93 protein-coding genes and 1 pseudogene are annotated in these 101,322 nt (G+C 61.0%); 37 read left to right on the plus strand and 57 right to left on the minus strand.

Going from position 1 to position 101,322, the window contains the following annotated elements; translation table 11 throughout:
* Positions 1-182: 182 nt before the first annotated feature.
* From GR212_RS29980 to GR212_RS30010, 7 genes are all read right to left on the minus strand, one after another.
* The gene (locus GR212_RS29980) at positions 183-434 is read right to left on the minus strand and encodes a hypothetical protein (RefSeq protein WP_204326833.1); all 252 of its coding nucleotides are present in this window, start codon (positions 432-434) and stop codon (positions 183-185) included.
* Between the two features lie 428 nt (positions 435-862).
* Complete coding sequence (gene copC / locus GR212_RS29985) at positions 863-1,231, minus strand: copper homeostasis periplasmic binding protein CopC (RefSeq protein ID WP_163992438.1); 369 nt, start codon at positions 1,229-1,231, stop codon at positions 863-865.
* A gap of 134 nt (positions 1,232-1,365) precedes the next feature.
* A complete protein-coding gene (locus GR212_RS29990; protein ID WP_246726076.1) occupies positions 1,366-1,962 on the minus strand; it encodes an SCO family protein in 597 nt (198 codons plus the stop codon).
* 29 nt (positions 1,963-1,991) lie between these two features.
* Positions 1,992-3,062, minus strand: coding sequence for a ubiquinol oxidase subunit II (cyoA, locus tag GR212_RS29995; protein ID WP_163992598.1), 1,071 nt, complete (start codon positions 3,060-3,062; stop codon positions 1,992-1,994).
* A 49-nt stretch (positions 3,063-3,111) separates the two neighbouring features.
* Positions 3,112-4,038 (minus strand): copper uptake system-associated protein, encoded by a 927-nt coding sequence (locus tag GR212_RS30000; protein WP_163992439.1) that lies wholly within the window; start codon positions 4,036-4,038, stop codon positions 3,112-3,114.
* 64 nt (positions 4,039-4,102) lie between these two features.
* Entirely contained in the window at positions 4,103-5,476 is a 1,374-nt protein-coding gene (locus GR212_RS30005) for a PepSY-associated TM helix domain-containing protein (protein ID WP_163992441.1), read from the minus strand.
* A gap of 230 nt (positions 5,477-5,706) precedes the next feature.
* The gene (locus GR212_RS30010; protein ID WP_163992443.1) at positions 5,707-6,111 is read right to left on the minus strand and encodes a hypothetical protein; all 405 of its coding nucleotides are present in this window, start codon (positions 6,109-6,111) and stop codon (positions 5,707-5,709) included.
* A 441-nt stretch (positions 6,112-6,552) separates the two neighbouring features.
* Between GR212_RS30010 and GR212_RS30015 the strand changes: the two genes are divergently transcribed.
* Positions 6,553-7,467 carry a TolB family protein gene (locus GR212_RS30015; protein WP_246726078.1) on the plus strand — a complete coding sequence of 305 codons (915 nt, stop codon included), beginning with the start codon at positions 6,553-6,555 and terminating at the stop codon, positions 7,465-7,467.
* A gap of 18 nt (positions 7,468-7,485) precedes the next feature.
* On the opposite strand, the gene GR212_RS30020 is transcribed toward GR212_RS30015, so the two are convergent.
* The 3 genes from GR212_RS30020 to GR212_RS30030 form a co-directional block, all read right to left on the minus strand.
* On the minus strand, positions 7,486-8,511 hold the full coding sequence (locus tag GR212_RS30020; protein ID WP_163992445.1) for a LacI family DNA-binding transcriptional regulator: 1,026 nt from the start codon (positions 8,509-8,511) through the stop codon (positions 7,486-7,488).
* A gap of 16 nt (positions 8,512-8,527) precedes the next feature.
* Positions 8,528-8,968: a VOC family protein gene (locus GR212_RS30025; protein WP_163992447.1), complete on the minus strand. Its 441-nt coding sequence runs from the start codon at positions 8,966-8,968 to the stop codon at positions 8,528-8,530.
* Between the two features lie 107 nt (positions 8,969-9,075).
* Positions 9,076-9,882 (minus strand): aldo/keto reductase, encoded by an 807-nt coding sequence (locus GR212_RS30030; RefSeq protein ID WP_163992449.1) that lies wholly within the window; start codon positions 9,880-9,882, stop codon positions 9,076-9,078.
* Between the two features lie 132 nt (positions 9,883-10,014).
* Here GR212_RS30030 and GR212_RS30035 point away from each other — a divergent pair, with 132 nt between their 5' ends.
* The 13 genes from GR212_RS30035 to GR212_RS30095 all read left to right on the plus strand — a co-directional run bounded on the left by GR212_RS30035 (position 10,015) and on the right by GR212_RS30095 (position 23,938).
* A complete protein-coding gene (locus tag GR212_RS30035) occupies positions 10,015-10,914 on the plus strand; it encodes a carbohydrate ABC transporter permease (protein ID WP_163992451.1) in 900 nt (299 codons plus the stop codon).
* A complete protein-coding gene (locus GR212_RS30040; protein WP_163992453.1) occupies positions 10,911-11,843 on the plus strand; it encodes a carbohydrate ABC transporter permease in 933 nt (310 codons plus the stop codon). The genes GR212_RS30035 and GR212_RS30040 overlap by 4 nt, the downstream gene beginning before the upstream one ends.
* Positions 11,844-11,851: 8 nt before the next feature.
* A complete protein-coding gene (locus GR212_RS30045; RefSeq protein ID WP_163992455.1) occupies positions 11,852-12,952 on the plus strand; it encodes an ABC transporter ATP-binding protein in 1,101 nt (366 codons plus the stop codon).
* A 12-nt stretch (positions 12,953-12,964) separates the two neighbouring features.
* Positions 12,965-14,209, plus strand: coding sequence for an ABC transporter substrate-binding protein (locus GR212_RS30050; protein WP_163992457.1), 1,245 nt, complete (start codon positions 12,965-12,967; stop codon positions 14,207-14,209).
* Positions 14,210-14,290: 81 nt separating this feature from the next.
* Complete coding sequence (locus GR212_RS30055; RefSeq protein WP_163992459.1) at positions 14,291-14,770, plus strand: VOC family protein; 480 nt, start codon at positions 14,291-14,293, stop codon at positions 14,768-14,770.
* A 67-nt stretch (positions 14,771-14,837) separates the two neighbouring features.
* Entirely contained in the window at positions 14,838-15,593 is a 756-nt protein-coding gene (locus tag GR212_RS30060) for a sugar phosphate isomerase/epimerase family protein (protein ID WP_163992461.1), read from the plus strand.
* Between the two features lie 9 nt (positions 15,594-15,602).
* The gene (locus tag GR212_RS30065) at positions 15,603-16,799 is read left to right on the plus strand and encodes an enolase C-terminal domain-like protein (RefSeq protein WP_163992463.1); all 1,197 of its coding nucleotides are present in this window, start codon (positions 15,603-15,605) and stop codon (positions 16,797-16,799) included.
* Between the two features lie 295 nt (positions 16,800-17,094).
* A complete protein-coding gene (locus tag GR212_RS30070) occupies positions 17,095-18,171 on the plus strand; it encodes a Gfo/Idh/MocA family protein (RefSeq protein ID WP_163992465.1) in 1,077 nt (358 codons plus the stop codon).
* On the plus strand, positions 18,171-19,016 hold the full coding sequence (locus GR212_RS30075; protein ID WP_163992467.1) for a sugar phosphate isomerase/epimerase family protein: 846 nt from the start codon (positions 18,171-18,173) through the stop codon (positions 19,014-19,016). The genes GR212_RS30070 and GR212_RS30075 overlap by 1 nt, the downstream gene beginning before the upstream one ends.
* Positions 19,013-19,834 carry an alpha/beta fold hydrolase gene (locus GR212_RS30080; RefSeq protein WP_163992468.1) on the plus strand — a complete coding sequence of 274 codons (822 nt, stop codon included), beginning with the start codon at positions 19,013-19,015 and terminating at the stop codon, positions 19,832-19,834. The genes GR212_RS30075 and GR212_RS30080 overlap by 4 nt, the downstream gene beginning before the upstream one ends.
* Positions 19,827-20,528: a ribulose-phosphate 3-epimerase gene (locus tag GR212_RS30085; protein WP_163992470.1), complete on the plus strand. Its 702-nt coding sequence runs from the start codon at positions 19,827-19,829 to the stop codon at positions 20,526-20,528. Before GR212_RS30080 ends, GR212_RS30085 begins: the two co-directional genes overlap by 8 nt.
* Positions 20,529-20,541: 13 nt before the next feature.
* Positions 20,542-21,501, plus strand: coding sequence for an ROK family protein (locus tag GR212_RS30090; RefSeq protein ID WP_163992472.1), 960 nt, complete (start codon positions 20,542-20,544; stop codon positions 21,499-21,501).
* A gap of 232 nt (positions 21,502-21,733) precedes the next feature.
* The gene (locus GR212_RS30095) at positions 21,734-23,938 is read left to right on the plus strand and encodes a DUF1217 domain-containing protein (protein WP_163992474.1); all 2,205 of its coding nucleotides are present in this window, start codon (positions 21,734-21,736) and stop codon (positions 23,936-23,938) included.
* Positions 23,939-24,056: 118 nt separating this feature from the next.
* Here GR212_RS30095 and GR212_RS30100 read toward each other — a convergent pair whose 3' ends face one another.
* Positions 24,057-24,830 carry an SDR family oxidoreductase gene (locus GR212_RS30100; RefSeq protein WP_163992476.1) on the minus strand — a complete coding sequence of 258 codons (774 nt, stop codon included), beginning with the start codon at positions 24,828-24,830 and terminating at the stop codon, positions 24,057-24,059.
* A 135-nt stretch (positions 24,831-24,965) separates the two neighbouring features.
* On the opposite strand from GR212_RS30100, the gene GR212_RS30105 reads away from it, so the two are divergent.
* Positions 24,966-25,904: a LysR family transcriptional regulator gene (locus tag GR212_RS30105; protein ID WP_163992478.1), complete on the plus strand. Its 939-nt coding sequence runs from the start codon at positions 24,966-24,968 to the stop codon at positions 25,902-25,904.
* A gap of 58 nt (positions 25,905-25,962) precedes the next feature.
* Here the strand turns inward: GR212_RS30105 and GR212_RS30110 are convergent, their stop codons facing one another.
* The 4 genes from GR212_RS30110 to GR212_RS30125 are packed head-to-tail and all read right to left on the minus strand — an operon-like array spanning position 25,963 to position 29,930.
* A complete protein-coding gene (locus GR212_RS30110; protein ID WP_163992480.1) occupies positions 25,963-27,093 on the minus strand; it encodes a P1 family peptidase in 1,131 nt (376 codons plus the stop codon).
* 1 nt (position 27,094) lies between these two features.
* Entirely contained in the window at positions 27,095-27,925 is an 831-nt protein-coding gene (locus GR212_RS30115) for an ABC transporter permease (protein WP_163992483.1), read from the minus strand.
* 11 nt (positions 27,926-27,936) lie between these two features.
* Entirely contained in the window at positions 27,937-28,836 is a 900-nt protein-coding gene (locus GR212_RS30120) for an ABC transporter permease (protein ID WP_163992485.1), read from the minus strand.
* On the minus strand, positions 28,836-29,930 hold the full coding sequence (locus GR212_RS30125) for an ABC transporter ATP-binding protein (protein WP_163992487.1): 1,095 nt from the start codon (positions 29,928-29,930) through the stop codon (positions 28,836-28,838). Before GR212_RS30125 ends, GR212_RS30120 begins: the two co-directional genes overlap by 1 nt.
* Positions 29,931-30,094: 164 nt before the next feature.
* On the opposite strand from GR212_RS30125, the gene GR212_RS30130 reads away from it, so the two are divergent.
* On the plus strand, positions 30,095-31,138 hold the full coding sequence (locus tag GR212_RS30130) for a polyamine ABC transporter substrate-binding protein (protein WP_163992489.1): 1,044 nt from the start codon (positions 30,095-30,097) through the stop codon (positions 31,136-31,138).
* 54 nt (positions 31,139-31,192) lie between these two features.
* Positions 31,193-32,050 (plus strand): MurR/RpiR family transcriptional regulator, encoded by an 858-nt coding sequence (locus GR212_RS30135; protein WP_163992491.1) that lies wholly within the window; start codon positions 31,193-31,195, stop codon positions 32,048-32,050.
* Between the two features lie 218 nt (positions 32,051-32,268).
* Here GR212_RS30135 and GR212_RS30140 read toward each other — a convergent pair whose 3' ends face one another.
* From GR212_RS30140 to GR212_RS30150, 3 genes are all read right to left on the minus strand, one after another.
* Positions 32,269-33,552 carry a cystathionine gamma-synthase family protein gene (locus GR212_RS30140; RefSeq protein ID WP_163992493.1) on the minus strand — a complete coding sequence of 428 codons (1,284 nt, stop codon included), beginning with the start codon at positions 33,550-33,552 and terminating at the stop codon, positions 32,269-32,271.
* A gap of 125 nt (positions 33,553-33,677) precedes the next feature.
* Complete coding sequence (gene ppk2, locus GR212_RS30145; RefSeq protein WP_163992495.1) at positions 33,678-34,592, minus strand: polyphosphate kinase 2; 915 nt, start codon at positions 34,590-34,592, stop codon at positions 33,678-33,680.
* Positions 34,593-34,687: 95 nt separating this feature from the next.
* Positions 34,688-35,476, minus strand: coding sequence for a 3-hydroxybutyrate dehydrogenase (locus GR212_RS30150; RefSeq protein WP_113399891.1), 789 nt, complete (start codon positions 35,474-35,476; stop codon positions 34,688-34,690).
* A 205-nt stretch (positions 35,477-35,681) separates the two neighbouring features.
* Here GR212_RS30150 and GR212_RS30155 point away from each other — a divergent pair, with 205 nt between their 5' ends.
* Both GR212_RS30155 and GR212_RS30160 read left to right on the plus strand, forming a co-directional pair.
* On the plus strand, positions 35,682-36,428 hold the full coding sequence (locus tag GR212_RS30155; RefSeq protein WP_163992497.1) for an acetoacetate decarboxylase: 747 nt from the start codon (positions 35,682-35,684) through the stop codon (positions 36,426-36,428).
* Positions 36,429-36,465: 37 nt separating this feature from the next.
* Positions 36,466-37,623, plus strand: coding sequence for a DUF3734 domain-containing protein (locus tag GR212_RS30160; RefSeq protein WP_163992499.1), 1,158 nt, complete (start codon positions 36,466-36,468; stop codon positions 37,621-37,623).
* Positions 37,624-37,734: 111 nt separating this feature from the next.
* On the opposite strand, the gene GR212_RS30165 is transcribed toward GR212_RS30160, so the two are convergent.
* Positions 37,735-38,355 (minus strand): CGNR zinc finger domain-containing protein, encoded by a 621-nt coding sequence (locus GR212_RS30165; protein ID WP_163992501.1) that lies wholly within the window; start codon positions 38,353-38,355, stop codon positions 37,735-37,737.
* A 315-nt stretch (positions 38,356-38,670) separates the two neighbouring features.
* On the opposite strand from GR212_RS30165, the gene GR212_RS30170 reads away from it, so the two are divergent.
* Positions 38,671-39,513 carry an alpha/beta fold hydrolase gene (locus GR212_RS30170; RefSeq protein ID WP_163992503.1) on the plus strand — a complete coding sequence of 281 codons (843 nt, stop codon included), beginning with the start codon at positions 38,671-38,673 and terminating at the stop codon, positions 39,511-39,513.
* Positions 39,514-39,602: 89 nt separating this feature from the next.
* Here the strand turns inward: GR212_RS30170 and GR212_RS30175 are convergent, their stop codons facing one another.
* The 15 genes from GR212_RS30175 to GR212_RS30245 all read right to left on the minus strand — a co-directional run bounded on the left by GR212_RS30175 (position 39,603) and on the right by GR212_RS30245 (position 55,866).
* Positions 39,603-40,496 (minus strand): hypothetical protein, encoded by an 894-nt coding sequence (locus tag GR212_RS30175; RefSeq protein WP_163992505.1) that lies wholly within the window; start codon positions 40,494-40,496, stop codon positions 39,603-39,605.
* 130 nt (positions 40,497-40,626) lie between these two features.
* Positions 40,627-42,324, minus strand: coding sequence for a GMC family oxidoreductase (locus GR212_RS30180; RefSeq protein WP_163992507.1), 1,698 nt, complete (start codon positions 42,322-42,324; stop codon positions 40,627-40,629).
* Positions 42,325-42,327: 3 nt separating this feature from the next.
* Positions 42,328-43,056: an SDR family oxidoreductase gene (locus tag GR212_RS30185; RefSeq protein WP_163992509.1), complete on the minus strand. Its 729-nt coding sequence runs from the start codon at positions 43,054-43,056 to the stop codon at positions 42,328-42,330.
* 168 nt (positions 43,057-43,224) lie between these two features.
* Positions 43,225-43,947 (minus strand): ParA family protein, encoded by a 723-nt coding sequence (locus tag GR212_RS30190; protein WP_163992511.1) that lies wholly within the window; start codon positions 43,945-43,947, stop codon positions 43,225-43,227.
* Between the two features lie 149 nt (positions 43,948-44,096).
* Positions 44,097-45,179: a protein-glutamate methylesterase/protein-glutamine glutaminase gene (locus GR212_RS30195; RefSeq protein ID WP_163992513.1), complete on the minus strand. Its 1,083-nt coding sequence runs from the start codon at positions 45,177-45,179 to the stop codon at positions 44,097-44,099.
* Between the two features lie 5 nt (positions 45,180-45,184).
* Entirely contained in the window at positions 45,185-46,036 is an 852-nt protein-coding gene (locus tag GR212_RS30200; RefSeq protein WP_348643576.1) for a CheR family methyltransferase, read from the minus strand.
* 12 nt (positions 46,037-46,048) lie between these two features.
* Positions 46,049-46,558 carry a chemotaxis protein CheW gene (locus GR212_RS30205; protein WP_163992517.1) on the minus strand — a complete coding sequence of 170 codons (510 nt, stop codon included), beginning with the start codon at positions 46,556-46,558 and terminating at the stop codon, positions 46,049-46,051.
* Complete coding sequence (locus GR212_RS30210; protein ID WP_163992519.1) at positions 46,559-48,406, minus strand: methyl-accepting chemotaxis protein; 1,848 nt, start codon at positions 48,404-48,406, stop codon at positions 46,559-46,561. It lies immediately after the preceding gene.
* 201 nt (positions 48,407-48,607) lie between these two features.
* On the minus strand, positions 48,608-50,329 hold the full coding sequence (locus GR212_RS30215) for a methyl-accepting chemotaxis protein (RefSeq protein WP_163992521.1): 1,722 nt from the start codon (positions 50,327-50,329) through the stop codon (positions 48,608-48,610).
* A 25-nt stretch (positions 50,330-50,354) separates the two neighbouring features.
* Positions 50,355-50,867, minus strand: a complete 513-nt coding sequence (locus GR212_RS30220) for a chemotaxis protein CheW (RefSeq protein ID WP_163992523.1) — start codon at positions 50,865-50,867, stop codon at positions 50,355-50,357.
* Positions 50,864-52,891 carry a chemotaxis protein CheA gene (locus tag GR212_RS30225; protein ID WP_163992525.1) on the minus strand — a complete coding sequence of 676 codons (2,028 nt, stop codon included), beginning with the start codon at positions 52,889-52,891 and terminating at the stop codon, positions 50,864-50,866. The genes GR212_RS30220 and GR212_RS30225 overlap by 4 nt, the downstream gene beginning before the upstream one ends.
* Complete coding sequence (locus GR212_RS30230) at positions 52,888-53,256, minus strand: response regulator (RefSeq protein WP_163992527.1); 369 nt, start codon at positions 53,254-53,256, stop codon at positions 52,888-52,890. Before GR212_RS30230 ends, GR212_RS30225 begins: the two co-directional genes overlap by 4 nt.
* Positions 53,253-53,579 (minus strand): STAS domain-containing protein, encoded by a 327-nt coding sequence (locus GR212_RS30235; RefSeq protein WP_163992529.1) that lies wholly within the window; start codon positions 53,577-53,579, stop codon positions 53,253-53,255. Before GR212_RS30235 ends, GR212_RS30230 begins: the two co-directional genes overlap by 4 nt.
* A complete protein-coding gene (locus GR212_RS30240) occupies positions 53,576-54,658 on the minus strand; it encodes an HD domain-containing phosphohydrolase (RefSeq protein WP_163992530.1) in 1,083 nt (360 codons plus the stop codon). Before GR212_RS30240 ends, GR212_RS30235 begins: the two co-directional genes overlap by 4 nt.
* Before the next feature lie 224 nt (positions 54,659-54,882).
* Positions 54,883-55,866 carry a helix-turn-helix transcriptional regulator gene (locus GR212_RS30245; protein ID WP_163992531.1) on the minus strand — a complete coding sequence of 328 codons (984 nt, stop codon included), beginning with the start codon at positions 55,864-55,866 and terminating at the stop codon, positions 54,883-54,885.
* A 245-nt stretch (positions 55,867-56,111) separates the two neighbouring features.
* On the opposite strand from GR212_RS30245, the gene GR212_RS30250 reads away from it, so the two are divergent.
* Both GR212_RS30250 and GR212_RS30255 read left to right on the plus strand, forming a co-directional pair.
* Positions 56,112-57,848: a hypothetical protein gene (locus tag GR212_RS30250; RefSeq protein ID WP_163992532.1), complete on the plus strand. Its 1,737-nt coding sequence runs from the start codon at positions 56,112-56,114 to the stop codon at positions 57,846-57,848.
* 311 nt (positions 57,849-58,159) lie between these two features.
* Complete coding sequence (locus tag GR212_RS30255) at positions 58,160-58,489, plus strand: hypothetical protein (protein ID WP_163992533.1); 330 nt, start codon at positions 58,160-58,162, stop codon at positions 58,487-58,489.
* Between the two features lie 160 nt (positions 58,490-58,649).
* Here GR212_RS30255 and GR212_RS30260 read toward each other — a convergent pair whose 3' ends face one another.
* Positions 58,650-59,327: an O-methyltransferase gene (locus tag GR212_RS30260; RefSeq protein ID WP_163992534.1), complete on the minus strand. Its 678-nt coding sequence runs from the start codon at positions 59,325-59,327 to the stop codon at positions 58,650-58,652.
* Positions 59,328-59,604: 277 nt separating this feature from the next.
* Positions 59,605-60,525 carry an adenylate/guanylate cyclase domain-containing protein gene (locus GR212_RS30265; protein WP_163992535.1) on the minus strand — a complete coding sequence of 307 codons (921 nt, stop codon included), beginning with the start codon at positions 60,523-60,525 and terminating at the stop codon, positions 59,605-59,607.
* Here GR212_RS30265 and GR212_RS30270 point away from each other — a divergent pair.
* From GR212_RS30270 to GR212_RS30280, 3 genes are all read left to right on the plus strand, one after another.
* The gene (locus GR212_RS30270; RefSeq protein WP_163992536.1) at positions 60,517-60,825 is read left to right on the plus strand and encodes a hypothetical protein; all 309 of its coding nucleotides are present in this window, start codon (positions 60,517-60,519) and stop codon (positions 60,823-60,825) included. The two genes, GR212_RS30265 and GR212_RS30270, sit on opposite strands and share 9 nt — an antisense overlap.
* 148 nt (positions 60,826-60,973) lie before the next feature.
* Positions 60,974-61,606, plus strand: a complete 633-nt coding sequence (locus tag GR212_RS30275; protein WP_163992537.1) for a TetR family transcriptional regulator — start codon at positions 60,974-60,976, stop codon at positions 61,604-61,606.
* Positions 61,607-61,787: 181 nt separating this feature from the next.
* Entirely contained in the window at positions 61,788-62,975 is a 1,188-nt protein-coding gene (locus tag GR212_RS30280) for an arabinose transporter (RefSeq protein ID WP_163992538.1), read from the plus strand.
* A 37-nt stretch (positions 62,976-63,012) separates the two neighbouring features.
* Here GR212_RS30280 and GR212_RS30285 read toward each other — a convergent pair whose 3' ends face one another.
* Both GR212_RS30285 and GR212_RS30290 read right to left on the minus strand, forming a co-directional pair.
* Positions 63,013-63,660 (minus strand): hypothetical protein, encoded by a 648-nt coding sequence (locus tag GR212_RS30285; RefSeq protein ID WP_163992539.1) that lies wholly within the window; start codon positions 63,658-63,660, stop codon positions 63,013-63,015.
* Between the two features lie 306 nt (positions 63,661-63,966).
* The gene (locus GR212_RS30290; RefSeq protein ID WP_163992540.1) at positions 63,967-64,686 is read right to left on the minus strand and encodes a CDP-diacylglycerol diphosphatase; all 720 of its coding nucleotides are present in this window, start codon (positions 64,684-64,686) and stop codon (positions 63,967-63,969) included.
* 342 nt (positions 64,687-65,028) lie between these two features.
* Here GR212_RS30290 and GR212_RS30295 point away from each other — a divergent pair, with 342 nt between their 5' ends.
* The 6 genes from GR212_RS30295 (at position 65,029) to fdxA (ending at position 70,287) form a co-directional block, all read left to right on the plus strand.
* Complete coding sequence (locus GR212_RS30295; protein ID WP_163992541.1) at positions 65,029-65,232, plus strand: hypothetical protein; 204 nt, start codon at positions 65,029-65,031, stop codon at positions 65,230-65,232.
* 92 nt (positions 65,233-65,324) lie between these two features.
* Complete coding sequence (locus GR212_RS30300; protein WP_163992542.1) at positions 65,325-65,594, plus strand: PsiF family protein; 270 nt, start codon at positions 65,325-65,327, stop codon at positions 65,592-65,594.
* Between the two features lie 399 nt (positions 65,595-65,993).
* Complete coding sequence (locus GR212_RS30305) at positions 65,994-66,467, plus strand: (2Fe-2S)-binding protein (RefSeq protein WP_163992543.1); 474 nt, start codon at positions 65,994-65,996, stop codon at positions 66,465-66,467.
* Positions 66,467-67,450 carry an FAD binding domain-containing protein gene (locus GR212_RS30310; protein WP_163992544.1) on the plus strand — a complete coding sequence of 328 codons (984 nt, stop codon included), beginning with the start codon at positions 66,467-66,469 and terminating at the stop codon, positions 67,448-67,450. The genes GR212_RS30305 and GR212_RS30310 overlap by 1 nt, the downstream gene beginning before the upstream one ends.
* On the plus strand, positions 67,447-69,735 hold the full coding sequence (locus tag GR212_RS30315; protein ID WP_163992545.1) for a xanthine dehydrogenase family protein molybdopterin-binding subunit: 2,289 nt from the start codon (positions 67,447-67,449) through the stop codon (positions 69,733-69,735). The genes GR212_RS30310 and GR212_RS30315 overlap by 4 nt, the downstream gene beginning before the upstream one ends.
* A 210-nt stretch (positions 69,736-69,945) precedes the next feature.
* Entirely contained in the window at positions 69,946-70,287 is a 342-nt protein-coding gene (fdxA, locus tag GR212_RS30320) for a ferredoxin (RefSeq protein WP_163992547.1), read from the plus strand.
* A 63-nt stretch (positions 70,288-70,350) separates the two neighbouring features.
* Here fdxA and GR212_RS30325 read toward each other — a convergent pair whose 3' ends face one another.
* From GR212_RS30325 to GR212_RS30360, 8 genes are read right to left on the minus strand one after another with little or no spacing between them, the layout of a single operon-like run.
* Positions 70,351-71,745, minus strand: coding sequence for an amidohydrolase family protein (locus tag GR212_RS30325; RefSeq protein ID WP_163992549.1), 1,395 nt, complete (start codon positions 71,743-71,745; stop codon positions 70,351-70,353).
* Positions 71,746-71,757: 12 nt separating this feature from the next.
* Positions 71,758-72,681 carry a LysR family transcriptional regulator gene (locus GR212_RS30330; RefSeq protein WP_163992551.1) on the minus strand — a complete coding sequence of 308 codons (924 nt, stop codon included), beginning with the start codon at positions 72,679-72,681 and terminating at the stop codon, positions 71,758-71,760.
* Between the two features lie 35 nt (positions 72,682-72,716).
* Complete coding sequence (locus GR212_RS30335) at positions 72,717-73,493, minus strand: enoyl-CoA hydratase-related protein (protein WP_163992552.1); 777 nt, start codon at positions 73,491-73,493, stop codon at positions 72,717-72,719.
* Positions 73,490-74,647: a CaiB/BaiF CoA transferase family protein gene (locus GR212_RS30340; protein ID WP_163992554.1), complete on the minus strand. Its 1,158-nt coding sequence runs from the start codon at positions 74,645-74,647 to the stop codon at positions 73,490-73,492. The genes GR212_RS30335 and GR212_RS30340 overlap by 4 nt, the downstream gene beginning before the upstream one ends.
* Positions 74,644-76,002 (minus strand): FAD-dependent oxidoreductase, encoded by a 1,359-nt coding sequence (locus GR212_RS30345; RefSeq protein ID WP_163992556.1) that lies wholly within the window; start codon positions 76,000-76,002, stop codon positions 74,644-74,646. The genes GR212_RS30340 and GR212_RS30345 overlap by 4 nt, the downstream gene beginning before the upstream one ends.
* 28 nt (positions 76,003-76,030) lie before the next feature.
* The gene (locus GR212_RS30350; protein ID WP_163992558.1) at positions 76,031-76,864 is read right to left on the minus strand and encodes an ABC transporter permease; all 834 of its coding nucleotides are present in this window, start codon (positions 76,862-76,864) and stop codon (positions 76,031-76,033) included.
* Entirely contained in the window at positions 76,861-77,679 is an 819-nt protein-coding gene (locus GR212_RS30355; protein WP_163992561.1) for an ABC transporter ATP-binding protein, read from the minus strand. Before GR212_RS30355 ends, GR212_RS30350 begins: the two co-directional genes overlap by 4 nt.
* A 5-nt stretch (positions 77,680-77,684) precedes the next feature.
* On the minus strand, positions 77,685-78,719 hold the full coding sequence (locus tag GR212_RS30360; RefSeq protein WP_163992563.1) for an ABC transporter substrate-binding protein: 1,035 nt from the start codon (positions 78,717-78,719) through the stop codon (positions 77,685-77,687).
* Positions 78,720-79,115: 396 nt separating this feature from the next.
* Here GR212_RS30360 and mgrA point away from each other — a divergent pair, with 396 nt between their 5' ends.
* Positions 79,116-80,159, plus strand: coding sequence for an L-glyceraldehyde 3-phosphate reductase (mgrA, locus tag GR212_RS30365; RefSeq protein WP_163992565.1), 1,044 nt, complete (start codon positions 79,116-79,118; stop codon positions 80,157-80,159).
* Positions 80,160-80,234: 75 nt separating this feature from the next.
* On the opposite strand, the gene GR212_RS30370 is transcribed toward mgrA, so the two are convergent.
* From GR212_RS30370 to GR212_RS30395, 6 genes are all read right to left on the minus strand, one after another.
* Positions 80,235-81,488 (minus strand): LVIVD repeat-containing protein, encoded by a 1,254-nt coding sequence (locus tag GR212_RS30370; RefSeq protein ID WP_163992567.1) that lies wholly within the window; start codon positions 81,486-81,488, stop codon positions 80,235-80,237.
* 75 nt (positions 81,489-81,563) lie between these two features.
* The gene (locus GR212_RS30375) at positions 81,564-82,607 is read right to left on the minus strand and encodes a substrate-binding domain-containing protein (protein ID WP_163992569.1); all 1,044 of its coding nucleotides are present in this window, start codon (positions 82,605-82,607) and stop codon (positions 81,564-81,566) included.
* 38 nt (positions 82,608-82,645) lie between these two features.
* Complete coding sequence (locus GR212_RS30380) at positions 82,646-83,680, minus strand: ABC transporter permease (protein WP_163992571.1); 1,035 nt, start codon at positions 83,678-83,680, stop codon at positions 82,646-82,648.
* Positions 83,680-85,161, minus strand: coding sequence for a sugar ABC transporter ATP-binding protein (locus GR212_RS30385; protein ID WP_163992573.1), 1,482 nt, complete (start codon positions 85,159-85,161; stop codon positions 83,680-83,682). The genes GR212_RS30380 and GR212_RS30385 overlap by 1 nt, the downstream gene beginning before the upstream one ends.
* A 279-nt stretch (positions 85,162-85,440) precedes the next feature.
* The gene (locus tag GR212_RS30390) at positions 85,441-87,324 is read right to left on the minus strand and encodes an MFS transporter (RefSeq protein ID WP_163992574.1); all 1,884 of its coding nucleotides are present in this window, start codon (positions 87,322-87,324) and stop codon (positions 85,441-85,443) included.
* A 362-nt stretch (positions 87,325-87,686) separates the two neighbouring features.
* The gene (locus GR212_RS30395) at positions 87,687-88,898 is read right to left on the minus strand and encodes an MFS transporter (protein ID WP_163992576.1); all 1,212 of its coding nucleotides are present in this window, start codon (positions 88,896-88,898) and stop codon (positions 87,687-87,689) included.
* Between the two features lie 443 nt (positions 88,899-89,341).
* On the opposite strand from GR212_RS30395, the gene GR212_RS30400 reads away from it, so the two are divergent.
* Together GR212_RS30400 and GR212_RS30405 are read left to right on the plus strand one after the other, a co-directional pair.
* The gene (locus GR212_RS30400; RefSeq protein WP_163992578.1) at positions 89,342-90,901 is read left to right on the plus strand and encodes a DUF4070 domain-containing protein; all 1,560 of its coding nucleotides are present in this window, start codon (positions 89,342-89,344) and stop codon (positions 90,899-90,901) included.
* Positions 90,902-91,325: 424 nt separating this feature from the next.
* The gene (locus GR212_RS30405; RefSeq protein ID WP_163992580.1) at positions 91,326-91,568 is read left to right on the plus strand and encodes a DUF1127 domain-containing protein; all 243 of its coding nucleotides are present in this window, start codon (positions 91,326-91,328) and stop codon (positions 91,566-91,568) included.
* Between the two features lie 724 nt (positions 91,569-92,292).
* Here GR212_RS30405 and GR212_RS30410 read toward each other — a convergent pair.
* Positions 92,293-93,324 carry a class I SAM-dependent methyltransferase gene (locus GR212_RS30410; RefSeq protein ID WP_163992582.1) on the minus strand — a complete coding sequence of 344 codons (1,032 nt, stop codon included), beginning with the start codon at positions 93,322-93,324 and terminating at the stop codon, positions 92,293-92,295.
* A 202-nt stretch (positions 93,325-93,526) separates the two neighbouring features.
* On the opposite strand from GR212_RS30410, the gene GR212_RS30415 reads away from it, so the two are divergent.
* Both GR212_RS30415 and GR212_RS30420 read left to right on the plus strand, forming a co-directional pair.
* Positions 93,527-95,518, plus strand: coding sequence for a putative bifunctional diguanylate cyclase/phosphodiesterase (locus GR212_RS30415; protein WP_246726082.1), 1,992 nt, complete (start codon positions 93,527-93,529; stop codon positions 95,516-95,518).
* Between the two features lie 32 nt (positions 95,519-95,550).
* On the plus strand, positions 95,551-95,937 hold the full coding sequence (locus GR212_RS30420; protein ID WP_163992586.1) for an ester cyclase: 387 nt from the start codon (positions 95,551-95,553) through the stop codon (positions 95,935-95,937).
* A 121-nt stretch (positions 95,938-96,058) separates the two neighbouring features.
* On the opposite strand, the gene pcaF is transcribed toward GR212_RS30420, so the two are convergent.
* The 3 genes from pcaF to GR212_RS30435 are packed head-to-tail and all read right to left on the minus strand — an operon-like array spanning position 96,059 to position 98,905.
* Positions 96,059-97,264, minus strand: coding sequence for a 3-oxoadipyl-CoA thiolase (gene pcaF, locus GR212_RS30425; RefSeq protein WP_163992588.1), 1,206 nt, complete (start codon positions 97,262-97,264; stop codon positions 96,059-96,061).
* Complete coding sequence (locus tag GR212_RS30430) at positions 97,264-98,034, minus strand: CoA-transferase subunit beta (protein WP_163992590.1); 771 nt, start codon at positions 98,032-98,034, stop codon at positions 97,264-97,266. Before GR212_RS30430 ends, pcaF begins: the two co-directional genes overlap by 1 nt.
* A 10-nt stretch (positions 98,035-98,044) precedes the next feature.
* The gene (locus GR212_RS30435) at positions 98,045-98,905 is read right to left on the minus strand and encodes a CoA transferase subunit A (protein WP_163992592.1); all 861 of its coding nucleotides are present in this window, start codon (positions 98,903-98,905) and stop codon (positions 98,045-98,047) included.
* Between the two features lie 339 nt (positions 98,906-99,244).
* Between GR212_RS30435 and GR212_RS37830 the strand changes: the two are divergent.
* A pseudogene (locus GR212_RS37830) lies at positions 99,245-99,518 on the plus strand (hypothetical protein); the annotation flags it as partial.
* A gap of 93 nt (positions 99,519-99,611) precedes the next feature.
* On the opposite strand, the gene GR212_RS30440 reads toward GR212_RS37830, so the two are convergent.
* Positions 99,612-100,910 carry a sensor domain-containing phosphodiesterase gene (locus GR212_RS30440; protein WP_163992594.1) on the minus strand — a complete coding sequence of 433 codons (1,299 nt, stop codon included), beginning with the start codon at positions 100,908-100,910 and terminating at the stop codon, positions 99,612-99,614.
* Positions 100,911-101,322: the final 412 nt, after the last annotated feature.

Genomic DNA, 101,322 nt, shown 5'->3' on the forward strand with positions numbered 1-101,322 from the left:
GGCAGCGATTTCATCGCCGACGAAAGACCTGGGTTAATGCCCGGTGCTAGGTTACATCATAACTTTCAGGATAAAGCCGATAAGGAAGGTCCGCATAGACGTATTCTCCGGGTATGGCAGCCGGGGACCAGTCGCCTTGGCGAGATGTGCGATCATCTTTCGGTGGGTGTAGATCGAGCCGCCTACAAATCCACACCCGTGAATGTATAGGATGACTCGGTCAAGCGCTGCGCCTTCGGGACGATCCAAAGCGCTGGCTTATCGCCGACCTCCACCTCCAGAAAGTCAACGCCACCCGGTTCGGCCGTCAGCTTCGTCCATTCGGCGTCGTTCCAGGCGGCCTCTTCCTCGGGCGGCAGTTGTTGGCCACTCCGCGCGTGGGCTGCGATAGTCTCGTAGTGCTTCTTGTTCGCTTCGCTTTGTTTACTTGCCATTTCGCCGATCTCCTGCGTCCTGGAGTTGCCGACCACCAATTTGGGCGGCAAGTCACTCTTAAGACGAGGCCGAGACGAAAAAGGATACGCGGACCGACGGCGATGTCGAACGGCGACCTGACATGCGCGTGCTATGGAGCAGCTCTGTATTCTCGGTGCGGGAAGGGACACCACCTGTCGTCAGCCATGGTATCGTCCCTTTGAGGTTGGCTTTATACGGAGATTCCGAGCAGCTTCACAGAATTAGTTCGACAATAAGGGCTTATCCCATTAGCCAGAGGTCTCTGCTGCAAAAATTCGGTTGATGTTGGAAAGAGTACCGATGATTTTTAGCGAGCTTTTGATGAGTGATTTCAAGTGGCGGCCTTTTTAAGGTGAGATCATCCTTTGGGCAGCCGCCCGCATGGTCGCGGGCGGCTTCGGGGCGATCAGGGCGTGATTGTGAAGCTGTAGGTTCCGTTGGTCTTGTGGCCGTCCGTAGAGAGCGCATGCCATTCGACGGTATATTTGCCGGGCGTAAGCTTGTCGGTGACGGGGACCATCAGCGTCGCGTCCTTGTCCATCAGCATGGCTTCGCCGGTCTTGACGGCCGCCTTGTTGGGCCCGGTAATCTTGACGCCGCTGAATTTCAGGTTGAGCCCTTCGGAAAAGGTCAGGTCGAGTTCGGACGGTGCTGCCTTTACAGTAGTGTCGGCCGCCGGAACGGCTGTCTTCAAATGAGCATGCGCCATGGCCTGGCCGGCAAAGGCGAGGCTGATTGCGGCAGCAGCGAGAAGCATTTTCTTGATCGGGGGCATGTCTGGTTTCCTCTCATGTTGATGATCCGCAGAAAGCCTGCGGACCGTGCGATGGCGATCGGTCGATCGCCTATACCCGCCGGCGGCTGCGCCAAACGGAATTCTCATTCTCCGTTGACATCGAAGGTCACGGATTATTCCTGCTGCAGCAGATTTCGGATCTTCTGCAGCGCGACATCGGTATTTTCCTGGTAGGCGATCGTGCCCCTCAGATTGCCGCCTGCATCGACGAGCAGGACGGATGCGGTATGATCCATCGTATATCCGCCATCCGCACCGGGAACTTTCTTGGCATAGATGCGCCACCCCTTGATGGCCTTCTGCATCTCCTCAGGGCTGCCCGTTATGCCGGTGATCCGGTCGGTGAAGTTGCCGGTGTAGCTATGCATGATTTCGGGCGTATCGCGCTCGGGATCGACGGAGAAGAAGTAGGCCTTCAGCTTGTCCGCGTGGGGGCCGAGCGTCTTGAGCCAGCCTGCCATATCATAGAGCGTGGTCGGGCAGACATCGGGGCAATGCGTGTAGCCGAAATAGACGAGCGAGGGATGTCCCGAAAGCGCCTTTTCGGTGATCGGCTCGCCGCGATCGTCCGTGAGCGTAAACGCTGCACCGACGTTTCCCGCGGCCCGTACCTTCGGCATCATCAGGAACGTCGCGTAGCCTACGGCCGCCGCGCCGACGACCAGCGTCAGGGCGACGGCCATTGTGGCAAAGCGGTGTCTGTTTGACATGGGATGTCTCCTTGTTGGGCGTGCCGGGACTAGTCGATCCGGGTCTTGGGGAGTGGGGTCGCAACGGTCTCGACGCTGCCGCCAGGTCCGGTTCCTGTCGGCGTGCAAAGTGCAGCAACGAAAGGTTTTGCCGGGCGCTCCGGCGTTTTGCTCCCGGGATTGCCTTTGTTTGCCAGGCGAACGACGTTGTTGATGCCTTCCCGCCCGCCGCCGCCGTTCGCGTCGATGCGCATCATCTCGTTCACGCACATCTTCGACTGGTCGACGCACATGTTGAGGATGGCGTCATAGAGCTGCGGATCGACATGGGAGAAATATCGGACCGGCTCCTTCTCGCTCGGCTGCTCGAGCTTCAGATATTCGGCGCGGCCGAAGGAGCTGCCCTGCGCCCGCGCTTTCTGCACCCAGGCGTCGAAATCGGCCTGATTGAGGCCGTGGAAGCGAAAGCGCATGTTCGAGAAGCCGGCGCCGCTGTAATTGGCGGAAAAACCCTGATACTCGCCGACATGGTTGATGACCGCGTGCAGCTTGGTTTCCATGCCGGGCATGGCATAGATCTGACCGGCCAGGGCCGGCACGAAAAACGAATTCATGATCGATGAGGCCGTAATCTTGAAGTCGATCGGGGTATCGATCGGAGCGGCGAGTTCATTGACCGTCGCGATCCCCAGGTCCGGATAGAGAAACAACCATTTCCAGTCGAGCGCCACCACCTCGACATTCAATGGCTTGGTATTTGCGGGAAGGGGCCTCGACGCGTCGATGCGATCGAGCGGCCGATATGGATCGAGCCGGTGCGTGCTGATCCATGTCACCGCGCCAAGCGCGATGATGATGGCAAGCGGCGCCGACCAGATGATGAGTTCGAGCTTCGTCGAGTGATGCCAGTCGGGCTCATAGATTGCGGCCGTGTTCGACTGACGGTACTTCCAGGCAAAGAACAGCGTCAGCGCAATCACCGGCACGATGATGAGCAGCATCAGTACCGTCGAGATCGCGATGAGATTGCGTTGCTGGACGGCGATGTCGCCGGATGGGGCGAGGACGACCATGTTGCAGCCGGCAAGCGGCAGAAGCGAGCCGATGGCGAGCGGCTTCATGCACGCGAGCAATCCATATGTCGCATGTCTGTCGGTGCGGCCGATGGCATCACTTGTTATGGCCGGCATGGTCGCCTCCCGCATGGGTAGCGTCGGCATGATCCATCATCACCGTCCCCTCGAAGCTCGAAAGCAGAGCCAATGTCCTAGCGTCGAGCTTGGCTTCGGCGATGGAGAGATCGGCTGCAATGGCCTGTGCGTCATCCCGCGTCAGGCCGATCTTTTGCAGCGCGTCCGCGTCTTTCAGGCTATCGCCACTGCAAAGACGGACGACCCATCCGCCATGGCTTTTCCTCAAGAGAGCACGGCCGCCGCGACCATCCTGCACCCACCCTGCCACCGCCCAGTCTCCGTGGCCGACGATTGGCCGAATTGCGAGCGGCTTCTCCGGCGTTTCGAACATCGCCTTCATTGTTGCCGGAATATCGCTTTGCGGATCGCCGGTGGAGTGTCTCTCGTTCATGTTCATGCCCTTCATGTCGGGCATGCCGTCGCCGGCTTTCGCATCGGCGCCGGGCTTGTTCGCCGCTATCGATCCCACCGGGAAATCGACTTCGACGGCGCCGGCCTTTTCGAATTTGAGTGTCGTCCTGACGATCTGGCCCTGAAGGAAGGGCTCGGCGACTTTCATGAACATCACATGATAGCCGCCGGGCTTCAGCTCGACGGTCTTGCCCGCCGGTATGGACAGGCCATCGGGCAGCTCGCGCATGATCATGACGTCATTGTCCATCTTCATCTCGTGAATCTGGACCGTTGCGGCGCGCGGAGAGCTGACCGCGACCAGCCGGTCGTCGCTATCCCCCGCATTGGCGATGGTCAGGTAGCCGCCGCCGACAGGTGCTCCGGGCACCATTGCGCGAACATAGGGCGCGGAAATTATAAGGCTGCCGATCTTGATGTCGTCGGCAAGGGCGATGGAGGAAAGCAGGGATGCCAGCCCGAAGGCGGCAAGAGCAAAAAAGCGTTTCAACACGATCGATATCCTTGATCCAGAAAAGGAAGCGGGCGGGCGAAGCGCCAGGCTCCGCCCGACCCCGTCAGGAAAAGAAGCGCCGGAGCGGCGGCACGAAGCGGAGCACGAGCTGGTCGAGGAGCAGCATCGCGACGATGGCGGCCCCCGTCAGCGGGAAGGCCACGCCGAAGAGGATGGCGATGAGCCATAGGCCGACATAGACGGACTTCTGCGGCGGCATCGGCGGCACGCCGAGACGGCCGGCCGGCCTGCGCTTCCACCACATGGCCGCAGCCGTGACGCAGCACAGGACGATTGCCAGGCAAGCGGCCAGCATCAGGAGCTGGTTGAAGAGCCCCCATTCCTGTCCCTGATGGATGTTGATGCCCCACTCGATTGCCCGGCCGAGCGCCGGATATTGATCGTAGGAAATATCGACCAGCGACTTGCCGGAATATTGGTCGATGTGAACGGTCCTCTCCTTGCCGAGATCGCCGAAATAGTGGCTTGCGGTATAGACGCCGGTTTCGTCGGTCGGAATTGCGAGATCGGAACCGGAAACCATGCCCAAACCGTGCATGATGTCGACGGCCTTGTTCAGGCCGAGCGGTTTCGCCGACTGTGCTGCCGCGATATCGGACAGCGGAACCGGGGCGTTCTCGACCACCCAGCCGGCCCGGCTGACGACATCCTGGGTGACTTTCGTCGATTTCGGAACCTCGTCCCACAGCGCTGCCGGCGTGCCCAGATCATGGGCGGTCAGCCAGGCATTGACGTTGGCACCCCAATAGCCGGACCAAGGCATGCCGCTGAAGGCGAGGAAGAAGATCAGAATGCCGGCAAGCGCTCCCGTCACCGCATGCAGGTCGCGCCAGAAGACGCGCCGCGACGGGTTGCCGCGAACCGTCAACACGCCGCCGGTCTGCTGTCGCGGCCACCAGAGATAGATGCCGGTCACCACGAGGACGAGGGCAAAGCCTGCAACGATCTCGATGAGGCGATTGGTCCACTCCCCGAAGTATTCGAGGCTGTGGATGCGCTTGACGACCCAGCTAAACTCCTGCTTCGAGCCGACCGATCCCAGGATATTGCCGTCATAAGGGTTGACGTAGACGATGGTCGATTGGCCATCCTTGGACACCGTCACCCAGGCCGAGCGGTTCGCAGCCGATGCTTCGTGATAGGAGGTGGCGCGAGCACCGGGAAAGGCCGCAAGCGCAGAATCGGCGATCTCTTGCGGCTGCAGCATCGTACCGGTCTTAGTGACGAGATAGCGATGCGAGTAGAAGATATCGGCAATCTGATCCTTGAAGAGATAGAGCGATCCCGTGATCGCCAGATTGAGCATGAAAGGGATGACGAGCAGGCCGGCGAAAAAATGCCAGCGCCAGATCGCGCGATAGAGCGAGATATTATGGGTTGCTGCGGCCGCAGGTTCTGCAGCGGTAAAGGCAGACATGAAAATCCTCCGAAGATCGGCGGGCTGCCGCGAGCGGTCGATCCGAGGAGAAGACGGCACTGGGCCGCCGCTGGAGTGGACTTGCCTTACTGGAGCGGCCGGACCGATCGGTCCCGCCTCGTTCGGCGAAGTTCAGCTGGGCGTGCCCATCCTCAGATTTACGACCCGAGGGGTCGTGCATGACGGCAGCCGTTGACGGCGGGCGTCATGGCGAAAGCCGCGACGCCGGTTCAGCCAACGATGTCGAGGATGGGCGGCGCTCGCGGGCCGGTGTTCGGCGGATAAAGCTGCCGATGGAAGGCCTCCGCCTTCGCGATGACGGCCTCTCCGCGAGGGGAGGCAAGACGTTCGCAAATCTCGGTCGGAGGTGCTGGCAGCACCACAGCCGAAGCGATCCGGCATGCCTCGCAGCCGGGCGCATAAGCCTTTCCATGCACCTTGCCGTCGGCATCCCTGTAGGTGATGCAGAGGACAGGCAGCGACCCATCCGGCAGCCGGTACTGGGCAAGCTCTATCGGGGATATCTCATCCGCCGTCGCAACGACCGGCTGATGGGCGAAGCCGACAAGCAACAGCGCCACGGCGCAAACGATGCGCGCGCTCCACTGCCATGTTCGCGAAATTGTCTTCCGCATTCTTGTCCCCGCCACCGCATCCCGCGGATAAGGCCTGCAGTCATAGGGCAGGCTCATGGCAAGCGCAATGCGTCAATTCGTGCCGTGGCAAAGCGGTGCGGAGATCCATATCTGCGCGCGATTCTGCGGTTCCCGCCTGGGGTTCCCTGTGAAAGAGACGCAGGTTTCGGTCTCGCCCGCCGCCTGTCGCTCGCTGTGAATTCCGCCGGGACGGAGAGATCGCGGTGGCGTAGGCCTGTGAGATGCGAGCGCTTTTTTCAGCCGAACTAGCGGCGAGCGTGACGATTTCCATTGGCGCCGAGAGGTGGGATCCTTTTCTAAACCTGCTTTGCAAGGTGGTCGCCGACATCGTCGGTGGGTTGCATCCATTAAGTGGTTGTTGATGGAAAAGGGATCGCATAAGCTGCTTGTATTATCGTTAATCCAAACGGAGGAGAGACTATGCCATCCATGCGCCCGGAACCGGAAACCCGACGTTTATTGCCGCGTCAGATCAGCGAGCTCGTCGTCTTCGACATCGCCTCATCGACGGCGCGTGTGATCTACGAAACCGGCGAGCTTATCGAAGCACCCAATTGGTCGCCCGATGGCAAGTGGTTGGTTTACAATGGCGACGGCCGCCTCTTTCGCATCTCTCCCGATGGGCAGGATGGCCCGCATCGCATCAATACGGCGCCGGTCGAGAATCTGAACAACGACCATGTCGTCTCGCGGGACGGGCGATCTTTCTTCGTCAGTGCCAATGACGGCCATCTCTATCGCGTGCCGTTCGAGGGCGGGACGCCGCAGCGCGTTTCCAACGAGCATGAGGCCTCGCGCGGCTTCAAATATTACCTGCACGGCATTTCTCCGGATGGCGCTACCCTGGCCTATGTCGGGCTGGAGCGCCGCGAAGGCGGCGGCGTCTTCACGCGCATCTGCACCATTCCGGCCGCAGGCGGCCAGGACGTGTTCCTGACCGATGGCGCTTGCCCTGTCGACGGCTCCGAATTCTCGCCGGACGGGCAATGGATCTATTTCAATTCCGAAGCGGCGGCGACACAGCCGGGTCATGCACAGGCGTTTCGCATGCGCCCCGACGGCACTGGACTGGAACAGCTGACGCATGACGAGCGCGTAAACTGGTTCCCGCATCCGGCACCCAACGGCCGCGATCTCGTATATTTGAGCTATCCGGTGGGAACGATCGGTCATCCCGCGGACAAGGACGTGATCCTGCGGTTCATGTCCGCAGATGGCGGCAAGGCGCGAGATCTCGATGCGTTCAATGGCGGCCAGGGCAGCATCAATGTGAATTCCTGGGCGCCCGATTCCAGTGCCTTTGCCTATGTCCGCTATCCGTTGGCGGCGGGTTGAACAGGCTTGCTACGGCTCTCAGCCGCGAAGGGTCGAATTCGAGCTCTGGCGTATCAAAAGGTCAGGTTCGATCAGGGTTACGCGCGGTGGCGGTAAGTCCGCCTCCGCGCCGATCAGATCGACGACGCGCTCCACGGCCATGGCCGACACGCGCTCGACATTATAGTCGACCGTCGAGATCGGCGTCACGGCATACTCGCCGAATTCGATATTGTCGAAGCCCATGAGTGCGATATCGTCAGGGACACGAATGTTGTTTCGGGCACAATATCGCAGAACGCCGAGCGCCAAAGAATCATTGGTGGCGAAAATGGCGGACGCGCCGAGCCGCTGGCTGAAGATCGTATCCGCGGCCCAGTAGCCATGCGCGACCGAGTGGCCACTCGGCTTGACGAAAAGCGCGGTGTCGATCTCAACCCCGGCATCCCGGTGGGCCTGCATATAGCCTTCGAGCTTCTCCGAATTGCCAAGCTTCGTGCCGCCGTCGATGATGACGATGCGGCGGTGGCCGTTGCTCAGAAGATGGCCGACAGCCTTGTAGGCCCCCATCCGCTCATCCATGCAGACGGCGTCGATGCCGGCATCCGGATCGCCGACGAGAAGAACGACCGGATAGTTGCGCGCGCGCAGCTTGCGGATATGGTCCAGGCGGCGGTGGCTGCAGGGAAATACCAGCATCCCATCGGCCCGCCTGGCCCGGAAGGTTTCGATCATTGTTTCCTCGACGGCGATATCGTTGTTCGAGGTCGCAAAGAGGGTCGTGTAGCCACGCTTGGAAAGTTCGCCTTCCACGGCTTGCGCAACGGCAGTGAGCACCGGATTCGAAAGGTCCGTCAGGATCAGCCCGATCGAACGGGTTTCCCGCCGCACCAGCGATGTGGCGACAAAGTTGGGCAGGTAGTTCAGCTCGCGCGCCACATCCGCGATGAGGGCGCGGGTTTCAGGGGGAATGCGCGAGCTGCCTCGCAAAGCCAGCGACACGGTATTCACCGAAAATCCGGTTTTATCGGCGATATCCTTCAAGCGCGCCGCAGGCTTTGCCATGCAAATTCGACTCCTGTCACACCGTCTGCTGTTTCAGAGCGGCAATCGCTCTGTATTGCAGGCAATCCGGCGCCATTTCCATCAATTCGATCCTGTTGCCGTCCGGATCTTCGATCCACGCGCCACGATTCCCGTCAAGCCCGGACTTGATCGGCGAGGTGAGCGCAATGCCGGCTTTCTCCAGCTTTGCCGCCGCAACGTCCAGATTGTCAATCGTCAGGCAGAAATGGTTGGTGCCGTTGGCATCAGGCCCTGGGGCGCGGTCGCTGTCGGCGCCGGGGAAGAGTTCGAGAAACTGGCGATCGGTGATGCGCAGATAGACGATCCACGGCGTTCCGTCGGCGCGCTCGAGCCTGTGCATTTCCTGAAGACCAAGCCTGTCGCGATAGAAATCCAGCGACGCACCGAGGTCCTTGACCTTGATGGCGAGGTGGCCGAGGCCGGTAATGTCTTCCATGTGATGTCTCCGAAGTGGTTGATTTAACGATAATACTGCATAGGGCAAGGAAGCAATGTTTTTGGCGATCTCCTTGGGAAGGTTTGGCGGTTGGGAATCCGGTCCCGCTAGTCCCAGAGCGGAGCGCCGGCCGGATCGATGGCGCGCAAACTCTGCGGCAGTGCGTCGATCGTCTCGATGTCGGCAGCGGTCAAGCTGAGCATGTGTGCTTGCCAGTTCGACCGGATGCGTTCGGGTTTCGACGAGGTTGGAATTGCGGCATAGCCTTTGGAGAGTTCATAGGCGAGCGCGACCTGCTCGACGGTTGCTTCGTGCCGCTCCGCAACCAGCCGCATCTGCTCGATATCGCCCATGCGACCCTGCGCGACAGGCTGGTAACAGGTCACGAGAATGCCGCGTTTGTTGCAGTGGTCCGCGAGTTTGCGGTTCTGGAACAAAGGGTTGAGCTCGATCTGGTTGGTGGCGACAGCCCTTTTGCCGAGAATGGCCTCGGCTTTTTCCAGCAGGGCGATGGTAAAGTTCGAGACGCCGATCATCCGTGTGCGCGCCGCCTCCCGCGCCTCGGCGAGTTGTTCGAGATAGACTTCCGGTTCGATGCGACCGTGGGGTGCCGGCCAGTGGATCAGGGTCAGGTCGACCTGATCGACGCCGATCGTGTCGCAGCTTTGCCGCAGGGATGGCAGCAGTTTTCCAGGACCAAGATTGTCCACCTTGATCTTCGTCGTCACGAAAATCTCGTCCCGCCTCAGCCCGCTTTGCCGCATGGCCTCGCCGACGCTCTGTTCCGTGCCGTAGGATTGCGCCGTGTCGAGGTGGCGGTAGCCTGTTTCGAGCGCGTAGAGAATGGCGGCAACGCCGTCCGCGCCCGTCCTTGCCCATGTCCCAAAGCCCAATCGCGGAATCGAATCCGTCATGATGTCTCCTCCAAAAGACTCCCGATCGGCAAATAGATGCTTGACGCCTATCGAGAAGCCGCTAGTATTAACGTTAATATCAGGATGTGCAAGCGCCGGAGGAGGCCGCACTCGCTGATCGGAGGAAAATAGATGGCATTGAGATGGAGCCGGGTCGCCCCGCAGCTTGCGCTTGCGCCTGCCGTGCTGATCACGGTCGTCGCGTTTATTGGATCGATCGTCTGGACCGTCGTGCTTTCGTTCACCCGCAGCCGCCGCCTGCCGGAATACGAAATCGACTGGTCCAATCCACTTCGTCAATACACCAGATTGTTTGCCGACGCCGGCTGGGAAATATCGCTCCGCAACCTCTTCGTGCTGGCGATCGGCAGCGCGCTTGCCATCGTGCTCGGTTTCATTCTTGCCGCCATGATCGAGCGCGAGCGGCGAGGCGAGGATGTCTTCCGAACCGTCTTCCTCTACCCGCTCGCCGTCTCGTTGATCGTGACCGGTGTCGCCTGGCGCTGGATTTTCAATCCGCAGCTGGGGCTCGAAAATTTCCTGCATGGCATCGGCCTTACGGGTGTGAGCTTCAATTGGCTGAACGATGGGCAGACGGCGATGTACGCCATCATTCTCGCCTCCGTCTGGCAAAGCTCCGGCTTCTACATGGCCCTGATGCTCGCCGGCCTGAAGGGCATCAACCAGGAGATCTGGAGTGCCGCCCGCATCGATGGCGTCAGTCTCTGGCGCGTTTATCTGGAGGTCATCATCCCGATGATGAAATTCACCTTTCTTACCTGCGCTATCCTGCTCTCGCTCGGCGTCATCAAGGCCTATGACATCATCGTCGCGATGACCAATGGCGGCCCTGGCCAATCCACCTGGCTTCCCGCCTATTTCACGATCAAGGCGATGACGGAGAAGAGCAATCTCGGTTACGCCTCGGCCGCCGCGTCGATGATGCTCGTCGTGACGCTGGTGATCTTCCTGCCGCTGGTGGCCCTGACCGCCTGGCAGCAGCGAGCCGCCCGCAAAGGAGGTCATGCATGAGCGATATTGCAGCCCTCAGGCCGTCGTCGGCCGTCACCGCCGAAACGCCGGCGCAGGTGATGTTTCCAAGGGCGAAGAAGCGTATCAAAGGCCGCTCTATCGCGGTGCTCGTGTTCCTGTCGATGGCAGCGCTCTTCTTCTGCGTGCCGCTCTACGTGCTGATCGTCACCTCCTTCAAGTCGATGGATCAGATCCGCGAGGGCGCCATCTTCTCGTGGCCGCGCGATTGGACGATCGAGCCATGGATCTATGCCTGGAGCCAGGCCTGTTCCGGCATCACATGTACGGGTCTGAGGGGCGGCTTCTGGAATTCGGTGGCGATCCTGTTCCCCTCGTTGATCGCCTCGATTTCGCTGTCGGCCGTCACCGGTTATGCCCTGGCGCTGTGGAATGTGAGATGGACGGGCGCGTTCCTGTTTCTGCTGTTCCTCTGCGCTTTCGTGCCGTTCCAGATCATCATGTATCCGCTGATCGTCATTACCGTCGGCATGGGCATCTATGGTTCGCTCTGGGCCGTGGCCTTCATTCACACCGTCCTCTCCATGCCGGTCCTGACGCTGATCTTTCGGAATTTCTACAAGGATATCCCGGCTGATCTCACCAAGGCGGCCATCATGGATTCGGGATCGTTCTGGCGGATCTTTCTGGAGATCATCCTGCCGATGTCGGGCAATATCCTGATCGTCGTCCTGATCATGCAGGTGACGCATATCTGGAACGACTACCTGATCGGCGTGACGTTCGGCGGCCTGGGTGCCGCGCCGATGACGGTCAATCTCGCCAACATGGTGACGGTATCGACGGGCACCGTCGCCTACAACGCCAATATGGCCGCAGCGCTGCTGACCGCCATTCCCCCTCTCTTCATCTATTTCGTCCTCGGCAAGTTCTTCGTGCAGGGAATCGCCGCCGGCGCGATCAAAGGTTAGGGCAACGGATGCCAAGTGTTTCCTTCGAACATATCGTCAAGAAATACGGTGAGGTCAGTGTCCTCTCCGGCCTCAATCTGGCGATCGATCATAGCGACTTTCTCGTGCTGCTCGGCCCGTCCGGCTGCGGCAAGACAACATTGCTGAATTTGCTGGCGGGTCTCGTCGACGTGTCCAGCGGGCGTATCATGATCGGCGAACGCGACGTGACCGAGCTTGATCCCAAGGATCGCGGGCTGGCCATGGTCTTCCAGTCCTATGCGCTTTATCCCACGAAGACGGTCGAGGGGAATTTGCGCTTCGGTCTCTCGGCGCTGAAATTGCCGCGGGAAGAGGCCGACCGGCGCATCAGGTGGGCGGCAAGCCTGCTGCAGCTCGAACCGCTGATGAACCGCAAGCCGGCGCAACTGTCTGGCGGCCAGCGCCAGCGCGTCGCCATCGGTCGCGCGCTCGTCAAACATGCCGACGTGCTTCTCTTCGACGAGCCGCTGTCCAACCTGGATGCCAAGCTTCGCACCGAAATGCGGCTCGAGATCAAGAAGCTGCACGAGGAGCTGAAGCCGACCGTCGTCTATGTGACGCATGACCAGATCGAGGCAATGACGATGGCGACCAGGATCGCCGTGATGAACGGCGGCGAGATCCAGCAGTTCGGCACGCCGGATGAGGTCTACGAGCAGCCGGCGAATCTGTTCGTCGCCGGCTTCATCGGCTCGCCCGCCATGAACCTGGTCGAAGCCAGGATCGTGCGGGAGGGAGATCGCGCTGGAGCAATCGCCGCAGACGGCCGGCGCTTCGATCTTTCGGACTATACCTATACGGCTCAACACCCGGCCCATGACCAGGCGATCATCATCGGCATGCGGCCCGAGCATTTCGTCATCGGCGAGCCATCGTCTCCGGCGGCCTGCTCGCTGGAACTGCCGGTTCGCATCGTAGAGCGCACGGGCTCCGATGCGATCCTGTCGCTCGGCACCGGCGCGTCCCTGATCGCGGTGCGTATCGAGCCGGATCGCGCCGCCAGGCTGAAGCCCGGCGAGATCGTCTCCGTGACCTACCCCAGGACAAAACTGAATCTTTTCGACGCCCAGAGCGGGCGGCGGCTTTAATGGGAGGAACGCATGCTGAAAAACTGGAAAAAGGCATGGCTGCTGGCGACCATCGCCATCTGCCCGAGTGTGGTTCACGCCGAGGATCTGGTCATCTACCAGAAATGGTCGTCGCCGGCGGAAGTGGCTGCTCTCAACGTCCTGAAGAAGGCGGCAGAGGAGAAGGGGATCAAGTGGATCGATATCACCATCCCGCATGACACCGGCTCGAACGTCAACCTCATGAATCTGGTGACGGGCGGCCAGCCGCCGAACGTGTTCTCGGAGAACAATCCGGGCGTCTACCGCGATCTGACGAATATGGGCCTCGGCCGGCCGTTGACCGACGTCTTCAAGGCGGATGGCGCGCTCGACAAGTTTCCGTCTTCCGTCGTCCAGTCGATCACCGTCGACGATCAGATCATGAAGATACCGCTCGGCATCCATGTCGACGGCATGCTTTACTACAATATCGAAGCGGCCAAGAAGGCGGGCGTCGATCCTGCGAAATGGACGTCGCTGGACGAAATGTACGCCGATTTCGACAAGATCAGGAAAGCCGGCATCGTGCCGCTGGCACTCGGCGCCCAGCAATGGCAGGTCGGCTATCTCACCCATGCTTTGGTGGCGAGCATCGGCGGCGCCGACCTCTTTACGCGGATCTACGGGCCGAAGCCGGACGCAGCGGCCCTCGATGCGCCGGAGCTTCGGACCGCGTTCGAGTGGCTGCGCAAATTCCAGCAGGCCTCCGATCCGGGTTCCGTCAACCGCGACTGGAACATGACCACCAATATGGTGATAGAGGGGCAGGCGCTCATGCAGATCCATGGCGACTGGATGAAGGGCGAGTGGCGCGCGGCGGGCAAGGAAGCCGGCAAGGATTTCGGCTGCGTCCAGATTCCCGGAGCAAAGGCCTTGTCGGTAACGGTCGATGCCTGGGGCCTGCTCGGCAAGCAGTCTCCTGAAAAGGATGCTGCGGAGGTCGAATTCGCCAAGCTCATCGTCGATCCGAAGATCAATGCCGCCTTTGCGGCGGCGAAGGGCTCGACGCCCGTGCGCACCGATGTCGATCCGTCGACGCTGGACGCCTGCTCCAGGAATGTCCTCGATATGCTGAAGGACCCCGCGCATCAGGTGCAGAACCCGCATTCGATGGTCGACGAGGACTGGCAGTCGGCGATATGGGACGTCGCCTTCAACTACTGGAGCAAGCCGGACATGACCGTGGACCAGGCAGTGGCCGCGCTCAAGGAGCAATACCAGGCCATCCTGCAATAATTTCTCCCGAGCTCATGGCCGGTGCCGCGGCAGCGTCGTTGCGGCACCGGCCATGAAACATGAACACAAGGTACAAGCGACATGGATACAAGACTTCTCGATGAAGACGCCGTCATGCAGATCTGCTTCGTCACTGACGATGTGATGAAGTCCGCGCAATGGTTTTCCGATCTCACAGGCAAGCCTCTGCCGAAGGAGGGCAAGGCTGCCGAACCTGGGGAAGCGCAGGCGATTTATGACGGCAAGCCGGCTGCCGTCGGCTGCCGCATCATGATGTTCAAGTTCGGAAACATCGACGTGGAGTTTCTGCAGCCCGGGCCGGAGAAAAGCGCCTGGCGCGACCTCCTGGAGGAGAAAGGTCCCGGCTGCCACCACATCGCGTTCCGCACCCGCAATCTGACGAAGCGCAACGCCTTCCTTGAAGGCAAGGGCCATCAGCTCCTGCAGCGCGGCGAGTTCCACGGCGGTCATGGCCGCTATGCCTATTACGACACGGTCAAGGCCCTTGGCGTCATGGTCGAGCTGCTCGAGTTCGACAATGACAAGGAGCCGCAAGGCTGATTGTTGCCGGCCCTCCTTGGCGGGAGGGCCGCTTACATTCGATGTTCATCCCCCAGAGAGCAGATCCATGGCCTATCCGATTGCGTATCAACTTTACTCGTCCAGGAATTTCCCGCCGCTTCACGCGCAGTTTCCGGTGCTGAAATCCTTTGGCTACGATGCCATCGAGCCGTGGCTTCCGGCCTATGAAAGCGATCCCGCGCTGTTCCGGCGGCAGATCGACGATGCCGGTCTTCGTTGCTTCGGGTTCCATATGCCGCTGAAGGGACTGGTCGCCGAGCCAAGCCGCTTCATCGAGATCGCGCAGACGCTCGGTGCGACCTATATGATTCCGCCCTTCGTTCCGAAAGAGGAGCGCCTCGACACCGCCGACTACTGGAAGGGGATCGGCGAGCAGCTTGCGCAAGGTGCCGAGCGCGCGGCGCGGCACGGGTTGAAGGTGGCCTGGCACAATCACGATTTCGAATATGTTCCGCTCGCGGACGGCTCAAGGCCGATCGATCATATTCTCGGCGCCGGCGAGCAGGTCCTTTTCGAGATCGATTGCGGCTGGATCACGCGGGCCGGCGCCGATCCCGCCGAGGAACTGGAGCGTTATGCCGATCGCATCGTTGCCATTCAGACCAAGGACACAGCCCCTCGCGGAGTGACCGCCGATGACGGCTGGGTCGCGACCGGCGACGGCATCATCGACTGGGCAACACTCGCGCCGCTCTTCCGCAAGACCCGGGCCGACCATATCGTCACGGAGCATGACAATCCCACCGATTGGCGGCGCTTTGCCCAGCGATCGATCGATCATATCCGCTCGCTCGGTTTGTAGGGGCGCAAGGTGAAGATCGTCGATCTCAAATGCGCCGTCATCGGCTCGAGCCCCGTCATCCGCATCGTCACCGACGCCGGCATCGACGGCTACGCACAGGCGGAGACATGGAAGCCCTTTCTCAAGCCCTATGTCCTTGCCTTTCGGGACGCGCTCGTCGGGCAGGACCCGACGGATGTCGAGCGTGTCATGCTGCGCATCCGGCAGCGTGGCGGCTTCAAGCCGTGGGGTGCGGTCGTCAGCATCATCGAAATGGCGCTGTGGGACGTCGCCGGCAAGGCGGCCGGTCTGCCGGTCTACAAGCTTCTCGGCGGCAAGGTGCGCGATCGGGTTCGCGTTTATAATGGCGCAGTCCGTGAACCATTGGCAGGCTTCATGCCGGAGGATTATGCCGCAAATTGCCGCGCGATGAAGGCGGCGAGGGAAGGCTTCACCATCGTCAAGCAGCCGATCGGGTTTCACAGCCGCATGCGGGTCGAGGTGCCGGATTTCTTTTATGGCGATCCGGAAGCCGGCGGGATGCATGGCGCCCATGATCGCGGCCTGCTCACCGAACGCGGTCTCAAGCACATGGTCGCCTGCGTCGCCGCCATGAAAGAGGAGCTGGGCGACGAGATCGGCCTGGCGCTCGATTGCGGTCCCGGCTGGACCGTGCCGGATGCGATCCGCTTTGCGAAAGCCGTCGAGCCGTTCAACCTCGTCTGGCTGGAGGACATGCTGACCGGCGATTATTCGCCCTTCGTCAATGCGGATGTCTATCGCGATCTGACGGTATCGACCTCGACGCCGATCCACACCGGCGAGCAGATTTATCTGAGACAGAATTTCAAGCCGCTTATCGAGACCAAGGCCGTCAATATCATCGGGCCCGACCCTTGCGATGTCGGGGGCATTGCCGAGCTGAAATGGATCGCGGAATATGCCGACCTGCACGGTATATTGATGGCGCCGCACGGAACGGCGAACGGCCTGTTGGGGCTTGCCGCCCTCGTGCAGGTCTGCGCGGCGCTTCCGCACAATTATGTGGCCTTCGAATATACGATCGGCGACCCTTTCTGGTGGTACGACATCGTCGATGGTCTGCCGGACCCCATCGTCGTGGATGGCCACATCGGAGTCTGGGATGCTCCGGGTCTCGGTGTGACCCTCAATGCGGAGAAGGCCAAGCCCTATCTGACCGCCGAGGATAGCGCATTCTTTGATTAGGATGGCTATCCTTCCTTTGAGGCGTTTGGCTTTCGCCAAGCGTCAGGGCCTCCGCTTTCATGCAAGATATTTACGAGAAAAATTGCGCTTGCCTATTTTATTTCTTTTGTAAAAAAATTATAGAAAGAAGAACGGATGACGGTGCCGGCGAGGAGGAAACAGGCGTCGTTCGTGATCATTCATTTCCCCAGCCGGGGAGTGGGAGGTCTCCGGATTGTATTTCCTCCATTGGGAAGCCGTTTTGCCGACGCTTGGACGAGTGTCTGACGGTTGTCGCTGAAGTGAAGGAATATTGATGCCAGCAAAAGATGAAAGACGCCTTCGCATCGGTGTCCTCGGGGCCGGCCAGATCGCCCAGGCAGCGCATTTCGAAAGCTGCACCAAGGCGGCAAATGCCGATCTCTACGCGATCTGCGACGTGGCCGACGATCTGCGCGAGCGAATGGCGATCACCCATGGCGCCGAGAAGACCTATGCGGACTACGACAGGATGCTGGCCGACCCGAATCTCGATGCCGTCATCATCGCGACGGCCGATGCCTTCCATGTGCCTGCCTCCATCAAGGCTCTGGAAGCCGGCAAGCATGTGCTGTGCGAAAAGCCGGTGGCCGTCACCGTCGAGGAATGCCTTGAGCTGAAGGCCGCCGTCGAAAAGGCGGGAAAGACGTTTCAGGTCGGCCATATGAAGCGTTTCGACGCGGGGCTGCAGGCCGCCAAGTCTTTCATCCGGGATGAAATGGGCGAGATGATCGCGCTCAAGGCGTGGTATTGCGACAGCACCCATCGTTATCCGATGACCGATGCCGTCCAGCCGCTGATCGTCACCAGCGCCAACGCCCGCAAGCCGTCCGCCAATCCGAAGGCGGATCTGCGCCGCTACTATATGCTGGCGCATGGCTGCCATCTGATCGACACCGCGCGCTATTTCGCCGGGGACATCGTTTCCGTCGATGCCCGCCTGTCGGAACGCGCCGGCATCTGGTGCTGGTTCGTCAATGTCGAATTCGCCTCCGGCACGCTCGGCCATCTCGACCTCACCGTGCAGGTGCGGATGGACTGGCACGAAGGCTTCCAGATCTACGGCAAGAACGGCAGCATCCTCGGAAAGACCTATAATCCCTGGTATTACAAGACGAGCGAAGTCGACATCTTCCGGGAGGCCGATGGCATGACGCATCGTATCCTCGGCGCCGACGGCCACTTCTACCGCCGGCAGGTGGAAGGCTTTGCCCGGACCATTCTCGATGGTGCCGCCATGGAAGGCGCCGATATCGACGACGGTCTTGCCTCGGTGCAGGCGATGATTGCAATCGCGCGCTCGGTCGAAAGCGGCAAGGCGGTTGCGCTCGCCGACGTGACGGGCGGTGTGTGATGAAGCTCGGTATCTTCGCCAAGACCTTCGAAGGGATCGAGCCCGCGGCGGTGCTCAAATCCGTCGCCGATGCCGGTTTTGCCTGCGCGCAATACAATATGGCCTGCTCGGGTCTGGCGCCGATGCCCGACACCATCAGCACGGAACAAGCGCATGCGATTAGCGCGGCCGCGACGGACGCAGAGGTCGAGCTTGTGGCCGTTTCCGGCACTTATAACATGATCCATCCCGATATTGTCGTGCGCGAGGCCGGGCACCGGAGGCTGGAGGAGCTTGCCAGGCATTGCGCCGGGATGTCGACCGGGCTGATCACGCTCTGCACCGGCACGCGCGATCCCGTCGATCAATGGCGGGCGCACCCCGGCAACGATCTGCCCGACGCGTGGCGTGACCTGCTGCAGGCGATGGAGATCGCCACAGGGATTGCGGAGCGATACGGCGTCGATCTCGGCATCGAGCCGGAACTGGCCAATGTCGTTAATTCGGCGGAAAAGGCGCATCGCCTGATCGGCGAGCTCAAGAGCCCCAGGCTGAAGATCGTCATGGACCCGGCCAACCTCTTCGAGATTGCCCCGCTGGACGAGCAGAGAAGCACCGTGTCGGCTGCCATCGATCTTCTGGCCGATCATATCGTGATGGCCCATGCAAAGGATCGCAATCCCGACGGCAGCTTCACGACGGCCGGCAAGGGCGTTCTTGATTATCCCCACTATCTCGGCCGGTTAAAGCAGATCGGCTTTGACGGCAGTCTGGTGACCCATGGTCTTCGGGCGGAAGAAGCCGCCGGCGTTGCGACGTTTCTTCACGGAATCCTTGCGGAGGGGTCGGCGGGAGGAAAACCATGAGCGGTACTCAGTCTTTTGAGACCAATGATGGAACCCTGCTGAATGTCGATGGGACGGGGACGGGTGCTCCGGTCGTCTTCCAGCATGGCCTGTGCGGCGACGCGCGGCAGACGGAGGAGATTTTTCCGGCCGAAGCGGGCTTTCGTCGCATAACGATCGAGGCAAGGGGGCATGGCTGGTCTGAGGCCGGTAATCCGGAGCGCTTCTCCATCGCCACCTTCGCCGACGATGTGGCGTCTTACATCGAGACGCATCTCGCCGCCCCGGTCGTGCTCGGCGGCATCTCCATGGGCGCGGCGATTTCGCTGCGTCTGGCGATCAAGCGCCCCGATCTGGTCAAGGCCCTCGTCATTGCCCGGCCCGCCTGGCTAACCCGGTCCGCTCCGGAAAACATGGCCCCCAATGCGGAGGTCGGACGCCTCCTGCGGGAGCGCGCGCCGGAGGAGGCCAAAGAGGCGTTTCTCGCCGGCAGTATAGGCCAGCGGTTGGCCATCGAGGCTCCCGACAATCTGGCTTCGCTGCTGGGCTTCTTTTCGCGGATGCCTCATGATGTCACGGCAGCATTGCTGACGGCGATTTCCGGCGACGGGCCTGGTGTTACCGAGGCCGAGGTGCTGCGGATATCGATGTCGACGCTGGTGATCGGACATGATCGCGATGTCATCCATCCGCTCGCCTATGCCCGGCATCTGGCGGAGAAAATTCCAGGCGCGCGCCTCGTGAAGATTACATCCAAGGCTGAAAGCCGTTCGAACTATATTGCCGATTTCCGCAAGGCGATGGGCGATTTTCTCAAGGAATTGAAAGACAATGACTAATCCCTCCAGAAACTGGATTGCCAATCTTCCCAAGGATCGCCTGATCGGTGAATTTTCCGTCTGGTCCGCGGACCTTTTGCGTCTCGCCGACGATCTTGCCAGGGTCGATCCCTATGTCGACGTTCTCCACGTCGATGTCGCCGACGGTCACTTCGCACCCGCAATGCTGTTCTTCCCTGATCTGGTTGCCGGTATCCGGAAGATCTCGTCGCGCCCGATCCATGTTCATCTGATGGCTGCCGACAATATCCTTCTGTCGCAGATCGAGCAGTTTGCCGATGCAGGCAGCGACCTGATCAGCATCCATCTCGAGAACGAGGCCGTGGCCGATGCGGCGCTGGATCTGCTGGATCGTCGCGGCGTTGCGGCGGGCATGGTGCTCAAGGTCGAAACGCCTGTGTCACAGGCTGCGAAATACGTCCCGCGCCTTGATTTCCTGACGCTGCTCGGCACCGCCATCGGCGTGAAGGGGCAGGGACTGGACGAAAAAGCGGGCGATCGGCTGCGGGAGGCCAAGCATCTCATCGATACGTCGGGCGCAACGCACCGGATCGTTCTCGCCGCGGACGGCGGCATCCGCGAACACACGGTTCCGCTGCTTCGCCAGGCGGGTGCCGAAACAGTCGTCCTCGGCTCGCTGGCTTTCAACGCTCCCTCGCTGCAGGAAAGAATGGCGTGGCTGCACGCCCTTTGACATGGAGTGACGCGTGAGCCGGTTTGCAATCGGGATAGATCTGGGCGGAACGCAGGTTCGTGCGGCGCTGGTCGATGAGCACGGCAAGATCCACCAGCGGCTGGAGGAACGGACGGACGCCGAGGCGGGACCGGATCGCGTGCTTGGCCAGATCGGCGGTCTTACGGAGAGATTGCGCTCAGCCTGCGATTCTTCCGCCGTCGTCGGTCTTGGAGTGTCGGCGCCGGGACCGCTCGATACGGAACTGGGGATCGCTCTCGACATCCCGACATTGCGCGGTTTTTCGAACTATCCTTTGCGAGAGGAGCTGCAGACGCGCCTGCGGCTGCCGGTGAGCCTCGAAAACGACGGCATCGCGGCCGCCATCGGTGAATGGCAGTTCGGCGCCGGCCTGGGGCTTCGAAATCTCGTTTATGTCACGGTCAGCACCGGTATCGGTGGCGGCGTCATCGCGGACGGGCGGATCTTGCGCGGCCGAAAAGGCATGGCCGGCCATGTCGGCCATATGTCCATCGTCCCCGATGGATTGGTGTGCTCCTGCGGAGGCAAGGGATGTTTCGAAGCCTATGCCTCCGGAACCGCCTTTACCAAACGGGCGCGCGCACGGATTGCCGAGTGCGAGGAAACGTCGCTTGCGCACATCGGCGACGTGCTCGACAGCCGCAGTGTCTTTGCCGCCGCCGAGAGTGGCGATCGGCTTGCCAACGACCTTGTCGACGAAGAGGCGGATATTCTGGGGCGCGGTTTTACGAGCCTCATCCATATCTTCAGTCCGGAAATCGTCATCATGGGCGGCGGCCTCTCGCAGCAGTTCGATCGGTTGCAGGCAGGCATTCAGGCGCATGTCGAGCGATGCGCCATGCCGGCGTTTCGGGATGTCGGTGTCGTTTCCGCGGCACTCGGGCAAAATTCAGGACTTGTCGGAGCGGCTGCGCTTGCGTTCCTCCCGCGACGATCTGCCGCCGAATCGTGACTGGCGAGCGTCTGGCCCGATCGATTTTGAGCGCAGATTTCCGACCTCCTCTTCGCGGTCTCGGTACCGGCAACCTCCGGGAATCACGGAGGAGAGCTTCCCCATCACGCTCCCCTGTCGCGCGGATTGTGCGAAGAGAATCCCGTAGATTGCCGATCTAGCTTCGCGCAAGGTCTGGTTGCGATTGTATATATGGGGCGAATACTGGTGAACTGCGCTGTGGGGGCGATCAATGATTTCGACGTATCTCGGTTATGTGACCGCGACAAAGGATATGGCATCGACGCTTGCGCGCATTGCCAAGCAGGCGGCTGTCAAGGGTGACCAGCAGTATTATGACACGCACATCGGCAAGGTTAAGAATGTCGATGAGTTCCTGAGCGACTACAAGCTCTACAGCTATGCGATGAAGGCCTATGGTCTTGAAGACATGACCTATGCCAAGGCCTTCATGAAGAAGGTCCTGACGAGCGATCTCAGCGATACGAGCAGCTTTGCAAACAAGTTGACCGATAGCCGCTACCGGCAGTTTGCGGCAGCGTTCAACTTTGGCAGCAAGTCAAAGAATCAGGCCGCTCAAAGCGATACACAGAAGAGCGATACCATCGGGCTCTATGAGCAGTCCTTCGCCGACGAGACGACGTTGGCCAAGAAGGAGAGCAAGTTCTACGATACCTGGATCGATAAGGTGTCCAATGTGGACGATATCGTCAACAATACCCGGATGCGGGACTACGTCCTGCGGGCGCATGGAATAAATCCGGATCATATTTCGAAGACGTTTCTAAAGTCCGTCCTTACCAGCGATATCAACGATCCGAACAGTTTCGTCAACACAGCCGGCAACTTCTCCTCGGCGGCGACCCAGGCAACCTATAAGCTCATAGCCTCGCAGTTCAATTTCAATGCCGACGGTACGCTTTCTGCCGCAACCGCGCAAACGGCGCAGCAGAAGGCGGGCATGATCTCGCGATACGACAGCATGGTTCCAAGCCTGCTGACGCCGACTGCGGCCACCAGTAATGACGACTATTACCGCCAGGCGATTACCGAGGTGACATCGCTCAACGAGATCACCGGTGATAACAGGCTGTTCTCCTATATAAAGGCGGCTTTCGGCCTCAGCTCCAAGCTCACGCCGGCGCAGTTCAACCTCGCTTTCACCAATTCCGACTATGCCGCCATAACCGGAATGGCGGATATGGTTTCCCATTTTAATTTCGCGTCCGACGGATCCCTGCCGGCGGGTCAGACCGCGCAGACCGCCCAGGCCATCGACGATATCTCCACGAAGTATCTGACCAAGGCCAAGGACGCCAAGCAGGCCTTGTTCAAAGATGCCGAGAGCCATTACAAAACCGCGGTCGGCGGAATCAAGACGATCGAAGACTTCTTTGCCGCCAACGACAAGAAGAACAAGGATCTGCCGACCATAGAAGATATGGCGCTCCGCGCCTTTGGGATCGATCGGAACGAGGTATCGCGCGATCAATTGCGCAAGATCCTGGAAAGCGATCCCTATGACAGCAAGAGCTATGTCAACTCGCTGAAGGACGAGAGATTCGTCGAGCTTGCCAAGGCGTTCAACTTCGACAGCAAGGGCAATCTTCGCGACCCCGTGGTGGCCCTGTCGCAGACCTCGATCAACAGCTTCATCTCCGCCTACTCGAAGGCAAAAACATTCGGGCTGACCGGTGAGATGCGGGACAAGGCGGTCAAGGATGCGAAGGACGCGGCGACCGAATTCAGCAAGTCGATCGCCAAGATCGAAAATGTCGAGGAACTCCTGTCCGACAAGAAGCTGACGGAGTTTATTCTCGTTGCAAACAACATCGATCCCAAGACGGTCGACAAGAATGCGTTGAAAAAGGCCTTCGCCGCCGATCCGGAGGATGCCAAAGGCTTTCTGAACACGCCGGCCGGCCAGCAGTTCAAGGCGATGGTGAACGTCTTCAACTTCGATGCCAAGGGAAACCTGACGACGGCCAAGATCGAATCAGGCCAGAACAAAGGCGCGCGTCTGGCCACCAACGACCTTTATCTTCATCAGAGCCTGGAAACGCAGGAGGGCGCCTCCAACGAAGGGGTCCGGCTTGCGCTCTATTTCCAGCGCAAGGCGTCGCAGGTCAATTCCGTCTACGACATCATGTCGGATCCCGCGCTCTACAACGTGATCAAGACGACCTACTCCCTGCCGACATCCATGTCGAACATGGATGTGACCCGCCAGGCGAAGATGCTGGAAAAGCTTTTTCCTATCAAGGATTTGCATGATGCCGGCAAGGTGGACCATCTGCTGAAGCGCTTCTCCGCCGTCTATGACGCGGCAAATGGCGTGAATACGGCATCGCCGGCTTCCGCCATTCTGACCCGCGGCTCCGGCATCGGCATGAGCGCCGATCTCATGCTGTCTATCGCCCAGCTCAGGTCACGATAGCGCCTTCCGCATTCGCCAGCGGCGCTGGAATCGAGTTTGGCGGCGCTCTGCGCCGCCATGCCTGAGGAACACTTGGACTGAGCCAGTACAGTTGTGGCCGAAAATCCGCCTGCTCCACTTATTTCGTCGTATAGCCGCCGTTGACGAGAATGGTCTGGCCGGTCATCCACCAGCCGTCTGAGACGAGGAAGCGGATGTAGGGAACGATATCCTCGATATCGGTGAGGCCTGTCTTCGAGAATTTGGAAAGCGCGGCCGCTCCCTTGTGATAGGCCTGCGCGTCGGCACTTTCCGCGGGGTAGAAGAACGGCGTGTCCATCGGGCCGGGGCCGATCGCCGTCACCGAGATGCCGCGATCGCCGAACTCCTTGGCGGCCGCGCGGGTGAAATGCTCGACGGGCGCCTTGGTGCCGGCATAGCTCGAATAGAAGGGCGTGAAGGCGCCCAGCAGCGATGTGACGAGCGTGCAGACCTTGCCGTTGTCGTTGAGTGACTTGCCGGCTTCCTTGAGGAAGAAGAATGCCGATTTCGCATTGACCGCGCTCATCTCGTCATACTCGGTCTCCGTGATGTCGACGATCGGCTTTTTCAGAACCTTGCCGACCGTGTTGATCGCAATGTCGGGACGACCGAAAGCGGCGACGGCTTCGGCAAAGAGCTGTTCGACCGCGCCGGCAGTGGTGAGATTGGCCTGGAATGCGGCTGCTTCCGCGCCGGCGGCCTTAACTGCCGCCACCGTCGCATCGGCATCGGCCTTCGTCGCGGCGCTGTTATAGTGGATGGCAATGGCCTTTGCGCCGTGGGCGGCGAAGTCGCGGGCGATCAGGCCGCCGAGGTTCTTGGCGCCGCCGGCAATGATGACGGTTTTTCCCTTGATGGAGTGGTCGGTCATGGATGAGCCTCCTTGGCATGTCGGGACAGCACCGTGCTGCCTCTCATGACCTCAATGTATCGTCTGGAATTTTCCGATAAAGCGGGCTAATTTGACATCATCTGTCAGAAATTACGGACAATTGGCGGGCTCTGCTTGGATCGTATCGACCTCTTCAGGATTTTTACGCGCGTTGTCGAATGCAGCAGCTTCACCCGCGCGGCGGATACGCTGGGTCTGCCGCGCTCCTCGGTCTCGGCTGCGGTGATCGAACTGGAGGGGCGCGTCGGCGCGCGGCTTCTTCATCGCAGCACCCGCAGGGTCTCGCCGACACAGGATGGTGCGGCCTTTTATGACCGTTGCCTGAGGGTCATTGCCGATGTCGAGGAGACGGAGAGCCTGTTTCGCCGGAGCGACGCCAAGCCTTCGGGCAAGTTGAAGGCCGACGTGCCTGGCCGTATCGGCCGGCTGATCATAGCGCCGGCGCTGCCGGCATTTCTCGATCAGTTTCCGGATATCGACGTGGATCTCGGCGTTACCGATCGGGCCGTCAATCTGGTCGAGGATAGCGTGGACTGCGTGCTGCGCGTCGGGCCGCTTGTCGATTCAGGTCTCATTGCCCGGCCGATCGGGAAATTGCCGCTCATCAATGTCGCCAGCCCCGATTATCTGTCGCGACATGGCGCCCTGCACACGCCGGCGGATCTCGATCGCCATTGGGCGGTGAACTATGCATCGCCCTCGACGGGACGGATCGAGCCTTGGGAATGGATGGAAAATGGTGTCCTGCGCAGCCTGCCGATGCGCGGGCGCGTCACCGTCAACAGCGCTGAGGCTTATATCGCCTGCTGCGTCGCGGGGCTGGGATTGATCCAGAACCCGGCCTACGACCTGCTCCGGCATCTGGAAGCCGGCGAGCTGGTCGAGGTGATGCCGGACTATCGTGCGGAACCGCTGCAGATGACATTGCTCTATCCGCACCGCCGGCATCTTTCCCGTCGCGTTCAGGTCTTTGCCGACTGGCTGCAGGCTCTTTTGGAAGAAACCGTTGTCCGGCAATCGAGCATGTTCGAAAGCAACGCCGTGCGCGTGTGAGCGACAGCACGACACGGACGGCTTGGTTCCTCGGATCGATCAGATCGGCAAGGCGGATTTATGTTTCCATCCGCCCATATTGACGGACGAGTTCGGCAAGCCGGTCATGGGGAATGGCCTGGATCCGGAAGCGGTCGTAAGGCGTTCCACCCATATCCTCGGCTGCCAGCATGGCGTTGACGACGGCTTCCTCGACGCTGTCGACCGCTGCCAGGTAGACCGGGTCGAGAGGCTCGTCGTTGACGATCTGCAGGGGCAGGTGCCCATTGGCCCTGTGCGCCATCGGGTGGGCGTTCGCGGTCGAGAATGCCAGGAAGATGTCGCCGGAATTGTTGCCGCCGGGCGTGCCGTTGCGGCCGATGCCGATGGCGGCGCGCCGGGCGAGGCGCTTGAGCTGATGCGGGGCAAGCGGCAGGTCGGTCGCGATGACGACGATGATGGAGCCGCGCTCCTGAAGCTGGCTCTGCGGAGTGCCGTCCCGCATGTGCCGGCCGACCGGCACGCCCGAGATCGTCAGCCAGTCGCGCTGGCCGTGATTGGCCTGAACCAGCGTGCCGATCGTATAGGTGCGGCCATCGAACTCGACGATCCGGGACGATGTGCCCGTGCCGCCCTTGAAGCCGTAGGTAATCATGCCGGTGCCGCCGCCGCAATTGCCTTCCTGAACCGGCCCGGCGGCAATGCCGTCGAGGGCTGCGCGTACGTCTGCCTCGCTGACATGCAGTCCGTTGATGTCGTTCAATGCGCCGTCATAGGTCTCGGCGATGACGGGCATGATCCAGAGGAAATCGTCTGTCTGGTAGGTCGAGGCATAGCGGTCGATCATCCATTTGACCGTGGCGTGATGCGCCATGCCGACGCCATGCGTATTGGTGATGACGACGGGCCCCAGGAAATAGCCGCCGTCCTCGATCCAGTGCGTTCCGGTCATCTCGCCATTGCCGTTGAAGCGATGCACCCCGGCATAGACGGGGACGGGGGTCTCCGAGTCCATATGCGGCAGGATGGTGGTGACGCCGGTCCGCGTCGGGCGCTTGCGGCCGGGGCGCGGCTCGTTTTCGATGATCGTGCGGAAGCCGACGCCGATGCCGGCGACATCGGTGATGGCGTTGTTCGTGCCGGTGCGACCGTTGAAGGGAAGGCCGAGCTGGCGGCCGCGCGGTTTGCGGGTGCTTGTTTTTATGGTCATGTCATTTCTGCCGGGAGCGAAGGTAAAGGCCAAGCGAGGCCACGAGGAAGGAGAAGGTCAGCATCATCACCGCGATCGCATTGATCTCCGGTTTGATGCCACGACGGAGCATGGCGAAGATGAACATCGGCAAGGTCGTCACATCGACGCCGGCGATGAAATAGGTAATCACCAGATCATCCATCGAAATGATGAAGGCGAGCAGCGCGCCGCCGAGTATGCCGGGCATCAGCTGCGGCAGCACCACGCGGCGAAAGGTCATCCACTCGTTGGCACCGAGATCGGCCGAGGCGTTTTCCAGTGTCCGGTCCATGCCGGCGAGACGCGCCGACACGACGATGAACACATAGGAGGTGAGAAACGTGCATTGGCCGATGATGATGGTCATCAGGCCGAGCTGGATCCCCGCGCTGACGAAGAAGATCAGAAGCGCGATGCCGAGAACGATATCGGGCATCAGCATCGGCATGAACATGGCGACCTGATAGAAGCGCTTGCCGAAGAAATTGAAGCGGTGAAGCGCAATTGCCATGGCGGTCCCGAGCAAGGTCGAAATGACGGTCGTCGTCAAGGCTATCTTCAGGCTGTTGAAGACGGCGGCGATCAGCTGGTCGGTCGATTCGATATAGAGCGCGTTCTCGGAGACTGCCGTCTTGAAGCCGAAGACCTGGGCATACCAATCCGTTGTGAATCCGCTCCAGCTCATCATGTTGACCGGGTTCGCGTTGAACGAATAGACGGCGATCAGCACCAGGGGGATATAGATAAAGGCGAAGAACAGCAGCGTGTAGAGCGCCAAACCGCCGTTGAAGAGAGTGCGTGCGATTTTCATGAACCCTCTCCTTATACCGTCAGCGCTGCGGTCGCATTGCGGCGGCCGGACAGGATGACATAGGCGAAAAGCAGAACGAGCATTACGGCCATGACCATCATGGCGAGCGCCGAGCCGAACGGCCAGTTGCGCGCCGAGAGAAATTGCCCCTCGATGAGATTGCCGAGCATCATCACCTTGGCGCCGCCAAGCACCGCCGGCACCACGAAATTGCCGAGCGCGGGGATGAAGACGATGACAGAACCGCCGGCGATCCCCGGTGCCGTCAGCGGCAGGATGATGCGCAGGAATGTCCGGATAGGGCCGGCGCCGAGATCGAGCGACGCCTGCACGAGCCGCCAGTCCAGCTTCTCGATGCTGGCATAGATCGGCATGAACATGAACGGGATAAAGACATAGACCATGCCGAGGATGATCGCGCCATCCGTATAGATCATCTCCAGCGGTGCGGAGATAATGCCCGATGCCATCAGCGCGTTGTTGACCAGTCCGGTGGGACGCAGGATCATCACCCAGACGAACAATCGGACGATCAGGCTGGAAAAGAACGGCAGCGTGATCAGGAAGAGGCAGAAATTCTTCCATTTGTCCGGCAGCCGGCTGATGTAGAAGGCAGCGGGGTAGCAGACGAGCAGCGTTGCCCCGACCGTCATTGCAGCAATGCGGATCGAGCGGAGAAAGATGCCGATATAGACCGGATCGTATTCCTCGAATTCCGGATTGGCGAAACCGAGAATGCGGCCGAAATTGTCGGGATAGAAGCTCCATTCGACGCCGCCGTAGAGGCCCGGCGTCAGGAAACTCGTCACCACCATGATCCCGAGCGGCACGAGAAAGAAGACAAGCAGGAACAGCGTCACCGGCCCGAGCAGCAGCCCGAGCTGAAGGCGCCGGCGTGTAGCGATGTTCATCACGCTGCCTCCTTCGCCGCGATCAGGTGGACGCTTGCGGGATCGTAGTGCCAGCGTGCCGCCTGGCCCGCGGCAAGCTGGCCGACGGCGCCGCGCTGCGACGCCGGGATCTGCGCCATGAGCCTGCGGCCATCCGTCGTCCGGCCGAAGACTTCGAAGGACGAGCCGACATACACGATCTGCTCCACGGTGACGTCGAGCGCCGGGCAGGTATCGGCATTGGTTGCCAGGAAGAAATTTTCCGGACGGATCAGGGCGACGGCAGCCCCCTTGCCTTCGCTGCCTGTCGCCGGAGCGTGCCTGATTGCCGTGCCGTCGCTGGTCATGAAGGTCTGGCCGTCGCTGCTGCCTTCGAAGAGGTTGCTGGCTCCGATGAAGCTCGCCACAAAAGTATTGGCGGGATGATCGTAGATCTGCCGCGGCGTATCGAGCTGCTGGATGCGCCCCTCGGCAAGCACCGCCACACGATCGGACATGGTCAGGGCTTCCTGCTGGTCGTGCGTCACGAAGATGAAGGTGATGCCGAGTTCGTGCTGCAGGTTCTTCAGCTCGAGCTGCATGGTCTCCCGCAGATGGCGGTCCAGCGCCGATAGCGGTTCATCGAGCAGAAGGACCTTGGGGCGCGCGACGATGGCGCGGGCAAGTGCGACACGCTGCTGCTGGCCACCCGACAATTGCCGCGGCAGGCGGCCTTCCATGCCTTCCAGCCCGACCATTTTCAGAATCGATCGCACCCGGTCGGTGCGCTCGGCCCTCCCGACGCCGGCGGCTTCCAGCGCATAGCCGGTGTTTTCCCCCACGCTCATGTGCGGAAACAGCGCGTAGTTCTGGAAGACCGTGTTGACGGGGCGGCGATAAGGCGGCCGATCCGTCATGTCCTCTCCGTCGATGGTGATGCGGCCCGCATCAAGTTCGACAAAGCCGCTGATCGCCTGCAGCAACGTGGTCTTGCCGCAGCCGGAGGGGCCTAGAAGTGTAATGAATTCATTGCGGTCGATCTCAAGATCGATGCCGTCAAGTGCCTTGACCTCTCGACCCTCTGGAGTCGAAAAGGCCTTTGCGGCTGACGCCAGCCGCACAATCGCATCTCGCATTCGTCGTTCCCCGAAATGTTATTAAATTAACTCTTGCGTGATTTAGATATGTTGATATCATTTTTTCGTCGAAGTCAACGCCCTCAACGCGGTCGGTTACAGCTTCCACCAAAGGCCGAGCCAAACGCGCCGAAGGGATAATAATCCTACTAAGGGGAACAGAAATGATGATTTTGAAAGGCGTTTTTAGACGCCTGGGTCTCTTTGCGCTCACCGCATTGCTGCCCACCGCAGTCCTCGCCGACGAACTCAACATCTACAACTGGGGCGAATACATCAATCCGGCCGTCCTCCAGAAATTCGAGGAGGAAACCAAGATCAAGGTCAATCTCTCGACCTATTCCTCAAACGAGGAAATGCTTGCCAAGATTCAAGGGGGCGCGACGGGCTACGATATCGTTTTCCCGTCCGTGCACATGCAGGACATCATGGCCAAGCTCAACCTGCTCGAGAAGACCGACATCAACACCTACGAGGGCTTCAAGAATATCGACCCGCGCTTCCTGCGCACCAAGAGCGATCCGAAGGGCGAATATTGCCTGCCGTACGCCTTCGGCACCGTCGGCATTCTCTACAACCGCAAGGTCCTCGGCAAGGACATCACCGGCTGGAAGGACCTGGTCGCGACGGTCAAGGCCAAGCATCTGAAGTTCACGCTGCTCGACGACATGCGCGAAGTGCTGGGCGTCGGCCTGATGCTCAACGGCCATTCCGTCAATTCGACCAATCCGGAAGAGCTCTCGCAGGCGGCCGATACGATCATCGACATGAAGCCCTATGTTGCGGCTTTCACCTATGACTCCCGGCCGATGGTCGAGTCCGGCGACATTGCCGCGGCTCACTTCTTCGTCGGCTCGATGATCAACGTCTTCGGCAATCCGAAGGATCTCGGCTATGTCATTCCGGAAGAAGGCGCGACCATGTATCAGGAAGACATGTGCGTGCTGAAGACGGCTCCCAACAAGGCCAATGCCATCAAGTTCCAGCAGTTCTATACGCGTCCCGACATCGCCGCACTCAACGTCTCACAGCAGACGAACGGCACGCCCAACGTTCCGGCCCGCCAATTGACGCCGGAAAACATCAAGAATAGCAAGGAAATCAATCCGACCGACGAAACCATGAAGCGTCTGCAGATTTTTCAGGATCTCGGCGGCGGCCTGCGCCAGTTCGATCGGGCATGGACGAAAGTCAAGACTGCCCAGTAATATCGCGAAACGATACTCCGCCCGGTTCCGGGCGGAGCTTCCCCGGAGGAAAGAGTGTCGAAGCAGATACTGAAGCTCGTGCAGAGCGCGGAAATGCGCAAGTCGAAATCCGACAAGCTGATTGCCAGCTATATAGAGCGCAACATCGCCGAACTTCCCTTCGAGACGGCGAAATCCATCGCAGCCCGGCTTGAGATTTCGCAGATGACCGTTGGCCGCTATCTGCGGCGGCTTGGCTTCGATGGCCTCGACGAGCTCAAGGCGGCGCTGCGCCGTGGCAGCCGTTCCAATCCGGCCTGGCAGGTCAAGGGGTCCATGGATCGCTTCCAGGAGGACCTGCGCGATGGCAAATTCCTCGCCGGCCTGCTGCAGCAGCAGGTCGACAATCTCGGCCTGATCTACGAGCTGACGACCGCGCCGCAATGGCAGCAGACGATCGATGCGCTGATCTCGGCGAGCGAGGTCTATGTCGCCGCCTATCAGAACGTTCGGGGCATTGCGCAGTATTTCGCCGCGCAGCTTTCCTATACCCGGCCACGCGTCGCTTTCATGGATGGCCTCAACGGCACCTATTCCGAATTGCTTGACGGTTCGGTCGATGGCCGCGTGCTCTTTCTCCACGATGTCCGGCGCTTCGCGTCCAAGGCGAGACCCTTGGCGGAGGAAGCGCGCCGCGCCGGCGTCAAGGTCATTCTGTTGACCGACGAATTCTGCCCCTGGGCGGAGGAGGCCTCGGATATCTCGCTTGTCATACCCGGTTCGCACGGCCCGCTCTGGGATGGAGCCGCGACGATGACCGCGGTCATGGACCTGCTCTTGAGCAACATCATTGTCCTTCTTCGCGGCAAGGTGGACGAGCGCGTCGAGCTGCTGACCCGGCTGCAGGACGTGTTCGGCGATTTCGAAAGCTGAGCCGATACGACGGGCTCGCCGTCGCAACCGATAAGGTTGGACTGGCAAGTGCGTGCGCGTTCCTGCCCTTTCGAGCAGGCTGCTCCTCTCTACCGGCGGCGAAGCTGCCTATCGATCGTGCTGTCGTTGACGCTCCCAGGCAAGGCATCCTGTGGTCGGCAACGCCCGGCATGGTGTGCAAACCTCTCTCGTTAGCGCATCGGATCGCGCCTGCCTCATCAGGCGCTATCGAGCGCGGCGGAGAGATCGGCGATCAGATCGTCAGGATGCTCGATCCCGATCGAAAGCCGGATCGTGGATTCCAGCACGCCGATGCGGTGGCGTACATCGACAGGAACGCCGGAATGCGTCGTCGTTGCAGGATGGGAGGCGAGTGATTCCGTGCCGCCGAGGCTGACGGCGAGCTTGAAGAGCTGCAATGCGTTCAGGAACTTGAACGACGCCGGCTGGCCGCCCTTGATGTCGAAGGAGAAGGTCGAGCCCGCACCGCTGCATTGGGTGGCGAAGGTTCGGCCCGTAGCGGAGGCCGGGTCTGTGTAGGGCAGATAGTGAATCTGCTCGACTTTCGGATGGTCGCGCAGGAAATCGGCCACCGCCCGGGCGTTGCTGTTTGCCCGTTCCATGCGGATCTGCAGCGTTTCCAGCGAACGGCCGAGCATCCAGCAGGAATGCGGGTCGAGCTGGGTGCCGATCGCGCCGCGCAACGCCTTGACCTGCTTGATGACGGCTTTCGAGCCGAGTGCGGCGCCTGCGATCAGATCGGAATGACCGCCGACATATTTGGTCAGCGAATAAAGCGAAATATCCGCCCCATGTTCGATCGGCCGCTGGAAGACAGGCCCTAGCAGGGTATTGTCGCATGCGATGATCGGTACATGGCCTTGTTTTTTGCCGATCGCATCGGCAACGCGGCGGATCATGGCGATATCGACCAGGCTGTTCGTCGGATTGGCCGGCGTTTCCACCAGAATGACCGATACGCGGCCCTTTGCCATCGCTTCCTCGGCGCTCGATGTGACCGAGGCCTCGTTGACACCGTCGGCAAATCCGACGGCGGAAACGCCGAGATTGAGGAACGTCTTGGCGATGAGCGTTTCCGTGCCGCCGTAAAGTGGTTGGGAATGCAGGATCGCGTCGCCGGGGCGGACGAAGGTCAGAAGGGTGGTGGCGATCGCCGACATGCCCGAGGAGAACAGCGCGCCGCTTTCGGTTCGTTCGTAGACGGCAAGCCGATCCTCGACGATTTCGCTGTTGGGGTGGTTGAAGCGCGAATAGACGAGGCCGACACCCCTGCCTGCCGGGGGTTCGTTGCGGCCGGATATGTAATTGAAGAAATCGCGTCCGTCCTCGGCCGATTTGAAGACGAAGGTGGAGGTCAGGAAAACGGGAGGCTTGACCGCGCCCTCGGACAGTTCCGGGTCGTAGCCGTAATTCAGCATCTGGGTTTCGGGATGCAGGGCGTGGTTGCCGATGTGCGTTTTCGAAGGATGCGGCGCAGTCATGACGGTCTCCTCAGCCGATGACACGAATGTCAGACTCGCATCATATCATCACTTGAAGCCGCTGGCCTGCCATAGTCTTCGGCGGATGACGGGCCCGCATAAGCCGACCCGTCCCGTCGATGTCGTCAGTAGATTTCCGGAACGTACATTTCCGGCGGTACTGGCGTGCGATGGTAATCGTCGTGGCGAAGGCGCTCCGGCAGGATGATTTCCGGCTTCGGCACGTTTTCGTAGGGGATCTGCTTCAGAAGATGGGCGATGCAGTTGAGACGCGCCTTCTTCTTGTCGACCGCCTGGACCACCCACCACGGCGCTTCCGGAATGTGGGTGCGCTCCAGCATCTCTTCCTTCGCCTTGGTGTATTCCTCCCAGTGCACGCGGCTCTGCAGGTCCATCGGCGAAAGCTTCCACTGCTTCAGCGGATCCTGGATGCGCATGTTGAAGCGGAATTCCTGCTCCTCGTCCGTGATCGAGAACCAATATTTGAGCAGGATGATGCCGGAGCGAACCAGCATGCGCTCGAAATCAGGCACGGTACGGAAGAATTCTTCCAGCTCTTCGGGCGAGCAGAAGCCCATGACGCGCTCGACACCGGCCCGGTTGTACCAGCTGCGGTCGAACAGCACCATTTCGCCGGCGGTCGGCAGATGGGCGGCATAGCGCTGGAAATACCATTGATGCCGCTCGCGTTCGGTCGGAGCAGGCAAGGCGACGACACGGCAGACGCGCGGATTGAGGCGCTGCGTGACGCGCTTGATGGCGCCGCCCTTGCCGGCGGAGTCGCGGCCCTCGAACAGGATGACGACCTTGAGCTTCTTGTACTGCACCCAGTCCTGCAGACGGACGAGTTCGTGCTGGAGACGGAAGAGCTCGCGGAAATAAAGCTTGCGGTCGAGTGTCGCTTCGCCTTCGCTGATAAGGCCCTCGGCAACCAACTCGTCCAGCCGGTCCTCTTCGAGCTGCATCTCCAGCTCTTCGTCAAAGCTGTCGACGATCTCATCCTTGATGCGGCTGAGCGGGTCCTGGGTCTCTTCGGTCATTGCAAGCCTCCTGCTCCGTTTTCATGTTGATGCTGCAGCCTGCGGCTACAGAAAGCCGGCGCCGCCTTTCGCGCCGCGCCGGCTATGGTTTGGCATTACTCGGCGGTCCAGCCGCCGTCGACGGAAAGCGTCGTGCCGGTAATTTGCTTGGCGGCGTCGCCGCACAGGAATACCGCGATGGCGGCAACTTCGTCGACGGTCACGAATTCCTTCGTGGGCTGGGCGGCAAGCAGCACGTCGTGCTTGACCTGCTCCTCCGTCATGTTGCGGGCCTTCATCGTTTCGGGGATCTGCTTTTCGACAAGCGGCGTCCAGACATAGCCGGGCGCGATGGAGTTGACGGTCACGCCGTCCTGCGCTGCTTCGAGAGCGATGGTCTTGGTCAGGCCGGTAATGCCATGCTTGGCCGAGACATAGGCCGACTTGAAGGGCGAGGCGACCAGGGCATGCGCCGAGGACGTATTGATGATGCGGCCCCATTTGCGCGCCTTCATACCCGGGATGGCAGCCTTTATCGCGTAGAAGGCTGCGAGCAGGTTGATGCGGATGATCGCTTCCCACTTGTCGTCGGGAAATTCCTCGATCGGGGCGACGAACTGGATGCCGGCATTGTTGACGAGGACATCGAGGCTGCCGAAGGCTTCCTCGGCTTCGCGCACCATCGATGTCACTTCCTCGCCATTCATCATGTTGGCGCCGGAGTAGCGGCACTTCACGCCGAAATCGGCCTCGATGGCGGCGCGCTCCTTTTCGATTGCATCGGCATCGCCAAGACCGTTGATGGTGACATTCGCACCCTCGGCGGCAAAGGCGCGCGCAATCGCAAGCCCGATACCGCTCGTCGAACCGGTGACCAGCGCATTCTTCGAAGTCAACGAACCCATTATGCTACTCCCGCAATCTCTGTGGCATGGTTGAATAGGGGGAAATGCCGAGATGAGCGCACACTGCCAGCCTCATATGTCGCTTTGATTACAGTTCTCCTCGGCCTCCCGTCGTAACGATTTGGCGCCTGACACTTCACTGTCATGCAACCGTGCAAATTTTCGCTCCGGTGCCCGGCGATTTCCTCCAACGACGGAAAATACGATGAAGGTCGAAGACATTCTCAAGCATGCCTATGCGATGCCGCTGACCAACCCTTCCTATCCCCCCGGACCCTACAGGTTCTTCGATCGCGAATACATCATCATCACCTACCGCACGACCCGCGAAGCCCTGGAGGCCGTCGTGCCGGAGCCGCTCGAGATCGATGAGCCGCTGGTGAAGTATGAATTCATCCGCATGCCCGACTCCACAGGTTTCGGCGATTACACCGAGACCGGACAGGTCATCCCGGTCAAGTATCGCGGTCAGCGCGGCGGCTATGTCCATTCCATGTATCTCGATGACGATGCGCCGATCACCGGCGGCCGCGAGATCTGGGGTTTTCCGAAGAAGCTTGCCAATCCGAAGATCGTCAACGAAGGCGAGGTCATCGTCGGCACGCTGCATTACGGCAGCGTCCTCTGCGCCACCGGAACGATGGGCTACAAGCACAAGCCGGTCGAGCAGGCGCCGCTTCTGGCCGCGCTGTCCGAGCCCAACTTCCTGATCAAGATCGTGCCGCATGTCGACGCCACCCCGCGCATCTGCGAGCTGGTGCGCTACTACCTGACCGATATCACCATCAAGGAGGCCTGGACTTCGCCCGCGGCCCTCGATCTCCGGCCGCATGTCATGGCCGATGTTGCCCGGCTGCCGGTTCTCGAAGTGGTCTCGGCCGTTCATTTCACCGCCGATCTGACGCTTGGGCTTGGCGAGGTCGTTCACGACTATCTCGCCGAGCGCAGATAATCATAAGCTTTTCATTCATTTATGCTGGAGACGGACCGTGCTCGAACGAAACATCAAGGCCGCAGCCCCAACGATCCCGGAAATAGCCGCTCAATATGATCGGGTCGCCCTCGTATTCCAGGGCGGCGGGGCGCTCGGCGCCTATCAGGCCGGCGTCTACCAGGCGCTTGCCGAAACGGGATGCGAGCCTACCTGGCTTTCGGGCGTCTCGATCGGTGCGGTCAATGCCGCCATCATCGCCGGCAACGAGCCGAGCCGGCGCTTGCCACGCCTTGAGCAGTTCTGGCAGATCATTTCCGGTCGCAAGATCTGGGCTTACACGCCGGAAGGCGACTTCTTCCGCGATATCCGCAACCGCACGAGTTCGTGGATGACGATGACGATGGGCCAGCCCGGCTTCTTCAAGCCGCGTTTTCCCAATCCATGGCTCGAGCTGCCGGGAGCCGAGGGTGCGACCAGTTTCTACGATTCTTCCGAGCTGAAGAAGACGCTGGAGATGCTGATCGACTTCGACGTCTTGAATAATGGCAAGAAGCGCTTCAGCGTCGGCGCGGTGAATGTGCGCACGGGCAACTTCGTCTATTTCGACACCGACAATATCCGTATCGGCCCCGAGCACATCATGGCGAGCGGCGCCCTGCCGCCTGCCTTGCCGTCCATCCGCATCGAAGGCGAATATTACTGGGATGGCGGCATCGTCTCCAATACGCCGCTGCAATATCTGCTCGATCAGGAAGAAGACCGCAGCTCGCTCGTGTTCCAGGTGGATCTGTTCAGCGCCCGCGGCGTGCTGCCGCGCAGCATGCCCGACGTGCTCTCCCGCCACAAGGACATCATGTATTCGAGCCGCACGCGGCAGAATACGGACAATTTCAAGCGCATTCACGGCCTGAAGATGAAGCTGCTGAGCGCGCTGAAGCGTGTTCCGAAAGATCAGCTGACCCCGGAAGAGCAGGATTTGATCGCCGATTACTCCGATGCCGGCGTCGTCAACATCGTGCACCTGATCTATCAGCACAAGAATTACGAAGGTCACGCCAAGGACTACGAGTTCTCCGGCACATCGATGCGCGAACATTGGGATATGGGGCTGGAGGATACCAAGCGCACGTTGCGCCACACCGAATGGCTGCTGCCGCCCATCACCGACGATGCCGTCGCCATCCACGATCTGCACCGCGAAGATCCGGTCTGAGGTCGCAGATCGGGTTTTGCCGGTCATAGCACCCGAGCGGCCTGCATTCTTTCTTCGGTGTTGACCGGCAGCTTGTGCGCAAGATCCTGCCGGTCTCTCAGGTCTCGGGGCTCAGCCCTGCTTCAGCCGGTGCCGATGCGCCGCCTGTTTGGCGCGATTGCCGCACATCGCCATGCTGCACCAGCGCCTGCGGCCGCCGCGCGTGTGATCGACGAAGAGCAAGGTGCATGCGTGGCCTTCGCAGGCTTTCACGTCCGAAAAATCCTCCGTGCAGACAAAGCGCCCCAGCGCTTCGCCGATCGGCAACAGCAGGGCTTCCGGCGTGCGCCATTTCCGCATGGGCAGAAAGTCGAGACTCGTGCCTTCCCCGGTGCGCTTTGCGACGATCCGGCCAAAACCTTCATTGCGTTCCAGCAGCCGGTTCAGCGGCTCCAATTCGTTCAAGGCATCCGATGCCAGCGGCTTTCCCTTGCGGGCGAGCACGAAGCTTCTGAACCACTCGCGCAGGCTTCTTGCCTGATCGGCGATCTTGTCGAGTTCGCCGGGGAGCGCCTGTTCGCGCATGGCCGCAAGCGTTTCCGGCGGCACCAGCCGGGCCTGCTCCAGCCAACGCAGCAGGCCTTCGCCATTCTCGATCCAATCGACAGGTAGGTCGACGGGCGTCGCGACCGAATTCAGGAAATCCAGCCCCAGCGCATCGCCAACGAAAATGGCGGGTGAATGATTTTCCATCGCTGCTCCTGCTCCGGCCGACGGCGTGCCGGGCGCCTCTCGAAAATACCGGCAATATATAACCTGTCAAATGTCACTTGACAAGTTACGGCTATCGAGCGTAACCGTATTAAGGCAATTTTGAGGGTTACTGAAAACAAGCCGAAGAGAGTGTTCGATTGCATCGCAATCGCTCCACTTCTTATGCTTTAACAATCGAAGATAACCGCGCGATTCATCATCGCTACCAGAACTTACGAGGGCTCTGCGTCAGCCGGGTCGCCGAGTTAGTAACTGCATAAATAGATATTATAAGGTTATGAAAGGACCTTTGTTATGACCAATATCAGCTATCGCGCCGTCAATGTCGAAGGCGTCAAGGTCTTCTATAGGGAAGCCGGTTCCCCAGGTGCGGCAAAACTTCTGCTGCTGCACGGCTTCCCGAGCTCCAGCCATATGTTCCGCGACCTCATTCCTCTTCTCGCCGATCGCTATCATATCATCGCGCCCGATCTTCCCGGTTTCGGGCAATCGGACGCGCCGAAAGGCAGCAACACGTTTGACAGCATTGCCGGGACGATCGACCGCTTCACCGAAATCGTCGGCTTCGATCGCTATGCCGTTTATGTCTTCGACTATGGCGCACCGACGGGCTTCCGGCTGGCGGTAAAACATCCGGAACGGATTACGGCGATCATTTCCCAGAACGGCAATGCCTATGAGGAGGGTCTGAGCGAAGAATGGACTCCGATCCGGGCTTACTGGCGCGAAGCTTCCGAGGAAAACCGCAATGCGGTGAAGGCGGCGCTTACGCCGGAGGCGACGGTCTGGCAATATACGCACGGCGTTGCGGATGCCTCGCGGGTCTCTCCGGATGGCTATTCGCTCGACAATTTCTATCTGGCACGGCCGGGCACGGAGACGGTCCAGCTCGACCTCTTCGGCGACTACGAGAGCAATGTCGCCCTCTATCCGACATTCCAGACCTACTTCAGAACCCATAAGCCGCGCTTGCTGGCTATTTGGGGCAAGCACGATCCGTTCTTCCTGCCCGCCGGCGCGGAAGCCTATCGCCGCGACATTCCCGATGCGGTCGTCAAGCTTCTCGACACCGGCCATTTCGCCCTTGAGACGCATGCCGTCGAGATCGCAGCCGAAATCCGTGATTTCCTCGGCTGATGGAAAGATCTACAGCGCCGGCGATTGGCCGGCGCTGTAGAGGTCGCCCCTTTCAGGAGCAACTGCCTGATCGTGGGTGCCGGCCGTTGTTATCGAGCCTTGTAGCTCACGGAAATCTTCGCGCTTGCGAGGGCCGATTGCGCCAGCTGAGCGCTGTTGAAATCGAGGGCGCCCACCGTCATCGGCTTGTCGAAGGCAAGATCGAGCGTGAAGAAGCCGGTCGGATGGGGCAGATCCTGGACGAAACGCAGCAGCGCTTTCTTGGAGTCCGCATCGATCCGGCTATCGGGCAGGGCCTGCAGAGCCGCAACCGTCGTGTCGCGCAGCTGGTCGATGCCCTGGGCCGGATCGTCCGAGCCGGTCATCTGCTGGATGAACGAGGCGAGCGACGGCACGGCCATGCCTTCGAACAGCCCCATATTGTCGAGCCGGAAGCGCAGATGCGACAGGCCGATCGATCCATCCTGCGTCAGCGCGGGCATGCCGGCATTTTTCGGCAGACTCAACTCGGCAGAAAGCGATGCTTGGCCGAGGCGCAAATTGGTAAGCTCCAGCTCCTGAATGTCCAGATAGCCATCCTTGGGATCGAAGCGGAAGGAACCGGACATGTCCATCGGCCATTGCTGGACGGCCGTGATGTAGTTGGCGAAGGCATTGTCCAGCATCGGCGTGAAACGCACGCCTTCGACTGAAAACCGTCCCCAACTCGGCAAATGATCGGGCTTGTCGGCTATGGCCTTTAGAAAGTCGACCAGGCCGTCTCCCTTGAATTCGGCGCGATCGAAGGTCCACCCCATTCTGCTGCCGGATTTGAAGATCCCATTCTGGACGGCGCAGCCGTCGTGCAACTCGGAAATGGCAAAGCCGTCCCCGTGCTGGATCACGGCACTGCCCTCGATGAGGTCGGCGCAGGGCATTCCAGCGGCGGCGGCGGAGAGCGGAGCGAAGGAAACGAGCAGCGGGAGGAGGAGAGAAAAACGCATCTTTAAGGACTACCTGTTTGAGTCGATCGGCAAGTACGAGCCGCGCCATGTTTGTGGCTATGTCTTGCGTGTCAAGGCTTGCAGTCCTGCAAACGGCTCACCGGCAATGCATTTCGATAGGGCGGCCGCTCTAAGTTGCCGTGCCGGCCACGTCGGCGATACGGATCAGATCGGCGGCTTTCTCGGCAAGACAATAGGTTGCCGCCACCGTGTTGGCTGAGACGATGCTCGGCATGATCGAGGCATCGACGACGCGCAGGCCCTGCACGCCATGCACGCGCATGGTTGCCGGATCGATGACGGCCCGTTCGCCGCACCCCATCGCACAGGTGCCGACCGGATGAAACAGCGTGCCGACACGCTCGCGAATGAAGGCGTTGAGAGCGCCATCGCTTTCGATCTCGAGACCCGGGTCGATCTCGGCCTCGAGATGCGGTGCAAAAGGGGCTTGGGCGGCAATCGCGCGGGCCATCCGGATACCCTTGCGCAGCACGTCCATTGTGCTGTCACCGCGAAAGAAATTGTAGCGGATCGACGGCTTTTCGCCGGGGTCGGTGCTTTTCAGCGCAACGCGGCCGATGCTGCCAGGCCGAAGCTGGCAGACATGCATGAGGAAGCCGTGGCCGGTGAAGCCGGAGGCTGCCTGCGTGTTGGCCCGGCCGGTGCAGAAAAAGAGCTGGATATCCGGCCGGTCACTCGCTGGATCTGTCGAGATAAACCCGCCACCTTCGCCCGTCGTCGAGGAAAACAGCCCGCGCTTGTTGAAAAGCCAGTTGAGCACATGACCGACGTTGCGCGGCAGGGCTCGCCAGGAGACGCCATAGGGCGTGATGGATTTTGCGCGGTATTCGATGGTGACGTCGAGATGGTCCTGCAGGTTCTCTCCCACGCCCGGCAGGTCGGCAACGACCGCAATGCCGTGGCGGGCGAGGTCTTTGGCGTTGCCGATGCCCGACAGCATAAGCAGATGCGGCGAGACGAAGGAGCCCGCCGAGAGAATGACCTCGCGGGCGTCGAGCGCTCCGCTCTGTCCACGCCTTCGGAAGGCAATGCCGGTCGCCTTCCGGTCGTCGAACACGATGCGTGTGACGTTCGTCTCGCTCATCACCGTCAGGTTCGGCCGATGACGTACCGGGTCGAGATAGGCACCTTCGGCCGTGACGCGTTCGCCGTTCTTCTGGGTAAAGGTGTAGAGGCCGACGCCGTTCTGGCGCACGCCGTTGAAATCTGCATTCAGAGAATGGCCGGCCTTCTGCGCGGCATCAAGAAACACCTCCGCCATCGGATTGACGCTGCGCAGCGGCGCGATGTTCAACGGTCCGTCCGTGCCGTGATAGGCCGGATCGATCTGCCGTTCGAGCGGCGTGTCGCCGAAATGAATATGTTTGGCCGAACCCGGCTCGGCCAGGATCTCGAAGCGCTCCAGCTTGCGGAAATAGGGCAGCAGATCGTCATAGCCCCAGCCGGGATTGCCGAGATCGCGCCAATGGTCGAAATCCTCGCGCTGGCCGCGGATGAAGATCTGGCCGTTGACATTCGTCGAGCCGCCGGTGCCCTTGCCGCGCGGCAACGCTATGGAACGGCCCTGCAGGCCCGGTTCAGGCTCGGTCTCGAACCAGGACATGAACTTCGGCCCGCCGAGAAAGGCGAGCGCCGGCGCCATGAAGGTGACCATGGCGAGCGGAATGCGGACGATCGCCTTGCGGGCGTTGCGATCCATCCCCGCTTCGACCAGGCACACGCGCGTTGCCGGGTTTTCGCTCAGGCGATTTGCCAGCACGCAGCCCGCAGCGCCGCCACCAACGATGATGTAGTCGAATTCGGGCAAGGCTCAGATATCCTGGATCTGCGGCAGGATCACGAGATCGCGAATGGTGACGTTGGCCGGGCGGGTCAGCATGAAGAGCACCGCGTCGGCGACATCCTCCGATCGCAGACCCTCGCGTGCCTTGACCTTGGCATCGATGGCGGCAGGGTCGGTATAGCCCCAGAGTTCGTTCAGCACGACACCGGGTGCCACGGAGCCGACGCGGATATTCTGCTTCATGGTTTGCCGCCGCAGCCCATGCACGAAAGCCTGGATCGCATGTTTGGATGCCGAGTAGATCGGCTCCCAATGGATGGCCTGATGTCCCGCGACCGAAGACGTCACGACGATCTGGCCGCCGCCTTGGGCGATCATGCCCGGCAGCACGGCGCGGGCCAGCCGGAAGACCGAATTGACGTTGATGGCAATGAGCTCGTCCCAGGCGTCCGGATCGCCTTCGGCGACATCGCCGGGGATATAGAGGCCGGCATTGGGCAGGAGAATATCGATCCGGCCGAAGCGCTGGATGGTGGCATCGACGACGTTCTTGACGGCGCCCGGTTCGGTGAGATCCGCCGGCAACACCAGCACATCGCCGCCTGCCTTCTCGGCAACTGCCTTCAGCCTTTCGGCGGAGCGGCCGACGAGTGCGAGCTTCACGCCCTCTTCGGCGAGAGCCAATGCGGTCGTGCGCCCTATGCCGGAGCTTGCGCCGGTGACCAGCGCGACCTTGCCTTCAAGCTTCTGTGCCAAGATGTCCTCCCCGTTGGCGGGCTCTTGGAGGGCCTCCGCCTGTGGGGAGCCTAGGTAGCCTATTTCTACCCGTCAATAAAAAATCTTTTCTCACGTAAATTTTCGCGACGGAAAGCATCCACGTCCGGCTGTGCAAGCCAAGTCTTCCCAAAGCCGATCGGGCGCCTGTCAGGCCGAGAGTTTGAACTCCGCGGCCTTTGTCTTGTCGGCGATGCGGCCGCTATAGGGCAGGATGCGGCGCAGAACCTCCTGTGCCAGTGTCTGGGCGTTTTGCTGCGCCTTGTCGAGATTGCTGACCGTTGCGGGATCGATCGAATAGAGGGTCTGGCCGTAGCCGAAAACTTCGCGATAGGCCGCGCGTTCGATGATGGGCGTGGACAGCACATGCACGCGGCGGCTGGACAGCAGTTCCTTCACGGAGTGCAGCGCGCGGGTGGTGACCATCGGATTGACGCGGGTCAGGACCACCGAATGAGGGATGCGGATATCGGCCCGATCCTCCAGATATTGGAGAAGCTCGATGACGTTGGTGGCGCCTTCCGCATCCATTGCCGAGCCCTGCACGGGGATGAGCACATAGTTCGAATAGCCAAGCGCCTGCGCAAGCAGCGGGCTGCGGGCGCCGGGCAGGTCGATAAGAAGGAAGTCGACTTCGTCGCGAAGCTTGCGCGCATGCTGCCCGAGATTGCCGGCGGTCACGTAGGAAATGACGGAGAGCGAGGAGGGCGCCCTCGCGCCGAGCCGCTCGTGCCATTTGGAGATCCACAATTGCGGATCCGCATCCAGGATAGCGACCGAAAAGCCCATTCGGGCGAGCTCGCAGGCAACGATGACGACGGCAGTGGTCTTGCCGGCGCCGCCCTTGGTGTTGGCAAAGGTCAAAACGGCCATGGGAACTCCCTGGGCAGATCGGAGGGGCAACTCAATGCGGTGGACGAGGAGCTTTCATGGCTTGCCGGGATCGTTACGCATTTATGGTTAACAAACTCTTTTGAACGAGGCTGCGACCGGTCCTGTCGCGACCTTGCATGTGGTCGTCGCTAGCGGCGTTTGTCCGCCGCCAGGATTTCCCGGGCGATATGGGTCAGCCCGACGGTACGGTCGACGCCGCCATGGGCGATCGCCTCCTTGGGCATGCCGAAGACGACGGAGGTCTCCTCATCCTGCGCCACGGTGAAAGCGCCGGCATCGTGCATTTCCTTCATGCCCCTTGCGCCGTCGTCGCCCATGCCGGTCATGATGACACCCATGGCATTGCCTGCCGCCGAGCGGGCGGCCGAGCGAAAGAGCACATCGACGGAAGGGCGATGCCGGGAGACGAGAGGGCCGTCCTTGATCGCAACGACATAGCGCGCGCCCTGGCGCTCCAGAAGCATGTGCTTGCCGCCCGGCGCAATCAGCACATGGCCGCGCAAGACGGCGTCGCCATGTTCCGCCTCCTTCACCTCCACCTCGCAAAGGCTGTTCAGGCGCTTGGCAAAGGCGGCGGTGAATTTCTCCGGCATGTGCTGGACGATGACGATGCCGGGCGTGTTGGCCGGAAGCGCCACGAGCAGTTCGCGCAGCGCCTCGGTGCCACCCGTCGACGCCCCGACGCAGACGATCATTTCCGTCGTCTTGGCCATGGCTCTGCCGCTTGGCGGCGGAAGCACGACATCGGCCGTCAGCTTGGCCGTCGGTCCGCTCTGCACAGTCGCGCGGCGGCGCATTGCGCCGAGCCGTGCCGCTGCCGCACCCTTGACCGTCTCGCGGATCATTGCCGCCGATTCCGCCAGGTGGTCGGCGGCGGCGATCTTGGGTTTGAGGATGATATCGACGGCGCCGGCCTCCAGGGCCTGCATCAGGGTTTCCGAGCCGGCCTCGGTCAGGGAGGAACACATGACGACCGGGATCGGCCGTTGCGCCATCAGCTTGCGCAGGAAGGTGATACCGTCCATGCGCGGCATTTCGACGTCGAGCGTGATGACGTCCGGGATTTCTTCCTGGATCTTCTTCGCGGCCATGAAGGGGTCGGAGGCGGCGCCCATGACCTCGATCTCGGGATCCGCCGACAGCACCTGTGTCATGACCTGCCGGACGCTGGCGGAATCGTCGACGATGAGCACACGGATTTTCTTGGCCATGCGCATCAGACCTTTCTGAAGACGGTGTTGGCGACCTGCTTGACCGGCAGGTTGAGCCCGCTGATCGTTTCCGAATGGCCGACATAAAGGAAGCCGCCCGGCACCAGCTTCTCGCAGAGCCTGGAGAGCACCTTTTCCTGCGTCGGCTTGTCGAAGTAGATCAGGACGTTCCGGCAGAAGACGATATGAACCTTGTCGCCGATCTCATAGGCGCGATCCATGAGATTGAGGCGGCCGAAGCCGATTCTTGAGCGCAGCCGGGGGTGAATGCGAACTTCGCCACGCTCGGGATCGCGCGCTTCCATCACGTAGCGGAGACGCCGCTGACGATCGACCGGATCGATCATCGTCGCTGGATAGACGCCTCTGCGCGCCGCCTTGAGGACGTCGGTCGAAAGGTCCGTGGCGAGGATGCTGTATTCGGGCGCGCCACGGGCTTCGCGATAATCCTCCATCACCATGGCGATCGTATAGGGTTCGGCTCCGATCGAGCAGGCGGCACTCCAGATCCGCAAGCGACTATGTCCCGCAGCCAGAAGCTCCGGCAGGGCGGCATTCTCGAGATGCTCGAAATGCTTCGGCTCACGGAAGAAATCCGTCTTGTTGGTCGTAACGGCGTCGATGAGGTGGATGGCTTCGCGATCGATGCCGCCGCGCTTGAAAAGATAGTCGCAATATTCGTCGAGATCGCCGATTCCGGTTGCCCTTAACCGACGCCTCAATCGTCCTTCCAGCATCGTGAGCTTGCCGGGAGGCATCTTGATGCCGCTGTAATCGTAGATATAGCGGGCGAGCTGGTCGAAATTCCGACGGCTCAGCCCCTTGTCTCCGTAGTTTCTCTGATCCTGTACTGCCACTTCACGTCTCACTCAAACAGCAGCGAACTCGGTGGCCTTCTGGCCGGCACCCACTCCCATCAACGATACCTTGTCGCTCGATGAAAAGAGTTTCGCGAGATCGATGATGACGACGAAGCCCTCATCGCGGCGCACCACGCCGGCGATGTACTCGGACGGCCAACGCACCCCGATATCGGGGGCGCTTTCGACGGACTGATGCTTGAAGGACGTGACCTCGAAGACGCGATCGGCGACGAGGCCAAGGGTCAGAACCTTGTCGGCGATCGGAATGTCGATGACGAGGATGCGGGTATGCGGCGTCTTCGTCGTGGCCGACATGCCAAGCCGCAGGCGCAGGTCTATGACCGGCACGCCCTGACCGCGCACATCCCGCAGACCGAGCAGATAGTCCGGCCCGTGCGGAATGCGAAAGGCATCCTGATGATCCAGGATTTCCCGGACCACCGCGACCGGCACGGCGAAGTATTCTTCGCCGAGGCCAAACGTCACATATTGCGCTTCGGTGCTGGTTGCAGCCATTTATGCGCTCTCCTTGAAGTCGTTGTCGTCGGCATCCGGGCCGCCCATGGACATGTCGAGGGTGAAGCCCTTGAGGCGCGCCTGCTGCGCGGCGACGCTGTTGTCGGCGCGGGCAGCCGGTGTTCTACCGATCGGTGGCTTGGCGGCAGGCCTGGCCTTGGCCGGACCGGCGGCGTGATGGACGGGGCTGTGGACCGGGGCGTGCATCGCCTGGGCCTTGCGGGCATTGGCCTGCTCGACCTTGAAGAAGGCGATGGAAGCCTGCAGCTCCTCGGCCTGGGCGGCCAGCTCCTCGGAGGTTGCGGACATCTCTTCCGACGCGCCGGCATTCTGCTGCGTCACCTTGTCGAGCTGCTGGATCGCCTCGTTGATCTGCGATGCGCCGATATCCTGCTCGCGGCAGGCCGCCGAGATTTCCGCGACCAGTTCGGCCGTCTTGCGGATATCGGGGACGAGGCGGGTCAGCATCTCGCCAGCCTCGGTCGCGACCGTGACGGTCTCGCCCGAGAGGCTGGAGATTTCTGCGGCCGCCGCCTGGCTGCGCTCGGCAAGCTTGCGCACTTCGGAGGCGACGACGGCAAAGCCGCGGCCATGCTCGCCGGCACGGGCGGCCTCGACGGCGGCGTTGAGCGCGAGCAGGTCGGTCTGGCGCGCGATTTCCTGAACGATGGAGATCTTTTCGGCGATGGTGCGCATGGCGTTGACGGCGCGATCGACGGCCTGGCCGCTGATCTCCGCGTCCTTTGCGGACTGGCGGGCGATCTTTTCGGTCTGGGCGGCGTTATCGGCGTTCTGCTTGATGTTGGCGGCCATCTCTTCCATGGAAGCGGAGGCTTCCTCGGCGGAAGAGGCCTGCTCGGTTGCGCCCTGGGAGAGCTGTTCGGAGCCGGCCGACAGCTGCTGGCTGCCCGACGAGACGTTGTCGGAAGCCGACAACGCATCGGCCACCACACCCCGAAGACGCTCGACCATCAACTGAAGCGAGATGCCGAGGGTATCCTTCTCCGACATCGGCTTCGGCTTGACCGTCAGGTCGCCGTTGGCGATCTGGTCGGCGATCGTCGCGGTGTTGCGCAGATTGCCCGTCATGACGTTGATGGTGTCGACAAGATCCTTGATCTCGTCATTGGTCTTGATCTCGATATCCTGGTTGAGATCGCCGATCGCCACGCCTTCGGCGACGGCCTGGATCTTCTTCAGGCCGCGATTGATGCCGACTGCGATCCAGATGGCGATCACCGTCGACAGCACGAACATGACGGCCAGCGAGGTCAGCAGAAGGTTGCGCGCGAAGGCGTATTGATTGTCGGTCGCCTCGTCGGTCTCCCGGAGATCCGCGACAATCGACTGGTTGATGGCCTCGACGGCCTCAAGGAGAGCGGTCGTTGCCTTGCGGCCTTCGTCCATGGAGAGTTCTGCAGCCTTGCGATTGCTTTCCTCGGTATTTTCCACGGCCAGCTTCAGGACCTGCTCGTCCACCTGTTTCCAGACGGGAAACTGCTTGGAGAATTCCCCGATCTTGGCGGTGACCGTTTGATCCTTGCTCTTGGACAATTGCTGAACGAGCTGGTCGATCTTTGTCTCGTCTGTATGAACGTCCTCGATATAGCCGCTGATCGCCTGCGGATCGGTGTTCAGGATGGCATTCTTTTCGCTGCGGATCGCATTCAAGACAGCGGTCGACAGATCGCCTGACGTGCGCAGATCGGTGGCGGGCCCCTGGATGATTTCGGAAATCGCGGAATTGAGCGACGACAGGCTCATGATCGCCAGGGCCGACATGCCGGTTGACAGCAGAATAAGAAAGCCGAAGGCGAGGGCCAGTTTAAGTTTGATGGTGAAGCGCATCTCTAAAAACTCCTGGAGGCGGAGAGGTTTGATGATCGAAGGTTGAATAGGCAGACGGGGAGCCGTCTTGATGCGCGAAGACCGATACATTCACCCTTCCGCGAACCGGGAGCCGGTTCTTGAGGCCTGCTGAGACATTCGCCGGCCTTTCTTGACCCGGCGCCTTCCGGCGCCGGATCCTGTCGGTATCAAGCCAGCCGCTCAGGCGCTCTGGCGGAAGTCGTTGTCGTCGGCATCCGGCCCGCCCATGGACATGTCGAGGGTAAAGCCCTTGAGACGAGCCTGCTGCGCGGCGACGCTGTTGTCGGCGCGGGCGGCCGGTGTTCTGCCGATCGGTGCCTTGGCGGCAGGCCTGGCCTTGGCCGGACCGGCGGCGTGATGGGCGGGGCTGTGGACCGGGGCGTGCATCGCCTGGGCCTTGCGGGCATTGGCCTGCTCGACCTTGAAGAAGGCGATGGAAGCCTGCAGCTCCTCGGCCTGGGCGGCCAGCTCCTCGGAGGTTGCGGACATCTCTTCCGACGCGCCGGCATTCTGCTGCGTCACCTTGTCGAGCTGCTGGATCGCCTCGTTGATCTGCGATGCGCCGATATCCTGCTCGCGGCAGGCCGCCGAGATTTCCGCGACCAGTTCGGCCGTCTTGCGGATATCGGGGACGAGGCGGGTCAGCATCTCGCCAGCCTCGGTCGCGACCGTGACGGTCTCGCCCGAGAGGCTGGAGATTTCTGCGGCCGCCGCCTGGCTGCGCTCGGCAAGCTTGCGCACTTCGGAGGCGACGACGGCAAAGCCGCGGCCATGCTCGCCGGCACGGGCGGCCTCGACGGCGGCGTTGAGCGCGAGCAGGTCGGTCTGGCGCGCGATTTCCTGAACGATGGAGATCTTTTCGGCGATGGTGCGCATGGCGTTGACGGCGCGATCGACGGCCTGGCCGCTGATCTCCGCGTCCTTTGCGGACTGGCGGGCGATCTTTTCGGTCTGGGCGGCGTTATCGGCGTTCTGCTTGATGTTGGCGGCCATCTCTTCCATGGAGGCGGAGGCTTCCTCGGCGGAAGAGGCCTGCTCGGTTGCGCCCTGGGAGAGCTGTTCGGAGCCGGCCGACAGCTGCTGGCTGCCCGACGAGACGTTGTCGGAAGCCGACAACGCATCGGCCACCACACCCCGCAGACGCTCGATCATCGAGTTGACATGTCCAAGGAGCTCGCCGATCTCGTCCCGGGTTGCGATTTCGGCAAATTCCGTCAGATCGCCGTCGGCGACGGTCTGAACCGTCTTCACCGCGCGGTTTATGCCCTTGTTTATCGAAACGACGATCCAGATTGCCGAGACAAGCGCAATGACCGAGGCCGCAGCGGCTATGAGGATCAGGATCGAGCGCGCTTTCGCATAGGCATCGGCGGCATCGACATCCGCCTGCTTCAATCTCGCACGCTCGGCATCGAAGACCTGGGCCAGGATGTTGTCGATCTTGGTGCTTGCTTCGCGTGCCTCGTTCGACGAGATCTGATGTGCGCCGGCGCTGTTGCCGGCAAGCATCAGGCTTCGAATGCGGTCGTCGGCATCGCGCCAGACGGCGGAGAGGTCCTTGACCTGCGTCCAGTAAGCCATGTCCTGATCGGTCGTATTGGCCAGAATCTTGGCGAAGTCCGCGTCGAATGCGGCGCGCGCGGCGTCGCTCTTTGCGATATAGCCCTTTGCTTCATCGACGGATGCGGACAGCACGATGTTTTTCTGCTGTCGGAGCTGCTGCAGGATAGCGATGTCGAGATTCTGGGCGAGCCGCAGGCGCTCGGCAGGTCCCGTCAATGTATCGGACCAATTGTCGTTCACCTGGCCCAGAGTTGCGACGCTGTAGACGGCCGTGCCAAGAAGCATGGCGATCACCACAGCAAACGTTAGAAGCAATTTGAGCTTGATCGTAAAGCGCATCTGTTGGCCCCCTTGCCTTGGAAATTCACGCTGTTGCTCTGACCGCAACCATCCGCTGCGATGAGAAAATCGCCTGGAGGTTCGGAACGATGATGAATTCGCCGTCGCGTTTCACGAGGGCGTGGATGTAGTCGGCGCGCCAGCGCATGCCGATGACGGGCGGCGGCTCGCTCGCCGCCTGCGAAAGCTGTGTGACTTCGTGCACCTTGTCGGTGCGGATGCCGATCAGCGTCGTCTCGCCGTCCAGTTCGAGCTCGGTCACGACGATGCGGCTGTCGATGGTGACATTGGCCGCTTCCATGCCGAAGGCGATGCGGATGTCGGCAAGCGGAATGACCTTGCCACGGAAGTTGATGACGCTGCCGACGAATGGCAGGCTGCCGGGAACGCTGGTCTCGGGCAGCAGATCGAGAATTTCCTGGACGACGACGGCCTCGATGGCAAAGGTTTCGCCATTGAGGCTGAACGTCAGAACGGAAAGCTCGTCCGCGCCTTTCCAGATGGCACGATGGTCCGATTTTGCGTCTGCGTCGATCATCCTGCTGCCCGCAATTGCGCCTCCTGATGCTGTCCGGCCGTGATGAGATGGACGACGTCGAGGATCAGGGCCACGTTGCCGTCGCCGAGAATGGTGGCGCCGGAGAAGGTGGAGACCTGGTCGTGAAGCTTCGACATCGATTTGATAACGGTCTGGTGATCGCCGATGATCTGATCGACGACGAGGCCGACCCGCTCGCTGCCGGTCGAGATCACCACCACCTTCTGGTAGGGATCGGGCTCTGTGCCGGTGCGGAAGAGCTCGCGCAGGCGCAGGAACGGGACGAGATCGTCGCGCAGCGAGATGAAGCTTCTACCGCGTGAGCGCAGATCCTGCTCGACCGACAGTTCCAGGCATTCCTCAACGGCTGCGAGCGGGATGACGTAGCGCCCGTTTCCGACGCGAACGAGGAGGCCGTCGATGATGGCGAGCGTCAAGGGAATGCGCAGCGCGATCTCTGAGCCCTTGCCGAACTCGCTTGTGACGTCGATCGCTCCGCGCAGCGTCTCGATGGTCTTCTTCACCACATCCATGCCGACGCCGCGGCCGGAAAGGTTGGTGACCTTTTCCGCCGTCGAGAAGCCGGGCTGGAAGATCAGCTGCAGCAGCTCCTTGTCGGAAAGCTGGGCGCCGGGCTGGATGAGGCCGTTGGCTTCCGCCTTGGCGCGCACCTTCTGCCGATCGATGCCACGTCCGTCGTCCTTGATGGAGATGACGACTTCGCTGCCGGTTTGATGCGCGGAGAGAATGACGCGGCCCATCATCGGCTTGCCGGCGGCAACACGGTCATCGGGGTTTTCCAGGCCGTGATCGATGGAATTGCGGACGAGATGAACGAGCGGATCGGCCAGCCGGTCGATGACCGTCTTGTCGACCTCGGTGCTTTCTCCCTCGGTGACGAGTTCGATGTCCTTGCCCGTCTCGCGGGCGAGATCGTGGACCAGCCGGCGGAAGCGACTGAAGAGGCTTGCGACCGGCATCATGCGCAGGACCATCATCGTGTCGCGCAATTCGCCAGCCAGGCGTTCGATTTCCTCCGAGACCGAACGCAGACCGAGGTCCGCAACCGAATTTGCCATCTGGCTCAGCCGCGACTGGGCGATCACCAACTCTCCGACGCGATCCATCATCTCGTCGAGGCGCAGAGCGGGAACGCGAACATTGTCTGCTTGCTTCTGGGACTTCACGTCGGCGGGCGGAGCCTTGCCAGTATCGGCCAGCGGTGGGGCCGCCGCCTTCGACGGCTCGTCCTCGATTGGTCGTTCCGGCGTTGCCGCGATGGGTGCCGAATCCGCTTTCCTCGATGCCTGAAGCTCTTTCAGCTCCATCGTCATGTCGTCCATGACGAAGATGAAGACGTCTTCGATGTCTGAGCGCGGCTTTTCGGTTGTCAACTGGACCGTCCAGCCGATGTGGAGATCGCGCGGCTCCAGGTCCGGAAGCAGCGGAATGGCGTCGGTGCCGGCTTCGATCCGGCACTCGCCCAGATCGCGCAGCTCATCCAGCAGCCCAAGCGGATTGGTGCCGTTGACCATCGAACCGACAGGCAGGCTGAATGCCAGATGCCATGTCTTGATGCCGCCGGCGTTTGCGACTTCCGCTGTCGCCGCCGTTGCGCCGGCAGATGGCGCCGCCGCGCTTTGCAAGCCTTCTGTGCCAACGGCCTGGCGCAGTTTTTCGAGCAGAACGGAGCTCATGGTTTCGTAGTCGCCGTTCGGGTTCTGCAACAGCGCCTGCATGTGGCCCTGTGCGTCGAGCACGGCGCCGACCAATTCCTTCGTGGCGGGTGCCTCGCCCTTGCGAACCCGGTCGAAGGCGGTTTCGCAATGATGGGTAAAGGCGGCCAGTTGATCGAAACCGAACATGGAGCCCGATCCCTTGAGCGTATGCAGGCCCCTGAAGACCGTATCGATCTGAGCCCGGTCGCTCAGGTCGCGCATCAGATCGAGCAGGCCGGCCTCGATCAGCTCCAGCTGTTCGGCGGCCTCTGTCCTGAAGACTGCGATCGGGTCGAGTTCGTTCATTTGCCGAGAACCTTGCGCACGATCTTGATGAGGGTTTCGGGGTCGAAGGGTTTCGTCAGCCAGCCCGTCGCGCCTGCCGCCTTGGCCTGCTGCTTGAGATCGCCGTCGGATTCCGTGGTCAGGAAGACGACCGGCGTTCCCATGTATGCCGGCAACTGCCGGAGGCTGCGGATCATGGTCAGGCCGTCCATGTTCGGCATGTTGAGATCGGTGATGATGAGATCGAAACTGCCTGATTTCAGCTTGTTGAGGCCATCGGCGCCGTCGACCGCTTCGGTGACGGAATATCCGGCATTGGTGAGCGCGATGCGCGTGGTCAGCCGAATGCTGGCGGAATCATCGACGGTGAGAATATTTGCGCTCATGCTGCTTTTCCTTCTAGCCAGAAACTGTCTTTTTGCCGGTCTCCGCAAAGAAGACCCGCGCGTTGCAGGACGGTCAGAAAATTGCCGTCCGCCGGTTTGTTCAGCGCGACTGTCACGCCGGCGCCGCTCGCCGTTTGCCGGGCCGATAGAAGCAGTTGGGGCAGGGTGAGGTCGATCTCCTCGCTGCCATCGATATCGATGACGAGCGATCGGCTCCGCAAAGCCGCTTCCTGAAGATAGACTTGGATGATGTCTCTGACATTGGCGATCGTCTTGATCGTCAGCGGGCCGTGGAGACGTAGAACTTCGGATTGTCCGCTCATGCTGAACCTCGGGATAGCTGAAGGTCTGGAACCGTTGCCGTTGCGTTGTCGTCCTGCCGGAATTCGAAGAGGGCTTTGATATCCATCCAGCAGCGACAGAAGGCGGCAACGCAGGCAGGATCGAAATGGGTTCCGCTGCTGTTGACGATCTCGCGGAATGCATCGGCGATCGGCCAGGCTGCCTTGTATGCCCTCTTCGAGCAGAGAGCGTCGAAGACATCGGCGATCGCGACGATGCGCGCCTCGATCGGGATGGACGTCCCCGACAGACCTTTCGGATAGCCGCCGCCATCCCATCTTTCGTGATGGCTTTCGGCGATCTTGCGCGCGACCTGGATCAGCTCGCTGGGGCTGTCGCTGAGAATATCGGCGCCGAAATCCGTGTGCCGTTGCATCTGCTGCCGCTCTTCCGCGCTCAAGGGGCCGGGCTTGGACAGAATGGCGTCCGGCAGGCCGATCTTGCCGACATCGTGTAGGGCGCTGGCAAGAAATATCATGCGGCATTGGCCGGCATCCAGGCCGACTTCTTCGGCGATCATCCGTGCGACGATCGCCACGCGGTCCAGATGGTCCGCCGTCTCCCCATGACGGCAGGCGATCGCCTTGGACAGGCGCCAGATTATCTCTTCCTCATGCCGCTCGACCCGCTTCATCGCGGCATCGAAATCACGTTGCAGCGCCGCGGCCTTCGTCGCCAGCGCTAATCGCTCTTCACCGATGCTGAGGATATTGCGGACGCGGATCGTCAGTTCGGTCTCGTCGATCGGCTTGTTCAGGAATTCCGTGGCCCCCGCCTTCATCGCCGCCAGCTTGATATCGGCCTCCTTGCGGGAGGTAATCATGATCGCAGGCACATGCGCGGTAAGTTTGTTCTTACGCAAATGAGTGATGACCTCGACACCGTTCATGCCTGGCATCATGTAATCGACCAGGATGAGGTCCGGAGTCTTGTCTTCGAGCCGTGCCAGAGCCTCGTTCGGGTGGAGGAACGACACGACCTCGCTGCCCTTGATGGCTTCGACAGCCCGGCGAAGCGTGGCTACAACGGAAGGACTGTCATCGATGACGAAGACGCGCATGATTACCCCGCGGAGCGCCCGCGACACACACGGATCTACTCACGATATTCGGCTTGGAGGTTGCTGGAGGCCTTTCTCATGAAAGGGCCGCGTCACAATGATTGTGAATCTTGGCTGAGGTAACCAAATCGTTAAATGGCTAACGGTGTGTTAAACTCGCTCTCAACCTGTGATCGTTTCTGCAATTAACTGCGATAAAATGATAAGATTGCGTTTTTCTGATATTAAATATTGCCGGTGGTATCGAGGCTGCGACGACTGCTGCGCGTCGATGACGGCGAAACGCCATACATGGCGCGATAGCGAGCGGCAAAATATCCCATATGACTGAAACCCCAGCGTGCGGCGATGTCGGATATGTTCTCCTCGGTATCTCCGCGAAGCAGATCGTGGTGGATCTGCTGGAGCCGTAGGCGCTGCACGTAGGTCTGAGGGTTCATGCCCATGTTTTGTTGAAAGGAAAGCTGCAGGCTGCGCACGCTCTGCCCGGCATTCCTGGCGATATCCGCCACCGTGAATTCATCGCCCAGATGGGTCTGGATCCAGTCCAGTGCCCGCTTCAGGTTGCGAGGGCGTGCGCTCTGGATCATGGTTTTCTGGGCCGATCGCGGCCATGACTGCACAAAGGCCGTTATCAGCGCCTCCATGAAAAGGGAGGCGCCCAATGGAGAGGCGGCAAAGGGATGCTCGCCCGCTTCCAGGAGCAAAGCCGCCATGCGGTGGATCGTCCGCACTCCCGCATCGCCGATCTCGGTCATTGTATCGAAACGCCGGAAAAACAACTCAGGGTCGTCCTTGCCGATATCGATCAGGGGCAGGCAATGGATGCGCGGTATGGCAAGCGCGATCTTGCGGGCGCCCTTGGAAGCCTTGAGCCTCGTGGAGCCGGGGCACAGCAGCATGAAGGTGGTGCCTGCCTTGGCCGTGAACTCCTGATCGTCGGTTTCGATATGAAATACGCCGTTTTCGACAAAGTGCAGTTCTATGCGATCCGAGGGATGAAACAGGTAGTGGATTTCATAGCCCGTCTCCGAAAAGATCCGCCAGGCAGCCACTTTTCGGATCGTCGCCAGGGTAACATCGAGATGAAAGTGCGGGTCCTCCGGCCTGCGTTCGAAAACGACGGATATATCGGCCTTCCTCAATCTTTCCTGCAGATCCACGGGTTCGCAGGACGACCATGCATATTTCTCGACGGCTATGTTCATCTTACTCAATCAGCATTACCGGCTCGTTTGCGGGCGAGATGGCAAGCAAGCCCGACTGATGGCCTGCATGAAGACGTTGTGTACCCGGCGCCCTCTATAGGGTTCGGGTCTTGCCCAGGGCTTTCCCGCCGGCATATGACGGCGCAGTTGCGAGCGGCTGCCTTGTTTCGTCTTCCGCGTTAACTCCGTGTTTTTCTGTTCGTCCTAGTTTGCCGGGGACAGTCCCAGGCGGAGTCCCGAACAGTATGGCGTATGCAGCGACAAGCCGACAATTTATCCCTTCGACGGATAGCTTCGTCGATCGATTGGAAAGCGCGCGATTACAGATCGAGCAGCGCTTTCTGGATGGCGGCGCAGTCCTCATCACAGTCACGGAAGCTCTGGCCAAACTTGTCAGCCTGCTGGAACATATCGGCAATTCGCTGAAGGAGGAGAATGCGGCCGACGCCACGGCGCGGCTGCTCCAAACGGTGGATCTGCTGAACAAGCTGCCGCCGGCGGAAGCGCGGCGCCAGGAGTGCGTGACCTCCATCGGCCAGACGGGACAGCAGCTTGCGGAACATGTGCTTTCGATGGAAGAAACGCTGCGCTATCTCAGAACCTTTGCCGCAACGGCAAAGATCGCAGGTGCGCGCATTCCGGATTTTTCCAGCTTCGCCAGCGAAATCGTCGAGCGCATCGAATTCGCCGCCAAGGAAGTCAAGGCGCTCTCCCTGCAGATCCGTTCGCTTGAAGAGCAGATCGAATCCGCCACGGCGAACGAGGATGGGTCGCTGGCCCAGTATCTGAGCGGCATTCCCTCCATCGCCCAGCGGCTCGTCTCGAATGCCGAGGAAATCCAGGTCCAGCGCGGCAATCTTTCCGATCTCGCGGATACCGTTGCCGGTCTGGCTCGCAAGATTCAGAACAAAGTCGCTCATACGCTCTCGGCCATGCAGATCGGCGATATCACCCGGCAGAGGGTCGAGCATTGCCAGACCGCCCACGCGATTGCGGAGGCCTATCTCGCTTCCGAAGCGCCGGCCGGCCTTTCGGCGTCCGACTGCCAGCGCCTCTCGCAATTGGCAATGACGCTGATCTTCGAACTGCTCGGCGAGACGACCAAGGGGTTCGACCGCGAGACAGCAAAGATCGTGGATAACATCCGCAGCTTCAGCGGCGATATCGGCACGCTCCTCGACCTCTACCGGACGATGATGTCTCAGAGCGGACAGGACGGCAAAAGCCCGATCAATTCGCTGCGCGGCGATCTTTCAGCTGCCCGCGCAGTTGTCGACCGTATCGACATCGCCGCTGCCGGCGCCAATCGGCTCAGCGAAAAGACGTCCGAGATGGTGAAGGAGCTGACCACGAGCATTCAGACCATTCAGCTCGTGCGTCGTGACATTCAATACATGGCCCTCAACACCAATCTGCGCTGCGGCAAGCTGGGCGAAGAAGGGCGGGCAATCAATGTCGTCGCCGGCGAGCTGCGGTCGTTTGCGTCGCTGCTCGATGAGGATGCGGAGAAGATACTCGTCGGGCTCGGCAGGCTTGAAACGCAGACCGTCGGTCTCAAGGGCTGGCGGCAGGGGGGAGAACAGGAAAATCCCTCCAGCCTCGGCGCATATCTGGATACAGCCCTTGCCCATATCGGCGAGGCCGGCGCCGCGATGGACCTCAATGTGCAGGAGCTCCGCAGCTGTGGCGAGGCCATGACCTCGCAAGTGACCGAAGTCATCGGCCGGCTGGATTTCCGGGCTGGGATCGGTGAAACCCTGGCCTCCTGCACCCACGAAGCCGGCCTGGCGCGCCGTGCATTTGCCGATATGACAGGCCTGGAAACACCCTTGGCTGTTATTTCCGAGCGCATCTTCAAGATCTACACCATGGCGGCGGAACGCGACATACATGCAGCCGTCTTCGGCGTGGTCGTGACCGCCACCGAAAGCCCTTCGGCCTCCTCGAGCGACGAGGATCTGTTTGCGGACGCTCTCTTCTGAGTGCAGCGCAACGGACCGGCATGACAGGCGAAGGACGGAGACCGGCTTGCCGGCGTTCCTTTCGAAATCGGTCCAGCCTCCCGCGAAAGGCTGACGGTGTCTTGACGTTACGTTGACAATCCGGGCGCTGATGGTTCGGCGAAACCACATTGGCCGGGCCTTTGCATGAATCGGAAGACATCGATCGTCGAGACGGCGCGGCGCATGACTGGGGATAGGCGTCGCTCCAATTGCCGGAAGGCTCCAATCCCGCGCGTTTCATTCTTTCGATGATCGGGGAATCGGATGCCTGGTGTCGCCGGAATGCGACAATGCCGACCAAACGCATGTTACAAACCTTAATACAACGTTTCTTCACCTTTCCTTCGATAGGGGGTTACCTATTTACCGTGGCCATACCGCCCGACGCGACTGAAGCCGATGGGCGGATCGTGCAAAGGCCTGGGCAGGGTAAGAGTGATGGGATGGGGTTGGTAGATTGGGCATTGCGTGGAATGCTCGACATGGACGGTCGGCGCAGGACGCGGTCCCGCAGTGAGCATTATGAACCATGGGTCGTGCTCGCCGTGGAAAGCTTCGAACGGGAAATGCTGGTTTTCTACAGGCGTTCGCAGTTCAAGGTCATTCAAACGGCGGCGTGACAGGCATGGCGGGAGATCGAACCGTGGCACATGTTTGCTTGCGGAGCGATCGGACGACCGCTTGAACGGGCAATCCGATCGTCGATAATTCCAGTCCACTTTGAATGCGGATCAGGGCGTCACGAGCGTTGCAGATCCGCCTGCTGGCAGCGGAGAGGCATCAGCCAAGCCGCATGGACAGCTCGATATCCTCGGCAAAAGGCGTGGACATATATCCGCTGGATGGTGACCGCACCCAGGTCAGATAGTCGGGGCAGAAATCCGCATTGTCGGCAATCACCAGCGCTCCCGGCCTGAGCCGGCTTTCCATCAGCTTCAGAATGTCCGGATAGAGCGCCTTGGCACCATCGAGAAGCAACAGGTCGACGGTATCGGGAAGATCGACGCTCAGCGTCTGCAGGGCATCGCCTTCTCGGATTTCCACGAGATCGAGGAGGCCGCCGGCCGCCAGGTTCGCGCGCGCCCGTGCCACCTTGGAGGGCTCGAATTCCGTTGTGATCAACCGACCGCCGCCATTGTCCCGTAGTGCCGCGGCAAGATGGAGGGTGGAGATGCCGAAAGACGTTCCGAACTCGACGATCGTTCGAGCGCCGGTGCTTCGCGTCAGCATATAGAGCAATGTCCCCGTTTCCCGGGAGATGGCGAGCGGTATGTCTTTTAGCCGCGCATAGAAGTCGAGGTAATCGCTCTTGCTGCGCACGAGCCGCGCGCGCTCCGCGCTGGACAGGCCGTTCCAGTAAGCAGCCACAGATGGAGTTGTTGCCGGCGATGCTGCATCGGCTTCCTCGAACAGGCGATCGAGCAATGATGCGAGCGGGGCGGTCGTCAGAGTGGTCATGTATGTCTCCGTCAGGATTGAAGATTTGCCGACAGCGAAAATACGAATAATTCATCGTATTTTCTAATCGCGTTGACGGAGGTTGCGCCTGTGTATCACCTATGCATATGAATATGCTGATCAAATTCGGCGCTTGCGATCGCGAATATGCTGGCTTCCCGGCGATCGCCGTGCGCGCCATTCGCATTTTTAGTGGTGTCATGTGGGAGGCCGAATGTCGGCGACTTACGAGCGCCGGCTCCAAGCTGAAATCCTCCGTTCGGTGCCGGATCCACGCTCAGCAATTCAGGTCATCGGAGATGCCGAAGCCGACGATGCTGACCGGATGGTCGAAGCCTCGCAGAGCATGACACCCGAAAGGCCGACATTCGATGCCCGCCGCTTCGGCGATATCGGCAGTCATCAGCATGGCCGCATCAAATTCCTTGGCCAGCGCCTGAAGCCGGGCCGAACGGTTGACAGGGGTTCCAATGATCGTGAACGAAAAACGTCCGGGGGAGCCGATGTTGCCGTGAACGACCTCGCCGATGTCGATACCGATCCGGGCTCGTAAAGGCGGAGATGTCTTTCGCGACGGCAGGGTATTGATGCGTTCCAGCGCCTTCAAGCCATCCAGTGCGGCCTTCACCGCCGCCGCACATAAAGGTCGTTCGCTTTGTGGGTCCGGGATGGGAAAGAACATGACGACGGCATCGCCGACATGGCCGGACACCTGACCACCGGCGCGGGACACCGGCTGGGTGACCGCCTCGAAGAAAAGGTTGAGGTGGTCGATCAGGGAGCGCGGATCCAGACTTTCTGTCAATGATGTGAATTGGAACAGATCGCAGTAGATCACGATTGCACGGATTTGCTCGACTTCGCCAAGACCGACGCGACCGTCGAGCAGAGCGGTTGCGGCACTGGTGCCAAGATATGTTTGCAGTAGGGTGCGCGCCGCCGCAGCGTTCAGCCGCGCTCCCAGCGCCAGCGCGAAAACCGGGGTCACCAGATGCAGCAGGTCTATGTCCGCCGGGGTCAATCCGCCGGCTCGTTCCGTAATGAACAAGCTCATCACGTCGTCGAAAAAGCCGAGCGTGGCGTCGGGGGCAATATGGTTCGCAAAGGCTATGGCGTCCGTTGCTCCCGTTTGCCGAACATGGGCAAGGCGACCGCTGCCAGCATCGAGGCGAAGGACCGTTAGATCCTCTTGCAGCATGACCGCGAAGATGTCGCCGGCAAGGATATTTCCTTCGGCGCCGCTGCTGTCTCTCTGCCAACGGGTGAAGTGCTGGGCTCTTTCAGGATCGACGGCATCGCAGGCAACCTCGATCGTCGCAATATCGAGACCGGCTGCATTCAACGTGCGGCCAAGGAGGATTACGAGTTCCGAGTCGCTCGCACCGGCGAGTGCCGCTTCCACCAGGCCCTGGCTCGCACGCGAAAATGCGTCTGTCAGAGTGCCTCCGCCGTCGGCTGGCTTGTGGGCTATTCGGTCTTTTGTCATCACGCTCTTTGATTTGTATCGCTGTCGCGCCGGCCGCGCTTGTCTAAAAATGGCGCCAGGAGCGTTATCTCAACCATATCGATATCTGCACGCTTCATTGCGCATTGGGCAAAATACGACTAATCCGTCGGTTTTCCTATTCGCATTGTCAGGCATCGACATGACGGATCGTCCAAGGGCGCGGATTTCTTCGCGAAAGCAGCCGAAGCAGGCGCGCTCGGCCGAGCTCGTTTCCGCAATCCTGAGCGCGGCGGCTCACGTTTTGGCAAAGGAGGGCGCCCAGCGTTTCACCACGGCGCGCGTCGCGGACAAGGCCGGCGTCAGCGTCGGATCCCTGTATCAATACTTTCCCAATAAGGCGGCGATTCTCTTCCGCCTGCAGAGCGACGAGTGGCAGCAGACATCGGGCCTGTTGCATCGCATCCTTGAAGATGACGCAAGATCGCCGCCGGAGCGTCTGCGCGCGCTCGTCCACGCCTTCCTCCGCTCCGAATGCGAGGAAGCCGCGATGCGCGTCGCGCTCAATGACGCGGCCCCGCTTTACCGCGATGCACCGGAGGCGCAGGAGGCGAAGTCGTCCGGGGACCGGATCCTGCTTGCATTCATGCGCGAAGCCTTGCCGGGCGTCGAAGCGGCAACCCGGGCCCAAGCGGCTGACCTGATTACCGCCACGCTCAGCGGGGTCGGAAAGCGATTTTCGGAAAAGCCCCGGACGGCGCAGGAGATCGAGGCCTATGCAGAGGCCATGGCGGATATGTTCTGCGCCTATTTCGAAAGCCTCCAGCGTCGATAGGGAGCAGGGCATCGGCTGGCTAGCTTCGTGTTGACACATATCCGCCAAGCGCCTATTGAAATGCCCAGCTGGCTCCGCCGGCCGTAAGCGTTTGACGTCAAGCAACGCACTCAACGATCCTCGTCGGTCGGAGTGCGTTTTTTTGTGCCTCCGCCGATCGAGGAAAAGCCTGGAGACTATCATGGCTTTTCAATCGACATCTGATCCGGCGCGCGGTCGTCTTCTGCTGCTGAGCGCCATTCTCTTCATCTCTTATCTTTGCGTCGGCATGTCGTTTCCGATCGTGCCGATCTACGTGACCGAGCAGTTGAAGCTCGGCAACGTCTGGGCCGGGCTCGGTGTCGGCATTGCGTTTCTCGCAACCATCGTCACGCGGGGTCATGCCGGCGGGCTTTCGGATCATCGCGGCGCCAAGGTCGCGGTTGCCCGCGGGCTGATGTTCTATATCGCGGGCGCGGTGATATCGCTCGTTGCCGGCCTGCTGGTCGGTGCCCCGATGCCGTCGTTCCTTCTTCTTCTCGCAGGTCGTCTGCTTCTTGGTCTGGGCGAAAGCCTCGTCGCCGTCGGCGTGATCGCATGGGGTATCGGCATCGTCGGCCCGGGGCGTTCAGGCAAGGTCCTTGCGCTGGTGGGCGCCGCGATCTACGGCGCGCTTGCCGTCGGCGGACCGATCGGTCTGGCATTGTTCGACCGGTTCGGCTTTGCCGGGACAATGGGGATCAGCGCCGTTCTCCCCTTCCTCGGCTTGCTGGCGATCTCGCGCATTCCCGGCGTTGCTCCCCATCCCGGTGCGGAACGGCCGCCGCTTTGGAGTGTCGTCAACCGGATATGGCTGCATGGATCCATCGTATGCTTGCAGGGCATAGGCTTTGCCGCCATCGGTGCCTTCTTCACGCTCTACTTCCACGACCGCGGCTGGAGCTATGCCGGGCTGGGCCTGACGGCCTTCGGTGGCGGGTTCGTGCTGGTGCGTGTGCTCTTCGGCCATCTGCCGGATCGTATCGGTGGCTTGCCGGTCGCGGCCATGTCGCTTGCGGTCGAAGCGATCGGCCAGTTCCTGATCTGGAATGCAAACGATCCCATCCTTGCTCTGGTCGGTGCATTTCTCACCGGCCTCGGATGCTCGATGATCTTTCCGGCCATGGGCCGGGAGGTCGTTCGTCTGGTGGAACCGCATCTGCGCGGAACAGCGCTCGGCGGCTTCTCGGCATTCCAGGATCTCGCCTATGGGCTGACCGGACCGATGGCCGGCTTGTTGGCCGACAGGACCGGCTATGACAGCGTGTTCCTCGCCGGGACCGTTTCCTCGATCGCCGGCCTGTTGATCGCGCTCTCGCTTCGCAGGGGCCGTGCTGCCGCGTTCAACTGAACCGCATGGTGGTCCCCGCCGCCCGGCAGGGGGCCATCTAGCTTCCGGTCTTTACCGGCGATGTACCTTCGCCTGCCGTGGCGGTCGGCCATGTCGCATAATAATACTTGCCGTTGACGGTGCCGAAGAAGGCGTTCTGTCCGGTAACCTTGTCGACGTAGCTGCCGTCGCTTGTCCTTATCAGGACACCCTTGCCATCCCGCTTGAGGTGTTCTTTCAGGAATTCGTTCCAGCCGTCCTTGGCGATCGCTTCAGGCTTGCCGGCCTTGCTGTTCTTGTCATCCGGGTTCCATGCATCGATGGCGACGCCCCTGGTGGGATCGAAGACGGACAGGTTTCCGCTCTTCAGGGCATTCAGCATCGATTTGGCCTGCTGGCCGCTGACGGGATCGCTGGAAGAAGCCTTCAGCCTGGCATTGAGGGCCTTCATGAAATCGTTCGATGCGATGTTGTCGTTCGGCTTCTGTGCCGATGGCGGGACGACGGTCTGCGTCGTTGCGTGATTCTTCGACAATCCGTTGAGGAGGATGTTCAGCTTGCTGTTGGAGTGAACCGAGCTGTAGGAATCGTCTGCAAGCGCGCTCACCGAGCGCGATACATCGCTCCCCGTTACCGTTCCGCCGTGCAGCGTTTTCATCGTGCTGTGTACGCTGAGAAGCCGCAGCGAATTGATGCTGTTCACCATGCCGATGTCCCCCGATGTCGCTCTGGCTCCCACTCTGCCGGAGTTCAGATTGCATGCATAAGCATGTATCACCCTTGGCTTGCACGGGGCTAACGCTGCCGATTCTACGTTGTATCGAAAGATCGGACGTAAGGTTGCAAACGACCACATCTGCGATGTGACCGGGCTGCTGCTTGCCGGATCCGTATGTTCGCGCAGGGATTTCACCTCGCCTGCCGCAACCGGATCTCCGTGATCTCCCCCAGGAGGAGCGCCGCAAGTCAGGACATTCCGGACCTATAGCACCAGCGCCGGCATCCCTTTGTTTTAATGCATGATCGCGCAGCTATGATCCTGCACGTCCTCTCCACCCATGCCGAGCGTGGCAACGTCAGTCAGCACGATGAAGCCGGGGCCGTCGGCGAAATTGGCACCGACCACAACGAGATTGTGATCGCCCATTTCCTTTGCCGGATCCTTCAAGCTCTTGGCGAGCGCCAGGACCGGATTGAAATCGCCCAATGTCTCGCCCTTGACGCGGATTGCCGTGAATTCGTGACCGGCAATCTTGTCTGGAAGGGGCGCCCAGTCCGTTGCGATCTTGTCGGCGTCGGCCTTCAGAACCGCTCGCGCATCCGCGCTGATGCAATCGACATGGATATGCAGCTGGTTTTGCGAACGGGCCTGCAACGCGTTGATGGCGAGGCTCAGACCGTCGCGCGGGAGCTGGTGCGGCAGCCGGGCATTGACGTCATCCCGCTCGGCCCAGGCATCGGCGAAGAAATTATGCGTTGCCGGATCGAGGAGCGCCGGGCTTTCCATGCCGGTGATCTTGTCGGTGGGGATCAGGAGGAATTGCGCAACGCCGCGTAGATCCTTCAGCATGGCATAGTGCTCGGCCGTATTTACCGAAAGGCACGGCGCGGTCTGCACGACGCATTTATCGTGCACGATTTTCCACAGCACGTCGGAGTCGGCAAAGGCTGGAGCAAAGAGAAGGGGAAAAAAGGAAGCGGCAAGAGCCGTGACGCGACGCAAGAGTGTCATGGCATGAGATTTCCCTGGTTCAAACGGTTGGGCATCTTCGCAATGTCGCACGGCTTAGCATAGGCCCATTAGGCTGATGTGACGACGCGACGGCCGTGTATGTCAAATCCGGGCCGGATGGATGCGGTAGAGGTTGCAATATCAGTTTCGCTTCATTCTGGCTTCAGTCCGCTTTCAGTTTGGTTGCCTACATGGCAAGAGCCGGGGAAAACCATGCCTCGCCTCAGGGATGGAAAGGCATCCGCCAGAGTCTGGCGGCAGCCTTTCTGATGTCTGCGACGGGGTGTTCGCAACGTTCGACCACCGCGATTCATCGCTGGTCGATATATTCTGGAGCTTAAAATGGGTATCGGAAAATTGATCGAGGAAGTAGCAGGCGCCGTCGCTGCCGAGGATGCCGCAGAGGCTGTCGACCCGAATGCCGGTTTCCTGACAAAGGCCGCCGCCGCCGTCGCCGGTTTCGAAGGCGTCAACAAGCTGACGGACGTGCTCAAGGAAAAAGAGCAGGAGCCGAGCGCCGAGAGCAGCGGCGACCAGAACGGCTGATCGCCGGCGGCGTTCTTTCAAACAGGCTCAGGCTTGGCATTCATAATCAACTCCATGTCCGTTGAAGCGGCATCATTCTCAAAGGAATTTTAATGAAACTCTCCAGAACACTTGCATTCGTCGGCGCCCTTGCCCTTGCAGGCTCTGCCTTCGCCGCCTCTCCGGCTCCAGCCCCTGCCGCAACGACAGCCGCTGCGCCTTCTGCCGCTTCAACGACCGTCAAGCCCGCCGCAACGGCGACGACGGACAAGCAGGCCGTTTCGAAAAAATGCTCGGCCGACGCCGATGCGAAGGGTCTGCATGGAAAGGCCCGCAAGAAATTCCGCCAGGATTGCAAGGCGGCTTCGAAGAAGAAGAGCTGATTGATCAATCCATCGTAAATCGACTTGGAAGCCGGGCTCTCGTCCCGGCTTTTTTGTTTTGCCGCAGTTGTTGCAACATCTTGGCTCGACGGCGAACGTCCCGCCACTCGGCTCCCGTCGAGATCGGGCGCGCGGGGTGTGCATCCCTCGATTGCGCCTTCGCCATCGGTTTGTCCCTGGACGTCGGGACTTGACGAAAACAAACCAGGTATTAGTTTAAACGGAGGCGCCTCCGTTTATCGTTGTGCGTCCCACATCCTGATTGCGATGCGCCGGTCACTGTGAGGAAAGGCCGGCGGCTCGTTTTCCTGAGAAAATCATATAGCAACCGGTAGACCGCCGAACAGACTCTACTAGATTTCGTAGGTCTCATCTTCGTGACGATGGCAGGAGCTTATCATGACACGAACCATCCATGTCGCACTCGATATCAACGGGCAGCGGCACGAACTCGATATCGAACCGCGTGTGACGTTGCTCGACGCGCTGCGCGAGCATCTCGCGCTCACCGGCACAAAGAAAGGCTGCGACCAGGGCCAATGCGGAGCCTGCACCTGTCACGTCGACGGCAAGCGCGTGCTCTCCTGCCTGACGCTTGCCGCGCAGGCCGAGGGCCGCAAGGTCACGACGATCGAGGGCATCACCGGCGAAGCCGGCAACCTGCATCCCGTGCAGGCGGCGTTCATCGAACATGATGCCTTCCAGTGCGGCTATTGCACGCCCGGTCAGATCATGTCGGCGGTCGCCTGCATTCGCGAAGGGCACGCCGGATCGGATGCCGAGATCCGCGAATATATGTCCGGAAATCTCTGTCGATGCGGAGCCTACAACAGCATCGTCGCGGCGGTGCGCCAAGCCGCGGAGGTGGCGTAATGCGGAACTTTTCGTATTTCCGTGCGACCTCGCCGGCCGAGGCCGGTCGCGCAGCGCAGCAGGCGGGCGCCATGTTCCTCGCCGGTGGAACGACCTTGCTCGATCTTGCCAAATGCGGAGTGAGCGAGCCTGATACGGTCATTGATATCACCCACCTTTCCGGCATGAACGGTATTGCGGTCGATGCGGCCGGCGCAAAGATCGGCGCACTTGCCAGGATGAGCGATGTTGCCGATCACAAGGATATCCGTGCAGCCTTCCCGGCCGTTTCGGAATCGCTCGCGCTTGCTGCATCCGCTCAACTCCGCAACATGGCGACGATCGGCGGCAATCTCCTGCAACGGACGCGCTGTTCCTACTTCCGCGATCCAGGCGCCTTTGTTGCCTGCAACAAGCGCAATCCCGGCTCCGGCTGTTCGGCGATCGGCGGCGTCACGCGCAATCACGCCGTGCTCGGCACGAGCGCTTCATGCATCGCCTCCTATCCCGGCGATCTGGCGGTTGCTCTGGTTGCCTTCGATGCCGTGATCGAGACGGATAGCCGCAAGGTGGTTGTGGATGATTTCTTCCTTGCTCCGGGCGACACGCCCGACAGGGAGACGGTCCTTCGACGCGGCGAAATGATCATGGCGATTGATATCCCTGCGTCCGCTGCTGCCCGAAACTCCACCTACATCAAGGTCCGCGACCGGCAGTCCTACGAATTCGCCGCCGCAAGCGCCGCAGTCGGTCTCGAACTCGAAGCCGATGGCAGGACGGTCCGCGATATTCGCGTGGCATTGGGCGGCGTCGCCACCAAACCCTGGCGGGTACGAGCCGTCGAGCAGGCGCTCGTCGGCAAGGTGCTTGAGGCCGATGTCGTGGAGAAAGCCAGCCGCCTCGCGATGGAGGGTGCCGTCGAACATGGCGGCAATCGTCACAAGATCGAACTTGCGCCGCGCGTTGTCGCCCGCGCCATTCTGAAAGTGGGAGGCCTGGCATGACCATGATGGAACCGCGCAAGCATGGCGATGCATCCGACGGCACGGTCGGCGGTCGTCAGTCGCGCTTCGAAGGCAATATGAAGGTCATGGGTACGGCGACCTACGCGCTGGAATATCCGGTCGAAAACCTTGCCTATGCCGTCCTCGTTCAGAGCACGATCCCGGCCGGCCGTGTCGTCAAGGTCGATACCTCGGCAGCGCTTGCAATGCCGGGCGTGCTGCTTGTGCTGACACCGGAGGATGATCTGGGTCTCAGGCTTGGCGGCGACTGGGGCGGCAACAGGCCTGCGGAGGGGCCATACTATCCGCTGCCGCGCGAGGTGCAGTTCAACGGCCAGTCGATCGCCGCCGTCGTGGCCGAAAGCCGCGAGCAGGCCACCGAGGCGGCCAGGCTGGTGCGCGTTACCTACGAGCAGAGCAAGCACGTCGCCGATCTCAACGATCCGAATGCCGGCGAGGGTAAGCTCATGGATCCGCTTTCCTCAAGCTGGGGCGACGCCGAAGCGGCGCTTGCCGCATCTCCGGTGCGGATCGATGCCGAATACTCGACTCCACGCGAATATCATGTGGCGATGGAGCCCCACGGGCTGACCGCGAAATGGGATGGCGACCAGCTGACCATCTGGGAGCCGAGCCAGTGGTCGCATGGCATGGCGCGCATGTATTCGGAATGGTTCGACATGCCCTATGAAAATGTCCGGATCATCTCCCCCTTCATCGGCGGCGGTTTCGGATCGAAGGGGCAGCCGCTTGCCTATGGCGCGGTGGCGATCGCGGCGGCAAGGAAGCTCGGTCGCCCGGTAAAGCTCGCGGTCACGCGCCCGCAGAATTTTACGAGCTATGGCGGCCGTGCTGCGACCAGGCAGAAGATCTCGCTCGGCGCAACGGAGGATGGTATCCTGCAGGCGATCATCCATCGCGGCGCCAGCGAAACCTCGATCTATGCGGACTGGCCGGAGCAGACGGGAGCGGCGACCTCGATCCTCTACAAGGTCGAGAATTTTTCCTCGCAGCATCGCATCGTGCCCGTCAACAGCGTGACGCCGGGCGCCTTGCGCGGCCCGGGCAAGAACCCGAGCGCTTACGGTATTGAATGTGCGATGGAGGAACTAGCCTACAAGCTCGGCATGGATCCGCTGGAAATCCGGCTGAAAAACTATGCCGATCACGACTACCAGTCCGGCAAGCCGTGGTCGACGCGGCGGCTGCGCGAGGCCCTGACCGAGGGCGCCGAAGCCTTCGGCTGGTCGCGGCGCAGCCACGCGCCGCGTTCGATGCGCGACGGCAAGACCCTGATCGGCTGGGGCATCGGCTGCGGTACCTTCCCGGTCATCCGGGCGCCGAGCGAGGCGATGATCCGTATTCTCGCGAACGGCCGGGTCGAGGTCGTCAGCGGCGCCATCGACATGGGGCAGGGGACCTATACGATCCTCGCCCAGAGCGCCGCCGAGGTCTTCGGCATTCCGGTGGAGCAAGTCGAGGTGCATCTCGGCGATTCACGCCTGCCGGGCTCGGCGATCGCCGGCGGCTCGATGCTGGCCGGCTCGATCATGGGAGCCGTTCACAAGGCTGCGGTTGCCGCCCGCGACGAGCTCATCGGCCTTGCGCTCAGCGATGCCAATTCGCCGTTCCGCGATACGGGCGCGAATACGCTGAATTTCGCCGAAGGCCGCATCGCAGCGCCACGCGGCGAAACCCCGTCGCTGACGCTGGCGGAACTGATGTCGGCGCTCAAGCGTGAGGAGATCGAAGTCCGGCGCAACACCCTGCCTGACGGAGCGAATGCCCAGGAGCAACTCCAGGCCTGGACCACTATGGCGAAGGTGCAGGGACCGACCATGGGCGATTATTCCATGCATAGCTGGTGCGCCCATTTCGCCGAAGTGCGGGTCGACGAGGATTTCGGCACGGTGCGCGTTTCCCGCATGGTCTCCGCCTTCGATTGCGGCCGTCTCTATAATCCGCGGCTGGTCGAAAGCCAGTGGTGGGGCGGTATCATCATGGGCATCGGCCAAGCGCTTCTGGAGGAAGGATTGGTCGATCCGCGCAACGGGCGAACGGTCAACAACAATATCGGCGATTACCTCGTGCCGACGAATTCGGACATCCCGGATATTCAGGTGATCTCCGTCGGCGTGCCGGACCGTCACGCCTCTGCGCTCGGCGGCAAGGGCGTCGGCGAAGTCGGCATCGTCGGCGTGGCGCCTGCCATTGCCAATGCGGTGTTCCATGCGACCGGCAAGCGCATTCGCGACCTGCCGATCACATTGGAGAAGCTGCTGTAACCACAGATCCATGGAGCCGCATTGCGCAAGCGTGCGGCTCAAATGCCTCGGCGACAGCGACCGTTGGCCGGGGCTATCCATGCGACATAACGTCGGGCTGGCCGTTGCCTTTTCGGCAATGGATGAGCCGAAAATCAGCGCTTCTTCAGAACGCATCCGTTTGCCATAGTTCATCGAAAGCGCCCTTGAGAGCGTTGTGAGGCGAACGTCATGGCCTATGTAATCACCGAGCCCTGCATCGATACGAAGGACGGCGCCTGTACGGTTGCCTGCCCGGTCGACTGCATCTACGAGGGCGGGCGGATGTTCTACATCCAGCCGGACGAATGCATCAATTGCGGGCTCTGTCTTTCCGTCTGTCCGGTCGATGCCATCTTGTGGGATGAGGAAATGCCGGCGGAGCGACTGTTTCTGCGCGAGGTCAACCGCGATTTCTTCGCCGACGGCGTTACCGGCTGGGGGGCGCCCGGCGGCTGGGACAAGAGCCGCACGACCAACCTCGACCACCCTTTCGTCGCGGCTTACAACGAGGTTTCCGAAAGCCGCTGCTGATCCAGACGAAGTTCATCGAGTGTTCCCGCCGCAGTGAAATGGCGGTTGCCGTTTCCCACGATATCAGGAGATTCCGTGCCAGGTGTCATAGTAGGCGCGCGTCGCTTCAGATAAAGCGTTGACGAGTGGCCGCTGTTTCTCAAGTCTCGGCAGATCGGCTCTTGCCTGCGCCAAAAGCTCGGACAGGGCTGCGTCGAAGTCGATGCCCGTCAGCTTTCCTTCGCGCATCACCTCCCGGTCGGCGACAACGAGCCCTTTGGCAAGTCGCGCGCTCATGCGGGTCAGCAGGATTTCCGCCTCGTCGATATCGTCGAACAGCGCCTCGGCCATAAGGGCTCGATAGTCGACGATCGTGAAGTCTTCGGCGTTGCTTGCGTTGACGACCCGGCGGCCGACGCGGGTCGCGGCATCGAATAGGCTCCCCGCCGGCAATTGCCTGGTCAGGCTGCGCCCGCCATGCAGGAGGTAGAGCAGCCGCATTTCCCGCCAAAGATCCTGATCGTCGTCGAAGCCGGTGCCGTCGAGGCCGATGGCGAAGGCCGGGCCGCCAAGCGCGACCGCGGACGCAATCGAAGCAATGCCCGAGCGAAGGCGCAGATTGGCGGAGGGGTTGCTGACAAGCTGTACGCCGCGCTCGGCAAGCAGTTCAAGTTCATCGGGGCGCAGCTGGACGCCATGGGCGACGGCGAGGCGCGACGACAGGAAGCCTATCTTGTCGAGATAATTGACGACGCCCTCGGGAAAGCGGCGGTCGAGCCACAGGCGCTGGCGCGGACTTTCGAGCAGATGCATATGAATGCGCCGGCCATGTGCAGCGGAAGCGTCCGCGATTGCCTCCAGCAGTGCGTTCGAGCACCATTGCGGCCCGATCGGCCCGTACTGCACGTCGACCAGCGGACTGGTATTGGCAGCCGCCACCGCCTCGACGGCGGCAAGCTGCGTACGGATCGGTGCATAGTCGGGGATGGTCCCGGCCAGTGCCTGCCAGTCACCTGGGGACAGGAACGGCTTCAGCCGTTGCGGCCCGCCATCATAGGCCCAGGCGTCGTGGTCGAGCAGCGGGCAGGAGAGCGCAAGCCGGATGCCGATATCGCCCGCCGCCCGCATGACCGCGCCTGCCTCATCGGCCAGCCGGTCGACATTCAGGGAGTTATGGCAATGCATGGTCGCGCCGACGCCGGTTTTGGCCAGCCGGCCGAAGGCGACGAGCGCTTCGAGATAGGGATCCGTGCGCGGCCGCAGCCTCAGGCCCGGGATCCACACTTCCAGCGCATCATCGATGGCGCCGAAATCGAGGGTGCGGATGCCGTAGCCGTGGTCATGAGCGTTGACGGGCGAGGGCAGAACCAGATCGCCGGATTGCAGACGAAGGGCTTGCAGCGCTTGCGGCAGCGCCGCCGCTTCCGTGACCCTCCGGGCAGGCGCATGACCCGGATCGAGCAGTAACCGCATGGCCATCGTCGTTTCCCTCTATCGTGAGACCAGGGTATTGATCTTCTCGGCGAATTTCGACAGCTCCTCGCCCATCGATTGGGCGACGACCTCCGTCGCATGGGTGAGCTGGCGGCGGCGCGAAACGACGATGCCGACTTCGAGATCCTGGAGCTTCGATCCCGCGATCGACAGCGCGACAGCATCGCCGGCTTCCAGCTCGCGCAGCAGACCGAGCGGCGTGAAGAAGGCCACGCCTTCGCCGGCAAGGATCATCGGCTTCAGCATCATCTGATTGTTCGTCGCGACCAGCGTGCGGCCGACGCGATTGAGCGCGCCGAGCTCGACCGCGATCATCGAGCTCATGACCTCGTTGTCGAGTTGCAGCAGCATGTTGAACTGGGCGCATTCCTGCAGCGTCACGGACTTCTGCCGCGCGAGCGGGTGGCTCTTGGCGACGATCGCCATCAGCGGCATGCGCACGCCATGGATCAGCTTCATATCGTGCGGGCGGGCGAGATCGAAGGTCACGCCGATATCGACGTCGCCCTCGGCGAGGAAGCGGAAGATATTGTTGTAGTTATCGGTGCGGATGCGAAAATCCACCGCCGGATGCCTCTTGTGGAAGCTGGAGACGAATTCCGGCAGGAACTGGATCGCAAGGCTGTCCAGGGCGGCGATGTGGACGCGGCCGGTGCTCTTGCCGTGGAGATCGCCGAGATTGGATTTCATGATTTCGTATTCGTGCAGCGTATCCTTGGCGTGCCGCAGCACGATTTCGCCCGCCGATGTCAGCCGCAGGCCGTCGGAGAAGCGCTCGAACAGTGGCGTGCCGAGCTCGTCTTCCAGTTTCTTGATCTGCCGGCTGACGGCGGAGGTCGCGACATGCAGCTCGTCGGATGCCTTGCGGATCGATCCGGAGCGTGCGACCTCGGCGAAATACTTCAGGATGCTGGCATGCATGAAAAGCCCTCGGCGATCTCGAAGCTATAGCATGCCTATCTGCCGCGCCAAACGGGCGCCCGCTTCTCGCGGAAGGCCGCGACCCCTTCCATCGAATCCTCGCTTTTCAAGGCCTTGATCAGGGCCGGCGTCCTCAGCGCCTGCGCCTCGGCCGGGCTCAGATGCGCCGTGCGATTGACCGTCTGCTTGATCGCGCGCAGCGATAGCGGCGCGCAGGCGACGATATCGGCGACCCAGCGATCGACGGCTGCATCGAGCTCAGTTGGCGGCACGACCTCGTTGACGATGCCATAGTTCGCCATTTCGAGAGCGCTGAATTGCCGCCCGGTCAGCATCACGGCCATGGCGCGATTGAAGGCGATCTTACGCTGCAGCAGGATCATGCCACCATCGAGCGGCATACGGCCGACGCGCGCCTCGGGTAGCCCAAAGCGGGCCGTTTCCACCGCGACGACGATATCGCAGCCGAGTACCATTTCGAAGCCGCCGCCAAGCGCATAGCCGTTGACACGAGCGATGACAGGCACGTCCAGCGAACGACGGAAGGCAAGGCCGCCAAAGCCGTTCTCCCGGCCAACCGCCCAGTAATCGACGCCGGAGCTGCCGCTTCCTCCCTTCAGATCGGCGCCTGCACAGAAGGCTTTCTCGCCTGAGCCGGTCAGGACGACACAGCTGATGTCGTCACGCCGTTCTATCTCGGTCCAGATCGCCTCGAGCGTCGCCTCGGTCTCGGCATCGACCGCATTCATCCGGTCGGGCCGGTCGAGTGTCACGCGGGCGACGCGGTCCTCTACGGTGAAGGAGACGCTCATGCGGCATCCCCCTGCAGCCCGGACAGCGAGGCCAGAATTTCCTCGTTATGCTGGCCAAGCTGTGGCGGCGAAATGCGCACGGTGACGTGGGCGGCGGACATGTCGATGGGCGAGCCGATCAGCCGGATCGGGCCCGCGGCCGTCTCACCCGCCTCGAGGATCATCTTGTTGATGATGGTCTGTTCGTCCTTCAGTGCCTCCGGCAGCGAGCGTACCGGCGCGCAGAGGATATCGACGCCTTCCAGCCGCTCGATCCAGTGCGCCGTGCTGTTTTTGGCGAAGTTGTCGCGGAAGATCGCCTGCAGTTCCGGGCGCCGCGCCATCTGGGAGTCGAAATCCTTGTATTGCGGATATTGCGAGAGGTCTTCGATCTCAAGCGCTTCGCAGATGTCGCGCAAGGGGTTGGGCTTGAAGGCACCGACCATGACGATCGCGCTGTCCGTCGTCTCGAAGACGCCGGTCAGCGGGAAAGCGCCCCAGTTCAGATCCTTCTGCCGCATCAGATGCGTCGTGCCCTCCTGCATCTGCATGGCGATCATGGAGTTGTAGAGGCTGACGGCGACCTGCTGGCCTTCGCCGGTCTTGTCGCGCTGGAGGAGCGCAAGCAGGATCCCCTGGACGAGATGCATGCCGGCCGAATAGTCGGCGAGCGGCGTGGCATAGATCGACGTCGGATGGCTGTTGTCGGACTTGCGGCGCATGACGCCGGAGACGGCCTGTGCCAGCACGTCCTGCCCGCCCTTGTGCTGATAGGGGCCGGTCAGTCCGAAGCCCGTGCCGACGGCGTAAATCAGGCGGGGATTGATCTTCTTCAGGTCTTCGTAGCCGAAGCCCATGCGCTCCATGACGCCGGGACGGAAGTTGTTGACGACGACATCGGCCGTCTCGAGCAGCGTCAGAACGGTTTTGTTCGCGACGGGATCCTTCAGATCGAGCGCCAGGCTCTTCTTGTTGCGGTTCAGCGAGCAGAAGACCGGATTGTTGAGACCGTCCGGATCGGAGCCGAGCGACCAGCGCGAGAGGTCGCCGATCTTCACCTTCTCGATCTTGATGACTTCGGCGCCGTAATCCGCCAGGACCTGCGTGCAGGAGGGGCCGAGCATGACCTGCGTGAAATCGATCACGCGGATTCCGTCGAGTGGTAAAGTCGTCATTCTGCAGCCTCCAAATATGTCGCGTTTTCCGAGGGGATGTCGCCGGGATCGGCCCCCTGGGCCCGCATCTGCTTCTGAATTGCGCGGATATCGGCCTTGCGGACGGTCGTCCCCGCGTTGAGCGCAACGGTCGCGGCGACGCCTGCCGCTTCGCCCATCGCCATGCAGGGTGGAATCTCGCGGCTGGATTTCTGGGCCTGCGGCGTTGCCGAATAATGCCGGCCGGCGACGATCAGCTGATCGACCTCCTTCGGCAGCATGGAGCGGTAGGGCGTGTAGTAGTCGCGGCCGCGGCAAACCGTGTCGGTGAAATGGCGGCGGGTCATGACGTCGTCCTTCGTCACGACATAGTCCCCCTGCAGCAGCCGCGTCTGGCGCACGCCGGTCTGCGGCGCGAAATCGACGACATAGGCATTCTCGAAACCGGGCATCTTTTCCCGCGCGAAGTCGAGCAGCCTGGCGATCCTTGAGCGGCCTTCCATCTCCGCCTTGGTCAGATCTTCGACCTTCAGGCCGCTCAAGGTCGGCATATGCGGGCAGTTCAGCCAGACGACGCCGGGAAGCGGCGTCTTCAGCCACCAGAAGGACCAGCAGCCGCCGATCAGCCGCTTGGCTTCGTGATCGAGCGCCTTGAAGGTTTCAGGCTCCTGCTGTTCGAAGCGTTCCGCCGCTTCCGTATCGACGCCGCCCCAGCGTGAAACCGTGGTCAGGATGAAGTTGGATTCGATATGATCGGCTCCCGCGCTTGCGGCTACATCGAGGTCGCCTGTGGTGTCGATGACGACGTCGCCGAGGATCGCCTGCATGCCGTCCTTCGTCTGGCAGATCACGCCCTTGATCGCGCCATCCTCGACAATTGCCGAGGAGAACCAGCTATGGGTCCTGAGCTTGATCTTCGCTTCGCCGATCATGTCGTAGGCGGCGCGCTTGAAGGCGTCGGGGTCGAAGGCGGCCGAGAAGCAGATCGGGTGCGGCATCGATTGGGTATGGAAATCGAAGAGGCCCCAGCGCGCCCAGCGCTGCCAGGCCTCCGGCGTGTCGCGGAATTCGATCAGGCGATCGCGGTCGGTGGGGGTCACGCAGAGCCCCCAGAGCTTCATGCGCTCGATCATTTCCATGCAGATGCCGCGCACGGTGATTTCGAGCTCGTTGATCATGTCGTCGAGCACCAGCACCATGCCGCCGGCGGCAAGGCCGCCGACATAGGGGTAGCGTTCGAGAAGCGTGACGCTGGCGCCGTTCCTTGCGGCCGAAACCGCCGCGGCAATCCCTGCCGGACCGCCGCCGACCACCACCACATCGGAGCGATCGACGACACGGATATCCCGTGCAGGCTGATGAATAACCTGGTTCATTGGTATTTCCTTCGTGTTTTTGTGGCGCTCAGTGCTGGCCGGCCGGTTTCCAGCGGATCATCCGCGCCTCGGCGACCGAGACGATGAAAAAGAGGATCACGGCGAGCAGCGCGGCAATGACGACCGTCGCATAGAGAAGCGGCGAGCGGAAATTATAGGTCGCTTCGATGATGAGCGCGCCGAGCCCGAAGCTCGAGCCGATCCATTCTGCGACGATCGCACCCATGACGCTGCTTGTGGCCGCAATCTTCAAGGCGGCAAAGAGGAATGGCAGCGAGCTTGGGAGACGGACCTTCCAGAGGATTTCGGAGTTGCTGGCCGAAAGCACCCGCATGAGATCGAGCATGGCCGGGCTTGCGGAGCGAAGCCCCTGGACCATGTTGACCAGCGTCGGGAAGAAGCAGATGAGCCCGGCAATGATGATCTTCGGAGCGACGCCGTTGCCGAAGATCAGGACGAGGATCGGCGCAAGCGCGATGATCGGGATCGCCTTGACGAAGACGGCGATGGGGTAGAAGGCCTTTTCCGCCGTGGCGCTGTGGACGAACCAGATTGCCAGCAGGATCGCGACGAGGTTGCCGAAAATGAAACCGAGCACGGCTTCCAGTACCGTCGGCAGCAGGTTGCGCGTCAGCGTCGCGGCGTTGTCGCGGAAGGCATAGAGGACGTCGAGCGGGCTTGGCGCCATGAAGGTCGGGATCTTGAAGATCCAGATGACTGCCTGCCAGAGCACGACGCAGGCGAGCGCGGCAAGGATCGCCGGCATATGCGAGGAAAGAACGCCGACGGTCGCGTCAAGGATGGCGACCTTGCGCGGCGCCTTGGCGATGCGGCCGATGTCGGAGTGCACGGCGTTGCTCATATGCATTCCTCCAGCAGCGCGCGCAGGTGCGCGGTAACCTTGATGAAGTCGACGGTGTCGCGCATGGCAAGCGCGCGCGGATAGGGAAGGTCGACCTTCATGAATTCCTTCACCCGGCCCGGATGGGCCTGCAGCATCAGCACATGCTGGCCGAGGAAGACCGCTTCGGGAATGGAATGCGTGACGAAGACGATGGTCGTGCCCGTTTCGCGCCAGATGCGCAGCAGCTCCTCGTTGAGCTTATCGCGGGTGATCTCGTCGAGCGCGCCGAAGGGTTCGTCCATCAGCAGGATACGCGGCTTGGTCACCAGGGCGCGGGCGATGGCGACGCGCTGGCGCATGCCGCCCGACAATTCGTGCGGCAGCGCGTTTTCGCGCCCTTTCAGGCCGACGAGGGCCAGCAGTTCCATCGGATCGGCATAGGCACTCTTGTCATGCCTGCCCACTTCCAGCGGCAGGCGGACATTGTCGATGACGCTGCGCCACGGCAGCAGTGTCGCTTCCTGGAAGACGAAGGCAAAGTCGCGGCCCTCGCGCGCCTGGCGGGGTGGCCGGCCGAAAACCGAGACCGAGCCGTCGCTGATATGCACGAGATCGGCAATACAGCGCAGCAAGGTCGACTTGCCGCAGCCGGACGGCCCAAGCATGGTGACGAACGAGCCTTCCGCAATGTCGACGGACACATTGGACAGGGCTGTGAACTCGTTGCCCTTGTCGCCGAAGCGGATGTCGAGATCGCGAATGGAAACGGCGAGCCTCGCCGTTTCGGCGACCGGTCGCGGCTGCGGCTGCTGGATGGTGGCGGCGCTCATCATGACGTTCACCCGATCTGCTTGCGGATGTCGGTGGTGGCGTCGAGGATCGCCATGGTGGCGACATCATCGACCGTGGGCGTGGCACCGGTAAACTGCTTGAGATCGGCGTAGGCCTTGATCTGGGCCGCCCAATTGTCCTTGTTCATCGCGCCCCAGCCGGTCTGCTTGGTGCTGTCGCCGAAGGAGAAGTCGATGACCGGGTGGACGGCTTCGAGCTCGCTCGCCTTGTCGAGGTTAGGATAGGCATCCACCAGCATGTCGACCGCTTCTTCCGGATGGTCGCGGACATAGCCCCAGCCCTTGGCGGCGGCCGTGGTGAAGCGCACCAGCACGTCGGAATGCTTGTCGAGCTGTTCGTCGGTCGTGTAGTAGACGTTGGCGTAGAGCTGCAGGCCGGCATCCCAGAGCATCATGTCGACACGCTCGTCGCCCAGCACCTTCAGCGCATTGGTGTTCGTCACCCAGCCGGTCACGGCGTCGGCCTGCCCGGTGATCAGCTGGTTCATGTCGGAACCCATATTGACCATCTTCACCTGGTCTTCCGGAATGCCATTCTGGGCGAGCAGCGCGCGCAGCAGGATGAAGGCGGTCGGCTGGGTCGCGATCGTCTTGCCGATCATGTCCTTCGGCTCGCGGATCGGCGCCTTCTTCAGCGAAAAATAGGTGAAGGGATGCTTGCGATAGCCGGCGAGAAACGCCTTGACCGGCATGCCGGCCGAGCGGGCGAGCATGACGGACGGGCTTGAGGAAATCTGCCCTATGGCGGACTGGCCGGCCGCAACGCCGGCGACGCCATCGACATTCGGGCCGCCTGGCACGATGGTCAAATTGATGCCCTGTTCGGTGAAGAAGCCCTTCTTCTGGGCCGCGACCTCACCGATCAGGCCGTTGGAGGCAACCCAGCCGAGCTGCATGCGGACCTCGGCGACATCGGCCGCCTTGCCGGCGCGGATGCCGACAAAAGTCTGGGTTGCGGCAAGACCTCCGACCAAGGCAGCGTTGGACAGGAAACGACGGCGATTCATCATGAATTGAGACATTCTGATAGTTCCCCTGTTAATTGGGCGATCGGACTTTTTGTCTCGTTATCCACCAATGCCGGGATGATGGGGGAATTCAGCGTTCTAATAAAGAACAATTATGCGTACTATCGATTGCCTGAAAGGCAACGCTCGGCAGCGCCAGAATATGGGTGGAGCGTCGGGATCAATAGGTTCTCCAGACTGCCTTGCGATGGCATGGAGCCTGCGGCGCGCCGATCTGGAAAAAACTTTCTCCGCTTAATCAATAAAGAATATGGAATATCTTCTTATCGGGCTGGGCTCTGCCATTCTCGGCACGTTGCGAGATCGCAACGACGACAGGATCTGATGATCCGCGCGCAAGGCGCAGACGTCACGCAGGCTGAAACATTTTGATCGACAGAAAGACAATTCATGACCTACCGCCCCGATCCGGAACGCTATGACTCGGCCCATTTCCGCCGCGTTGGTCGAAGCGGCCTCAAACTACCGGCCATTTCCTTCGGCCTTTGGCACAACTTCGGCGATACAACGCCCCTCGACACGCAAAGGTCGATCCTTTTCAAGGCGTTCGATCTTGGTATCACCCATTTCGATCTTGCAAACAATTATGGCCCGCCTGCGGGAAGCGCCGAGATCAATTTCGGTCATATCCTGAAACAGGATCTGGCCGCCTATCGCGACGAGCTGATCATCTCGACCAAGGCGGGCTGGGATATGTGGCCGGGCCCCTATGGTCGCGGCGGCGGGTCGAAGAAGGCGCTCCTGTCCAGCCTTGACCAGAGCCTTGGCCGCCTTGGCCTCGATTATGTCGATATCTTTTATTCGCATCGCTTCGATGCCGAGACGCCGCTCGAAGAAACGGCGGACGCGCTTGCCCAGGCGGTCCGGCAGGGCAAGGCGCTCTATGTCGGCGTATCCTCCTATTCCGGCAACAAGACCCGCGAGATCGCCGCGTTTCTGAAGGAGCGGCAGGTGCCGCTGCTGATCAACCAGCCGGCCTACAACCTCTTCAACCGTTGGGTCGAGAAGGATCTGCTGGCGGCGTCGGACGACGTCGGCGCCGGTATCATCGCCTTCACGCCGCTCGCCCAGGGCTTGCTCACCAACAAATATCTCAACGGCGTCCCGCAGGATGCCCGCGTCAATCGGCCCGGCGGCGATTTTCTGCGCCCCGAGCATTTGAAGGATGAAAACATCGAGCGGGCCCGTGCGCTGAACGAGATCGCCAAGCGTCGCGGCCAGTCGCTTGCCCAGCTTGCCATCGCCTGGGTTCTCAGGGACCCGCGCGTCACCTCGGCGCTGATCGGCGCAAGCTCGGCGCGTCAGGTGGAGGAAAACGTGGCAGCCCTGAACGATCTGACGTTCAGCGCGGAAGAACTCGCCGAGATCGATCGCTATGCCGTCGAAGGCGGCATTAACCTCTGGGAAAAGCCTTCTCACGACGAGGTGGTTTGACAGGTTTCAAAAATCTGCCCGCAACCACGGGCAGATCACCTTGCGGCGGATGGCAGGTTGAGGAACCCTAATCCCTCAGCCGCCATATTCGATGATCTCAAGGCCGGCATTGTAGTCCGTCGCATAGATCAAGCCATTGGCATCGACGAAGACGTCGGCGGACTGGATGACTTTCGGCCGGCCGGGACGGCGGTCCGTCATCGTCGTCGGTGCCGCCGGTACCAGCGCCCCGGTCTCGACCGGGTGGTAGGGGTCGGAAATATCGAAGGCGCGGATGCCGGCATTCTGCCATGTCGCGAAGATCAGGGTTTCGGACACGAACGAGCCGGGCCGGTTTTCGTGCAGATTGTGCGGACCGAAATGGCCTCCCTTCTTCGCATAGTCGATTTCTGCGGGGATCGGAAAGGTGGAGATGCTGATCGGGTTTTCGGGCACGCGAATGTCGAAGATCCAGGTGTGCTTCCGGCCGTCTTCCTCGTTGTCAAGCACGGCTTCATCCGCCACGACGAGCAGGTCGCGGCCGGGAAGCGGTAATGGCGAATGCGTGCCGCCGCCATAGGGCGGGCACCAGTTATGGTGCCTGATGAGCTTCGGCGCCGAATGGTCCTTGATGTCGAGAAGCGTCAGTCCGCCATCACGCCAGCAGGCATAGGCGGTGTCGCCGTGGACCAGCGCGTGGTGCAGGGCATAACGCTTGCCGTCGCCCCAGTCCGGCGTTTCTCCCGCCGCCCGGTTCATGCCGGGAAGCCACCATTGACCGACGAGCTCAGGCCGGGTCGGATCCGCCATGTCGATAGTGACGAAGATATAGTCGGTGAAACCGTCGAGCAGCGCAGACGCATAGGCATAGCGGCCGCCGACATACCAGAGCCGGTGAAAGCCGACGCCCTCGACGTCCAGCTGGCCGATCTTGCGCGGCCTGTCCGGAACGGAGATATCGAACACGCTCATGCCGGCGGTCCAGGCCCGTTCCCGCTTTTTCGAGGCGACGGTCTCGCCAACCGACTGCGTGTAGTAGGCCTTCTCGTCGGTGAAGGTCTCGACATCGGCGAAAAGATCGAGCGCGTTGATGACCAGCAGCAGGTCGTCATGCGTCTGCAGATGGATGTTCCAGCTGTTCGCCGGCGCCGGCACATAATTGACAGTCGCTGGATTCTTCGGGTCGCGCACGTCCACGATCGAGAAGCCTTGTGACCAAGGATGGGCGACATAGGCATGGCCACGATGGACCATCAGCTGCAGTCCGTCGCCGCGGCCGCCAATATCGCTATGGCCGATCAGCGTCATGTTGCGGGCAAAATCGGGTTTGGGCAGGTCGATCGATGCCATGGATCTTCTCAATGCGTAAGGGGAACGAAAGGGCCGCCCTTGCGGGCGGCACCTGTGAAAAGCGGCAGATGCGGCTCAGTTTTTGGCAGCCGGAATCCAGGCGGCCGTTGCGGCATCGCTTTTCAGGAAGGCGGGGAATTTCTGCTGCAGCTCTTCGATCGTGCCGATCTTGTTGTTGACGAGATCGTCGCGCGTGATGAGCGTCGGCTGCAGGAGAACGGAACGGCCCGGGAATTGACCTGCAATGGCGAGCGAGACGGCGCGGACCGAAACTTCGCCGACAACGGCGGCATTCGTGGCGGCGGTCGCAACCCAGGCGCTGTCAGGCTCGGTCATCAGCTGGATGTCGGCGGTCGAGGTGTCGACGCCGTAGATCTTGACCTGGCCGGAAAGTCCGAGCTCGTCGATGGCGAGCTTGGCACCCTTTGCGAATTCGTCCCATGGCGTGAAGATCACCGAAATATCAGGGTTGGCCCGCAGGACCGCCTTGGTCTGGTCGGCGACGGAGGCGGGAACTGTGTCGTTGACCACGCCCCAGACGGCTTTTTCCTTCAGATTGTGCTTGGCGACGACGTCCTTCCACACCGCATAGCGGCGGTCGAGAGGCGCGAAACCGGCGACATAGACAGCGCCGCCCGTGAAGCCGTCGCCCTTGTCCTTGACGGCCTGTTCGAGAACGAGCCTGGCCATGTCCTTGTCGCTCTGCTCGACCTGCGGGATTTGCGGATTGTCGAGGTTCACGTCATAGGCGACGACCTTGATGCCCTTGTCGAGTGCCTTCTGCGCGACATCCTTCAGCACTTCGGGTCTGCCATTGTTGATGATGATGCCGTCAACGCCGAGATTGATTGCCTGCTCGACGAGATTGCGCTGCGTGTCGTTGTCGTTGCGAGCCTGCGAGACGGTGAGGTTCACGCCGAGCGAGTCGGCCTGCCGCTTGACGCCGGCCTCGAAAGCCTGCAGCCAGTCGCCGCTGCCGAGAAAGCTGACGACGGCGATATTGACGGTCCTTTTGTCGAAGGGGGCAGGTGCTCCGGCAAGACCGGCAGCCGATGCCGCGGTCACGAAAAGCGAGCCGGCGACAACAGCCGAAGCGATGGTCGTAAACAATTTGATCATTGAAAATCCATTGGGCGTTAGGTTGGAAGGGACTGGGGTCACGCCTTGCCGCGGCTGATCCCATAGGTAAGGGCAAGCGCGCCGACGAGAACGGCGCCCTTGATAAAGTCCTGCGTGTAGTAGGGGGCGTTGAGCATCGTCAGCCCGTTCAGAAGAACGCCGACGAAGACTGCGCCGATCGTCGTGCCGAGAACGTTGGGACGGCGCAATCCGAGCACGGCGTAGCCGATCAGAGAGGCGGCGACGGAGTCCATCAGCAGCGAGGCGCCGGACGAGACGTCGCCGCGGCCGACCCGGGCGGCAACGATGATGCCGCCGAGCGAGGCGAGAACGCCGGAAAGCACATAGGCAAAGGTCTTCAGGCGGGCGATATTGGCGCCGGCCAGCCGCGTTGCGGCTTCATTGCCGCCGGTCGCATAGAGAAGGCGGCCAAGACGCGTCCGTTCGGTAAGGACATAGAGTACCAGGGCCACGACGAGCATGAGGATGACCGGGAAGGGGACCGTGCCGAACAGGCTTGAGCGGCCGATCGTCAGGAAGGCCGGGTCGACCTTGCCGGTCGTCGTCGTTCCGTCCGGGAGGATCAGTCCCACCGAGATCGAACGCCCGGCCGTCGGGATCAGCTGCAGACCGGTCAGCAGGAACATGGTGGCGAGAGTGGCCAGCAGATCCGGCACCTTGAGCCGGACGATCAGCAGCGCATTGGCGAGCCCGACGATTGCGCCGAAGGCGAGCACCAGCGGAACCGTCAGATAGGCGTTGAGATTCCACACGATCATAGCGTAGCTCGCGGCCATAACGCTGGACGCGGCCACCGCGCCGACGGAGAGATCGAAGCCGCCGATGGCAAGCGTCACGGTCACGCCCGCGCCGATGATGGCGACGACGGATACAGCCTGCAGGATGCTCATCAGATTGTTGACGTTGATGAAGGCCGGCTGTGCGAAACTGAAGATGACGACGAGGGCAAGGAGAAGGAAGAACACCGCCCCCCGACGCACGATTTCCCACGGCGATATCGTGCTCTCTGCTGCCTTGCCCTGTCCCGGGACTTCAGCGGTGCCTTCACTCATCAAGCGTATTCCTCGTTCTGCCGGTCGCCGGCGCTCGTCTGACCGACATCCCTCAAGGCGTGGTGTTCCATCACCAGTACCCGGTCGGCGACTTCGAGCGCCTCCTCGGGATCGGATGTCGCAATTAAGGTGGCGCGGTCGCTATGAGCGCGGATGGCTGTGATAATGTCCTGCCGCGCTCCGACATCCACGCCCTGGAAAGGCTCGTCGAGCAGCAGCAGGCGGCTGGGCTCCGCCTCCCAGCGTGCCAGGACGACCTTTTGCTGGTTGCCGCCCGAAAGCGACCACACGGACGCATCCGGACCGCGCGCCTTTATGCCGAGGCGCCGGATTGCCCTGTCGCCCTCACGGCTCTCGCGTCCCGAAAACAGGAAGCCGGACGGATACCATTGCTTCAGATGCGGCAGGCTGATGGTGGCCGCGATGCTTTCTCCCGGCCAATCCGACGGCATCAGCGAGGAGCGATGCCGGTCGGCAGCGGCCATGACGACACCATGCGCAATCGCATCCGCAGGCGAAGCGGGCCGAAAATCAGCGCCAGCCAGAAGCACGTTCCCGCCGGCAAAGCGCTCGATGCCGAAAAGAGCGGACAGAAGCCGGCTCTTGCCAGCCCCGAGAACGCCGGTAATCGCGACGACCTCGCCCGCCCGCAGCTTGAGATCGATCGGCGGGCTGTCTTCGAGCAGCCGTACGCCTTGAAGCTCCAGCACCGTTTGGTCGAACTGGTCGCGACGATGCGGGCGCGCGGCCGTCATCGATCGTCCGATCATGGTTTCGATGGCCGCGTTGAAGTCGATGGGGCGAGAGAAGGCGCCGACATTGCGGCCTCCGCGCAGGATGACGACCCGATCGGCAAGTGCATCGAGATCCGCCGTGCGATGTGAGATATAGAGCACGCCGAGGCCGCGGCTCTTCAGCTGGCGGACGATGTCGTAAAGACGCCCGGTCTCGCGTGCGGAAAGGCTTGCGGTCGGCTCATCCAGGATCAGCAGCTGCGCCTTGTTGGATAGAGCACGGGCAATGGCAACCATCTGCCGGTCGGCAGTGCCAAGCTCGCCAAAGTCCCGGTCGAGCGGCAGGTTGAAGCCGGCTTCCGAGAGAATGGCAGCCGCCTGCCGCCGCACCGAGCGTTTCGACAGGAAGAAAGGCTGGCGGCCATCGACGAAATGATTGAGCAGGAGAGCGTCCGCGACGGAAAGGCCGGCTACGCCGACGACATCGGTGGACTGATGCACGGTGACGATGCCCTGCGCGCTGGCTGCCGCCGGATGATCGGCGCGATAATCGCTGCCGTTCCACAAGATCTTGCCTGAATCGGCACGATGAATGCCGGACACAATCTTCACGAGCGTCGACTTGCCAGCGCCGTTGGCACCCATCAGCGCGACGATCTCGCCGCGATCGATGGTCAGGGACGCACCTGCCAGGGCCTGTGTCGAGCCAAAAGCAAGGGAGAGATTTTGAATATCCAGCAAGGCCATGGGTGCAGTTCGATGATCGATCGTCTGCGACACTCGTAAGCCACTGCTGCTTTATCTCAAGGATCGAGCTTACTTTGTTGATTTATTCTATAGAATAAATTTCCATTTGGCGCCGCCTCACTGAGCGATCTTCCGATATTCGAGGCCGGCGCGGGGCTCCCCCTTTCCTTGCGGTTGCTGCAGGCGCTCAAACAGGACCTGAGCGGCTGAACCGCCATAGGGGGCTACAAGACAGACGCAAAAAAGCCCGGCGCGAAAACACGCCGGGCTCCCGTGGGACTATTCGATGGCGTCGAGATCGACGCCCTTGGTTTCCCGGACGAAGATAAGGCCGATGACGAGGGTCATCGCGGCAATCGCGATGGGATACCAGAGGCCATAATAGATATCGCCCTTGGCCGCGCTCATGGCAAAGACCGTTGCCGGCAGCAGGCCGCCGAACCAGCCGTTGCCGATATGATAGGGCAGCGACATGCCGGTGTAGCGGATGCGGGTCGGGAACATCTCCACCAGAATGGCGGCAATCGGGCCGTAGACCATCGTCACGTAGATCACGAGGATCGTCAGGATGAGGATGGTCAGCGGCCAATTGATTGCCGCGGGATCGGCAACCATCTTGAAGGCACCGCCATTGGCGATGGTGTAGACAGGCATGTCGGTCGCCCCGCCGGCCTGGTCCGCCGTCAGGAGCTTCGCCTTCACGAGGTCGGCGACGGGCGTCACTGTCTTTTCGCCTGCCCGTATCGCTGCCACATCGAGCCCAAGTTCGGGATTGGCAGCAAGGAAGGCGTCGAGCTTCGCGTCCGGCACCTTGATCGGGTCGCGCGCCAGCGGGAAGCCGGCCTTTTGCAGGGCGAGATTCATGTCATGTGTAAATGCCGTGCCCTTGGCCGCCGCACCGGCGCCGGCCGCAGTGGCGTCATAAGAGGTCACGGTTGCATCGCCGACCTTGACGGTCGCCGGCTGGTCCGCCGGTCCCTCGGCAACCGTGTAGGGAACGGACGACTTCGACAGGAACGACGTCGCGATATCGCACGAGTTGTTGAATTTGGCGGTTCCCACCGGATTGAACTGGAATGTGCAATCGCCGGGAGCCGCCGTGACGGTGGCGCGGATGGTCTGTTCCGCCTGAGCAAGCGCCGGATTGGCAGCCCGCGTCAGCGCATTGAAGAGCGGGAAGTAGGTCAGGATCGCCAGTGCAAGCCCCGCCATGATGATCGGCTTGCGGCCGATCTTGTCGGAAAGCCAGCCGAAGAACACGAAGAAGCCGCTGCCGATCAAAAGTGCGATCGCAATCATGATATTGACCGACTGGCCATCGACCTTGAGCACGTTCTGCAGGAAGAACAGCGAATAGAACTGGCCGGCATACCAGACGACCGCCTGGCCGGCCGTGAGGCCGAGCAGCGCGATGAGGGCGATCTTCGCGTTCTTCCACTGGCCGAAGGCTTCAGACAGCGGTGCCTTGGAGCCCTTGCCCTCTTCCTTCATCTTCTTGAAAGCCGGCGATTCGCTGAGCGAAAGCCGAATCCAGACGGAGATGGCCAGCAGAAGGCAGGACAAGACGAACGGAATGCGCCAGCCCCAGGCGGCAAAGGCATCCTTGCCGACCGCGTTTTGCACGACCAGGATGACGATCAGCGACAGAAACAGGCCGAGCGTCGCCGTCGTCTGGATCCAGGACGTGTAGTAGCCGCGCCTGTCGTCGGGGGCGTGCTCGGCGACATAGGTGGCCGCACCACCATATTCGCCGCCAAGCGCCAGGCCCTGCAGCAGGCGAAGGATGATCAGAATGACCGGGGCAACGATGCCCCAGCTTGCCGAACCAGGGAGAACGCCGACCAGGAAGGTCGAGAGGCCCATGATCAGGATGGTGACGAGAAAGGTATATTTGCGTCCCACGAGATCGCCGATCCGGCCGAAGACCAGTGCGCCGAAAGGCCGGACGAGGAAGCCTGCGGCAAAGGCCAGCAAGGCGAAGATGTTGCGGGTTGCTTCCGGATAGTCGCTAAAAAAGGCCGTGCCGATAAAGGCGGCCAGGGATCCGTAGAGATAGAAATCGTACCATTCGAACACAGTTCCGAGGGAGGAGGCGAAGATGACTTTCTTCTCCTCCCTGGTCATGCCACGACTTCTCGTCGCGGCAACGGACGCGGTTGCCATGAATCAATCCTCCCAATTGCACCAGGGACATGGTCAAAAGACCCGTGTCATGTCCCCCATGATGACATTACGCAGGACTTTCCTGCCGATGGGCGCGGAAAGTCGCGCCAGTGGGTGCTCCCCTGATTCCCTCCCCCAGGAGATCACGCACCTGATGCACTTGCGAGTGTTGGCCAAAAATTGAAAATTGCAATGCCTGCAACCGGTGTCGCTTATGGAAAACTGTGTGTAAGTATCAAGAAATATGAATATATCGCCGCTCGCCACTCCCGCCGCGGCTTCTCGTCGGGAGGAGCGATGTCAGGCTCGCCGAAATATGACGCAGCCAGGAAAGCTCGGCATGCGAATCCCGACCTTTTTGCCTAGGTCATGCAGTCTGCAGCCTGCAGCCGCAGCCGCCGCATCGGCGGAAAGGCAAGTGAGATGGCGGCGGCGCCCAGTCCGACCATGGACGAGCCGATGAAGAGCCAGGAGTAGTTGGCGAAGGTATCGAATATCCAGCCGCCGATCAGTGGTCCGGCTGCCATGCCGATGCTTGAGAGCATCGAGGCTGCGCCGAACACGGTGCCGATGACGCGTGGTCCGAAATACTCGCGCGCCAGAACCGCATAAAGCGGCATGACGCCGCCATAGGCACTGCCGAAGACGACCGCCAGCGCGTAGAATTCGCCAAGTTCGCTGACCAGCAGATAGCTGGCAAGCGCGAGCGCCTGTACCAGCAGTCCGGCGACCAGCACCGGCTTCACGCCCAGCCTGTCGGCGAGCGTTCCATAAAGAAGCCGCCCGCCGAGCCCCGCGAGCCCTTCGACGCTATAGATGCTGACGGCGGCCATCGGCCCGACGCCGCAGATGGTGGCATAGCTGACCATGTGGAAGATCGGGCCGGAATGAGCGGCGCAGCAGGCAAAGAAGGTCGCGCCGAGAACAAGGAACTGCGGCGAGCGGAAGATGCGGCCAAGCGGCAGGCTTTGTTCTTCCCTTTGCGCATCCGGGCTGGAGGCTTCGGCAAGAACGGGCGCTCGGCGCACAAGCATCGCCGCCGGGATCAGGAGCGCCCACGCCAGGATGCCGATTGCCAGCATGGCGAAACGCCAGTCATAGGCGGAAATCAGATAGCGCGCGAAAGGCGAGACGGTCATCGGCGCAACGCCCATGCCGGCCGAGACGAGTGATACCGCGAGGCTTCGGCCTTTGTCGAACCAGGCGGTCGTCGCCGCGATCATAGGCGCGAAGAAGGCGCTGGCGGCAAGGCCGACAAGGATGCCATAGGTCAGCTGGAATTGCAGAAGGGAGCCTGCCCGGCTGGCCAGGACCAGCGCAAGCCCAAGCAGCGCCGCGCCGATCAGCACGACGCTGCGAACGCCAAAACGATCGCTTGCAGCGCCCCAGGCGAAGGCACCCAAGCCCATCGTCAGGAAATTCAACGTCATGGCGGTGGCGATGCCGGTATGGGACCAGCCGGTGTCGGCAGCCATCGGCACCTGAAAGATCGCCAGGGAAAACATCGCTCCGAGCGCAACGCAGGTCATCAGGGCTCCGGCCCCGACGATCACCCAACGATAGGACGAATTCATTTCGCAACTCCCTTCATCCGGTTCCGCCCAAGACGCGAAAGATCGGCCATTTGCCTTTCGCATCAGGTCCGTAATAAAGACGATCGCATCGGAGGGATTTCGACATCGTCGCCCAAAAAGTTTCGATTGGCATTGCAACTGGGCTTTTGATCCTGGCGGCGAAAACGTCGTGGCGCAATGCTCCCGTCAAATATTCGGGCCACGCCGCACATACGGGAGCTTCACCTCAAATGCCGACCCGCAGAGATGACGTGTCGAGGATGTCACCGGCATCCCGTCGTCCGGAATTTAATCCTCGGCTCATATAGAGCTGCTAAGACAGCCGCCGCGATGCTGGAAAAACCCGCCTTATCGCCTATGGGCGAATGCAGGCAACCGCAAATGACATACAGGCTCAACGCAATACCGAACCAGATCTTCCAAATCATGGAGCGGCATATTCAATGGCTCATATCGTCATCATCAATCCGCGCTTCGAAACCTCCTACTGGGGCATGGAGCACGCTCTGCCGCTATTCGATGTCAAGGCCAATCTACCGGTAGCCTGCCTGCCTTTGCTGGCTGCGCTGACACCCTCGGAACACACCGTCACGCTGGTGGACGAGAATGTCGAGCCGATAGACTACGGCCTCTGCGAGACGGCCGATATCGTTGCGCTGACGGGCATGATCGTCCAGCGGTTCCGGATGACGGAGATCCTGACCGAACTCAAGCGACGCGATTGCTTTACCGTCGTCGGCGGACCTTGGGTTACGGTCAAGGAGGATTATTTCGGCAACCTTGCCGACGTCGCCTTTATCGGCGAGGCGGAAGAAACCTGGCCGAAATTTCTGGAGGAATGGCAGCAGGGCTGCCATGCCCGGCGCTACGAGCAGTCCGACAGGACGGATATGAGCACGGTGCCGGTGCCGCGCTTCGATCTCCTGAAAATGGATGAATATGCGGTCGGTAGCGTTCAGTTCTCGCGCGGCTGTCCCTTCACCTGCGATTTCTGCGACATCATCGTGGTCTTCGGCCGCAAGCCGCGCATCAAGACCAGCGCCCAGATCGTCGCCGAGATGGAAGCCTTGCTGGCGACCGGAACGGACACGGCCTTCATCGTCGACGACAACCTGATCGGCAACAAGAAGGCGATCAAGGAGGTCTTGCGCGATGTCGTCGCCTGGCAGGAACGGCATCATTATCCGATGACGTTTCTGACGGAGGCGTCGATCGACCTGGCCGACGATGCGGAGTTGATGCAGCTGATGGTCGACGCCAATATCCGCGTCGTCTTCATCGGCATCGAGACGCCGAACGAGGAGGCGTTGCGCGAAACCAAGAAGCTGCAGAACCTGCGCAAGGGCGGAACGATGCTGGAAAAGATCCATACGATCCAGCAGACCGGCATGGAAGTCTGGTGCGGCATGATCCTGGGTTTCGACAGCGACGATGCGACCATCTTCGATGCGCAGCGCATCTTCATCAAGGATGCGCGTATCGTCAACGCCATGATCGGCATGCTGGCAGCCATTCCGAAGACACCGCTCTACACTCGTCTTGCCAAGGAGGGGAGGCTCGATCACGACGATCCGCCCGCTTACGGCACCAATGTCATTCCGCTCAATCTCTCGCGGGAGACTCTGCGGGACGGATACCTCTCGGTTCTTAGCGACCTGCATCAACCGGCCGCTTATTTCGACCGGCTGGATGCGCTTTACATCGACGCGCATATCGAGCCGGAAAGTGCCCGTTTGCGGCATCTGCGCCGGCATCCGTTGCGTCTGCTTGCGCTCAATGCGACATGGGCGTTCGAGGCCGTCGGCATTTTCGTCCGGCTGATGCGCCGGGTGAAGGAGGCGGACTTGCGCGCCGTCTATCGCCGGCGGCTATTCAATCTCCTGCGACATCGCCGCTCGCCCGTCGTTCTGCAGATCTACGCGATCAAGTGTGCCATGCATTATCATGCCCATATCATGGTTCAGCAGATGCGTACGGGCGGCGGCATCGTCAACTCGTTCTAACGCGGTTTCGATCGCCTGGAAAAGCAGTTTGAACCTGTGTGCGGCAGCATATGGACTGTTGCTACAAGGCAACACAATGCGGCGGAGATTTGCAATTCGAAATTGCAGGCTTGCCGCAGGACAAATCTTGCATATTATACGCCTATCCGCAATCAAACAGAGGAGGCGTGAAATGTATCATATTCGAATGTTTACGTACGCCTCTAGCGGAATGCTCGGCTCTGGTTTTGCATGTGCCACTCCAGTGGCGCGACGAGCGATCGTTTAGAGCTCGAAAAGCTTTAAATTCCGCCACTTAGGCGTTTTCTCACCAACACATCATGACTTGCTGATGGAATGAATCGGCGCATGTTCCATGCGTCAGCTCCTGAAGCCGGTCAAGCTTCGAGAGGACCTGGCTGCGTGACTGCGCCAGGAAAATACAATGACGCATTCACAATTTTTAGTTGCCGACAGTTTGACGGCGACGGTCGATGAACTGTACCAGAAATTCGGTGCCTGGAGGACGGCGCGCGCCTTGCTGCTCGTTGTCTGGAGGCAACGTCAGACGCGCAAGCAGGTGGCCGAGCTATCGAACTACCAGCTTCGCGACATCGGTCTTCCCGAGCGGGAAAACGCCCTGGGGTATCCCGGCTACCTGCCGCCGCATCTGCGCAGCTTCAACTGAGGTGGGCGCGGCACAGGTGCGAACCGGGCTGCATGCCGTTGTCGACCGATGTCGGCATGTGCTTGGGAAGGGTGACAAAAGAAGAAGCTGCTCACGCAACGGAGCTGTCGTTCTTGTGCGTTGCAGCCTATCGATGGGTTGCCCTGGGAGGTATCAGGCAGGGGAGGCGGCCACGCGCTCTCTCCTGCCGTACCCTTGGCATCCTGCATAGGCATCAGCCGCGGGTTTCAATTTCCTTGCTGTTGAGCAGGCGTCTCCAAGGCTGTCGCAACCCATCTATGCAATACGATCGTCGCCCGGGATTGGCTACCGTCGAGGAGCGGCGAGCGGCGGCTTCCCCTATCATGCCATCCCTCTGGATCGCCGGGTTCCGGACGGCAAGGGGCTGTCGATCGCTTTGGGGTAGAATGTCGTTGAGGCGGGTATGCCAACTGCATGTCGATTGCGCGCGGGAAGTTCGATGGCCGCATAGACGGTGTTGATACCGGCGGCGCCTGTTATCCTCTCAAGTCATTCGCCATTAAGAGACTTATGGCGCGATTGCGCACCATCATGCGCCGTCAAGGCATTGGATGACATGGTGTGCAAACAGATCGGCACACAGTACACCCCGATCCGTGCCGCCATCACAGCAGTCGATCTAGGCTATTGCCTGCCATTTGCTCTATTGCGCTTTTCCGGCCAAGCCGCAGCGCGGCCTGGCCAGCTGTGCCGCTCCCGTAAACTATACGGTCAGGACTGCATATATGACGCCGCCGTTTTCACCGCGCGTAACGGAGATGTCGGCGAGATGGTGTCGGACCTTGTCGATGATCGACTGGACATCTTCGTCCGTTCGCCAGATCAGCGGCCAGTTCATGAAGGTTTCCATGTAACCTTCGACGCCGATGTCCTTGGCGAAATTCGCGAGCAGGAACTTGCCGCCTGGCTTCAGCATCTGCAGGCAACGTTCGGTCAACCGCACAGCGACACTTTCGGCGAGATAGTCGTAAAGGCCGGCTGCATAGATGAAGTCGAATGTGCCGAGCTTCTGCGCCCGCCCCAATATGGTGCGAACCGAACCGTTAACCGCTTCGACGCAGCTCCCGTGGAAGGCCGAGCTCACGGTGCCGACGCTGATGGGATCCTGATCGAGCGCCACCCAGCGCTTGAGCTTGCCGCTTTGCAGGGCCTGGGAACGCTCCGCTTCGCGAAGGTGCCCCGCCGCAATCGCCAGAATTTCCGCATTGTCGTTTTCACCGGCGACGGCATCGACATGCGCGGCAAGAAGATCGCGCCTCTCGCGCACCGCGACGGCGGACGGGGCGCTTCTGGTGAAATTGTAAATTTCCGAGCCGAGGGGCGAAGCGGCTTTCACCTGCGCCGCGACTGCCGGATGTTCGTAGATGAAATCAAGTAGATAGGCATCGCCGCTATAGCCGCGAGGCTTTTCGAAGGACCATCGCGTCAGGGGATCCTGCAGCAGGTATGATGAAACGGGATGGGCCTGCGCGATGGAAGCCAGATGCGTCCAGACGAGCGGGGTCGATTTGTTCATCAATGCCTGCAGCCGCTCCGTCAAAGCCTTCATGATGCCTGGAACTGCCGCGTTCGCTTCGAAGCCCTGCTGCGTCAGGGAGAGAATGAGGGCGAGCTCTGCTTCGCCCTCTTTGATCTGATCGGTGGTGAGAATGTTACCGGATGATCTCGCATGTTCCGAAATGGACTGCGCGGTAACAAGGCTATAGCCGTCGAGTGCAGTTTGAAATTGTTTCAATTTTAAATGATTCCGTGAACACTATGCAAACCATATCTCATATAAAAATTGGGCGCTATGGTTTTGTTAATGTCGCTACGGCAACGCTATCGCTATCAAACGGACCAAATCAGCCGCTTCGTGAGGCGATGATTTGTTCAGTCGAGCGGCGCAAAGGTAACGCGGTGACATGAAGTCTCGGCTAACTCGGGTGATGGTGAGCATGCGTCGATTGTCGGGGGTAGATAATCTTGGCCGGGGAGAAGTCCGCCGGGCGAGTCGTTCCGCCGAACTTCGCACGCTCTACAAAGACTACGGCAACGAGGCGCGCCGTGCCCTGGCTCGCAGCGGTCTGTGGCTTGCCGTCCCCGTCTACGTTCTCTTCCTGATAACCGACCTGATCTTCATTCCGGATGTGTCGAATGTAACCATTCCTGCGCGTTTTCTCATCGGCGGTGCCTCGCTTCTTATCCTGGAGATCCAGTTCTCGCGCGGGCGTCGTGCAGGCGAGCTCGAGGCGACATGTGCCGCCGCGGTGGTCCTGGGCTATGTGGTGTGGCTGGTGCCGGCGCTGCAGACCGCCAATGCCGAAGCTTTCTCCTATTATGCCGCCTTCGGTGCGATCTTCATGATGGGCGTTAACCTTTTCTTCAGCCTCGAGTTCGGTCTGGCCATCGCCTCGTCCGGGCTGATCTTCGCATCGTTCCTGCTCTCGCTGACCGAGTTTCACTACAGCCCTGCCTATTGTCTTGCCTTTACCACCTTCTATCTCTGCTGCTTCGTCTTCACCTCCTATGTGAACTGGAAGCTGAACAAGGAACGTTTCAACGTCTTCCTCAATGCCAGGGAAGCCGAACTGCAGCAGCGCCAAGCAACCGAGCGCGGGGAGGCGCTTCTGCGTCTGTCCATTACCGACTCCCTGACGGGCATGGAAAATCGCCGAGCGGCTGATATAAGGCTGAAGCAGTTCTGGGAGCGCTGGCGTGAGGACGGCGTGGCGTTTGCGGTCCTGCTGGTCGATGTCGATTTCTTCAAGAAGTACAATGACTATTATGGGCATCAGGAGGGCGACCATTGCCTTGTGACGGTCGCCAATGCCTTGTCCGATATCGTCGCGCCCTTGGGCGCGACCGTCGGCCGATATGGCGGCGAAGAGTTTATCGTCATTCTCGATCTGGAGCGTGGAGCGGATGCCCTGGCTCTGGCAGAGGCCATCTGCCACGGGATCGAGGACCTAGATATCATCCATGCGCAGCGGCTCGATGGCTTCCGGCACGTCACCGTGAGCGTGGGGGCGACCGTGACGAGAGACGTCGCCGGCACGAAACTGGAAAACGTCATCAATGAAGCGGACCGCGCCCTGTATTCCGCCAAGGCCAGCGGTCGCAACTGTGCGAGGCTGTTTGATCCGAACGAGCTGCCCGGCGGCGATGCGAGCGAAAACATTGCGGCGATCCTGAAGATCGCCATTCAGCAAAATCTCGTCTCGCTGGTATACCAGCCGATCCTGTATCTCGAGACCGGCGAGATCGGTGCCTACGAGGCCTTGATGCGTCTGCAAATGCTCGATGGATCGAGTTCCTCCCCTGCCGTCTTCATCCCGATCGCGGAGCGTACAGGCGCCATTATCGAGCTCGGCTACTGGGCGATCAGGCGTGCGTGCTGCGAACTGCTGTTCCGCGATATCGTCGATACGGTGAGCATCAATGTTTCTCCGATCCAGCTGCGCGCTCCGGGCTTCGCGGCGCAGGTGGCCGCCATCCTCGCCGAAACGGGCGTTTCGGGGCACAGGATCGCATTCGAGATCACCGAAGGCGTCGATATGGAAATACGTCCCGATGTGCTCGACAGCATTCAGGATCTCAAGAAGCTCGGCATCAAATTCTGGCTGGATGATTTCGGCACAGGCTTTGCCGGCCTTTCCTGGCTTCGCCTGATGGATTTCGAGACCGTCAAGATCGACAAATCGTTCCTGCACGATGCCGCGGACAACGAGGGCGCAAAGGTTCTTCTCGAAGACATCATCGGACTGGTGCGCAATCGAGGTCATCGCATCCTTGTCGAAGGGGTCGAGAACGAGGAGCAACTCGATCTCGTCAAATCCTTCGGTATCGACGCCGTCCAGGGATATCACATCGGCCGGCCGGCGCCGCCGCTGAAGCATCCGATGGCGATAAGACAAACCGGCCGGCGCCGTTTGCAGGCATCGGCCTGAGGCCGATCGATCCCAGGCAGAAGGCAATGTGAATGGAAAGCGTCGACCTGTCCGAGATCTATCGCGGCTACATTGCTTGCTTGAACCGGCAGGATTGGTCGAATCTCGGCAAATTCATCCATGACGACGTGCATTACAACGGCAGCCATGTTGGATTGTCGGGATATCGCGAAATGCTCGAAGGCGACTTCCGCGCCATTCCCGATCTCCATTTCAACATTCGGCTGCTGATTTGCGAACCACCCCATGTTGCAAGCCGTCTGCAGTTTGACTGCAGGCCGAAGGGGGCGTTGTTCGGGATGCCGGTGAACGGCAAAAGGGTGCAGTTCGCCGAAAATGTCTTCTATGAGTTTTGGGAGGGACGCGCCCGAAACGTCTGGTCGATCATAGACAAGGCGGCCATCGCCACCCAGTTGTAGTATGGGCTGGCCGACCGGACGGTCACTCGGCAATCGCTGCCTTGGCCAGGCCAGCATCCAGCCCCGCCTGCCGGCATGGCCCGCCGCCGATGCGGCGACGGACCAAAGCTGATCGAAACAATCAGACCCGCTCGAGAGCGATGGCAATGCCCTGGCCGACGCCGATGCACATGGTCGACAGCGAATAGCGTCCGCCGGTCTCCTTCAGTTCCAGGGCCGCGGTGCCGGTGATGCGGGCGCCGGACATGCCGAGGGGATGGCCGAGCGCGATCGCGCCGCCATTGCGATTGACGCGGGCATCGTCATCGGCAATGCCGAGTTCGCGCAGCACGGCAAGCCCTTGCGAGGCGAAGGCCTCGTTGAGTTCGATGACGTCGAACTGTTCCTGGCGCATGCCAAGCCGGGCCATCAGCTTGCGCGAGGCGGGAACCGGGCCGATGCCCATGATGCGCGGGGCAACACCGGCGGCGGCTCCGCCGAGGATGCGGGCGATCGGCGTCAGGCCATATTTCTTCGCGGCAGCTTCCGAAGCGATGATGAGGGCGGCGGCACCGTCGTTGACGCCGGAAGCGTTGCCGGCCGTCACCGTGCCGCCCTCCTTCTTGAAGGGCGTGCCGAGCTTGGCGAGCGCCTCTATCGTCGTTGCGCGCGGATGCTCGTCCTTGCCGACAACAACCGGATCGCCCTTGCGCTGCGGGATCGTGACCGGCGTGATTTCCTTGGCAAGCCGGCCGTTTTCCTGGGCTGCAGCAGCCTTCGCCTGCGAGCGCACGGCAAAAGCGTCCTGATCCTGGCGGGTGACCTTGTAATCTTCGGCGACGTTCTCGCCCGTCTCCGGCATGGAGTCGACGCCATATTGTTTCTTCATGACCGGATTGATGAAGCGCCAGCCGATGGTGGTGTCATAGATTTCGGCATTGCGCGAAAAGGCGCTTTCGGCCTTCGGAATGACGAAGGGCGCGCGCGACATGCTTTCGACGCCGCCGGCAATCATCAAATCCGCCTCGCCGGCGCGGATGGCGCGAGCCGCTGCGATGATGGCGTCCATGCCCGAGCCGCACAGCCGGTTGATCGTCGTGCCGGCGGCTGCGATCGGCAGGCCGGCAAGCAGGCTCGCCATGCGTGCGACGTTGCGATTGTCCTCGCCGGCCTGGTTGGCGCAGCCATAGATCACGTCGTCGACGGCTTCCCAGTCGACCGAAGCATTGCGCTCGATGAGCGCCTTCAGCGGCACGGCGCCGAGATCGTCTGCGCGAACGGAGGAGAGCGATCCGCCGAAGCGGCCGATCGGGGTGCGGATGTAGTCACAGATAAAAGCGTCGGTCATCAGGCTGCCTCATGGGCTTTCTTGGTACGCGCGTTGATATCGCGCAGGACGGATAGTTCGGTTTCAGTCGGTGCTGGGGTCTCGATCACCTCGCCGGCAAACTTGATCGCCCAGCCGCAATTCTCCGATATCTGCTCGCGACTTACACCCTTATGGATAGACACGACAGTCAATTCCTTGGTGACCGGATCAGGCTCGAGAATGCAGAGATCGGTAATAACGCGAGTCGGACCTTTCGTCTTCATGCCCAGGCGCTCGCGATGATTGCCGCCCTCGCCATGACCCATCGAAGTGATGAAGGGCAACTTCTCGACAAAACCGCGCTTGGAGAGCGCCATGGTGATGAAGATCTGGCCGCAATTGCTGGCGATTTCGGGTGCTCCGCCGCCACCGGGCAAGCGAACCTTGGGGTGGTCGTAGGGGCCGACGACGGTGGTGTTCAGATTGGCGAACCTGTCGATCTGCGCGCCGCCGAGGAAACCCGTCGTGATGTGGCCGCCCTGCAGCCAGTAGCGGAACATTTCCGGCACGGCGACGGTGAAAAGCGCGGTATCGCAAAGCTCGCCGTCGCCGATCGACAGCGGCAGCACATCGGGCTTGGTGCCAACGGTGCCGCTTTCGTAGATCAGGGTAATGTCCGGCGCATGGGTCAGGCGCGCGACATTGCAGGCTGCTGACGGCGCGCCGATGCCGACGAAGCACACATCGTCATTCGTCAGTGCGCGGGCGGCCGCAATCGTCATCATTTCCGTAGGCGTAAAATCGCTCATCTTGACCTCCTTACGCCGACTTGACCGGCTGCTTGCCGGCATGCTTGGCAAAGTCTTCCGGGCCGGCCTTCATCACATGCTCGTCGATCCAGGCAAGGAAGCTGTCGCGATCGCGGGCGATTTCGTCCCACGCGATGTAGAAGGCGTTGGATCTGGCATAATAGCCCTGTGCATAGGAGGGGAATGCTCCGCCCGGCACGAGCGACACCGCCGTCACGGCCCAGGTCGGCAAAACAACGGAATTGGGCGAGGGCGGGTTCAGCTCGTCGACAATTTCCTCGACCGTCACGATCGAGCGCCTGGCGGCAAGCACGGCCTCTTTCTGAACGCCGACGATGCCTTCGAGCAGTACGTTGCCCTTCCGGTCAGCCCGCAACGCGTGGATGATGGCGACGTCGGGCCGGATCGCGGGAACGGCGGCCAGCACTTCGCCGGTGAAGGGGCAGGTCACGCTCTTGATGTTCGGATTGACCTTGGGCAGGTCGGCGCCGATATAGCCGCGCAGCATGGCGAAGGGCAGGTTTGCCGCACCGGCTTCATAGGCATTGGCCATGGCCGCATGCGAATGCTCATCGATCTCAAGTGGGCGAGGCCACTGGTTCTCGACCGCATCGCGGAAACGATGCAGCGAGCCGACGCCCGGATTGCCGCCCCAGGAAAATTTCATGCCCCGAGCCGCGCCGACGCCGATCAGCTGATCGTAAAGAATGTCCGGCGTCATGCGGATCAGAAAGAGGTCTTTCCTGCCCTGGCGGATGACTTCGTGACCGGCGGCATAGGGAATGAGATGGGTGAAACCCTCCATGGCGACGGTATCGCCATCACGCACATTCTCCGCTACCGCCTGCGAAAGCGACAGGATCTTCGCCATAGAGCCTCCTCAACATATGCTGTTCTCGTAGGCGTCAATAAGCGCTTTCGGCCCGGGATCGTCAATGGATTTGTGCGTTATGTGATATTTGTTCATATATCGCACAAAATCAATGAAAATAGAAGACAAGGATTTTCTTCACCCGCTTTGTTGGGATGTCTTGCTCTTGGCTGGCCTTGAAGAAGGACCGGCATTTGATCGTTGCGCAAGAGCGTCTTCTTGTTCTGTACGTCGGCGCCGAACATGATTTGCGCCCGATCGAGCCGAACGAACCTGGCAAAGTTCAGTTTCGCCGTTTGCGGACATCGTGCCTGGGGGATCGGAGCGTGTCGCGGTTGCGTGCTCGATATTGTCGATGGGATGATGCGCGAACTCCCGGTAGCGACCCCTGGCATGTCGGTCTCCGGGCGCAGTGCCGCTCGGGAATTGACGGCGATCCTTGAGCGGCGAGGCAAGCCCGTCAGGGTCGCTTCCGACCATGAGACAGAGTTCACGTCGAACGCGATCCTCGCGTCGTCAAAGGATGCAAGATAATGAGAGCCTGTTCTTCGGTTTCGGCAATGCCACCAGCGTCATGGCCGAATGGGCGGACGATGACAACCATTTCCGCCCGTAGCCGTCGGCTTTTCCCACCGCGCCAGTTGGCGTATCCAAAGCTGCCGTGGCTCCAATCGCTGCCGTGAATGAAGGTTCGATGACAGGCCACCTACGCTGCCGGCTGCGGGAAGTCCTCGGCAATAGGTATGGTTTTCAGGTCGAATGAGTATTCCGAGCTTCCCGGGTTTAGAGAGTTCATCTTTCGCGTCAGCGCGGAGTAGCGTTCCTCGGCTTCCTGCAACGCTTTTTCCAGGCTCCGTTGATGCGTGATGTCGATCGCGGCACTGGAGATCCCAAGCAGCGTTCCAAATCCGTCTTCGACTCTCTGGTTTATTATTATGAACACCCCTCTCGATCCCCTGTCGTATTCGAGGGTGTCCATGGTCTTTTCTTCCAGCACCCGGGAAAGACGCTCCGCGATCTGGGAGGCGTCGGGTTCGGGCCATATTTGGGAAATTGTCCTTCCCACAATCTCCTCGGGGTCAAGCCCGATGAACTTGGCAAAGTGTTCATTTACACTGACGTGGCGGAAACTCAGATCAAGGAAGCACAGGCCGACCGGCGCGGTTTTGTAAAGGGCGTCCAATTGATGAAGACGTTGAAAAGGGGAGGCGTCGATCACGTTTGTACGTCTGCTCGGCAGTGTTTGCAGTATCCCCTGCGCCTCGTTCCAGCGCTTGGGCTTTCCAAATATCCAGCCCTGCCCAATATCGCAGCCCAGGTCGCGTAGACCGTCGGCTTGCACCGTGGTTTCCACCCCTTCGGCAACAACCCTCATTCCAAGGCTTTGCCCAAGCCCGATGACGGAGGTAATAATTTTCCGACTGTCGACATCTCTTTCCATGGATTCCACGAAGCTTTTGTCGATTTTCAGTTTATCGAAAGAAAACGAATGCAGCCGCGACAGGCTTGAAAAGCCTGTTCCGAAGTCGTCGAGCGCCATTGTGATTCCGGCGTTCTTCAATTGTAAGAAAGTCTCTCTTGCTTGTTCATCGTCATCGAAAAGAACGCTTTCGGTGACTTCGATACAAATCCGCGACAAGGGAAACTGGCTGGGGGCGAGGCCGTTTTTCAGGAATTCCAATAGTGCGGGGTTCCGAAATTCAGCGGCCGACATATTGAATGCAAGTATGAAGTCACCTGCCGTTGAGGCCACCAGACGCGTTGCCTCTCTCACAATAAGATCTGTCAGCAGTGAAATAAGGCCGGAGTTTTCCGCAAGCGGGACGAATACAGCCGGGGATATATCTCCCAACTCGGGATCGGACCATCGCGCCAATACCTCGAAGCCATAGATTGATTTTGTTCTTAGATCGACCAATGGCTGAAAGGCAGGCCAGATATGGCCCATGTCCAGAGCAATTGTCAGCGCCTGCAAAAGGCGCTGCTCTTCCTTAGTTCGATCCATTGCTCACCCGGGAAAGCAAAAAGTTCTACCTGTTTTAGCAATCAATACTGGGCGAGAATAAAGAATTCGATAAACTTTAACGGTTCTAATATTCGAATTTCGGAAAACTAATCTACACAGGCCTCACGATGCGGTCGCGCTTTGTGCCGGTGCCGGAGACGTTCGGTCAACTCCGTGCCGATGACCGTTTTCAAGGATGCGCTGGGAGTGTCGGCGGCGATCCGAATGCACAGGGCAGCAAGGCGCGCGTCATGATATGGCGAGCCACGGCGTTGTCCTTGGGAAACGTGCTCCGGGCTGCAGAAAGTGGAGCACTCCTATCCCTATCCCTGTGCCTTTTCCGCCGTTGTGGCAATCGGACGGGTGCCGACCAGCAAATGGGCGTCGTGAATGCCGCCGGTGTGCATGACGC

It is taken from the genome of Martinezella lusitana (genome assembly GCF_010668395.1).
Taxonomy (GTDB): Bacteria; Pseudomonadota; Alphaproteobacteria; order Rhizobiales; family Rhizobiaceae; genus Rhizobium; species Rhizobium lusitanum_A.

What these genes read in the sequence shown, in the direction of transcription:
- GR212_RS30315 (WP_163992545.1), top strand. Translation starts at nt 67,447, where the DNA reads ATGACCATGATGGAACCGCGCAAGCATGGCGATGCATCCGACGGCACG.
- GR212_RS30355 (WP_163992561.1), bottom strand. Translation starts at nt 77,679, where the DNA reads ATGATGAGCGCCGCCACCATCCAGCAGCCGCAGCCGCGACCGGTCGCC.
- GR212_RS30075 (WP_163992467.1), top strand. Translation starts at nt 18,171, where the DNA reads ATGAAGCTCGGTATCTTCGCCAAGACCTTCGAAGGGATCGAGCCCGCG.
- GR212_RS30220 (WP_163992523.1), bottom strand. Translation starts at nt 50,867, where the DNA reads ATGATCGACGCAGACGCAAAATCGGACCATCGTGCCATCTGGAAAGGC.
- GR212_RS30070 (WP_163992465.1), top strand. Translation starts at nt 17,095, where the DNA reads ATGCCAGCAAAAGATGAAAGACGCCTTCGCATCGGTGTCCTCGGGGCC.
- GR212_RS30215 (WP_163992521.1), bottom strand. Translation starts at nt 50,329, where the DNA reads ATGCGCTTTACGATCAAGCTCAAATTGCTTCTAACGTTTGCTGTGGTG.
- pcaF (WP_163992588.1), bottom strand. Translation starts at nt 97,264, where the DNA reads ATGACCGACGCTTTTATCTGTGACTACATCCGCACCCCGATCGGCCGC.
- GR212_RS30280 (WP_163992538.1), top strand. Translation starts at nt 61,788, where the DNA reads ATGGCTTTTCAATCGACATCTGATCCGGCGCGCGGTCGTCTTCTGCTG.
- GR212_RS30195 (WP_163992513.1), bottom strand. Translation starts at nt 45,179, where the DNA reads ATGGCCAAGAAAATCCGTGTGCTCATCGTCGACGATTCCGCCAGCGTC.
- GR212_RS30370 (WP_163992567.1), bottom strand. Translation starts at nt 81,488, where the DNA reads ATGGCATCGATCGACCTGCCCAAACCCGATTTTGCCCGCAACATGACG.
- GR212_RS30265 (WP_163992535.1), bottom strand. Translation starts at nt 60,525, where the DNA reads ATGCTGCAAGAGGATCTAACGGTCCTTCGCCTCGATGCTGGCAGCGGT.
- GR212_RS30300 (WP_163992542.1), top strand. Translation starts at nt 65,325, where the DNA reads ATGAAACTCTCCAGAACACTTGCATTCGTCGGCGCCCTTGCCCTTGCA.
- GR212_RS30225 (WP_163992525.1), bottom strand. Translation starts at nt 52,891, where the DNA reads ATGAACGAACTCGACCCGATCGCAGTCTTCAGGACAGAGGCCGCCGAA.
- GR212_RS30330 (WP_163992551.1), bottom strand. Translation starts at nt 72,681, where the DNA reads ATGCATGCCAGCATCCTGAAGTATTTCGCCGAGGTCGCACGCTCCGGA.
- GR212_RS30175 (WP_163992505.1), bottom strand. Translation starts at nt 40,496, where the DNA reads ATGCGTTTTTCTCTCCTCCTCCCGCTGCTCGTTTCCTTCGCTCCGCTC.
- GR212_RS30440 (WP_163992594.1), bottom strand. Translation starts at nt 100,910, where the DNA reads ATGGATCGAACTAAGGAAGAGCAGCGCCTTTTGCAGGCGCTGACAATT.
- GR212_RS30210 (WP_163992519.1), bottom strand. Translation starts at nt 48,406, where the DNA reads ATGCGCTTCACCATCAAACTTAAACTGGCCCTCGCCTTCGGCTTTCTT.
- GR212_RS30430 (WP_163992590.1), bottom strand. Translation starts at nt 98,034, where the DNA reads ATGAGCGATTTTACGCCTACGGAAATGATGACGATTGCGGCCGCCCGC.
- GR212_RS30260 (WP_163992534.1), bottom strand. Translation starts at nt 59,327, where the DNA reads ATGACCACTCTGACGACCGCCCCGCTCGCATCATTGCTCGATCGCCTG.
- GR212_RS29980 (WP_204326833.1), bottom strand. Translation starts at nt 434, where the DNA reads ATGGCAAGTAAACAAAGCGAAGCGAACAAGAAGCACTACGAGACTATC.
- GR212_RS30310 (WP_163992544.1), top strand. Translation starts at nt 66,467, where the DNA reads ATGCGGAACTTTTCGTATTTCCGTGCGACCTCGCCGGCCGAGGCCGGT.
- GR212_RS30040 (WP_163992453.1), top strand. Translation starts at nt 10,911, where the DNA reads ATGAGCGATATTGCAGCCCTCAGGCCGTCGTCGGCCGTCACCGCCGAA.
- GR212_RS30025 (WP_163992447.1), bottom strand. Translation starts at nt 8,968, where the DNA reads ATGGAAGACATTACCGGCCTCGGCCACCTCGCCATCAAGGTCAAGGAC.
- GR212_RS30345 (WP_163992556.1), bottom strand. Translation starts at nt 76,002, where the DNA reads ATGAACCAGGTTATTCATCAGCCTGCACGGGATATCCGTGTCGTCGAT.
- GR212_RS30190 (WP_163992511.1), bottom strand. Translation starts at nt 43,947, where the DNA reads ATGGCCGTTTTGACCTTTGCCAACACCAAGGGCGGCGCCGGCAAGACC.
- GR212_RS30205 (WP_163992517.1), bottom strand. Translation starts at nt 46,558, where the DNA reads ATGGCTGCAACCAGCACCGAAGCGCAATATGTGACGTTTGGCCTCGGC.
- GR212_RS30400 (WP_163992578.1), top strand. Translation starts at nt 89,342, where the DNA reads ATGGCTCATATCGTCATCATCAATCCGCGCTTCGAAACCTCCTACTGG.
- GR212_RS30405 (WP_163992580.1), top strand. Translation starts at nt 91,326, where the DNA reads ATGACGCATTCACAATTTTTAGTTGCCGACAGTTTGACGGCGACGGTC.
- GR212_RS30170 (WP_163992503.1), top strand. Translation starts at nt 38,671, where the DNA reads ATGACCAATATCAGCTATCGCGCCGTCAATGTCGAAGGCGTCAAGGTC.
- GR212_RS30050 (WP_163992457.1), top strand. Translation starts at nt 12,965, where the DNA reads ATGCTGAAAAACTGGAAAAAGGCATGGCTGCTGGCGACCATCGCCATC.
- GR212_RS30110 (WP_163992480.1), bottom strand. Translation starts at nt 27,093, where the DNA reads ATGACCATAAAAACAAGCACCCGCAAACCGCGCGGCCGCCAGCTCGGC.
- GR212_RS30240 (WP_163992530.1), bottom strand. Translation starts at nt 54,658, where the DNA reads ATGCGCGTCTTCGTCATCGATGACAGTCCTTCCGTTGTAGCCACGCTT.
- GR212_RS30385 (WP_163992573.1), bottom strand. Translation starts at nt 85,161, where the DNA reads ATGGCCTTGCTGGATATTCAAAATCTCTCCCTTGCTTTTGGCTCGACA.
- GR212_RS30420 (WP_163992586.1), top strand. Translation starts at nt 95,551, where the DNA reads ATGGAAAGCGTCGACCTGTCCGAGATCTATCGCGGCTACATTGCTTGC.
- GR212_RS30435 (WP_163992592.1), bottom strand. Translation starts at nt 98,905, where the DNA reads ATGGCGAAGATCCTGTCGCTTTCGCAGGCGGTAGCGGAGAATGTGCGT.
- GR212_RS30140 (WP_163992493.1), bottom strand. Translation starts at nt 33,552, where the DNA reads ATGACTGCGCCGCATCCTTCGAAAACGCACATCGGCAACCACGCCCTG.
- cyoA (WP_163992598.1), bottom strand. Translation starts at nt 3,062, where the DNA reads ATGAAGCCGCTCGCCATCGGCTCGCTTCTGCCGCTTGCCGGCTGCAAC.
- GR212_RS30230 (WP_163992527.1), bottom strand. Translation starts at nt 53,256, where the DNA reads ATGAGCGCAAATATTCTCACCGTCGATGATTCCGCCAGCATTCGGCTG.
- GR212_RS30305 (WP_163992543.1), top strand. Translation starts at nt 65,994, where the DNA reads ATGACACGAACCATCCATGTCGCACTCGATATCAACGGGCAGCGGCAC.
- GR212_RS30255 (WP_163992533.1), top strand. Translation starts at nt 58,160, where the DNA reads ATGCCGACCAAACGCATGTTACAAACCTTAATACAACGTTTCTTCACC.
- GR212_RS30375 (WP_163992569.1), bottom strand. Translation starts at nt 82,607, where the DNA reads ATGATCAAATTGTTTACGACCATCGCTTCGGCTGTTGTCGCCGGCTCG.
- GR212_RS30035 (WP_163992451.1), top strand. Translation starts at nt 10,015, where the DNA reads ATGGCATTGAGATGGAGCCGGGTCGCCCCGCAGCTTGCGCTTGCGCCT.
- GR212_RS30095 (WP_163992474.1), top strand. Translation starts at nt 21,734, where the DNA reads ATGATTTCGACGTATCTCGGTTATGTGACCGCGACAAAGGATATGGCA.
- GR212_RS30395 (WP_163992576.1), bottom strand. Translation starts at nt 88,898, where the DNA reads ATGAATTCGTCCTATCGTTGGGTGATCGTCGGGGCCGGAGCCCTGATG.
- GR212_RS30120 (WP_163992485.1), bottom strand. Translation starts at nt 28,836, where the DNA reads ATGAACATCGCTACACGCCGGCGCCTTCAGCTCGGGCTGCTGCTCGGG.
- GR212_RS30005 (WP_163992441.1), bottom strand. Translation starts at nt 5,476, where the DNA reads ATGTCTGCCTTTACCGCTGCAGAACCTGCGGCCGCAGCAACCCATAAT.
- mgrA (WP_163992565.1), top strand. Translation starts at nt 79,116, where the DNA reads ATGACCTACCGCCCCGATCCGGAACGCTATGACTCGGCCCATTTCCGC.
- GR212_RS30325 (WP_163992549.1), bottom strand. Translation starts at nt 71,745, where the DNA reads ATGGCCATGCGGTTACTGCTCGATCCGGGTCATGCGCCTGCCCGGAGG.
- GR212_RS30155 (WP_163992497.1), top strand. Translation starts at nt 35,682, where the DNA reads ATGAAGGTCGAAGACATTCTCAAGCATGCCTATGCGATGCCGCTGACC.
- GR212_RS30275 (WP_163992537.1), top strand. Translation starts at nt 60,974, where the DNA reads ATGACGGATCGTCCAAGGGCGCGGATTTCTTCGCGAAAGCAGCCGAAG.
- GR212_RS30350 (WP_163992558.1), bottom strand. Translation starts at nt 76,864, where the DNA reads ATGAGCAACGCCGTGCACTCCGACATCGGCCGCATCGCCAAGGCGCCG.
- GR212_RS30285 (WP_163992539.1), bottom strand. Translation starts at nt 63,660, where the DNA reads ATGGTGAACAGCATCAATTCGCTGCGGCTTCTCAGCGTACACAGCACG.
- GR212_RS30015 (WP_246726078.1), top strand. Translation starts at nt 6,553, where the DNA reads ATGCCATCCATGCGCCCGGAACCGGAAACCCGACGTTTATTGCCGCGT.
- GR212_RS30010 (WP_163992443.1), bottom strand. Translation starts at nt 6,111, where the DNA reads ATGCGGAAGACAATTTCGCGAACATGGCAGTGGAGCGCGCGCATCGTT.
- GR212_RS30340 (WP_163992554.1), bottom strand. Translation starts at nt 74,647, where the DNA reads ATGACGACTTTACCACTCGACGGAATCCGCGTGATCGATTTCACGCAG.
- fdxA (WP_163992547.1), top strand. Translation starts at nt 69,946, where the DNA reads ATGGCCTATGTAATCACCGAGCCCTGCATCGATACGAAGGACGGCGCC.
- GR212_RS30060 (WP_163992461.1), top strand. Translation starts at nt 14,838, where the DNA reads ATGGCCTATCCGATTGCGTATCAACTTTACTCGTCCAGGAATTTCCCG.
- GR212_RS30165 (WP_163992501.1), bottom strand. Translation starts at nt 38,355, where the DNA reads ATGGAAAATCATTCACCCGCCATTTTCGTTGGCGATGCGCTGGGGCTG.
- GR212_RS30290 (WP_163992540.1), bottom strand. Translation starts at nt 64,686, where the DNA reads ATGACACTCTTGCGTCGCGTCACGGCTCTTGCCGCTTCCTTTTTTCCC.
- GR212_RS30250 (WP_163992532.1), top strand. Translation starts at nt 56,112, where the DNA reads ATGGCGTATGCAGCGACAAGCCGACAATTTATCCCTTCGACGGATAGC.
- GR212_RS30100 (WP_163992476.1), bottom strand. Translation starts at nt 24,830, where the DNA reads ATGACCGACCACTCCATCAAGGGAAAAACCGTCATCATTGCCGGCGGC.
- GR212_RS30390 (WP_163992574.1), bottom strand. Translation starts at nt 87,324, where the DNA reads ATGGCAACCGCGTCCGTTGCCGCGACGAGAAGTCGTGGCATGACCAGG.
- GR212_RS30125 (WP_163992487.1), bottom strand. Translation starts at nt 29,930, where the DNA reads ATGCGAGATGCGATTGTGCGGCTGGCGTCAGCCGCAAAGGCCTTTTCG.
- GR212_RS30085 (WP_163992470.1), top strand. Translation starts at nt 19,827, where the DNA reads ATGACTAATCCCTCCAGAAACTGGATTGCCAATCTTCCCAAGGATCGC.
- GR212_RS30045 (WP_163992455.1), top strand. Translation starts at nt 11,852, where the DNA reads ATGCCAAGTGTTTCCTTCGAACATATCGTCAAGAAATACGGTGAGGTC.
- copC (WP_163992438.1), bottom strand. Translation starts at nt 1,231, where the DNA reads ATGCCCCCGATCAAGAAAATGCTTCTCGCTGCTGCCGCAATCAGCCTC.
- GR212_RS30360 (WP_163992563.1), bottom strand. Translation starts at nt 78,719, where the DNA reads ATGTCTCAATTCATGATGAATCGCCGTCGTTTCCTGTCCAACGCTGCC.
- GR212_RS30335 (WP_163992552.1), bottom strand. Translation starts at nt 73,493, where the DNA reads ATGAGCGTCTCCTTCACCGTAGAGGACCGCGTCGCCCGCGTGACACTC.
- GR212_RS30030 (WP_163992449.1), bottom strand. Translation starts at nt 9,882, where the DNA reads ATGACGGATTCGATTCCGCGATTGGGCTTTGGGACATGGGCAAGGACG.
- GR212_RS29990 (WP_246726076.1), bottom strand. Translation starts at nt 1,962, where the DNA reads ATGTCAAACAGACACCGCTTTGCCACAATGGCCGTCGCCCTGACGCTG.
- GR212_RS30235 (WP_163992529.1), bottom strand. Translation starts at nt 53,579, where the DNA reads ATGAGCGGACAATCCGAAGTTCTACGTCTCCACGGCCCGCTGACGATC.
- GR212_RS30020 (WP_163992445.1), bottom strand. Translation starts at nt 8,511, where the DNA reads ATGGCAAAGCCTGCGGCGCGCTTGAAGGATATCGCCGATAAAACCGGA.
- GR212_RS30415 (WP_246726082.1), top strand. Translation starts at nt 93,527, where the DNA reads ATGCGTCGATTGTCGGGGGTAGATAATCTTGGCCGGGGAGAAGTCCGC.
- GR212_RS30245 (WP_163992531.1), bottom strand. Translation starts at nt 55,866, where the DNA reads ATGAACATAGCCGTCGAGAAATATGCATGGTCGTCCTGCGAACCCGTG.
- GR212_RS30055 (WP_163992459.1), top strand. Translation starts at nt 14,291, where the DNA reads ATGGATACAAGACTTCTCGATGAAGACGCCGTCATGCAGATCTGCTTC.
- GR212_RS30380 (WP_163992571.1), bottom strand. Translation starts at nt 83,680, where the DNA reads ATGAGTGAAGGCACCGCTGAAGTCCCGGGACAGGGCAAGGCAGCAGAG.
- GR212_RS30080 (WP_163992468.1), top strand. Translation starts at nt 19,013, where the DNA reads ATGAGCGGTACTCAGTCTTTTGAGACCAATGATGGAACCCTGCTGAAT.
- GR212_RS30295 (WP_163992541.1), top strand. Translation starts at nt 65,029, where the DNA reads ATGGGTATCGGAAAATTGATCGAGGAAGTAGCAGGCGCCGTCGCTGCC.
- GR212_RS30150 (WP_113399891.1), bottom strand. Translation starts at nt 35,476, where the DNA reads ATGGGTTCGTTGACTTCGAAGAATGCGCTGGTCACCGGTTCGACGAGC.
- GR212_RS30115 (WP_163992483.1), bottom strand. Translation starts at nt 27,925, where the DNA reads ATGAAAATCGCACGCACTCTCTTCAACGGCGGTTTGGCGCTCTACACG.
- GR212_RS30130 (WP_163992489.1), top strand. Translation starts at nt 30,095, where the DNA reads ATGATGATTTTGAAAGGCGTTTTTAGACGCCTGGGTCTCTTTGCGCTC.
- ppk2 (WP_163992495.1), bottom strand. Translation starts at nt 34,592, where the DNA reads ATGACCGAAGAGACCCAGGACCCGCTCAGCCGCATCAAGGATGAGATC.